Source organism: Tenacibaculum salmonis, from assembly GCF_041053065.1.
Classification (GTDB): domain Bacteria; phylum Bacteroidota; class Bacteroidia; order Flavobacteriales; family Flavobacteriaceae; genus Polaribacter; species Polaribacter pacificus_A.
Genome location: NZ_JBFCVV010000001.1, coordinates 346,028 through 457,500, shown reverse-complemented (window position 1 = coordinate 457,500; position 111,473 = coordinate 346,028). Strand labels below are relative to the sequence as shown.

85 protein-coding genes and 1 pseudogene (2 of these 86 running past the window's edge) are annotated in these 111,473 nt (G+C 29.1%); 41 read left to right on the top strand and 45 right to left on the bottom strand.

Going from position 1 to position 111,473, the window contains the following annotated elements; genetic code table 11:
• The 6 genes from AB0T67_RS01835 to AB0T67_RS01810 form a co-directional block, all read right to left on the bottom strand.
• Positions 1 to 1,992, bottom strand: the 5' portion of a protein-coding gene (locus AB0T67_RS01835) for a GTP-binding protein (protein ID WP_369218900.1). The gene continues 6 nt to the left of window position 1, outside the view; the window shows 1,992 of its 1,998 coding nt (coding positions 1-1,992); it begins with the start codon at positions 1,990 to 1,992; its stop codon lies beyond the left edge, outside the window.
• Between the two features lie 80 nt (positions 1,993 to 2,072).
• Positions 2,073 to 2,639, bottom strand: coding sequence for a tetratricopeptide repeat protein (locus tag AB0T67_RS01830; RefSeq protein ID WP_369218899.1), 567 nt, complete (start codon positions 2,637 to 2,639; stop codon positions 2,073 to 2,075).
• A 74-nt stretch (positions 2,640 to 2,713) separates the two neighbouring features.
• Entirely contained in the window at positions 2,714 to 3,406 is a 693-nt protein-coding gene (gene prfH / locus AB0T67_RS01825) for a peptide chain release factor H (protein ID WP_369218898.1), read from the bottom strand.
• A 1-nt stretch (position 3,407) separates the two neighbouring features.
• Positions 3,408 to 4,799, bottom strand: a complete 1,392-nt coding sequence (locus AB0T67_RS01820; RefSeq protein WP_369218897.1) for an RtcB family protein — start codon at positions 4,797 to 4,799, stop codon at positions 3,408 to 3,410.
• 747 nt (positions 4,800 to 5,546) lie between these two features.
• Positions 5,547 to 5,843, bottom strand: a complete 297-nt coding sequence (locus AB0T67_RS01815; RefSeq protein ID WP_271232059.1) for a hypothetical protein — start codon at positions 5,841 to 5,843, stop codon at positions 5,547 to 5,549.
• 180 nt (positions 5,844 to 6,023) lie between these two features.
• On the bottom strand, positions 6,024 to 7,430 hold the full coding sequence (locus AB0T67_RS01810; protein WP_369218896.1) for an RtcB family protein: 1,407 nt from the start codon (positions 7,428 to 7,430) through the stop codon (positions 6,024 to 6,026).
• A gap of 137 nt (positions 7,431 to 7,567) precedes the next feature.
• On the opposite strand from AB0T67_RS01810, the gene AB0T67_RS01805 reads away from it, so the two are divergent.
• Together AB0T67_RS01805 and AB0T67_RS01800 are read left to right on the top strand one after the other, a co-directional pair.
• The gene (locus tag AB0T67_RS01805; protein WP_369218895.1) at positions 7,568 to 8,575 is read left to right on the top strand and encodes a helix-turn-helix transcriptional regulator; all 1,008 of its coding nucleotides are present in this window, start codon (positions 7,568 to 7,570) and stop codon (positions 8,573 to 8,575) included.
• 114 nt (positions 8,576 to 8,689) lie between these two features.
• On the top strand, positions 8,690 to 11,671 hold the full coding sequence (locus AB0T67_RS01800) for a DEAD/DEAH box helicase (RefSeq protein ID WP_369218894.1): 2,982 nt from the start codon (positions 8,690 to 8,692) through the stop codon (positions 11,669 to 11,671).
• A gap of 448 nt (positions 11,672 to 12,119) precedes the next feature.
• Here AB0T67_RS01800 and rocD read toward each other — a convergent pair whose 3' ends face one another.
• A complete protein-coding gene (gene rocD, locus AB0T67_RS01795) occupies positions 12,120 to 13,397 on the bottom strand; it encodes an ornithine--oxo-acid transaminase (RefSeq protein ID WP_369218893.1) in 1,278 nt (425 codons plus the stop codon).
• 337 nt (positions 13,398 to 13,734) lie between these two features.
• Between rocD and AB0T67_RS01790 the strand changes: the two genes are divergently transcribed.
• The 10 genes from AB0T67_RS01790 to AB0T67_RS01745 all read left to right on the top strand — a co-directional run bounded on the left by AB0T67_RS01790 (position 13,735) and on the right by AB0T67_RS01745 (position 22,098).
• Positions 13,735 to 14,895: a mechanosensitive ion channel gene (locus tag AB0T67_RS01790; RefSeq protein WP_369218892.1), complete on the top strand. Its 1,161-nt coding sequence runs from the start codon at positions 13,735 to 13,737 to the stop codon at positions 14,893 to 14,895.
• A 231-nt stretch (positions 14,896 to 15,126) separates the two neighbouring features.
• Positions 15,127 to 16,578, top strand: a complete 1,452-nt coding sequence (gene rlmD, locus AB0T67_RS01785; protein ID WP_369218891.1) for a 23S rRNA (uracil(1939)-C(5))-methyltransferase RlmD — start codon at positions 15,127 to 15,129, stop codon at positions 16,576 to 16,578.
• 6 nt (positions 16,579 to 16,584) lie between these two features.
• Positions 16,585 to 17,061: a DUF6452 family protein gene (locus AB0T67_RS01780; RefSeq protein WP_369218890.1), complete on the top strand. Its 477-nt coding sequence runs from the start codon at positions 16,585 to 16,587 to the stop codon at positions 17,059 to 17,061.
• On the top strand, positions 17,042 to 17,761 hold the full coding sequence (locus AB0T67_RS01775; RefSeq protein ID WP_369218889.1) for a DUF6048 family protein: 720 nt from the start codon (positions 17,042 to 17,044) through the stop codon (positions 17,759 to 17,761). Before AB0T67_RS01780 ends, AB0T67_RS01775 begins: the two co-directional genes overlap by 20 nt.
• Before the next feature lie 60 nt (positions 17,762 to 17,821).
• A complete protein-coding gene (locus tag AB0T67_RS01770) occupies positions 17,822 to 18,769 on the top strand; it encodes an isopenicillin N synthase family dioxygenase (RefSeq protein WP_369218888.1) in 948 nt (315 codons plus the stop codon).
• Positions 18,770 to 18,773: 4 nt separating this feature from the next.
• On the top strand, positions 18,774 to 19,097 hold the full coding sequence (locus AB0T67_RS01765) for a translation initiation factor (RefSeq protein WP_369218887.1): 324 nt from the start codon (positions 18,774 to 18,776) through the stop codon (positions 19,095 to 19,097).
• Positions 19,098 to 19,243: 146 nt separating this feature from the next.
• On the top strand, positions 19,244 to 20,188 hold the full coding sequence (locus AB0T67_RS01760; RefSeq protein ID WP_369218886.1) for a DUF1835 domain-containing protein: 945 nt from the start codon (positions 19,244 to 19,246) through the stop codon (positions 20,186 to 20,188).
• Positions 20,189 to 21,058, top strand: coding sequence for a nucleoside phosphorylase (locus tag AB0T67_RS01755; protein ID WP_369218885.1), 870 nt, complete (start codon positions 20,189 to 20,191; stop codon positions 21,056 to 21,058). It abuts the gene before it with no gap.
• Positions 21,059 to 21,919 carry a substrate-binding domain-containing protein gene (locus tag AB0T67_RS01750; protein WP_369218884.1) on the top strand — a complete coding sequence of 287 codons (861 nt, stop codon included), beginning with the start codon at positions 21,059 to 21,061 and terminating at the stop codon, positions 21,917 to 21,919.
• Between the two features lie 17 nt (positions 21,920 to 21,936).
• Positions 21,937 to 22,098 (top strand): hypothetical protein, encoded by a 162-nt coding sequence (locus AB0T67_RS01745; protein ID WP_369218883.1) that lies wholly within the window; start codon positions 21,937 to 21,939, stop codon positions 22,096 to 22,098.
• Positions 22,099 to 22,155: 57 nt separating this feature from the next.
• Here the strand turns inward: AB0T67_RS01745 and AB0T67_RS01740 are convergent, their stop codons facing one another.
• Positions 22,156 to 22,797 carry a protein-L-isoaspartate(D-aspartate) O-methyltransferase gene (locus tag AB0T67_RS01740; RefSeq protein ID WP_369218882.1) on the bottom strand — a complete coding sequence of 214 codons (642 nt, stop codon included), beginning with the start codon at positions 22,795 to 22,797 and terminating at the stop codon, positions 22,156 to 22,158.
• A gap of 268 nt (positions 22,798 to 23,065) precedes the next feature.
• On the opposite strand from AB0T67_RS01740, the gene AB0T67_RS01735 reads away from it, so the two are divergent.
• Genes AB0T67_RS01735 through AB0T67_RS01725 form a run of 3 tightly spaced genes read left to right on the top strand, consistent with a single transcriptional unit; the run spans position 23,066 to position 26,785 of the window.
• On the top strand, positions 23,066 to 24,031 hold the full coding sequence (locus tag AB0T67_RS01735) for a Gfo/Idh/MocA family protein (RefSeq protein WP_369218881.1): 966 nt from the start codon (positions 23,066 to 23,068) through the stop codon (positions 24,029 to 24,031).
• Between the two features lie 18 nt (positions 24,032 to 24,049).
• Entirely contained in the window at positions 24,050 to 25,882 is a 1,833-nt protein-coding gene (locus AB0T67_RS01730) for a fibronectin type III domain-containing protein (RefSeq protein WP_369218880.1), read from the top strand.
• 15 nt (positions 25,883 to 25,897) lie between these two features.
• Positions 25,898 to 26,785 (top strand): 3-hydroxyacyl-CoA dehydrogenase family protein, encoded by an 888-nt coding sequence (locus AB0T67_RS01725; protein WP_369218879.1) that lies wholly within the window; start codon positions 25,898 to 25,900, stop codon positions 26,783 to 26,785.
• An 83-nt stretch (positions 26,786 to 26,868) separates the two neighbouring features.
• On the opposite strand, the gene AB0T67_RS01720 is transcribed toward AB0T67_RS01725, so the two are convergent.
• From AB0T67_RS01720 to AB0T67_RS01705, 4 genes are all read right to left on the bottom strand, one after another.
• Positions 26,869 to 27,345, bottom strand: coding sequence for a hypothetical protein (locus AB0T67_RS01720; RefSeq protein ID WP_369218878.1), 477 nt, complete (start codon positions 27,343 to 27,345; stop codon positions 26,869 to 26,871).
• A gap of 158 nt (positions 27,346 to 27,503) precedes the next feature.
• Complete coding sequence (locus tag AB0T67_RS01715) at positions 27,504 to 28,970, bottom strand: FAD-dependent oxidoreductase (protein ID WP_369218877.1); 1,467 nt, start codon at positions 28,968 to 28,970, stop codon at positions 27,504 to 27,506.
• Between the two features lie 124 nt (positions 28,971 to 29,094).
• Entirely contained in the window at positions 29,095 to 30,876 is a 1,782-nt protein-coding gene (locus AB0T67_RS01710; RefSeq protein ID WP_369218876.1) for a chondroitinase-B domain-containing protein, read from the bottom strand.
• 187 nt (positions 30,877 to 31,063) lie between these two features.
• Positions 31,064 to 36,553 carry an alpha-2-macroglobulin family protein gene (locus AB0T67_RS01705; RefSeq protein ID WP_369218875.1) on the bottom strand — a complete coding sequence of 1,830 codons (5,490 nt, stop codon included), beginning with the start codon at positions 36,551 to 36,553 and terminating at the stop codon, positions 31,064 to 31,066.
• A 190-nt stretch (positions 36,554 to 36,743) separates the two neighbouring features.
• Here AB0T67_RS01705 and miaE point away from each other — a divergent pair, with 190 nt between their 5' ends.
• From miaE to AB0T67_RS01690, 3 genes are all read left to right on the top strand, one after another.
• The gene (gene miaE, locus AB0T67_RS01700; protein WP_369218874.1) at positions 36,744 to 37,325 is read left to right on the top strand and encodes a tRNA-(ms[2]io[6]A)-hydroxylase; all 582 of its coding nucleotides are present in this window, start codon (positions 36,744 to 36,746) and stop codon (positions 37,323 to 37,325) included.
• Between the two features lie 2 nt (positions 37,326 to 37,327).
• Positions 37,328 to 37,765 carry a DUF4268 domain-containing protein gene (locus AB0T67_RS01695; RefSeq protein ID WP_271232082.1) on the top strand — a complete coding sequence of 146 codons (438 nt, stop codon included), beginning with the start codon at positions 37,328 to 37,330 and terminating at the stop codon, positions 37,763 to 37,765.
• Positions 37,766 to 37,857: 92 nt separating this feature from the next.
• Positions 37,858 to 38,346: a CAP domain-containing protein gene (locus AB0T67_RS01690; RefSeq protein ID WP_369218873.1), complete on the top strand. Its 489-nt coding sequence runs from the start codon at positions 37,858 to 37,860 to the stop codon at positions 38,344 to 38,346.
• Between the two features lie 33 nt (positions 38,347 to 38,379).
• On the opposite strand, the gene AB0T67_RS01685 is transcribed toward AB0T67_RS01690, so the two are convergent.
• The 3 genes from AB0T67_RS01685 to AB0T67_RS01675 are packed head-to-tail and all read right to left on the bottom strand — an operon-like array spanning position 38,380 to position 51,695.
• On the bottom strand, positions 38,380 to 40,263 hold the full coding sequence (locus AB0T67_RS01685) for an OmpA family protein (protein WP_369218872.1): 1,884 nt from the start codon (positions 40,261 to 40,263) through the stop codon (positions 38,380 to 38,382).
• A 10-nt stretch (positions 40,264 to 40,273) separates the two neighbouring features.
• The gene (locus tag AB0T67_RS01680) at positions 40,274 to 41,212 is read right to left on the bottom strand and encodes a PorP/SprF family type IX secretion system membrane protein (protein ID WP_271232085.1); all 939 of its coding nucleotides are present in this window, start codon (positions 41,210 to 41,212) and stop codon (positions 40,274 to 40,276) included.
• Between the two features lie 10 nt (positions 41,213 to 41,222).
• Positions 41,223 to 51,695, bottom strand: coding sequence for a T9SS type B sorting domain-containing protein (locus AB0T67_RS01675; RefSeq protein WP_369218871.1), 10,473 nt, complete (start codon positions 51,693 to 51,695; stop codon positions 41,223 to 41,225).
• Between the two features lie 618 nt (positions 51,696 to 52,313).
• Here AB0T67_RS01675 and mnmE point away from each other — a divergent pair.
• On the top strand, positions 52,314 to 53,708 hold the full coding sequence (gene mnmE / locus AB0T67_RS01670; RefSeq protein ID WP_369218870.1) for a tRNA uridine-5-carboxymethylaminomethyl(34) synthesis GTPase MnmE: 1,395 nt from the start codon (positions 52,314 to 52,316) through the stop codon (positions 53,706 to 53,708).
• Between the two features lie 479 nt (positions 53,709 to 54,187).
• Here the strand turns inward: mnmE and AB0T67_RS01665 are convergent, their stop codons facing one another.
• From AB0T67_RS01665 to AB0T67_RS01655, 3 genes are all read right to left on the bottom strand, one after another.
• Positions 54,188 to 54,391, bottom strand: coding sequence for a hypothetical protein (locus tag AB0T67_RS01665; protein ID WP_369218869.1), 204 nt, complete (start codon positions 54,389 to 54,391; stop codon positions 54,188 to 54,190).
• Positions 54,392 to 54,551: 160 nt separating this feature from the next.
• A complete protein-coding gene (locus AB0T67_RS01660; protein ID WP_369218868.1) occupies positions 54,552 to 54,974 on the bottom strand; it encodes a hypothetical protein in 423 nt (140 codons plus the stop codon).
• A gap of 5 nt (positions 54,975 to 54,979) precedes the next feature.
• Positions 54,980 to 55,645 (bottom strand): hypothetical protein, encoded by a 666-nt coding sequence (locus tag AB0T67_RS01655; protein WP_369218867.1) that lies wholly within the window; start codon positions 55,643 to 55,645, stop codon positions 54,980 to 54,982.
• A gap of 108 nt (positions 55,646 to 55,753) precedes the next feature.
• Between AB0T67_RS01655 and AB0T67_RS01650 the strand changes: the two genes are divergently transcribed.
• On the top strand, positions 55,754 to 56,134 hold the full coding sequence (locus AB0T67_RS01650) for a Fur family transcriptional regulator (protein ID WP_369218866.1): 381 nt from the start codon (positions 55,754 to 55,756) through the stop codon (positions 56,132 to 56,134).
• A 70-nt stretch (positions 56,135 to 56,204) separates the two neighbouring features.
• On the opposite strand, the gene AB0T67_RS01645 is transcribed toward AB0T67_RS01650, so the two are convergent.
• The 6 genes from AB0T67_RS01645 to guaB all read right to left on the bottom strand — a co-directional run bounded on the left by AB0T67_RS01645 (position 56,205) and on the right by guaB (position 66,452).
• On the bottom strand, positions 56,205 to 57,059 hold the full coding sequence (locus tag AB0T67_RS01645; RefSeq protein WP_369218865.1) for a mechanosensitive ion channel family protein: 855 nt from the start codon (positions 57,057 to 57,059) through the stop codon (positions 56,205 to 56,207).
• Positions 57,060 to 59,765 (bottom strand): DNA gyrase/topoisomerase IV subunit A, encoded by a 2,706-nt coding sequence (locus AB0T67_RS01640; protein WP_369218864.1) that lies wholly within the window; start codon positions 59,763 to 59,765, stop codon positions 57,060 to 57,062.
• Positions 59,766 to 59,856: 91 nt separating this feature from the next.
• The gene (locus AB0T67_RS01635; RefSeq protein WP_369218863.1) at positions 59,857 to 61,716 is read right to left on the bottom strand and encodes a DNA topoisomerase IV subunit B; all 1,860 of its coding nucleotides are present in this window, start codon (positions 61,714 to 61,716) and stop codon (positions 59,857 to 59,859) included.
• Between the two features lie 252 nt (positions 61,717 to 61,968).
• Entirely contained in the window at positions 61,969 to 63,897 is a 1,929-nt protein-coding gene (locus tag AB0T67_RS01630; RefSeq protein WP_369218862.1) for a pentapeptide repeat-containing protein, read from the bottom strand.
• Positions 63,898 to 64,055: 158 nt separating this feature from the next.
• Positions 64,056 to 64,721, bottom strand: a complete 666-nt coding sequence (locus AB0T67_RS01625) for a helix-turn-helix domain-containing protein (RefSeq protein ID WP_271229972.1) — start codon at positions 64,719 to 64,721, stop codon at positions 64,056 to 64,058.
• A 255-nt stretch (positions 64,722 to 64,976) separates the two neighbouring features.
• Positions 64,977 to 66,452: an IMP dehydrogenase gene (gene guaB, locus AB0T67_RS01620; RefSeq protein WP_369218861.1), complete on the bottom strand. Its 1,476-nt coding sequence runs from the start codon at positions 66,450 to 66,452 to the stop codon at positions 64,977 to 64,979.
• A 191-nt stretch (positions 66,453 to 66,643) separates the two neighbouring features.
• Between guaB and AB0T67_RS01615 the strand changes: the two genes are divergently transcribed.
• From AB0T67_RS01615 to AB0T67_RS01605, 3 genes are all read left to right on the top strand, one after another.
• Entirely contained in the window at positions 66,644 to 67,873 is a 1,230-nt protein-coding gene (locus AB0T67_RS01615; RefSeq protein ID WP_369218860.1) for an imelysin family protein, read from the top strand.
• Positions 67,874 to 67,956: 83 nt separating this feature from the next.
• Positions 67,957 to 69,354, top strand: coding sequence for a di-heme oxidoreductase family protein (locus tag AB0T67_RS01610; protein WP_369218859.1), 1,398 nt, complete (start codon positions 67,957 to 67,959; stop codon positions 69,352 to 69,354).
• 1 nt (position 69,355) lies between these two features.
• Positions 69,356 to 70,417 carry an imelysin family protein gene (locus tag AB0T67_RS01605; RefSeq protein WP_369218858.1) on the top strand — a complete coding sequence of 354 codons (1,062 nt, stop codon included), beginning with the start codon at positions 69,356 to 69,358 and terminating at the stop codon, positions 70,415 to 70,417.
• Positions 70,418 to 70,512: 95 nt separating this feature from the next.
• Here the strand turns inward: AB0T67_RS01605 and AB0T67_RS01600 are convergent, their stop codons facing one another.
• From AB0T67_RS01600 to AB0T67_RS01575, 6 genes are all read right to left on the bottom strand, one after another.
• Complete coding sequence (locus AB0T67_RS01600; RefSeq protein WP_369218857.1) at positions 70,513 to 71,232, bottom strand: hypothetical protein; 720 nt, start codon at positions 71,230 to 71,232, stop codon at positions 70,513 to 70,515.
• Position 71,233: 1 nt separating this feature from the next.
• Positions 71,234 to 71,725, bottom strand: coding sequence for a hypothetical protein (locus AB0T67_RS01595; RefSeq protein WP_369218856.1), 492 nt, complete (start codon positions 71,723 to 71,725; stop codon positions 71,234 to 71,236).
• Between the two features lie 23 nt (positions 71,726 to 71,748).
• A complete protein-coding gene (locus tag AB0T67_RS01590) occupies positions 71,749 to 73,131 on the bottom strand; it encodes a DUF3570 domain-containing protein (protein WP_369218855.1) in 1,383 nt (460 codons plus the stop codon).
• 44 nt (positions 73,132 to 73,175) lie between these two features.
• Complete coding sequence (locus AB0T67_RS01585; RefSeq protein WP_369218854.1) at positions 73,176 to 73,388, bottom strand: DUF4266 domain-containing protein; 213 nt, start codon at positions 73,386 to 73,388, stop codon at positions 73,176 to 73,178.
• Between the two features lie 3 nt (positions 73,389 to 73,391).
• Positions 73,392 to 74,282: an FAD:protein FMN transferase gene (locus tag AB0T67_RS01580; RefSeq protein WP_369218853.1), complete on the bottom strand. Its 891-nt coding sequence runs from the start codon at positions 74,280 to 74,282 to the stop codon at positions 73,392 to 73,394.
• An 86-nt stretch (positions 74,283 to 74,368) separates the two neighbouring features.
• The gene (locus tag AB0T67_RS01575; RefSeq protein WP_369218852.1) at positions 74,369 to 74,818 is read right to left on the bottom strand and encodes a thioredoxin family protein; all 450 of its coding nucleotides are present in this window, start codon (positions 74,816 to 74,818) and stop codon (positions 74,369 to 74,371) included.
• Positions 74,819 to 74,928: 110 nt separating this feature from the next.
• On the opposite strand from AB0T67_RS01575, the gene AB0T67_RS01570 reads away from it, so the two are divergent.
• Genes AB0T67_RS01570 through AB0T67_RS01545 form a run of 6 tightly spaced genes read left to right on the top strand, consistent with a single transcriptional unit; the run spans position 74,929 to position 80,730 of the window.
• Positions 74,929 to 75,864, top strand: a complete 936-nt coding sequence (locus AB0T67_RS01570; protein WP_369218851.1) for a hypothetical protein — start codon at positions 74,929 to 74,931, stop codon at positions 75,862 to 75,864.
• 18 nt (positions 75,865 to 75,882) lie between these two features.
• Complete coding sequence (locus tag AB0T67_RS01565) at positions 75,883 to 76,710, top strand: hypothetical protein (RefSeq protein ID WP_369218850.1); 828 nt, start codon at positions 75,883 to 75,885, stop codon at positions 76,708 to 76,710.
• A 57-nt stretch (positions 76,711 to 76,767) separates the two neighbouring features.
• Entirely contained in the window at positions 76,768 to 77,586 is an 819-nt protein-coding gene (locus tag AB0T67_RS01560) for a gliding motility-associated C-terminal domain-containing protein (protein WP_369218849.1), read from the top strand.
• Positions 77,587 to 77,588: 2 nt separating this feature from the next.
• Positions 77,589 to 78,521, top strand: a complete 933-nt coding sequence (locus AB0T67_RS01555; RefSeq protein WP_369218848.1) for a PorP/SprF family type IX secretion system membrane protein — start codon at positions 77,589 to 77,591, stop codon at positions 78,519 to 78,521.
• Positions 78,522 to 78,536: 15 nt separating this feature from the next.
• On the top strand, positions 78,537 to 79,835 hold the full coding sequence (locus AB0T67_RS01550) for a T9SS type B sorting domain-containing protein (protein WP_369218847.1): 1,299 nt from the start codon (positions 78,537 to 78,539) through the stop codon (positions 79,833 to 79,835).
• A 10-nt stretch (positions 79,836 to 79,845) separates the two neighbouring features.
• Positions 79,846 to 80,730 carry a PorP/SprF family type IX secretion system membrane protein gene (locus AB0T67_RS01545; protein ID WP_369218846.1) on the top strand — a complete coding sequence of 295 codons (885 nt, stop codon included), beginning with the start codon at positions 79,846 to 79,848 and terminating at the stop codon, positions 80,728 to 80,730.
• Between the two features lie 44 nt (positions 80,731 to 80,774).
• On the opposite strand, the pseudogene AB0T67_RS01540 reads toward AB0T67_RS01545, so the two are convergent.
• The 10 genes and pseudogenes from AB0T67_RS01540 to AB0T67_RS01495 all read right to left on the bottom strand — a co-directional run.
• A pseudogene (locus AB0T67_RS01540) lies at positions 80,775 to 81,434 on the bottom strand (ABC transporter ATP-binding protein); the annotation flags it as partial.
• 65 nt (positions 81,435 to 81,499) lie between these two features.
• Positions 81,500 to 83,041, bottom strand: a complete 1,542-nt coding sequence (locus tag AB0T67_RS01535; protein WP_369218844.1) for an ABC transporter permease — start codon at positions 83,039 to 83,041, stop codon at positions 81,500 to 81,502.
• Between the two features lie 107 nt (positions 83,042 to 83,148).
• The gene (locus AB0T67_RS01530; RefSeq protein WP_369218843.1) at positions 83,149 to 84,183 is read right to left on the bottom strand and encodes a Fe(3+) ABC transporter substrate-binding protein; all 1,035 of its coding nucleotides are present in this window, start codon (positions 84,181 to 84,183) and stop codon (positions 83,149 to 83,151) included.
• 59 nt (positions 84,184 to 84,242) lie between these two features.
• Complete coding sequence (locus AB0T67_RS01525; RefSeq protein WP_369218842.1) at positions 84,243 to 86,717, bottom strand: TonB-dependent receptor domain-containing protein; 2,475 nt, start codon at positions 86,715 to 86,717, stop codon at positions 84,243 to 84,245.
• On the bottom strand, positions 86,692 to 88,059 hold the full coding sequence (locus tag AB0T67_RS01520) for an HTTM domain-containing protein (RefSeq protein WP_369218841.1): 1,368 nt from the start codon (positions 88,057 to 88,059) through the stop codon (positions 86,692 to 86,694). The genes AB0T67_RS01525 and AB0T67_RS01520 overlap by 26 nt, the downstream gene beginning before the upstream one ends.
• Positions 88,052 to 89,149 carry an imelysin family protein gene (locus tag AB0T67_RS01515; protein ID WP_369218840.1) on the bottom strand — a complete coding sequence of 366 codons (1,098 nt, stop codon included), beginning with the start codon at positions 89,147 to 89,149 and terminating at the stop codon, positions 88,052 to 88,054. The genes AB0T67_RS01520 and AB0T67_RS01515 overlap by 8 nt, the downstream gene beginning before the upstream one ends.
• Before the next feature lie 98 nt (positions 89,150 to 89,247).
• A complete protein-coding gene (locus tag AB0T67_RS01510) occupies positions 89,248 to 90,417 on the bottom strand; it encodes a DUF4856 domain-containing protein (protein ID WP_369218839.1) in 1,170 nt (389 codons plus the stop codon).
• A gap of 128 nt (positions 90,418 to 90,545) precedes the next feature.
• Entirely contained in the window at positions 90,546 to 92,099 is a 1,554-nt protein-coding gene (locus tag AB0T67_RS01505; protein WP_271229996.1) for a bifunctional metallophosphatase/5'-nucleotidase, read from the bottom strand.
• A 33-nt stretch (positions 92,100 to 92,132) separates the two neighbouring features.
• Complete coding sequence (locus AB0T67_RS01500; protein WP_271229997.1) at positions 92,133 to 92,951, bottom strand: hypothetical protein; 819 nt, start codon at positions 92,949 to 92,951, stop codon at positions 92,133 to 92,135.
• Between the two features lies 1 nt (position 92,952).
• Complete coding sequence (locus tag AB0T67_RS01495) at positions 92,953 to 93,813, bottom strand: beta/alpha barrel domain-containing protein (protein ID WP_369220482.1); 861 nt, start codon at positions 93,811 to 93,813, stop codon at positions 92,953 to 92,955.
• 157 nt (positions 93,814 to 93,970) lie between these two features.
• Here AB0T67_RS01495 and AB0T67_RS01490 point away from each other — a divergent pair, with 157 nt between their 5' ends.
• The 4 genes from AB0T67_RS01490 to AB0T67_RS01475 are packed head-to-tail and all read left to right on the top strand — an operon-like array spanning position 93,971 to position 96,888.
• The gene (locus AB0T67_RS01490; RefSeq protein WP_369218838.1) at positions 93,971 to 94,546 is read left to right on the top strand and encodes an RNA polymerase sigma factor; all 576 of its coding nucleotides are present in this window, start codon (positions 93,971 to 93,973) and stop codon (positions 94,544 to 94,546) included.
• Positions 94,536 to 95,066 carry a hypothetical protein gene (locus AB0T67_RS01485; RefSeq protein WP_369218837.1) on the top strand — a complete coding sequence of 177 codons (531 nt, stop codon included), beginning with the start codon at positions 94,536 to 94,538 and terminating at the stop codon, positions 95,064 to 95,066. The genes AB0T67_RS01490 and AB0T67_RS01485 overlap by 11 nt, the downstream gene beginning before the upstream one ends.
• Positions 95,050 to 96,123, top strand: coding sequence for a hypothetical protein (locus AB0T67_RS01480; RefSeq protein ID WP_369218836.1), 1,074 nt, complete (start codon positions 95,050 to 95,052; stop codon positions 96,121 to 96,123). The genes AB0T67_RS01485 and AB0T67_RS01480 overlap by 17 nt, the downstream gene beginning before the upstream one ends.
• A gap of 42 nt (positions 96,124 to 96,165) precedes the next feature.
• Positions 96,166 to 96,888 carry a head GIN domain-containing protein gene (locus AB0T67_RS01475; protein WP_369218835.1) on the top strand — a complete coding sequence of 241 codons (723 nt, stop codon included), beginning with the start codon at positions 96,166 to 96,168 and terminating at the stop codon, positions 96,886 to 96,888.
• Positions 96,889 to 96,953: 65 nt separating this feature from the next.
• Here AB0T67_RS01475 and AB0T67_RS01470 read toward each other — a convergent pair whose 3' ends face one another.
• Positions 96,954 to 99,590 carry a valine--tRNA ligase gene (locus tag AB0T67_RS01470; protein ID WP_369218834.1) on the bottom strand — a complete coding sequence of 879 codons (2,637 nt, stop codon included), beginning with the start codon at positions 99,588 to 99,590 and terminating at the stop codon, positions 96,954 to 96,956.
• Positions 99,591 to 99,776: 186 nt separating this feature from the next.
• Here AB0T67_RS01470 and AB0T67_RS01465 point away from each other — a divergent pair, with 186 nt between their 5' ends.
• On the top strand, positions 99,777 to 100,178 hold the full coding sequence (locus tag AB0T67_RS01465; protein ID WP_369218833.1) for a DUF1573 domain-containing protein: 402 nt from the start codon (positions 99,777 to 99,779) through the stop codon (positions 100,176 to 100,178).
• A gap of 54 nt (positions 100,179 to 100,232) precedes the next feature.
• On the opposite strand, the gene AB0T67_RS01460 is transcribed toward AB0T67_RS01465, so the two are convergent.
• Positions 100,233 to 101,564, bottom strand: a complete 1,332-nt coding sequence (locus AB0T67_RS01460) for an aspartyl protease family protein (protein WP_369218832.1) — start codon at positions 101,562 to 101,564, stop codon at positions 100,233 to 100,235.
• Positions 101,565 to 101,677: 113 nt separating this feature from the next.
• Between AB0T67_RS01460 and AB0T67_RS01455 the strand changes: the two genes are divergently transcribed.
• Positions 101,678 to 102,868, top strand: coding sequence for a pyridoxal phosphate-dependent aminotransferase (locus tag AB0T67_RS01455; RefSeq protein WP_369218831.1), 1,191 nt, complete (start codon positions 101,678 to 101,680; stop codon positions 102,866 to 102,868).
• 6 nt (positions 102,869 to 102,874) lie between these two features.
• A complete protein-coding gene (murB, locus tag AB0T67_RS01450) occupies positions 102,875 to 103,882 on the top strand; it encodes a UDP-N-acetylmuramate dehydrogenase (protein WP_369218830.1) in 1,008 nt (335 codons plus the stop codon).
• A 328-nt stretch (positions 103,883 to 104,210) separates the two neighbouring features.
• On the opposite strand, the gene aqpZ is transcribed toward murB, so the two are convergent.
• Positions 104,211 to 104,897: an aquaporin Z gene (gene aqpZ / locus AB0T67_RS01445; RefSeq protein WP_369218829.1), complete on the bottom strand. Its 687-nt coding sequence runs from the start codon at positions 104,895 to 104,897 to the stop codon at positions 104,211 to 104,213.
• A gap of 131 nt (positions 104,898 to 105,028) precedes the next feature.
• On the opposite strand from aqpZ, the gene AB0T67_RS01440 reads away from it, so the two are divergent.
• The 4 genes from AB0T67_RS01440 to lipA all read left to right on the top strand — a co-directional run bounded on the left by AB0T67_RS01440 (position 105,029) and on the right by lipA (position 108,087).
• Positions 105,029 to 105,238: a membrane or secreted protein gene (locus AB0T67_RS01440; protein ID WP_271230012.1), complete on the top strand. Its 210-nt coding sequence runs from the start codon at positions 105,029 to 105,031 to the stop codon at positions 105,236 to 105,238.
• Positions 105,239 to 105,330: 92 nt separating this feature from the next.
• Positions 105,331 to 105,894: an RNA polymerase sigma factor gene (locus AB0T67_RS01435; protein WP_369218828.1), complete on the top strand. Its 564-nt coding sequence runs from the start codon at positions 105,331 to 105,333 to the stop codon at positions 105,892 to 105,894.
• Between the two features lie 62 nt (positions 105,895 to 105,956).
• Positions 105,957 to 107,177: an Nramp family divalent metal transporter gene (locus tag AB0T67_RS01430; RefSeq protein ID WP_369218827.1), complete on the top strand. Its 1,221-nt coding sequence runs from the start codon at positions 105,957 to 105,959 to the stop codon at positions 107,175 to 107,177.
• A 40-nt stretch (positions 107,178 to 107,217) separates the two neighbouring features.
• Positions 107,218 to 108,087, top strand: coding sequence for a lipoyl synthase (gene lipA, locus AB0T67_RS01425; protein WP_271230014.1), 870 nt, complete (start codon positions 107,218 to 107,220; stop codon positions 108,085 to 108,087).
• Between the two features lie 225 nt (positions 108,088 to 108,312).
• On the opposite strand, the gene AB0T67_RS01420 is transcribed toward lipA, so the two are convergent.
• Positions 108,313 to 109,548 carry an ABC transporter permease gene (locus AB0T67_RS01420; protein WP_369218826.1) on the bottom strand — a complete coding sequence of 412 codons (1,236 nt, stop codon included), beginning with the start codon at positions 109,546 to 109,548 and terminating at the stop codon, positions 108,313 to 108,315.
• Positions 109,549 to 109,690: 142 nt separating this feature from the next.
• Between AB0T67_RS01420 and AB0T67_RS01415 the strand changes: the two genes are divergently transcribed.
• The gene (locus AB0T67_RS01415; RefSeq protein WP_369218825.1) at positions 109,691 to 110,914 is read left to right on the top strand and encodes an exo-beta-N-acetylmuramidase NamZ family protein; all 1,224 of its coding nucleotides are present in this window, start codon (positions 109,691 to 109,693) and stop codon (positions 110,912 to 110,914) included.
• A gap of 1 nt (position 110,915) precedes the next feature.
• Here the strand turns inward: AB0T67_RS01415 and AB0T67_RS01410 are convergent, their stop codons facing one another.
• Positions 110,916 to 111,473, bottom strand: partial view of a class I SAM-dependent methyltransferase gene (locus AB0T67_RS01410; RefSeq protein ID WP_369218824.1) — the 3' portion only. 111 nt of this gene lie beyond the right edge of the window; 558 of the gene's 669 nt are visible here — the last part of the coding sequence; its start codon lies beyond the right edge, outside the window; its stop codon occupies positions 110,916 to 110,918.

The following is a 111,473-nucleotide window of genomic DNA, read 5'->3' as shown; positions in this document are numbered from 1 at the left end:
CACTCGTTCATCAGCTTTATAAGCACCACGCCTGTGTAAAATCCATTGTGCTTCATCCAATGGATTTACACCTTTGTAATCCCTAGATACACCTTCATTTTTTGGACAAACATCATAACCGTAAAACTGCAAACGCAAACGTAATTTCCCGCTAGATATCGTATTTAACTTGATACTAAAATCCAAGGAAGTAGCTACAGGAATTTTTCCTTTGAGACTAAAAACATCACCTGTAAATTTTGGCGTATCAAAAGTAGCTCTTCTAGTACTTAATTCAGATGCTACTTTTCCTAATAGCGGTTCATTCGCTTTTATTTCAAAACTTAAAATTGGCTCTAGTAAATGTGTACCTCCTTTTTTTAAACCTTGCATAATTCCCATAGGAGTTGCTAAATTAAAATCACCCGGGCGAGAATGGATATTATGATCCTCACCTTTTATTAAAGTTATTTTCACATCAGTAACCTCCCACCCTAAAATTCCTTGTGCCAATGCTTTTGGAATGGTACGTTCTATTTCATTTTGATACTTAATATGTACATCGTTTTGAGAAACTATAGAACTATAATTAATCCCCGAATTTAACGGAGCAGGTTCAATTAAAAAAGTCATAATTGCCCAACAAGGTTTTGGCATCCAATAACGAATATACCCTTCAGCCTTTTTACTAATCGTTTCTTTATAGACTACCTGTGGCTCGGTAAAAGTTGCAACAATATCAAAACGTTCTTTTAAAACATGAGATAATATTTCAATTTGCATTTGTCCCATTAATAATAACTGTAATTCTTTTTCAGCACGAAACCATTTAAAATTCAAAGAAGGGTCTTCTCTATCTAATTGTTCTAAGGCTTTTGCTAAGTCATTATAATCCGCATTATTTTCAGGGATAACCTCGACAGTAAGTACAGGAATATGTAATTGAGGAAGTATAGGAATTCCATCAGGACTTCCTAAAACATCGCCTGCTTTTGTTCCTAAAACACCTGTAATAACGCCAATATCACCAGCAGATAAGATAATATTATCAACATACTTTGTTTCTGATAATTGCTTAGTCTGATTTATTTTAGTTTCTAATTGCTGTGTATGATTATATACCGTAATTTTAGATGATAATTCTCCTGAAAACACTTTTACATGTGCCATCATACCAAAAACTTTATGATGTTCTAATTTAAAAACATATGCCGAAAGGTCTTTTGTTTTATTTATTTTAGAAGTAGGGCAAAAAGCAATAAGTCCATCTAATAATTCTGTAACACCAATATTATTTTTTGCAATTCCTGTATAAATAGGCGTAATTTTAGTATCAATAGTTAATTTGCGGATACTTTTCAAATACCTTTCATCAGTAATAACTTCTGAATTCAAAAAGGATTCTAACAACTCCTCTTCAAAATCTAATAAATGTTCTATTGTTTTCTCTCTAACCTCATCAATTTCAGAATCTGGTTCATTAATAGGATTAAAAACAGATACAATATTAGCATTCGGAAGACCATCATTTTCAGAAGCATATAAAACTACAGGTTTCGCTTTTAAATCGGTTTCCAACTGTTTGATTACCGATTCTGTATCAGCTCCTTGTCTATCTATTTTATTGATAAAAATAAAAGTTGGTATTTGTAGTTCTTTTAATGAATCCCAAATATTCAATGTATGAGCTTGCACACCTTCTACAGCTGAAACAACTAATATAACAGCATCAACCACACATAAAGCACGTTCTACTTCACTTGAAAAATCAACGTGCCCTGGTGTATCTATTAAATTTATTTTGGTGTTTTTCCAATCAAACGACGTTGCTGCTGCTTTTATAGAAATACCACGTTCTTTTTCAATATCTAAGCTATCAGTACTTGTTGAACCTTTATCTACACTTCCAAGAGTTCTAATTGCTCCTGAATTATATAAAAAATGTTCTGTTAAGGTTGTTTTACCTGCATCCACATGCGCCAAAACTCCAATATTTATAGTTGGTTTATTCATTAAATTTGATGTAATTTTTAAAACGCACTCAAAAAAGCACTTATTATTTTAGTTTCATAATACTTAAAACTATTTTTTAATTATTCCGATTGTGCTTCATTTTTATCTTCTATAATTTTCTCTGTTATTTTTGATGTTTCTTTTTTAACAGATTTTATTTTCTTTTTTTTAGGCATCTTATCTTTAATACGTTTTTTTTGTTCGGTAATTATTTCCATAAAAGCTGTATTAAAAGTATGCTCTTTAGCTTCTTTGATAAAGTACAATGCCTTTTTATACTTTTTTAATTTTTCATACAATACTGATTTTTTGCTATATAAAACCGCCTTATCAGCACCTTTTACAGTTAACGCAAAATCTATAAAATCTTCAGCTTCTTTCATATCTTCATTCCATAATAAAGCATTTATAAAATGCTCATAGACTTCAAAAGCATTTATTTTAATCGCTAATACTTGTTTAAAATATAAAATACCTTCTGTATAATCATATAATTTTTCACTATATACACGTCCCATTAACGTTAATGCCATTGTGTTTTCAGCATCATAAGACAAGGCATAATTTAAAGCCACTACGGTTTCTTCCGTATCGTAATGAAAAGAATCTAATGCTTTAAAAACGTAGTTATTTGGTACTGTTCCCATTTTATTTCTTATTTATGTTCATTCAAGTAAAAAATTCAATTGAAAAAATATCACTCAAACGAACACTTATTTAATTATTCTAATTGTTTTCGTAATTCAGTTTTTAATTGATTTCTTTTTGATTTAAAAGATGCTTCCTTTTTTTGATTTTTAAAATCAACGCCTGCAAAGATACGCACAGGATTCCCTCTTTCTAAATCTAAATGATTTTTCCATGCGATTTTTACAGCAGATTTTAATTCAATTGTGCTATGCTCTTTAATTTTCTCTTTTAATCGTTCAATTGCTATTTTTTTATTTTGATGTTGTGAACGACTATCCATCACCAAAACCTGAATACCACTTGGTATATGTTTTGCTCTTATAGCAGAACTTACTTTGTTTACGTGTTGTCCACCTGCACCTGAACTTCTAATTGCTTGAAATTTAATTTCAGTATCAATAATTTTTTTTTGCTGATACTTCTCTAATTCGTAACAACCAATAAACCAATTTTTACGTTTCTGAAATTTTCTAATTGTAGATGTTCCAACCCATTGAATAGTTCCTAACCAATCTTTTAAAAATACCGCAAGTTCTTTTCCTTTAATTTCGATACTTACTGATTGTACAGTACCATTTTCGATGCCATTTTCTTTATGAAGAATTTGATACGTACATTTAGTACGCATCAATTCTTTTAAAAACATTTTTAATACTTTTGCAACTACCCATGCACATTCAGCAGGACCTTTTGCAGCAGTAAATTGTATTATTTTTGTGTCCATATTATTTATCCATTCTTACAATTTTCGGTGTAAATGTTCCTAACACCTCAACTAATTCTTGTTGATTATTCATTACTTTTTCAATATTTTTGTACGCCATCGGTGCTTCATCAACTCCGCCACCAATAAGACTCACTCCATTATTTTTCAACTGTTGCTTCACCTCGCTTTTTGTAAATTTCTCTTTACACTTTCTACGAGAAAACAAACGCCCTGCACCATGAGAAGCAGAATTTAAACTTTCACTATTTCCTAAACCTCTAACGATATAACCTGGTGCAGTCATCGAACCAGGAATAATTCCTAATTGTCCTTTATTTGCAGGAGTAGCTCCTTTTCTATGCACAATTAATTCCTGTCCATTTATTTGTTCTTTCCATGCAAAATTATGATGATTTTCAATTGTAGCAATCGCCTTTACTCCTAACAACTTTGCGATACGTTTATGAATATTATCATGACACGCTTTCGCATAATCACCCGCTAAATTCATTGCCAACCAATACTCTTGCCCATCGTGTGTATTTAAATCTAACCAAGCTAAATGTTGCACATTTTTTGGTAATGGACATTGCTTTGTGGCTAAATATGTATAGTGTTTTGCGATATTTGCGCCTAAACCACGACTTCCACTATGCGTTAATAAACCAACATATTCGCCAAGCGGTAAACCGAACTCATTTTTTTCATCTGTAATTGTTACAATTCCAAATTCTACAAAATGATTTCCTCCTCCCGAAGTTCCTAATTGTTTGTATGCTTTATTTTTTAAGCGTTTTAAAAGCGGAATATCCTGAAATTCTGAACGTTCAAATATTTCGTGATCATGTTTTGTATTATGAGTTTCATACATTCCGAATTTTGTATGTTCAGATAATATATTTTCTAACTGATGTACTTTTCCTTTTAAGTACGAAGCCTTTACAGGATATACCGTTAAACACATTCTACAACCAATATCTACGCCAACGCCATACGGAATTACAGCATTTTCTGTAGCTAAAACTCCACCGATAGGCAAACCATAACCAGCATGTGCATCGGGCATTAAAGCACCTTGTACAGCTATTGGTAATTTTAAAGCATCATATAATTGATATTTTGCAAGCTCATCAATTTCATTTTCACCGTAAATAGAAAAAGGCGCTCGGGTATTTTTTAGTTGATGAAATTTTACATCAACAGGTTTTATTAATCCTTCTACCACTTTTCCCCAAATTGCATTTCCTTGAAATTTTTCAGGCGATAAAAGCACCTCCTTAGCTTCTTCTAAAATACGTTCTTTCTTTTCTTTTTTACGATATCTATTTATTTGACCTAATGCAATGTTGATACTATTATTCTTTGGAAAGCCTAATTTTATAAGGTCTTTTCCTTTTAACTTATTTCCCATTATTTAATTTTGAGATGTTTTTATTTAGAATTCAACTTTTGGTTGATTTCTTTAATAGTTTTCTATTTTTAATAGAAATATAAACTTCGAAAAATCTCTAGGAAATAAACTCCATAAAAAAAGTCCGAAATTTTTAAACTTCGGACTTTTCATATATATAATAGTATTTGCTATTTATAACAGTGAAGAAAGTCGCGAAGTAAACAAGAAAAAGAACCTAGTTCTCTTTGTATGTTTTTATTTTTTGAATATTTAAACATTGTACTTCGTTTTTTTAATATTGAAACCTCTCGTTGGTAAATCATTAGTTAACGACTCCTAAAAGTTTTATTTTCAATATTTATTTTGTTGCATAATTGCGGTGCAAACTTATAATGATTTTTTGAACCAAACAAACAAAATGTAAAATTAACCACTTAGTAATCAGGTGTTTAATTAAAAAATAAGCATTAATTTCCCTCTCCACTTTTTGCAGATTATTTAATAGACTGATACCTTGTTATCTATGTTTTTACTAGACTATTTTAAAAGAAGAAATTCAGGATAAAATTTTCCATAAAAAAAGCGTCCAAAAAATTAATTTTGGACGCTTTTACTATTATTTAAAAGTTTATATACCTAAAATCAACTTAAAAAGTCGCAGTTTAGCGCCCGATTTATGTGATTTGAATAAGTTCATAGGTTTAATTTTTATTTTTTATTTATAAAATATAAAAGAGCATTTTACTGCCCTGTTTTTTTAATGTTTTATGACATTGTTAGTATTGCTACTACTTTTCCATATACATTTTTAGTCCATCCATTTATTCCTCCACGATTATTCCCTATTTGTAAACCTCTTTTATCATTTTTACCTTTTACAAGATGTGTAAAGCAGTTTCCACGAACTTTACAATAAACAATATCTCCAACTTCGCAGGCTTCCCAATTGATGGGTTGCAATTTTACGGGTTGTTTCGATTTTAATAGCGGTAACATAGAATTACCAGGTTCTTTTGAAATAATGGTTTCACCAGCGTTTAATTTCTGAATTTTCCAATTCATATTTTTATATTTTATAAATTATGTAACTCAAAATTGAATTACATATCTCATAATATAAAAAGAACCTTTTTTTATAATGAACTACTGCAAAGATGCGATAATTAACCTATTACCTCCAAATTTAATTTTTAAGCGTTAAAAAAAATTTAATAAATTACCTGCCTCTGTACGGGATATGATTTAGCGTCTTCTTTTTTTCCAAGGTGCATTTTTTTGCCAATTTCCCGCCATAATACAACCATACGGCAATACCTCATCAATTATTTCACCTAAACCAAACTCTTTCATTTGCTTACGTAGTGTTGTAGCGTTTTTATATGCTGATGGCAATTCTGTAATATCAATTTCATCAGAAAAAAAACGAACATCTAAACCTTTTGTTTCTTCATCAAAAATTTCTTGAACTGTACCTATTTTGCTTTTTTTATGTTCGGTTCTACTTACATTTCTTCCTGCTCCGTGTGGTGCAAATCCTAAATTATTTTCAGTTGTATTTCCTGATACAATTAAAACTGGCTCACTCATATTTAACGGAATTAAACGTGGTCCTGTAATATCGGGCATAAAAGAAGCATCTAACGGAGTTGCGCCTTTTGCATGATAAAATAAATCACCCTTTTTAAAAACAAAATTATGTTCGTTCCAAAACCTGTTTTCTTTTTTAATATTTAATTTTTCTAAGGTTGCATCATGCAATACTTCATGATTTAACTTAGTCCATTTTCTGATGATTTGCAATGCCTCCCAATAATCTTTGCCTTCTTTGGTATCAAAAGGAATCCACGCATTTTGTTTTAAAGTTTTTGGTGATATTTTTTTTCTGAATTTTTCAGCAACATGCATTCCATTACGATATAAATTAGCTCCAAAACCTCTACTTCCGTGATGCGTAACTAACATTGTATTTCCTGTTTTTTTCGATTTCCCGACAAACAAAAAATGATTTCCATCTCCTTGCGTTCCTAAATGACTTCGAGCAACTGAAATAGCTTTTTGAGTATTTAAAAATGAATTACCTTCAATCTCGGCTAATAAATCCATCGGAAAACGAAATTGAGAATCTCTATCTCTTCCTCCTGCTCCAAAATGAGTAATTGAATGTGCTGCGTCTAAAACATCCTTCGGATCTACCTTTCCAAAATCTGTAAGCATTACCGAACAACAAACATCTGCACTATGCATTCCTGGGTGAATTGCATTTTTAGCCACCGCAACACCACCTACAGGAATTGTTCCTGGTCCGCCAGTAGGACAAGCATCTGGCATAATAACAGCATTTACAATAGTAGGCGTTTTTACTAAGGCTTCCATAGTGCTGACTACTTTTGCTACGTTAATTTCTTCCAATTCGTTTTCTGCTTTTATATTTATTTTAACAGCAACAGGATTTTCTAATAATGGAATTGTTGGAGGTGCTTTAAACTGTTCTAAATAAGCTACTACTTCTTCTTCTGATAAATTATTAATATTGATATATTCCATAGCTTCAGGAAACCATTTCCCTGAACTAAAGCCCATTTCAATCAATTTTTTTCCTGTAATTTTCTCACTTGTTTTTTCTAGGGTATTTTTTATATTTTTTTCCATCAGTTTTATTTTTAGTGTTTCTTTTTTCGTGTAATTTTTTATAAATTATTTAACAACACTGCAAATATTCTACACAGGTACGCGTTCTTTTTGCGCAGTAAATATTATTTACTATTTTTAATAAAAAAAATTAAAAAATGGCTGTTAATAAAAATGCACTTATTCGCTATAAAACAATTGACCAATGTTTGCGAAACAATATGAAACGCTGGACACTTATCGATTTAATTACCGCTTGTTCCGATGCCTTATACGAATATGAAGATAAAGATGTATACGTAAGTAAACGAACTATTCAAGCAGATATTCAATTAATGCGAAGCGATAAATTAGGATACAATGCCCCTATTGAAGTATATGAACGTAAATATTATAGGTATGCAACTACCGATTATAGTATTAAAAATATTCCGATTACGAATACCGATGTAAAAATCATGAATGAAGCAATTCAAGTATTACGTCAATTTAAAGATTTTTCATTGTTTAAAGAAATGGACGGTGTTTTACAACGTTTGGAAGACTCTGTGTATGCTTCTCAAAAAACAAATAAAGCTATTATTCATTTAGAAAAAAATGAAAAATTAAAAGGATTAGAATATATTGACCCTATTTATAATGCCATTCAAAATAAAAAAGTATTACACATTACGTATAAATCATTTAAAGCTTTAACAGAAAGCAAAATGACTTTACATCCACAATTATTAAAAGAATATAATAATCGTTGGTTTGTTTTATCGCTTTATAAAACAAAAAATATAACCTTAGCTCTCGATAGAATTTTAAATATTACCATTGCAGAAAATGACAGCTATAAAGATTTAAAAATTAATGGCGATACCTATTACAAAGATGTAATTGGTGTAACGGTTTCAAATACCCGTGCACAACGTATTCAATTTTGGGTTGATGCTATAAATGCTCCCTATGTTATTACCAAACCTTTTCATAACAGCCAACGAATAATTAAATATACAGAAGATGGAGGCGTTATATTTAATATTTTAGTTCAAATAAATTATGAATTAGAGCGCTTAATTTTAGGCTTTGGTGATGCTATTGAAATTCAAAAGCCTAATTTTTTACGTAAACGAATGATTCATAAATTAAATAAAGCTGTTAATAATTATATTGAAAAATAAATACCTTTTTAATAAAAACACACTGTACATTACATTTTTTGATGATAAAAAATTAATGTAATTTCGTTGGCTATTTTATTACAATTTTTATAAACTACGTACTTCTTCACAAGCATGAACAACGAACAAAATTGGTTACAATATTACAAAAACAGTTTATCTGATAGCGAAAACTTAGCAATTGATATTGATAAAATCAAAAACTTATTTCAACAAGAAACAACTGATTTAAGTAATGCTATTATCAATTCAAAACAAGCCAATGAATTGTTGGATATTGAAGAACGTCGAATTAATCGAATAAAAGGTGTAAGTAAAAAAGACGACCCAAAATGGTATAAAGTAGAAGAAACAAAAATAGTTTTATCTCCTTTTCATTTAACATATCAAACCAATGATGATTTAAAACACAAACCACGAGATATTTATCCATTTTGGATAATTGCAATGGTTAATCGTTCGGGAGAATTAAAAGCACCTAAAGAATTATTCCCTTTAATTGTACGTAATTATTTAACACCAATTGCTGACATTAAAAATGATTTTATTTTTTCTGAAATTGATATCGTTTTAGATGCTAAAGATATGGAAGCACCTCAAACTTATTATGAAGATGAAACAGTATCTTGGGCTGAATATTGGGCATATATAAATGATGTATTTTCACAAATTACCACAAATAGTTTACAAAACTATCAAGTTGAAAAATATACGACACAATATCAATTGACTTATTTTGCTCTTAGTTCAAAAATTTCTACGGCAAAAAGCATTCTTTTTTTATATGAAAATTTACTAAAAGATACAGAAGAACTTCCTATTTTATCAAAAATAATAAATCCATTTATCAAGGATAAAAAAACACCTGTAACAGATGCTGATTTTTTAAATTACAATCAATTGCATTTGGGGCAAATGTCTAATAAATTTCCGTTATCTATAAGTCAACGCAAAACATTATTATCCTATTTAACTTCCGAAGAAAATGCCATTACTGCCGTAAATGGTCCTCCTGGAACAGGTAAAACAACACTTTTACAAAGTTTGGTCGCTACTGAATTTGTAAAATCGGCAATTGAAGGAAAAGATGCGCCCGTAATTTTGGCATGTTCTAACAATAATCAAGCGGTTACTAATATTATTGATAGTTTTATCAACTCTAAAAGTTCGTTAGAAGAATTATCTGCTCGTTGGATTCCAAATTTTAACGGATACGCAACTTATTTACCTTCAAATTCTAAAAATGAAAAATCTTTAAAAGATATTAATTTTTTAAAGGGAAATATGTTTGGTAATGAGGGAACTTTATGTGATTTAGAAAATGAAAAATACTTAAATGAAGCTGAATATTATTTTTTAACTAATTATTGTCATTATTTTAATGCCGAAACAAATTCATTAGAAGATGTTTGCGATTATCTACAAGACGAAATAATTACCATTGAAAATACTTTAATTGAAGGCACCAATTTTTCAAGCGATTATATTAATAGCATCAATTATATTAATAATATTCTTTTAAATAAAAATGATTATATAAAAAAAGATATTTTTAAAATAGCAAAATTAAAAGAATGGCGTACTATAATAACTCTTTTAAAATCTACGATAAATCAAAATGATTTTCATCAAAAAATAACTCAATATTTTAAAATTGATACTAATATTTCTGAAAATAATTCAGAAGTTATTTTTAAAATATCAGAAAAAAATATTGAAAATTATGATAACGCTATTTCGTTTATAAAAGAATGTATTGCTAATTTAAACATGGCTTTACAATCAAATTTGCAGTTAAAAAACTGGAAAACAGAAAATAAAATTAAAGGATTTCCATATATATCAGAAGCTCAAATGTGGAAAAATGAATATGAGAAAATAAATTCAAATAATCATACTCCACGATTTTTTTATGATGAAATAGATATGGAACTACGTCATAAATCTTTTTTATTCGCTGTTCATTATTGGGAAGCTCGTTGGTTAATTGCTACAAAATATGCGCTGAATAATGACACCGAAAAAGGTACTGGCGAAAATTCGATTAAAAATAAATGGAAACGTAGAGCAATGCTAACACCTTGTTTTGTAGCTACTTTTTATATGGCTCCTAGTCATTTTTTATACAGTCAATTTTTGGGTGAAAATGAAAATGGAAAACCTGATTTCGACTATTTACCTTTATACAGTTTTTTAGACCTTTTAATTGTTGATGAAGCTGGACAAGTAACTCCAGAAGTCAGTATTCCAATGTTTTCTTTAGCTAAAAAAGCCTTTGTCATTGGCGATTTAAAACAGATTGAGCCTATTTGGTCTATTCCTAATAAAATTGATATCGGAAATTTAACTACCCTTAATATGCTTCAAAATGAAGAAGATGAAGCATATTTAAAAAACATCGGATTTTTAGCTTCTAACGGAAGTATTATGAAAATGGCACAAAATGCTTGTGAATTTGAAACTCCTTTATCCGAAGAAAAAGTACAAGGATTAGTTTTATTAGAACACCGAAGATGTAATGATGAAATTATTAATTTCTGTAATGAATTAGCCTACAACGGTATTTTAAAACCAATGAAAGGAAAAGCTAAAGAAAATCAAATTTTCCCGTCAATGATGGCGTATCACGTGGCAGGAGTTAGCGAACGTAAATTTAACAGTCGCTGTAACATTAGCGAGGTAAAAGCAATTATTACTTGGTTACAACAAAATAAAGAAAAAATTCAAGAAGCTTATAATGTTGAAAACATTGAAAGTATTTTAGGAATTATTACGCCTTTCGCAAGTCAAAAAGGAGAATTATCACAAGCTTTAACCGAGGCAGGTTTTAAAGTTAATAATATTAAATTAGGTACAGTTCACGCTTTACAAGGTGCTGAGCGTAATATTATTTTATTCAGTTCGGTGTATTCTAACGAAGATGAAGGAACTTTATTTTTTGAAAAAGATAACAAACCTAACATTTTAAATGTAGCGGTTTCCAGAGCAAAAGACAGTTTTATTTTATTTGGTGATACTCGAATTTTTGATGAAACAAAAAACACACCATCTGGAATTTTAAAAAAGCATTTAAATATTTATGAAATGGAAAAGTAATATTTAAGAACCTGTTTAAATTTCATTTAAAAACGTTTTATAGCTAAAAAACCGAATCCGTCAAACTGAATTTATTTCAGTTTCGCATCCTGATTTACCTTAGTTTATCTTAGTTTATCTTAGTTATTAACTTTATGCGATGCTGAAATAAATTCAGCATGACGTTTGAATATTAAAAAAACACACTTTAATTAAAGTTTAAACAGGCTATAAAGCTGTTATATTTTTTTTGAAGCAATTTCCCGCTTTCCGCACTCGCTTTTTTTTGAAGAAAAATCAAAAAAAGAGCTCAAACAGATGCTTCAATCGGGGCTAGGCATTTTTACATTATTTTTTATTATTTCAATATTGAATAATTATTTCATCCGAAGAAAAAAACAAAAAAATTACGCACAAAAAAAGGAACGATTAAAAACCGTTCCTTTTATATATTAAAAATTTCAGAAGCTTATTTTTTAAACTCAGAAATAGTTTTCTTAATAATAGCGATACAATCCATTAATTGCTCTTCAGTCATCACTAAAGGTGGTGCAAAACGGATAATATTTCCATGTGTTGGTTTAGCTAATAATCCGTTATCACGTAAGCTCATACAAATATCCCAAGCAGTAGAACTATCTTCAGTATCGTTAATTAAAACAGCATTTAATAAACCTTTACCTCTTACAGATAAAACTAAATCAGTAGTTTTAGCAAACTCAGCTAATTCAGCTCTAAATATTTTACCTAAACGTTCAGCATTTTCAGCTAATTTTTCATCTTGTACAACTTCTAAAGCAGCCATTGCTACAGCTGCAGCTACAGGATTACCACCAAAAGTAGAACCATGATTTCCAGGCTTAATAACATTCATAATACTGTTATTAGCTAATACAGCAGAAACAGGATATGCTCCACCAGAAATAGCCTTACCTAAAATTAAAATATCAGGTTTAGTTTCAGGAGAACCTGAACAATTTTTATCAGCACAAGAACAGTTACCACAAGTAGCTAATAAACGACCTGTACGAGCAATACCTGTTTGAACCTCATCAGCAATAAATAATACATTATGTTTAGCACATAATGCTTTTGCTGCTGCTAAATATCCTTCAGTTGGCACGTAAACACCTGCTTCACCTTGAATTGGCTCTACTAAGAAACCTGCAATATTACTATCACTTTCTAAAACTTCTTCTAAAGCTTTTAAGTTGTTGTATTCTATTTTAATAAATCCGTTTGTAAATGGACCAAAGTTATCACGAGCTACAGCATCATTAGAAAAAGAAATAATAGTTGTAGTACGTCCGTGGAAATTATTTTCACAAACAACAATTTTTGCTTGATTTTCACTAAGTCCTTTTACTTCGTATGCCCATTTTCTACATAATTTTAAAGCAGTTTCTACCGCTTCAGCACCTGTATTCATTGGTAATATTTTATCGAAACCAAAAAGTTCAGTAGCAAATTTCTCATATTTACCTAACATATCGTTATGAAAAGCACGAGAAGTTAAAGTTAATGTTTTTGCTTGGTTTACCATTGCATCAACAATTTTCGGATGACAATGTCCTTGGTTTACTGCCGAATAAGCAGATAAAAAGTCATAATACTTTTTTCCTTCAACATCCCATACATGTACACCTTCACCTTTACTTAATACCACTGGTAACGGGTGATAATTGTGTGCTCCGTGTTTGTCTTCTAATTCAATCGCTTGTTGCGAAGTTAATTGGTCTAAAGCCATTTCAAAATAATTTTTAATTAATAAAAAACTATTCCTGTTCACCTTTATCCTTTCGAAAAAAATCGAAAATTCAGCGTGGGAAAGAAATCATCCCTAAAAAGTGTTGCAATTTACTAAATATTAAGGTTCTTTTTAAAGCTGACTCTTAATTCTTATAAAGAATTAATAAACTTAACAAGTTTTAAATTGTTAAGTTTTTCATCAAGAATAATTAATTTAATTTTATTAATTACCTATATAAGAAACATATAAATATTATTATTTTTTTTATATAATTAATGAGTGACTAAACAATTAAATAAGTGTCTTAATTATATAACTAAAAAAACAAATAAACATGAATGAGATTTTAAATACATACAACCAACTTACTGGCAGCTTTGGCAAACCTATTAGTGCATTATTAATTATCATACTAGGATGGTTAGTTGCTAAATTAATCAGAACACTTATCAATAAAATAAGTGACAACAGTGGATTAAACAGTAAATTAAGTAATAGTAAAATTAGTTTTGGTGATTTAATATCAAAATTAGTTTATTATTTAATAATGATTTTTGTTTTTATGCTAGCACTAGATAAATTAGGAATGACAAGCGTTTTAGAGCCTATTAAAGGTTTATTAAATGGTTTTACTAAATTTATTCCAAATATTGTAGGTGCAGGTCTTGTTGCTTACATCGGTTATATGTTAGCGACTATCGTTTCAGAATTAATTGGTTTATCTGGAGGAACTATTCAAAAGTTTACACCAAAATTAAACCTTCCTGAAAACATTAATTTAGTTACTATTCTTAAAAAAGTAGTTTTTATCTTTATTTTTATCCCTCTTTTAATAGCTGCCCTAAACATCTTAAATATTAGTTCAATTTCTGAACCTGCAACTAGTATGTTAGAAAGTTTTTTCGCTGCTATTCCTAAAATATTAGTTGCTACTTTAATATTAATTATTTTTGTTGTTGGTGGTAGATTTTTAAGTAACTTAATAAACGATTTATTAGATAGTTTAAACCTTAACGAAATTTTAAAGAGTGCTAATTTAGATTCTTTTACAGGTAAAACAAATGTTGAAAAATTAATTGCAAATATTGTTTATGCTTTTATTGTATTATTCGGTTTAATGACTGCTATTGATAAATTAGAATTCACAAAACTTTCTGAAATAATGAATACAGTTGTTAACCTTGCTGGAAACATCTTATTCGGACTTGTTATTTTAGCTATTGGAAATTGGATTGCTTCTATTGCATCTAAAAACTTTATGAAAAGTGATGACAATAAATTTGTTGGAGGAATTATAAAAGTAGCTATATTAACTGTATTTTTAGCAATAGGTTTACGTAGAATGGGTATTGCTGATGATATTATCAACTTAGCTTTTGGTATCACTTTAGGTGCTGTTGCATTAACAGTTGTACTTTCGTTTGGTTTAGGTGGTCGTGAAGCGGCAGGTAAACAAATGGATAAAATATTAAACAAATTCAATAAAAAGGAATAATTTTTATAAAGAAAATATAAAAAACACCTCTTTTTAGGGGTGTTTTTTTATTTAAAAAACACCCCTAAAATATTTTTCATTTTTAGGTAGAACATAAAAGCATACAATGAAGAAATGATTCAAGAAGCTAATCAATAAACAAGATAATAAAGTTACTCCAAAATGAGTAGTCTTTTTTGTATTATCAAACCATAACTTTTCATAATTTTGCAAACCTATAAATAACAGAAAATGCCACGTAGAGAACGAAATAAATTTGTACACAAAAATCAAGTTTTAGAATTAAGAATTGAAGATTACGCTTTTGGAGGAAAAGGAATCGCTAGAATAAAATCCGAAGAAGGTAGTTTTGTAGTTTTTATTCCTAATACATTGCCTGGTCAGTTAGTAAAAGCTCAAATTAGTAAATCGAGTAAAAAATATGCCGAAGCAAAATTAATTGATGTTTTAGAACCTTCTGAAAATGAAGTTGAAGTTCCTTTTCAAGATATTCCTGGAGCTCCTTATATTCAATTACCTATTGAATTACAACATCAATATAAAAAAGAAAGTACCTTGTCTTTATTTCAAAGAATTGGGAAAGTAGAAAATATTGATGATTTATTTGATGAATTTATCACTTCTCCTAATGTATTTCATTACAGAAATAAAATGGAATATGGTTTTTCTGCTATTGGTTACGACAGAGTAAATAAAACAGATGCCGATTTTTTCACCTTAGGATTTAAACGCCGTGGAACTTGGTGGATGGGTGATAACCTAGATAAAGATTCTGGTTTATTTGATGCTCAAGTTGAAGATAATTTAAAAGTAATTCGTGAATATTGCGAAAAAACAGGATTAGCTCCTTGGCATGGACCTAGAAGAGAAGGTTTTTTCAGATATTTTGTTGTTCGTAAATCGTACAAAACAAATGAATTATTATTCAATTTAGTTACAACTTCACCTGATTTACCAAATTTTGATATGCAAGCTTTTGCTAGTTTATTAAAAGATATTTTTGGTGATCGTTTAGCTGGTTTATTACATACTATAAATGATGAAGTTGGTGATAGAACTATCGCTACATCTGGAAGTATAAAACTTGTTACAGGGAAAGATAAAATTGTAGAAGAGTTATTAGGTTTAAACTTTGAAATAAGTATGAAAAGCTTTTTTCAAACAAATCCTAAATCCGCAGAAAAATTATATACAAAAGTTGTTGATTACGCTTTAGAAAATAAAGAAGCTGTTGACAATACTGTGGTTATGGATTTATTCTGTGGAACAGGAACTATCGGACAAATTTTAGCTTCAAGAAGTGAAAATGCAAAAATAGTTGGTGTAGATATCGTAGCTTCTGCAATTGAAGATGCAAAAGAAAATGCAAAACGAAATAACATTGAAGGCTTACAATTTTATGCTGCTGATGTAGGTAAGTTCTTATTAGAGCATCCTCAATATCAAAATAAAATAAAAACAATTATTTTAGATCCTGCTCGTGCTGGAATTGCACCTAAAACATTACGTAAAATCATCAGATTAAACGCTGATAGAATGGTATATGTTTCATGTAATCCTGCTACTCAAGCTCGTGATACCGAAGAATTAATTAATGCTGGTTATAAACTAAAAAAGATTAGTTTAGTTGATCAATTTCCACATACAGCACATATCGAAACTGTTGTTTTATTCGAAAAATAAATTTTAATGAAAAAATATATCCTTCTTTTGTTTAGTTGTTTTATAGGATTTTCTTCTTGTGAAAAAGATGATTTCTGTGTTCAAAACCCTGTAACACCTAATTTAGTGTTGCGTTTTTATGATAAAGATGATACTTCTGAAAAAAAGAAGGTTAAACGTTTTTCAATTATAGCACAAGGAAAAGACAGTCTTTTTGTAGGTCAAGAAACTGATTCTATAAATATTCCTTTAAATACGTTAACTAAAGAAACTGTTTATACTTTAAAAATGAATGCTACAGATAATTTAATTATCAATAATCAAGTAGCTACATTAACGATAAAATACGATACAGAAGAAGCTTATGTTTCTCGTTCGTGTGGTTATAAAGTTATATTTAATGATGTAAACTTAGCACATACAGGTTGGATTAACAGCTTGTCAACTTCAGAAGTTAGTACTATTGACAATCAAACAAAAGCACATGTACAAGTATATTATTAGTATCTGTTTATTATTTGTGTACGCAAATGGTTTTTCTCAAGAAAATCATCAGAAAAAAACCGAACCCAAAACTGAAAAAATCAAGAAAGATTCCATAATCTACAAAACAGGTTATGGTTTACGATTAGGTTTAGACATCAGCAAACCAGCATTAGCTATCGTTGATAAAAGTTATGGCGGATTAGAACTAGTTGGTGATTATCGTATTTCTAAAAACTGGTATGTAGCTACCGAATTAGGTTATGAAGAAGAAATTACCTTTGAAGAATTTACAAAATCAACATCAAAAGGAAGTTTTATAAAACTTGGTGCAAACTACAATGCTTATAAAAATTGGCTAGACATGAATAACGAAATTTATGTTGGTTTCAGATATGGATTTGCACTTTTTGATCAAACTTTAAATAGCTATAAAACAAATGTTGGTACGCCTTACTTTCCCTCAAACACCATAAAAACACCTGTTACCGAAACTGGACTTACAGCTCATTGGACAGAAATTCAATTAGGTATTAAGGTCGAAACTTTTAAAAATCTATTTTTAAGCGCAGGATTTTCTTATAAAATAATGGTTAGTGTAGATGATCAAAAGAACTTTAAAACATTATATACTCCAGGTTTTAATCGCGTTTTTGAAAGCAATACTGGCTTTGGATTTAATTATACAATTTCATATTTAATACCTTTTATCAATAAGTAATTTTACTAATTAAGCTTGATTTCACTAACTTTACATAACTAATAACTAAACTTATTAACAATGGATAAGATTCCTAGCGTAAATTTAGCAGACTTTTTATCTGAGGATAAAAACAGAAAACAAAAATTCATCAATGAAATTGGTGACGCTTATGAAAACATCGGATTTGTAGCTTTAAAAGGTCATTTTTTAGATGATAAATTAGTTGAAAATTTATATACTGAAATCAAGAATTTTTTCGATTTACCAACTAACGTAAAAGAAAAATATGAAATTCCTGGTATTGGAGGTCAAAGAGGTTATGTTTCCTTCGGAAAAGAAAGCGCTAAAGGTAAAAAAGAAGGCGATTTAAAAGAATTTTGGCATTTTGGTCAATATGTTGATGATGCTTCTAAATACGCTAAAATGTATCCCGAAAATGTAACTGTTGAAGAACTTACTAAATTTAACGAAGTAGGTAAACAAACCTATCAAATGTTAGAGAAAACAGCAAAGTATGTTTTACGATCGTTAGCATTACACTTGAATTTAAAGGAAAATTACTTTGATAATTATATAAAAAACGGAAATAGTATTTTACGACCGATACACTACCCTCCTATTTTATCTGAACCTAAAGGAGCAGAAAGAGCCGCTGCACATGGAGATATCAACTTGATAACTTTGTTAATGGGAGCTCAAGGAAAAGGATTACAAGTACAAAATAATAAAGGAGATTGGATTGATGCTATAGCACAACCAGATGAATTAATGATTAATGTTGGAGACATGCTCTCTAGACACAGTAATAATAAATTAAAATCTACCATACACCGAGTTACAAATCCGCCAAAGGAATCTTGGGGAACATCTCGTTATTCTATTCCTTTTTTTATGCATCCTATTTCTGATATGAAATTAAATGTTTTAGAAAATTGTATTGATGACAAAAACCCAAAGTTATTTGAAGATATTACTGCAGGTGAATTTTTAGATGAGCGTTTACGCGAATTAGGATTAAAAAAATAATACCATGGATTTACAAGATCAATTAAAAAACTTATTTCCTGATCATAAAGAAACAGAAGTTGAACCAGAAAAAAAACAAGGTATTTGGCTACAAGACGATCCGATACTTTGTAAATACGAAAAACGAAAAGGAAAACCAACTACTATTTTAGACGGATATACAGGCGCTACTGAAGATTTTAAAAAATTAGCCAAAGAAATTAAAACAAAATTAAGTGTTGGCGGTAGTTTTAAAGATGATAAAATAATTATTCAAGGTGATTATCGTGATAAGATAATGCAAATTTTAAAAGACAAAGGCTTTAATGTAAAACGAGTTGGAGGTTAAAATATTAAAATGTCAAGAATTTAAATTCTTGGCATTTTTTATTCATAAGAAAACATAAAACATTGAATTAAAATTACTTAACAATAATAACAAAAATCAAACGTTTAGATTATAAGAATTAACCCCCCATTAATTCCATTTAAAATATGATTTCACTTAAACTGCATATTACAAACGGAGATAGCACAAGTAAAAAACTTGAAGAATTAAATTTTAACGGTAAAAAAATTACATGGCGAGAAATACTCTGTGAAGGAAAAACAACAACTGATGTTGGTAGTAAGAACTTTTGGAAAAATCGTTTTAATTTCTTCAAAAAATCTTATAAAACATCTAAACAAAACTTTATAAACTACACAGTAAAAGAATACCGTGCCCTTTGTAATCAAAAAAATCAAGATGAAATTGTTTTATGGTTTGATTATAATTTACTTTCTCAAATAAATATGATTGCCTTAATTAGTTGGTTAAAAAGCCATCGAAAAGGACGTCAAATATCATTGGTTTCTACTAAAAAAATCAATAATAATAAAAAATCAATAAAGTTAACCGAACTTTCTGACAATCAACTACGCCAACATTATATCAACAGATATATACTTTCTCAAAATGATATTGAATATGCAGATTATATTTGGCAATTATATTGTTCTGATAGTCCGTTGCAATTAGAAAATGCAGTTAAACTACAGACAAATACTACTTTTAATCACTTAAATAAAGCTTTAAAAAATCATTTACAACGTTTTCCTTCTCTAAAAAATGGGTTAAATCTTATTGAAAACAGTATTTTACAATCGATAAATAAAAATCAATTTAAAAATAAAAATCAACTTATTAATAATTTATCAATAAATCATAAAAACTATGGATTCCTTAATAATCAATACTTTAACAAGATGAAAATATTGCATAAATTATTTACATCTTTAAATCCTATAACATTAACAAAGGCAGGAAAAGGAGTCTTAGCACAACAAACCAATTATTATGGTAAAATACGTACTGATTTTTCGTATCTTGGAGGCGCTAAAAAATACAGCTATTTATATGTAAATTCAACTGATAAGCTGTTAAAAATCACATCATAAATGAATATTGAACATTCTGAACTTATCTTAAATACAGATGGAAGTATTTATCATTTAAATTTAAGCCCAGAAAATGTAGCTACTGATATTATATTTGTCGGTGACCAATATCGTGTAGATAAAGTAACTCAGCATTTTGATTCAATTGAATTTACAACACAAAAACGTGAATTTAAAACTACCACAGGTACTTATAAAGGAAAACGTTTAACAGTAATTTCTACTGGAATTGGTGCAGATAATATTGATATTGTTTTAAATGAATTAGATGCGTTATTTAATATCGATTTAAAAACACGAAAAATAAAAGAGATACATACCCAATTAAATATCATCCGTATAGGAACCTCAGGTTCTTTACAAACTGATATCCCTGTAAATAGTTTTTTACTTAGCACACATGCCTTAGATTTAAACGGAATGCTACATTCATATCAAATAACAGATATTTCACATCCCGTAATTGAAGAAGCTTTTATAAAACAGACCAATTGGAGTATTAAAAAACCAACACCATTAGTAATAACTAATAGTAAAATTTTAGAAAAAAAATTAACGTCGAATACTGTTTATAAAGGAATCACTGCTACGGCAGCTGGTTTTTATGGACCACAAGGACGTATACTTCGTTTAGCATTACAAGATGCTAAACTAAATAAAAAAATAGATAGTTTTAATTATAACGAAAACAGAATTACCAATTTAGAAATGGAAACTTCTGCTATTTATGGATTATCAAAATTATTAGGACATAATGCAATTTCAATGAATGCCATTATCGCTAACAGAGCAAATGGTACTTTTAGCGAAAACCCTAATAAAGTGATTTCCGATTTGATTATATATACATTAGATAAATTAGTTGAGTAAATGTTAGATTTAAAAGTAGGTGGTGTACCTGAACACTTTAATTACCCATGGTATATTACTTTAAAAAATAAAGAATTCACTAACCAAGGAATTAATTTGCGTTGGCAAGATTTCCCTGGTGGTACTGGTGAAATGTGTAAAGCCTTGCGTTCTGGTGATGTAGATATTGCTATCGTATTAACCGAAGGAATTATTAAAGACATTAATAATGGAAATCCTTCTAAAATTACACAGACTTTTGTTAAAAGTCCTTTAATTTGGGGAATTCATGTAGGTGATAAATCCGAATTCAAAAAAATAGAAGACCTAGAAAATGCAACTGTAGCTATTAGTCGTTTTGGCTCGGGGTCTCATTTAATGGCAATTGTAAATGCTCATAATAATGGCTGGAATATTGACAAATTAAAATTTAAAGTTGTTGGCGATTTACAAGGAGGTATCGATGCTTTAACAAACGGAGATGCTGATTATTTTATGTGGGAACATTTTACCACAAAACCGCTAGTTGATAATAATACTTTTAGACGTTTAGGTGATTGCCCTACTCCTTGGCCTTGTTTTGTTGTTGCTGTTAGAAATGAAGTCTTAGAAAACAATTTTAAAGAAGTAAAGAAAGTATTAGATATTATTAATGATTGTACTAATAACTTTAAAGATATTCCAAATATTGATAAAATATTAGCACATAGGTACGAGCAACAATTAGATGATATTCAAAAATGGTTATCAATAACCGAATGGAATGACGGCGAACCTGTAACCGAAAATTTAATTACCAACATACAAAATAAAATGATTGGTTTTAACGTTATCGATTATAAGGAAGATTCCGCTGAGTTAATCAGAAATATGTATATTTGATTTTTAAAACATAAAAAATGAAAAAAGTAATATTTATTGCAGTTTGTATTGTTAGTTTAATCGGTTTTTCTTCTTGTGGAAGTACAAGCCCTTGTGGTTTAGCTAAAACAGATCTAACAAAACAAAATCAACATCAATCAGAAATAATTGTTGCTGATGCAACTGATATTACTGAATAAATAATTTGATATTTTCTTATTCAAGTTAAAAAATCCGCTTATTAAAGCGGATTTTTTTTAATTCTTCTTTTCTAACATTGGTACAAACTTAAAATCTCCTAATTCATGTTTTTCAAATTCTTTTGGAGATTTTCGTATAAATAAAGTCATTACTTGGTTTGTATCTCCTATGGGAATCAATAACCTTCCCCCTACTTTTAACTGACTTAATAAAGGTTTTGGCACAAAAGGAGCTCCTGCCGTTACAATAATTTTATCAAAAGGTGCTTCTTCAGCTAAGCCTATATAACCATCACCAAAAATAAAACGTTTTGGTCTATAACCTATTTTAGGTAAAAATAACGAAGTCCTTTTAAATAATTCATGTTGACGCTCTATAGAATATACTTTTGCTTTTAATTCTAACAATACAGCCGTTTGATAACCTGATCCTGTACCTATCTCAAGTACTTTTTCTCCTTGTTTTATATCTAAAACTTGAGATTGAAACGCTACCGTATATGGGTGTGAAATTGTTTGTTCTGCAGCAATAGGAAATGCTTTATCTTGATATGCATGTGCCTCGAAACTACTATCAATAAATAAGTGCCTCGGAATTTTACGAACTGCATTTAATACATTTAAATCTACAATACCTTTGGCTTGTAAAACTACTGCTAACTTATTTCTTAATCCTTGATGCTTGGTGGTGTCTTTCATTAAATACTGCTATAAAAAATACTAAATTACACTCAAACATTAATTTATATTAGTACTATTTTTTAACAAGTAACTACTATATCATATCGAGTAATAGTAAAATTTCAACCTGCCAAAAGTACTCATAAATATGTATAAAAGTGTATCTTTGTTTACATTGCTTTTTTGGTTAAAAAAAAAGCATTAAATAAGTTAAAAATAATGTTATTTTAAAATGTAAATTTAAGTAATTTTATTATTAAAATAACCATACAAAATCAAAAGTACTATGTTAAAAGCTGGAGTTTTAGGTGCAGGTCATCTAGGAAAAATTCACTTACGTTTATTACAACAATCTGAAAAATATGAATTAGTAGGATTTTATGATCCTTTTACTGAAAACGCTAAAAAAGTAGCCAAAGAATTTGGTTATAAATTATTTAACTCTGTTGAAGAATTAATAAATGCAGTTGATGTTGTTGATATTGTAACACCTACATTATCTCATTTTGACTGTGCTAAAGAGGCTATTCAAAAAGGAAAACATATTTTTATTGAAAAACCAATAACAAATACTGTATTAGAAGCTGAAGCTATTAGAACTTTAGCAAGTCAATATCATATAAAAGGACAAGTTGGGCATGTTGAACGTTTTAACCCTGCATTTACAGCTGTAAAAGACCTGATAGATTCACCTATGTTTATCGAAACACACAGATTAGCTGAATTTAACCCAAGAGGAACAGATGTACCTGTTGTTTTAGATTTAATGATTCATGATATTGATATTATTTTATCTGTCGTAAACTCTAAAGTTAAAAGTGTACATGCAAGTGGTGTTTCAGTTATTTCTGATACTCCAGATATTGCAAATGCACGTATTGAGTTTGAAAATGGCTGTGTCGCAAACTTAACATCGAGCAGAATCTCTATGAAAAACATGCGTAAAACTAGGTTTTTTCAGAAGGATGCTTATATTTCTGTTGATTTTTTAGAGAAAAAATCTGAGGTTGTAAAAATGAAAGATGTTCCTGAAAACCCTGATGAATTTGCAATGATTCTTCAAAATGCCGAAGGTGTTAAAAAACAAATTTATTTTGATAATCCTAGTGTTATTGAAAACAATGCTATTTTAGACGAATTAGAATCGTTTGCCGATGCTATTATTAATAAAACAACGCCTATAGTATCTTTACGTCAAGGAACGGAAGCTTTACGTGTTGCTCATATGATTATTGATTGTTTTAATAAATAATTACCTTAATTATAAAAAATGAAAAAAAACTTAACATATAAATACACATCGCTTTTATCAATAGTATTTTTGATTTCTATTACTTTTTCATTATTAACTTCTTGTTCTGAAGATGATGAAGAGCCTGAAGATCGTTCTATATATATCAATAGTATTGATGCTGAAAACATTCAATTTAATAGTGCAACTCTTAAATGGTATCCAACTGTTTCTGGAGAAAAAACTACATCAACTTTTGATATTTATTTAAATGATAAATTAATCGAAAAAGAAACTGAAAAAATTAGTTTTGAACTTATTAATTTAACACCAAACACTGAATATTCAGTGAAAATTATCGGAAATACAAATTATGATACCAAAGTTGAAAAAACATTTAGTTTTACAACTGCTGATTATCCTGAACCTTTAAGTTTTGAAGTTTATTCAACTGAAATAACTTCTGAAAGTGCAGTTATAACTTGGGTTACTCCTAAAACTTTAGACGAAGAATCTCTAACTTATAGTGTCTCTGTTAATGGTGAAATTAAAAAAGAAAATATCGCTGAAAATGTAGCAGGAAACTCTTACAAACTTTCTGATTTAATTCCTTATAAAGAATATATTATTCGAGTTGTTGCTACAACAAGTAAAGATAAAAACACTTTTAAAGAAATTAGTTTTAATGCTTTATCAACTAGTTTTAATGAGCTTAATGTAACATCTAAAGAAATTACACAAAGTTCAGCAAGTATTGATTGGAATATTACTACGATAAATGATTATGTAGATCTTAATACAATTACTTATGATATCTATTTAGATGGAACTTTACTTATAGAAAACACAACCGAGACTTCGTATCTTTTACAAAATTTAGTAGCCTACAAAAATCACACTGCTAAATTAGTTGCTAAATTATCAAATGGTGATTCAAAAACTAAAGAAATTCAGTTTAAAACATTAGGAACACCTCCTTCTGATTTTACGGTATCATTAAAAAGTGAAGCTCAAGCAAATTGGACAGAAATTGAATGGACTATACCAACCGTTACGGATAACTCTTATGTTAAATATAATCTTTATTTAAATGATGAAATTATTGAAGAAGATATTTTATCATTCGTAAATAGTCGTACACTTTCTGAATTAGAAGAAGATACAAATTATAACGTTAAATTAGTAGCATTTTCAGATAATGGGACAGAAACTTTTTCAAATACTGTTAGTTTTAAAACGATAACCTATCCTAAAATAGATGGTGATTTTACGCTTGATTTTAGTAATGTTTTAGGAACTTCTGCTATTACTTATTGGACACCAGTTAGCTATACTCATAATAATGAGAATAAAACAGTTAATTATATCGTATCAATAAAAGAATTAGATACTTATAGTAATTCTACTATTGGATTAAGTACTAAAATTGCTAATTTAGAGCCAAAAACAACGTATACCGTTATTATAAATGCTTATGTTTATAATTCTGGTTTTAATAATTATACTCCTTCAAAAACCATCGAAAAAACCTTTACAACAGCTGATAATTACCCATTACATCCAACAATAGAAGTTACGGAAGCTATTTTATATAATAAAAACAGCACATATTTTCCAGGTCAAATTGTAGTTAAATTTTCAGAAAACATAACCAATGTTGATATAGAAACTTTTTTTGCATCAACTATGTTTATCAATAATTTTCAAACCTACTCTTCTTCTATTTTAAGCAACAAATTATCTGACACTAACTATGATTATATCGTAAATAATTTTGGTGGCGATGTTATTGTAAATGAAGGATATGTTATATTTAATGAAAATGGAGAAACTTATAGAATTCCATTCACTTTTCATATTCAAAGTAATTAAATTTAAAATAACAATATGAAAAACATAGCTATAATAGGAGCTGGTACTATGGGAAATGGTATTGCACACACCTTTTCACAATTCGGTTATACGGTACATTTAATTGATATTTCTCAAAATGCACTTGACAAAGGAATGGCAACTATTGCCAAGAATTTAGATCGAATGGTGTTAAAAGAAAAGATATCCGAAGAAGATAAAAAAAATACCTTAGATAATATTTCAACTTATACTTCTATTGAAAAAGGTGTTAAAAATGCTGATTTAGTTGTAGAAGCTGCAACCGAAAATGTAGCTTTGAAATTAAAGATATTTAAAAATTTAGATGAAATCTGCCATAAAGATACCATTTTAGCAACTAATACTTCTTCTATTTCGATAACACAAATTGCGGCAGTTACTAACAGATCTGAAAAAGTAATTGGAATGCATTTTATGAATCCTGTGCCGATTATGAACTTGGTTGAAATTATTAGAGGTTATAATACCTCTGATGAAGTCATGAATTTCACGGTTGATTTAGCAAAAAAAATAGCTAAAACTCCTGTTGAAGTAAATGATTATCCTGGTTTTGTCGCAAACCGTATTTTAATGCCAATGATTAACGAATCTATTGAAACTTTATATAATGGTGTTGCTGGTGTTACTGAAATTGATACTGTAATGAAATTAGGAATGGCACATCCAATGGGTCCATTACAATTAGCTGATTTTATTGGTTTAGATGTATGTTTATCAATATTAAATGTATTGTATGATGGTTTTAAAAACCCTAAATATGCGCCATGTCCATTGTTAGTAAATATGGTAAATGCAGGTAAATTAGGTATTAAATCGGGTGAAGGTTTTTACGATTATAGCGAAAATAGAAAAGCTGAAAAGGTAGCCAAAATGTTTTCTTAATTTTTTATTTTTTACTGATAAAAACATCGAGCCTTTCAATTTTGAAAAGGCTCGATGTTTTTTATGATAACCCTCTATTACTATTAATTTAATTTTTTGTAGACTTCAATATTCTGATAAACAGTATCTTTATTTTTAAAAGTATTTATCTGTTTGTATATTTTGTAACCATGTTTTACAGGGATAATATATTTATTAACATCACTTTTCATAGATTTAGACATTGATATTAATGTTTCAATAACAGTATCTTTTTTATAAGTATACGTACCATACCCATGCCATTCAGAAGAATCTGATGCTGGATTTGTATTCCACATAACATAACCATCTAAGTAAATTTTATGTTGCACTTTATTTTTATCAGTAATAAGTGTATCACCATTTTTAAGGTGATGAAATTCTGTTAATTCCCAAACCCCTTCCATTGGATCTAATTTTTTATTTTTTTTATCATTTAATTTAGATTCACAAGAGAAATAAAACACTAAAATTAGTGTTATAAACACTAATTTTATAATAGAAAATTTCTGTTTTTTAAAAGTGATTTTTTTTTTCATATTTTTTTGGTTTATTTTAAAAAAATGAAGTGCTTCACTCTTTTACTTTTAAGTATAAATCAATAAATTAGTTATTAAGATAACTATAATTATTCAACTATCACCCTAAAAAACAATCATATATAGTTATTAGTTTAAAACCTCATCAATAAAAACATTTATAACATCTTTTTTTTATTCAAATCACGTCCTCTAGGTTCATTTCCTTCTTGAAGCACAACATCAGAATGTAAAAATTTTACTGCATCAGCAGAGCCTTTTACCTTAGAAGCACTTCGAGCTAACATTTCCGTTTCAAACTCAGTTAATACATGTTTTCTAATTCCGACTTTTCTCCATTCTGATAAAGTTCCACATTTTTTTGATATTGTTCTAGCCAATGACAATGCATCTAATAACGCTTGATTTGCTCCCTGTCCTTTAAACGGACTCATCGGATGTGCTGCATCTCCAATAAGCGTTATTTTATTTCCTTTTTCTAATAATTCTGAACTTAGTAATTCTCTATCATACACAGGATATCCAGAAACTTGAGTATCCAGCGTAGCTGATAAAATCTGAGGAATAGGAGTATGCCAAGAAGCTCTTCGGATAGCTTCTTCTTTGAGAGCTTTAGCTCCTTTTTCGCTCAGTTTTTTAGCCGCTGTTTCTGACATTGGAAAGCTTAATTGCCACATTACAGAATCGGATGTATAAGGCATCATATAAATTCGCTCATTTCCATTAGCTGTTTGAAACACTGTTGCCGAATCTAGCAATAAACTATCAATATTATCAAGAGCATCTAAAGGACAAATACCTAATATTACGATACAACCTAAATATCGCAAAGGAGTATTTTCGTCACCAAATAATAAGTTACGCACCGAACTACGAATACCATCTGCACCTACAATAATATCTGCCTTAGCATTTTTAATTTCTCCATTTACTTGAAAATCTAATGTAATAGCTTCGTTTTCATCTTCCTTAAAATCAACTAATTGATGTCCCCATTTTACAAGATCATTACTCCCTAACTGCTCAAGTAAAGCAAATCGTAAAGATTGCCTTGCAATATGAATATTAGTACGTTTTCCTATTTTTTTTGCTTCGGACTTAAATCCTGATTCTAGCCATTTTCTCATTCCCCACTCCCCGATTATTTTTCCATCAGTAGTGTGAATAATATGTTTTGTAGAAACAACCCCTTCTTTTAACTTAAAAATGCCCAATCCTTGAATAGCTTTACTAGCTTGTTGTAAAGTCAATCCGTAACCTTGAGAACGGGCATCGAAACTGTTATCTCTCTCATATAATGTAAATGGAATTCCTCGATGTAAACAAGCCACCGCAAGTGCTACACCACCAATACCTCCGCCAACAATAGCAATATGTGGATATTTATCTTTATCTACTAAAGGTGAGCTATCTGCCTGTAATAAACCTGAACCACTACAATTTAAGCAAGTATATAATTCTCCTTTAGGTTTAATTGGAACTCTACCTTCTGATTCTATTTTTTCAAATTGAACTAATTCATTTTGATAACGAATACGTACTTTTTTACTAATTTTTCTACTTTTTTTTCCTCTCCCTTTACATTCCTTACAAATAGTCCAATTAGTTCCTAAATTATTCTTCATATTTTTAATTACGACTTTATTTTTATCAATAATAATTTACAAATAAAAAACTACTTTACAATATAGTAAAGTAGTTTTTGGTATATAAAATTCAACTATTTTGATTATTTATTAAAAAATAAAATTAGCGTACTATCAAATTTTTTGTTATCGTTTTATTAGGAAATTGAATTTCTAAAATATAAGTTCCTATAGTAAGTGAAGAAATATCCAATTCATATGCCGAATTTTGATAACTAAAAGAGACAGGTGTTCCCTGGTTTTGCATCTTATATGCCGTTATAGCTTGTACTAAATTAGGTTTCGCTCTAAAATAGACAGAACCCGATGCTGGATTAGGATATAAAGCATGCTTTACTTTATTTGCTTGTATTGGATTAGTAGGGAAAACTGCCGTATTACTTCTCGGTCCTGTAGTTAATAACGTCATTTCTGGAATTTTTCTACTAGATTGAGGGTTGAAAGCTACTGCTCCTACATGATCTGTATCTTTTAATTTTCCTAATACATCTCTTCTTACTGTTGTAGCTTGCTTAGCAAAAGTGTGTATCTGAGGTAAATTAACAGGTTGATTAACATTGTTTTCTAATAAAGGATTTGCTATTGGGGTATAAATTCCTAAAGTAGCATCTAATTGCATTGCTACTGATGTTGTTGTATCTAAACCTGTTGCAGGCGTATTAATCCCCAAATTTTTATTTCCAAAAGAAAAATTATCTTTAAAAACTAGCCCCGTAACATCTGGTACATTTGAAGCTTCTGATAAATTACGAAATGGTATTTGTTTTTTATCAGAACGTTCAAAAAAGATATTATTTCTAATAGATAAATTATAAGGCGTATATTGTTTTTGTGTAGACCCGCCTAAATAATCTTCTGTAAAATCTAAAATCATTTCACTATTAGTAATAATAGTATTGTAGGCAAAAGTTACATCATGAGCTACAGGAAAAAAAGGAACTGTTGGTCTAATTGCATTTGGACCACTTCCACAATTAAAAGAAACTGCTGCACCTTCTAGTTTACCTCCAGTGTATTTATTAGTTGTTTTTACAGGTTTTAAATCTTCAAAATAATTATTTACGATAAAATGATGTTCACCCCAAATAGAAATCCCTTTGGTTTTTGGTACTGATTCACCAAAAAAGTAATTTCCATATACCACACAATGATCTCCATGTCGTAAAGATAACCCACCTTTAGAACGTCTAAAAGTGTTATATCTCAATAAATTATAATCATCTTTTACAGTAATAATTTCTCCCTCACCATCACTTTCAAAAAAGTAATTATATTCTACTAAATTATAAGTAGCGCTCAAACGTATTGCTGAACCTGAATTAGCTCCTAAAATAGGTCGTGAAAACCTATTTCTACTAATTTCATTATACGAACCAGGGTTTATAGTTATATTATTACCCACACTTTGCTTCCCTATAAATTCATTATAATAAATTTTATTATAATTTGCATGATATATATAAATATCAAAACTCGTTTTTGTTCTTGAAGGATCTCCTAAATTTAAAAAACTACAATCACTAACGGTATTATAATCTCCTGTTATTTTTATTGTATGATCTCCTTCTTTAGCTGTTTTTCCATTCTGAAAAACAAAACCTTTGAAAACAATATGATTACCATTTAATTCTACCTTAATATTTCCTTCTATAAATACTTGTCCTGTATTTTCTGCACGAATAATTATAGGATTTGTTGCTGTACCTGAAGTGGATAAAATTAAATTAATATTTTGATAAGTACCATCTGTTAAAACAAGTTCATCTCCTGCTCTTAAAGTTGAAGCTCTATTTTCTAAATCTCTTATCGATGTTACACTTTGTTGTGCATACCCTACTAAAGCAGTAGTAGAAAGTAATGCTGTAGCTATAATATTACAATTCATTTTATTTATTTTTTGATTATTATTCCACCTTTAGTAGCTTTTTAAATAAAAACTTACTAATAATAATAAATAAACTCACAAAAAAACAATAAAGAATTAAAAAACAGATAGTTAAAATTAAAACAAAAAATCACTATAAATATTAAAAATATTTATAGTGATTTTTTCATTAAAAAACTCAATTATTTTACTTGATAACTTTAATCCAGTTTCCTTTTGTTCTGGCTATATAATCATTATCATACATTGCTTCTACTTGCACACCTGGTAAATAATAAGTTCCTAAATACGATGCGTTTAATAACACTGTAAATGTTTTTTTCTGATGCTCTTTTAACGTAAAATAATTACTAATACTAGCATCACGAATATCTGTAAAATCTACTTCTGAAGATGTTGTATTATTTCCAAATTCAGTAAAACGGGTATTTACAATTTCCCATCCTGACGGAATATATTGTGTTAAAGCTATATTTTCTACCTTATCATTTGTCATATTTTTTACAGTAACCTCAGCTACAAAATTTGTTCCTTGTGATAAATTATCTATAGATATCGTAGTACCTTCTTTCGTTTTATAAGAAACAGTTGTTTCTATATTTTTCTGAATCACTTTTTCTTTACCTACAGGTAAAATTCCTTTATTAAATACTCTAACATATAAAACACCTTTACTATTATTATAAACAGTAATTGTATTTTCTTTGTTAACATCATTTAAATCATCAGTAAATAAAGCTTTAGAAGTATTAACATTTTCTGATTTTTTATTTAAAATATAAGTTGCATTAATACCTGAATTTTCGCCATTCTGTAAAGCATATTTACTCATTGACAATAAACTATATGATGTTGTTTGTGTACTCATCCATTTATCTCCAGATAAAATTTCAGAAATTTGTTTAGCTAATTTTATTCCTTTTATTTCATCATTTAATAAAATATAAGTTTCTAATGCCATGGCTTTATTGCGGGTTTCAGAACCATAATTTGAATAACGTTTTTTACTATAATCATTTACTCTTAACTTACTTAAAATACCTTTTGCAATTGATTTTTTACCAATTAATGCATATGCACTTGCTAATCTCATTTTTGCTTCATTAGAAGTACCACTTGTTTCACGCAAACGATTCATCGAGGCAATATCAGCACTATTTGCCAAACTCAATGTGTATAATCGGTACGCCTGAGATAAAGAATTATTTCCATAATAAGAAGTATTTCGCCAATTACGTGCTTGTTGTTTTTGATAACTAATCCATTTAGATTTAAAACCGATAGGTAACGCATATCCTTTTTTAGATGCTTCTATCATAAAATGACCTGCATAAGATGTTCCCCAACTATTTGCCGTGCTATTTCCTTGCCAATAAGACAAACCTCCATTTGATAATTGAAAATCTGATAATCGTTGAATAGTAGCTTTTATATTTCTCTCAATATCTTGTTGTTTTTCTTCGGATAATTCAAATATTTCAGCCAAAAATAACTGAGGAAAAGCACTTGAAGTAGTTTGTTCTACACAACCATGCGGATATTGAATTAAATATTCCATACGTTTAGTAAAATTCATTGGAGGTAATGTAGATAATTCTACACTTGCAGTATTAGTGCCAGCACTACCAAATGTGGTAAAATTAAGCGCACTTTTTTCATTTGATTTTAATACTAAATCTTTTACTTCTGTACTTATAGGATTCGGATTTAAAACATCTATTTCTACTTCGTAGGATGCTTTTTCACTTCCTGAAACTGCGTCTATTTGTACTTTTCCAATTCCTTTAAAATCATTTACTTTCAAGGTAAAATAAACCATTTTTTCATCAGGTTGATTAAAAGATAACACTTGTGTTTTATCACCTAAAATAGTAAATGATTCATTTGGCTGTACTGTAACCTTAACCTTTTTTATAGAAGGTAACATTGCAAATACGTTAACAGGTAATGTTACAGTTTCTTGAGGAGTTATTTTACGAGGCAGTGATGCTAAAATCATTACAGGTTTACGTACTAAAGCTGTTTTTTCAGCACTTCCGTAAGCGTTATTTTCAACATCGGCAGCAACTACCATAGCACGTACCGAACCTATATATTTAGGTATTTTTATTGTATGTGTTTTACTAGCTCCTTTTTCTAAATTAAAAGGACCTAAATAAGTAACCATTGGTTTAAATCTATTAGCTTTTTTATTTTTACTTCCCGCTTCTGATTCATCTCCTCCAATACTTAAAATCTGATTTACTTTTCCTCCGTAAGCACCTACTACATCATCAAAAACATCCCAAGTTTTTACTCCTAATGATTGGCGTGCATAAAATGTATTCCACGGATTTGGTGTTTTAAATCGAGTTAAATCTAATAATCCATCATCAACTAAAGCAATTGTATAAGTCATTGCTTTTCCTTTTTCTTCTTTAACCTTTATTTTAGTTATTGATTCAGGTCTTATTTCATCTGCTAATTCAATTACTGGAGCTAATTTAGTTTCAGGATTATTTACTAACATAGGAATTGAACCATACATACGAATTGGTAAATCGTTAACCGTTTGACTATGTTTTTGTAATAACGAAATATTTACAAATACATTAGGTGTATAATTTGCTAATACAGGAAATTTAAATGCTGTTTGCTTAGCTGTTGTTTCTACCCAAAAATGGTCTAAAACTTCTGTTCCATTTTCAATAGTAATTAAAGCTCTTCCTCCTTCTGATGATGGAAATTTTACTGTAGCAGTTTCATTTACTTCATAAGATTCTTTATCTGTAGTAAAAACTAGCATCGTTGCATTTGTTTTATCTTGATTTCCTCTTTTCTTTCCATACCAAGAAGGCCAATCAAAATAAACAACATTTGAAGTAACATGTTTACTTCTCTTATCTGTTACTTTAATAAGATAACGTCCCCAATCATTTTCACTTATATTTAAATCAAAATAACCTTTTCCGTTAGCATTTGTTTTTACTTGTAATGTTTTATATGCTTGATGATGACGTGTTCCATCATAATTAGAAAGCCCATTATCAGAAGTACTCCACCACCAACGCCAAGAAATTTTATATACTTTTACTTCTAAATTATTAGCAACTCCTACGCCATTTTCATTTACTGATGCTACATTAAATGTATATTTTTCATCTGTAAATAAATAATTTTTAGATTGTTGTTCTGATGCGTTTAATAAACCAGCATAAGTTTTATAAGGTGATACTTTTTTCGAAAACACATCTGTACTAAAATCTCCACCATTTTCATAAACTTTTGTTATAAAACTAGCCTTTAACATTCCTGGAGCTTTACTTTCCAAACTTGGAGATACTGAAAAACTTGTTTCACCATCGTTATTTAATGTTCCGTCTAATACCTTAAATTCTTCTGTTCTAAAATTTCGAGTAATATCATCAAAATTATAATTTTTAAATTTCGGAAACTCCGTTTTTATCTGTCTAAATTTACCGTTAATATCTAACTTTAAATTTCTTGCAATTGCACCATGTAACCATTTTACTTCAACATCTCCGTCAATATCTGTATCAGCTTTAATAAAATCGGCTGTAGTTTTTAACTTAATTTTTAAACGGTTTGGTTTTATAGTTTCAATTTTAAGTGTTTTATTAAAAACTGCACCTCCAACGCTTACTCTTAATTTCCAATTTCCTGTAATTGCATCTTGACTAGTTTTCGGAGTATATCTATATACATTTATATTATTTTTAGAAAGTACTTTTCTTTCTGTAATTTTCCCTTGTGGATTAATCAATTCAAATTTAATAGGATGATTTTCTGGTATTGGATTTGCATTATCATTTAAAACAAAAGTCAAAAATAATTGATCACCAGGTCGCCAAACACCACGTTCACCATAAATATATCCTTTAATTCCTTTTTGAAGTTTTGTTCCTGAAACATCAAACTTACTCATTGACAAAGCATTTCCGTCATTTAACTTAATGTAAGTTGTATTTTCATCTTTAGTTACTTTTGCAAAAAAAGCATTACTAATTCCGTTAAAATTAGCAACACCATCGGTATTTGTTGTTGCCGTTATAACAGCTTGTTGTTGCAAATTATATAAGGTTACAGAAGCATTAGCAACAGGTTTTGTTGTTAATAAATTAGTAACTGCAATAAAAGTAGTTTTGTTATTTCCTTTTTTAACAATAACTCCTAAGTTAGTCGCTAAAACATTGGTACTAATATTTTTATTATAAAAATACGAATCTGTACACGGATTTTCTCTATCACTCCATCTATAACGGTCATAATTATAATAATTAGGATTATCATATTCTCTTGTATCTACTTCTTTTTTACCATAAACAATAGTATTTGTATTAGTAGTTTCATCACAAGTGTAATTAGAGTATTTTTTATTGAATGAAAATTCAACTCTATACATTGCGCCATTTTCTATAGATAAAATTTCAGATAAATCTATAGCAAAAGCATTTTCTTTTGTTAAGTCAACACCTTTATCCGTAAGATTTACTGTATATTTAGCTTCAGGACGACCTACATAACGTAAATTACCTTGATTACTTAAATTATTATTTTGTAAAAACTGTAAAACATTATTTTTATATATTTTATATACCGAAACATCAACAGCTTTTAAATTAACAGCTTTAAAATTAATTTTTAAATTAGTTGAACTCGGAATTATAGTTCCGCTTTTTATAAAACTTACTAAAGGCTTTAATTGTTTAAAATGTAACGTTTGACTGTAACCATGTTTTAAAGAAAATCCTTCTGTATTTTTAATTCCTTTAAAAACTTGTAATTCTACTTTATTTTTAAACGAACTCTTCGGATAAATAGTTACAATATTATTTGTTACTTTATATGTAAATCTTCTTTTTTGAGCATTTTTAAAAGCTATTAACCCCTGTAAATCTTGTGATTTTTTAATAGGGTCAGAAAAACTAACTTCAATATGTTGTTTATCTGTATCAATAACTTCAATACTTAATACTTTAAAATTATTTTTACCTGTTATTGTTAAAACACGTTCTCCTTTTGAACTAGAATTAATACTACTTCCATCCCAAATAACTTTTATATCTCTATCTTCTTCTAATCTTTTTAAATTTTTAATTTTAAAAAAAGCTTGAGAAACAAGTGTTTCTGATGTTTCAAAATTCATCGAAATATCAGAATTATTATACGTTGCTTTAACTAATTCTGATAATTTATCCGAAGAAATTACATCGCTAATATTTACCACACCTTCTACAGCATATATATTTTTACTAGAAACAATAGGTGCTGATAAGGTTACATTAAAAAGTAGTTCTTTAGTTTTTACTTTTGTCGTAAATTTCTGTAAATCATCAGAAATATCATCATATAATTTTGATAAATGAAGCGTTACCGTATATTCTGTGTTACTTTTTAATTTTTCTGAAGGAATAAAAGAAATTTTATTTCCATCTAAAAAAACCTCACCTTTCACCTGTGGATTTACCGTAATAACATCATTACTAACTGTAGTTACTTTAGGTGTTTTTTTTAATATAAATCTAAAATCAGCAACAGATGAAATTATTTCCTCAGGAAATACTGAAACATATTCCGTATAATTATCAACAGTACTTTTCTCTTCTACAGATTTTTCACAGGAATTAAACATCAATAGCAATAATGTTACTGCTATTATTTTCATAAAATTATTCATAATTAAGCATTTTTTTTGAAGTAGACCAAAGTTAATTGTTTCATCAATAAAATCGAACCTCTTTCTACTTTTTATCTATAAAGATTTAAAATGATAAAAAATTAAATAATTTGTAATAAATAAACACTACATATAATTATCTCTTACATGTAATAATCCTTAATTTTGCAATCTATATTCAATTTACAATATGTTAGGATTACAATTTGAAACCGAAACCTCTTGGGCAGACATTGCCAAAGACAACTTACAGCAAATATTAACAGACCACGCTTTTTTAGAACAAAAAGCAGCTTCTAATGCTGTTTCTTTAATTATTAATTATTCTGAAGAAACCGAACTCGTGCAAAGTATGAGTGAAATTGCTATTGAAGAAATGCAACATTTTAAAATGGTTCATGATTTTATGGTAAAAAGAGGAATGGTTTTAGGAAGAGAACAAAAAAACGATTATGCTATTCGTTTACAAAAATTCTTTACAAAAACAAAAGACCGTACAAACGCATTAGTACAACGTTTATTAATTGCTGCGTTAATTGAAGCTAGAAGTTGTGAGCGTTTTAAAGTGTTTTCTGAAAATATGGAAGATGAAGAATTATCTAAATTTTATAAAGATTTAATGATTTCTGAAGCAAACCATTATACTATCTTTTTAGGTTTTGCTCGTAAATATCAAGACAAAGAAATTGTAGATAAAAAATGGAATGATTTAGTTGCTTTTGAAGCCGAAATGATGAAAAATAGAGGTTCTGAAGCTAAAATACACGGATAAAAATGTTTAGTAAAGAAGAGTCAGCACAAATACGTCAAGAATTTTGGACAAGTTTTGGAAAATCTTTTCCAAGAAAATGGTTATTATATAATACAAAAATAAAAGGATTCGCTTTTAAATTTCAAGGAGATCGTAAAACAGCTTCGGTTTGTTTAGATTTTGAACATCTTGATGAAATTGCCAATGAATTATTATATGATAAATTATTATCGTTAAAAAATATTTTAGAAACAGAATATTTACCAGAAGTTATTTATCACGAAAACTTTGAATTAGATAACAGAAAAATTATTCGTCGTATTTATGTTCCTTATGATAAAAAATTTAGCATCCATAATAAAAATACTTGGAGAGACTGCTATGAGTTTTATGTAGCTACGATGGAACAGTTTGAAATGTTTTTCTACGAATATGAAGACATTATTAGAGACGCTATTTAGTTTATCTTTTCATTAACAATTCTTACTTATTTTTTTAAACGATTTTTTTAACGTATATTAAGGTGTTATTAACCCCCTAATACAACCCCCAAATGAATAACCATCCCCTAAGGTTATTAGTAGTGCTGTGCGCACTAATTTTAACATCTTGCTCATCAAATAATGATATTGAATTAATAGAATTAGAAAGTTATAGTAAACTTAATGTAAAGACTATTGAAACAGAAATTCTAAGTCAAATTAATGACTATAGAATTAATAATGGATTCTCTCCTTTAGAAAAATCAGATACTATTAAATTACAATCAAAAAAACACACTGATTATATGATTGAAAAAGATATAGTTTCTCATGATTTTTTTAACACACGTAAAGAATACTTAAATAAAAATATAAATGCAATAAGTGTTGCTGAAAATGTTGCTTATGGGTATTCTTCAGCTAAATCTGTAGTAAATGCATGGATTAGAAGTAATGGTCACCGAAATAATATTGAAGGAGATTTTACTCATTTTGATATTAATGCCGAAAAAAACTTAAAAGGTAAATGGTATTTTACTAATATTTTTGTGAAAAAATAATTAAGATAGCACTTATAAGTGCTATCTTAAATTTTAGTTATAATCATTTATAATAATAAATTTTGAACGTCTATTTTTTTGATGCTCTTCTTCTGTACAGATTGCATTATTAATACACTTATTTACTAATTGTTTTTCTCCAAAACCAATAGCGCTTTCTATTCTTGAAAATTCTATACCTCTTGATAAAATATAATCTCTTGTTGATTTGGCTCTTTTATCTGATAAAGTTTCATTATAATTATCATCACCTCTACTATCTGTATGAGATTCAATTTTAATTATCATTTTAGGATGATTTTTTAAAACTTTAACAACATACTCTAACTCAAATGCGGCATCAGATCTTATACTTGATTTATCAAAATCAAAAAATATTGGGCTTATCACTATTTCTTTATCTATAATTAAAGGAGTTAAATATAAGTTTTTAACTATTTCTTTATTTCTAATACTTGTAGTAATTACACTTTTAAAATCCTCTTTATAATCTTTCTTAGAACCTCTTAATTTATATTTACTATTACAATCTACCTCAAATGAATAAGATGCATCTAAACCTGTTGTAAAATTATTAATTACTTTTCCTTTATTATTTATTAACTCGACTAATGTATTTGTTAAAATTTCATCTGTTTTAATATCAAAAGTCTTACCCTTTAGAAGCTGTTTACATTTATAAGATTCAAAACCATAAATATCATCATGTCCTTTTCCTTTAGGTCTATTAGAAGAAAAATAACCTGTTTGATTATCTTTATTTATAAAAAAAGAAAAATCATCGTATCTACTATTAAATGGCGCTCCCATATTAATAACCTCTGATGAATTATTTTTTAATAAATTAGATTTAAATATATCTAAAAAACCTAGATTTTGATAACCATCAGATGAAAAGTAAAACACGTACTGTTTTGATACAAATGGGAACATTTCTCTACCACTTGTATTAATACTTTCCCCCATATTTATTGGCTCACCATAAGAACCATTAGGTAAAATAGCTGTTTTATAAATATCAGTTAAACCATAACCTCCAGGCCTATCTGAAGTAAAATATAACGTTTTATCATCTGGACTTAAAGCTGGATGACCATTTGAGTGTATATCATCATTTATAGGAAGTTCTTTTATATTAGTCCAATTACCATTAATTAAAGTTGCTTTAAGTATTTTTAAATGTGATGTTCCTTTTTTATCGTAATCTAATCTCTTTCTTTTTGTTAAGTTATTTCTTGTGAAATACATTGTTTTACCATCACTTGTAATAGCTATATTTGATTCATGAAAACTTGTATTTATTTCTGATGATTTTATAGGTGTAACATTTTTTATGTTTTTAACATCCTTAATGTCATCTATTAAAGCTTCATATAAATCTAGATAAGGCTCATTATTCCACTTATAGATTCTTCCTTTTTTATTTTTAGTTGAAGCAAATACAAATTTGTTATTATGTACGTACGCTCCAAAATCAGAATTTTTAGTATTTATAGCTAAATTACTAACTTTTACAGAATCTTTATTTAGTGTTTTTAGTTTTTCATAATCTATTTTGGTTGATGATTTTTTATTATTTGGTAACTTTTTTAACCACTCTTCAGCTTTATTATACTGTCCTGCACTTCTTAAAGATTGTGCGTATTTATAAATAGTTTCACTACTTAAGCCTTTATCAGTTTTAGCAGCTAATCGATACCACTTTGTGGCTTTTTCAGAATTCGAATTATTATAATAACAATCACCTAAACGAGTTAATACATACGTACTACTATCTCCTTTTTCAACTGCTTTTTCATAAAATTCAGCAGCTTTAATATAAGAGTAGTTTTTAAAAAATTTATCTGCAACTCTTTTTTGAGAAAAAGAACAAAGAACTAAAAAAAATAATATTAAGAATGTGATTTTTGTTTTCATATATATACGCTTAAAAATATCTTGGTGACCTTACTCTGTTAGAGCTATTTAACTCATACATTAATAATGCTTCATGAGTACCATTTGAAAATTGATTTATATCAGATAAAGGATACTCATAAGCGTAACCTATTCGAAAATCATCTGATATTTGAAAATCAATCAACGCGCCCAAGGCACCTGTATACTCATTAAATCTATACGAACCTCCTAACCAAAATTTATCATTAAAAAGAAAATTTGCTGTTACATCATATGATAAAGGAGCTCCATTGGTTGCTTTAATTAAAGTTGCAGGTTTAAATTTTACGTTATTATTTAATTCAAAAACATATCCTCCGGTCAGGTAATAACTTCTTTTATCAAGAACACCATAATTAACTCCATCAACTGTTAAATCATTATGATTTACATTTATTAATCTTGGAGTAGATAAACCTACATACCATTTTTCTGTATGTAGAAATAAACCACTACCAATATTAGGTTCCCATCTATTACCTACTCCACTAACTGCAGGATCTAATCCTTCTGCAATTAATAACTCATCATCTAAACTATATTGAGTAAAACCTGCTTTTAAACCAAAAGCTAATTTCAAACCATAACTTAATTGAATAGTATATGAAAAATCTCCATATAAATAAGTGAATTTTTCATAGCCTAATTTATCATTTATAAATGATAACCCTACTCCTATTTTTTCATTTCGTAATGGTGCATTAATTGATAATGTTTGGGTTTCTGCTCCTTTTCCAAAACCCGCCCATTGACTTCTATGTAACCCCACAATACTTAATACTTCTCTACTACCTGCATATGCCGGATTTACAGAAATTGTATTATACATATATTGAGTAAATTGAGGTAATTGTTGTCCTTGTATATTAAAAATTGATAAAATAAATAATACAAGAATTGTATATAATAATTTGTTGTTATAATTCATAGCTTATATATTACTTGGTTGCTAAATAAATTGCTCCTGTAAATGGTTTTAACCCACTATTCTCTAATATGACAATGTAATAATATGTTCCCGCAGGCAACTTCTCACCACTTCCAAAAGTTAGTCCTTCTGAGACTCCATTCCAATTATTAGTATAATTACTCGACTTGTAAACTCTTCCTCCCCAACGATTAAAAATCTTTACACTTACTCTAAACCCACATGATTCAGCTCCTGCTACTTTAAAATATTCATTCAATGAGTCACCATTTGGTGTTACTGCTTTTGATATCTTAATATCATCTTTACCACATGGTAAAACAATACATTCATCATTTATATTTATAATAACCTGTGTAACGAGTATACAAAAATCATTAGAAACTGTGTAGTTAAAAATATAATCACCTAAAGAAAGATTTAAAGGATCAAAAACCCCATTTGAAAGCGATAAATTATCTCCTTTCACAAGAGTCCATTTACCTTTATATGATGAAATATTACTATCTACTAAGTAATTATTTAAATCAATTTCACCATCATCAATACATCTCGAATCTTCTATTACACTTGTATTTTTATTAACCGTAACATTTATATTTTGTGTAAAACTAGTAGTATTACCACAAGAATCAGTCGCTATCCAATTTCTTTTAATTAAATAATCGTTACCTGTTCCATTAAATGTATTATCCTCTTCAAATTCAACCTTAATATTATTACTTGAACAATTATCTGTAAATTCTAAAGTAGGAACTTCTGGTATATTATCACACGCTACATTAATATCATTAATATCTGTTACTAATTCTGGTGCATTATTATCTATAACCATAATTTTTTGAGTATGACTAGAAGTATTACCTGCACAATCTTTAAGATTCCACGTTCTTATTATTCTATATTCGGAATCACATTGGTTAGGTATTCTTGTTATATTTTCTGTATACACTAACTCTAAATCAGAAGAAAGACTACAATTATCTGATACTAATAAAACACCAGCTTCTGGTACCTCATCACAACTCACACTTATATCCTGTGGTAATTCACCCATAAAACTTGGCTTGATTGTATCTTCAATTGTAATAACTTGGTCTTCCGTGGTGGTGTTTCCACAAGCATCGCTTAAACTCCATGTACGCGTGATTACTTTTGATCCCTCACAAGTTCCTGCTGTTTCAACATCGGTAAAGGTTGCGTCTAATGTGGTATCACAGTTATCTGACTCATCAGTTACATCTCCTGTTGCTATTACCGATACATCAAAAGTACAGTTCGTATCTGTTGAAATTGTGATATCCGAAGGAACTGTAAATGTTGGCTTGATTGTATCTTCAATCGTAATAACTTGGTCTTTTGTTGTGGTGTTTCCACAAACATCGCTTAAACTCCATGTACGCGTGATTACTTTTGAGCCATCACAACTTCCTGCTGTTTCAATATCGGTAAAGGTTGCGTCTAATGTGGTATCACAGTTATCTGACTCGTCAGTTACATCTCCTGTTGCTATTACCGATACATCAAAAGTACAGTTCGTATCTGTTGATATTGTGATATCCGAAGGAACTGTAAATGTTGGCTTGATTGTATCTTCAATTGTAATTGTTTGATCTTTCGTGGTGGTGTTTCCACAAGCATCGCTTAAACTCCATGTACGCGTGATTACTTTTGAGCCATCACAACTTCCTGCTGTTTCAACATCGGTAAAGGTTGCGTCTAATGTGGTATCACAGTTATCTGACTCATCAGTTACATCTCCTGTTTTGATTACCGATACATCAAAAGTACAGTTCGTATCTGTTGAAATTGTGATATCCGAAGGAACTGTAAAACTTGGTTTGATAGTATCTTCAATCGTAATAACTTGGTCTTTTGTTGTGGTGTTTCCACAAGCATCGCTTAAACTCCATGTACGCGTGATTACTTTTGAGCCATCACAACTTCCTGCTGTTTCAATATCGGTAAAGGTTGCGTCTAATGTGGTATCACAGTTATCTGACTCGTCAGTTACATCTCCTGTTTTGATTACCGATACATCAAAAGTACAGTTCGTATCTGTTGATATTGTGATACCCGAAGGAACTGTAAAACTTGGTTTGATAGTATCTTCAATCGTAATAACTTGGTCTTTTGTTGTGGTGTTTCCACAAACATCGCTTAAACTCCATGTACGCGTGATTACTTTTGAGCCATCACAACTTCCTGCTGTTTCAACATCGGTAAAGGTTGCGTCTAATGTGGTATCACAGTTATCTGACTCGTCAGTTACATCTCCTGTTGCTATTACCGATACATCAAAAGTACAGTTCGTATCTGTTGAAATTGTGATATCCGAAGGAACTGTAAAACTTGGTTTGATAGTATCTTCAATCGTAATAACTTGGTCTTTTGTTGTGGTGTTTCCACAAGCATCGCTTAAACTCCATGTACGCGTGATTACTTTTGAGCCATCACAACTTCCTGCTGTTTCAATATCGGTAAAGGTTGCGTCTAATGTGGTATCACAGTTATCTGACTCGTCAGTTACATCTCCTGTTTTGATTACCGATACATCAAAAGTACAGTTCGTATCTGTTGATATTGTGATACCCGAAGGAACTGTAAAACTTGGTTTGATAGTATCTTCAATCGTAATAACTTGGTCTTTTGTTGTGGTGTTTCCACAAACATCGCTTAAACTCCATGTACGCGTGATTACTTTTGAGCCATCACAACTTCCTGCTGTTTCAACATCTGTAAAGGTTGCGTCTAATGTGGTATCACAGTTATCTGACTCATCAGTTACATCTCCTGTTGCTATTACCGATACATCAAAAGTACAGTTCGTATCTGTTGATATTGTGATATCCGAAGGAACTGTAAATGTTGGCTTGATTGTATCTTCAATTGTAATTGTTTGGTCTTTCGTGGTGGTGTTTCCACAAGCATCGCTTAAACTCCATGTACGCGTGATTACTTTTGAGCCATCACAACTTCCTGCTGTTTCAACATCGGTAAAGGTTGCGTCTAATGTGGTATCACAGTTATCTGACTCATCAGTTACATCTCCTGTTTTGATTACCGATACATCAAAAGTACAGTTCGTATCTGTTGAAATTGTGATATCCGAAGGAACTGTAAAACTTGGTTTGATAGTATCTTCTATAGTAATAACTTGGTCTTTTGTTGTGGTGTTTCCACAAGCATCGCTTAAACTCCATGTTCTCGTGATTACTTTTGAGCCATCACAACTTCCTGCTGTTTCAACATCTGTAAAGGTTGCGTCTAATGTGGTATCACAGTTATCTGACTCGTCAGTTACATCTCCTGTTGCTATTACCGATACATCAAAAGTACAGTTCGTATCTGTTGATATTGTGATATCCGAAGGAACTGTAAATGTTGGCTTGATTGTATCTTCAATTGTAATTGTTTGATCTTTCGTGGTGGTGTTTCCACAAGCATCGCTTAAACTCCATGTACGCGTGATTACTTTTGAGCCATCACAACTTCCTGCTGTTTCAACATCGGTAAAGGTTGCATCTAATGTGGTATCACAGTTATCTGACTCATCAGTTACATCTCCTGTTGCTATTACCGATACATCAAAAGTACAGTTCGTATCTGTTGATATTGTGATATCCGAAGGAACTGTAAATGTTGGCTTGATTGTATCTTCAATTGTAATTGTTTGGTCTTTCGTGGTGGTGTTTCCACAAGCATCGCTTAAACTCCATGTTCTCTTGATTACTTTTGAGCCATCACAACTTCCTGCTGTTTCAATATCGGTAAAGGTTGCGTCTAATGTGGTATCACAGTTATCTGACTCATCAGTTACATCTCCTGTTGCTATTACCGATACATCAAAAGTACAGTTCGTATCTGTTGATATTGTGATATCCGAAGGAACTGTAAATGTTGGCTTGATTGTATCTTCAATTGTAATTGTTTGATCTTTCGTGGTGGTGTTTCCACAAGCATCGCTTAAACTCCATGTACGCGTGATTACTTTTGAGCCATCACAACTTCCTGCTGTTTCAACATCGGTAAAGGTTGCATCTAATGTGGTATCACAGTTATCTGACTCATCAGTTACATCTCCTGTTGCTATTACCGATACATCAAAAGTACAGTTCGTATCTGTTGATATTGTGATATCCGAAGGAACTGTAAATGTTGGCTTGATTGTATCTTCAATTGTAATTGTTTGGTCTTTCGTGGTGGTGTTTCCACAAGCATCGCTTAAACTCCATGTTCTCTTGATTACTTTTGAGCCATCACAACTTCCTGCTGTTTCAATATCGGTAAAGGTTGCGTCTAATGTGGTATCACAGTTATCTGACTCATCAGTTACATCTCCTGTTGCTATTACCGATACATCAAATGTACAGTTCGTATCTGTTGATATTGTGATATCCGAAGGAACTGTAAATGTTGGCTTGATTGTATCTTCAATTGTAATTGTTTGATCTTTGGTTGTGGTGTTTCCACAAGCATCGCTTAAACTCCATGTACGCGTGATTACTTTTGAGCCATCACAAGTTCCTGCTGTTTCAACATCGGTAAAGGTTGCGTCTAATGTGGTATCACAGTTATCTGACTCGTCAGTTACATCTCCTGTTTTGATTACCGATACATCAAAAGTACAGTTCGTATCTGTTGATATTGTGATATCCGAAGGAACTGTAAATGTTGGCTTGATTGTATCTTCAATTGTAATTGTTTGGTCTTTCGTGGTGGTGTTTCCACAAGCATCGCTTAAACTCCATGTTCTCTTGATTACTTTTGAGCCATCACAACTTCCTGCTGTTTCAATATCGGTAAAGGTTGCGTCTAATGTGGTATCACAGTTATCTGACTCGTCAGTTACATCTCCTGTTTTGATTACCGATACATCAAAAGTACAGTTCGTATCTGTTGATATTGTGATATCCGAAGGAACTGTAAATGTTGGCTTGATTGTATCTTCAATTGTAATTGTTTGGTCTTTCGTGGTGGTGTTTCCACAAGCATCGCTTAAACTCCATGTTCTCTTGATTACTTTTGAGCCATCACAACTTCCTGCTGTTTCAATATCGGTAAAGGTTGCGTCTAATGTGGTATCACAGTTATCTGACTCATCAGTTACATCTCCTGTTGCTATTACCGATACATCAAATGTACAGTTCGTATCTGTTGATATTGTGATATCCGAAGGAACTGTAAATGTTGGCTTGATTGTATCTTCAATTGTAATTGTTTGATCTTTCGTGGTGGTGTTTCCACAAGCATCGCTTAAACTCCATGTACGCGTGATTACTTTTGAGCCATCACAAGTTCCTGCTGTTTCAACATCGGTAAAGGTTGCGTCTAATGTGGTATCACAGTTATCTGACTCGTCAGTTACATCTCCTGTTTTGATTACCGATACATCAAAAGTACAGTTCGTATCTGTTGATATTGTGATATCCGAAGGAACTGTAAATGTTGGCTTGATAGTATCTTCAATTGTAATTGTTTGGTCTTTCGTGGTGGTGTTTCCACAAGCATCGCTTAAACTCCATGTTCTCGTGATTACTTTTGAGCCATCACAAGTTCCTGCTGTTTCAACATCGGTAAAGGTTGCATCTAATGTGGTATCACAGTTATCTGACTCATCAGTTACATCTCCTGTTGCTATTACCGATACATCAAAAGTACAGTTCGTATCTGTTGATATTGTGATATCCGAAGGAACTGTAAATGTTGGCTTGATTGTATCTTCAATTGTAATTGTTTGGTCTTTCGTGGTGGTGTTTCCACAAGCATCGCTTAAACTCCATGTTCTCTTGATTACTTTTGAGCCATCACAACTTCCTGCTGTTTCAACATCTGTAAAGGTTGCGTCTAATGTGGTATCACAGTTATCTGACTCATCAGTTACATCTCCTGTTGCTATTACCGATACATCAAAAGTACAGTTCGTATCTGTTGATATTGTGATATCCGAAGGAACTGTAAATGTTGGCTTGATTGTATCTTCAATTGTAATTGTTTGGTCTTTCGTGGTGGTGTTTCCACAAGCATCGCTTAAACTCCATGTACGCGTGATTACTTTTGAGCCATCACAAGTTCCTGCTGTTTCAACATCGGTAAAGGTTGCGTCTAATGTGGTATCACAGTTATCTGACTCGTCAGTTACATCTCCTGTTGCTATTACCGATACATCAAAAGTACAGTTCGTATCTGTTGATATTGTGATATCCGAAGGAACTGTAAAACTTGGTTTGATAGTATCTTCAATCGTAATAACTTGGTCTTTTGTTGTGGTGTTTCCACAAACATCGCTTAAACTCCATGTACGCGTGATTACTTTTGAGCCATCACAACTTCCTGCTGTTTCAACATCGGTAAAGGTTGCATCTAATGTGGTATCACAGTTATCTGACTCATCAGTTACATCTCCTGTTGCTATTACCGATACATCAAAAGTACAGTTCGTATCTGTTGATATTGTGATATCCGAAGGAACTGTAAATGTTGGCTTGATTGTATCTTCAATTGTAATTGTTTGGTCTTTCGTGGTGGTGTTTCCACAAGCATCGCTTAAACTCCATGTTCTCTTGATTACTTTTGAGCCATCACAACTTCCTGCTGTTTCAACATCGGTAAAGGTTGCGTCTAATGTGGTATCACAGTTATCTGACTCATCAGTTACATCTCCTGTTGCTATTACCGATACATCAAAAGTACAGTTCGTATCTGTTGATATTGTGATATCCGAAGGAACTGTAAATGTTGGCTTGATTGTATCTTCAATTGTAATTGTTTGGTCTTTCGTGGTGGTGTTTCCACAAGCATCGCTTAAACTCCATGTACGCGTGATTACTTTTGAGCCATCACAAGTTCCTGCTGTTTCAACATCGGTAAAGGTTGCGTCTAATGTGGTATCACAGTTATCTGACTCGTCAGTTACATCTCCTGTTTTGATTACCGATACATCAAAAGTACAGTTCGTATCTGTTGATATTGTGATATCCGAAGGAACTGTAAAACTTGGTTTGATAGTATCTTCAATCGTAATAACTTGGTCTTTTGTTGTGGTGTTTCCACAAACATCGCTTAAACTCCATGTACGCGTGATTACTTTTGAGCCATCACAACTTCCTGCTGTTTCAACATCGGTAAAGGTTGCATCTAATGTGGTATCGCAATTATCTGACTCGTCAGTTACATCTCCTGTTGCTATTACCGATACATCAAAAGTACAGTTCGTATCTGTTGATATTGTGATATCCGAAGGAACTGTAAATGTTGGCTTGATTGTATCTTCAATTGTAATTGTTTGATCTTTCGTGGTGGTGTTTCCACAAGCATCGCTTAAACTCCATGTACGCGTGATTACTTTTGAGCCATCACAACTTCCTGCTGTTTCAACATCGGTAAAGGTTGCGTCTAATGTGGTATCACAGTTATCTGACTCATCAGTTACATCTCCTGTTTTGATTACCGATACATCAAAAGTACAGTTCGTATCTGTTGAAATTGTGATATCCGAAGGAACTGTAAAACTTGGTTTGATAGTATCTTCTATAGTAATAACTTGGTCTTTTGTTGTGGTGTTTCCACAAGCATCGCTTAAACTCCATGTTCTCGTGATTACTTTTGAGCCATCACAACTTCCTGCTGTTTCAATATCGGTAAAGGTTGCGTCTAATGTGGTATCACAGTTATCTGACTCGTCAGTTACATCTCCTGTTTTGATTACCGATACATCAAAAGTACAGTTCGTATCTGTTGATATTGTGATATCCGAAGGAACTGTAAATGTTGGCTTGATTGTATCTTCAATTGTAATTGTTTGATCTTTCGTGGTGGTGTTTCCACAAGCATCGCTTAAACTCCATGTTCTCGTGATTACTTTTGAGCCATCACAACTTCCTGCTGTTTCAACATCTGTAAAGGTTGCGTCTAATGTGGTATCGCAATTATCTGACTCATCAGTTACATCTCCTGTTGCTATTACCGATACATCAAAAGTACAGTTCGTATCTGTTGATATTGTGATATCCGAAGGAACTGTAAATGTTGGCTTGATTGTATCTTCAATTGTAATAACTTGGTCTTTTGTTGTGGTGTTTCCACAAGCATCGCTTAAACTCCATGTTCTCGTGATTACTTTTGAGCCATCACAACTTCCTGCTGTTTCAACATCTGTAAAGGTTGCGTCTAATGTGGTATCGCAATTATCTGACTCATCAGTTACATCTCCTGTTGCTATTACCGATACATCAAAAGTACAGTTCGTATCTGTTGATATTGTGATATCCGAAGGAACTGTAAATGTTGGCTTGATTGTATCTTCAATCGTAATAATTAATGTATCTATTCCTATTTTACCGCAAGCATCAGTAACCTTAAAAGTTCTTAAAACTTTAGTTATACAACCATTATAAGAAATAATTTCATCTTTATATGTAATCGCAACAATATTTGTATCATCACTTACAGAATATCCTATAGTATTAAAATCAATAATATTAACAAGAACTTCTGTTAAACTAAATTTATACCTAGCATTTACTGAAGTTATATTATTTTGATTACATGTTTCAATAAGTAATGCATCTGGAACAATAATTACTGGTACTTCATTATCTAAAGAAATAAGTGTTGTTGAAATTGATTTTTCACAATCATTAGCATCAGTAACTGTAACTGTATATAAACCTGTGCTAAGATTATTAATATCTTGAGTTATTGCACCATTACTCCACAAATAACTATAATTACCTGTTCCTCCTGTCACAGACAAATCAATACCTCCATCGATTCCGCCACAACTTAAATCACTCCCTAACAAAGATAAAGATAACTCATCAGGTGAATTAATTGTATACTTTTCATTAAAAGAACATCCTTGCTTATCGGTAATAACAACCGTATAATCTCCTGCTCCTAAATTTGATATATCTTTAGTTCTAGATCCATTACTCCAATTATATAAATAATCACCATAGCCTCCTGAAACCGTTAATTCAATACTTCCATCATTACCATTATAACATTTAGTATTATTTATTAACTCTACAACTTTTATTGGATCTGCTAAAGCAATCGATTTTTCTTCTTTTCCTGATGACAAAGTACAACCTATGGCTGGATAAACCGAGCCATATTCTAATTCAGCTCTAAAATCACCTGTAAAATCATCACTTCCTGTATAATTAAACACTCCATTTCCAGTAGATGATGTACCTACTAAAACATTATTTAAAAAAAAATTCCATAAATAAGTTCCTGTAACACCTCCACAGGAATCTCCACTTAAGCTAAAAGAATAATTAATTGAATTTAAACATTTTTCTCTATTAATTTCAATATTCTTTACTGGACAAGGTATACATATGTCTGGATTATCAAAAACTTTAGTAGTTTCAATACAATCTGAATTTATATATTTTAGAGTAGATACACTTTGAGTAACATTACCACAGTAATTAGGATCTGTTGCTAGTATCGAATATTTTAAAGTAAGTGTTTCGTTTAATACTTTATCTATTTCCCAATTGATAGTATTATTTACAAATGAACCTGTGCCTTTATCTATATCTAAAGTACTACTTGATGTTAGACTTCCATGTATTATTTCATATGCATCAGCTACTATATCTTTAACTAAAGGTTCACCAGGTAAAGATACAGCTGCAGGTATTAATTGCCCTAAAATTGTACTATAAATACTAGTTAAATCTGCTGCATTATCTGTGTAAAAGGCACCACTATTCTGTATATTATCTAAAGTATACTTTGAACTATTTTTTTCATCAGGATTTAACGTACCTCTAAATCCTACTGTAAATATAGATTGATTATAAGTAACTCCTTTAACAGTAGTTGTTTCAACTTCTTTTGCTGCTGAAATAGCTTGTCTCTGACAATCAGTATCAATAGCCACAGAAGGACAATATACTGAAGAAGGAGGGTTATTATAAGAATTAGGAACACCATCTGTTAACAACACAATACTTCTTGTTGTTTTACACTTAAAAGTATTATTTCCTTTAGAATTAGAAAACACCTCGCCAGCTTTCAGCAAAGCATCCTGCATATTAGTACCTGTCGTTGGTAATAGATTATTAATAGTAGCTTCTAATACAGCTTGGTTTGAAGTCAATGTAGTTAAAATAGTTGCATCATAATTATAACTAACTATAGATATTTTATTCTTTCCTGTTGGATTATTTATAGGAGAAAGTAATTTCGCAACAAAATCTCTTGCGGCATCCTTTGCGAAGTCCATAATAGGCTTCGTATTTCCCGTACCATCATCTACCGGATGTTGCATACTCCCTGAAACATCAATAAGTAAAACTACTTCTTGAGGTGCTTCAGGTGGAGTTCCTTTTATAGTAAGTGTAACGTCAAATTGCTTACAGTTTGCTGGATTATTTGCTATTTCTTTAGATATAAAAACATCTTCTTGAGCACTTAATATCTGTAATGAGAATAGTGCTAAAATGTACAGTAAATTAAATTTCATAATAAGGTGCATTACAATGTTAAATTAAAGTTAAATATTAATGAACACATAAATAAAACAAACTTATTCACTTTTACCCTACTTAAATTTAAATCTACAATAACATAATTCAAATTAACTATAATACTATCTACCAATAAATTACAATAAAAAATATTATTTTTTAAAAGTGTTACAATAGTTTTTATCTTTCTTTTTTTTTCAACAATTAACCCAGTTACACATTTCTTAAACTTAATAAAATATAAGTTTTGTGTATTAGTAAATGATGCTGTATTAATACACAAACATAAAAAAGTACTCATTTTTTCCATAGTTTTTATTTATCAAAATTCTAAACCCTTATAATAAAATTACAGAGTTTATAGGGGACATATAAAAGGGTGGGGGAAATTTATTTTATAACACTTTTTTAAGGGGAGGGGTGTTTTTTAAATACAAAACATAAAGCTATCAGCAAAAAAGCTCAAAGTCAATGAGTTACATATAAAGGACAAATATAAACTTTTTTTTTTAAAAAAAAATTTTTCACTAAAAAAAACATATTCACTTTTTTTTGTAAAAAAATTACTATAAATAATTTATGTTTTTTTAATAGCTTATAGCTAATTTTGTAACATGATACAAAATGATACTATTATTGCTATGGCAACTCCATCAGGTATTGGAGCTATTGCTGTAATTAGACTTTCTGGTGAAAAAGCTATTGAAATAGTGAATACTTTTTTCAAATCGATAAAATCAAAAAAATCTTTACTTACTCAAAAAACACATACCTTACACTTAGGACACCTTATAGATAATGGAATTATTTTAGATGAAGTATTGATTTCTATCTTTAAAAATCCAACATCATATACTGGCGAAAATGTCGTAGAAATTTCGTGTCATGGTTCGGTATTTATTCAGCAAGAAATTATTCAATTATTTTTGAAAAATGGTTGTAGAATGGCTGATAATGGTGAATTTACCATGCGTGCTTTTTTAAACGGAAAAATGGATTTAAGCCAAGCCGAAGCCGTTGCCGATGTTATTGCTTCTAATTCTGCTGCAAGTCATCAAATGGCTATTCAGCAAATGCGTGGCGGAATTACAAACGAATTAAAAGATCTTCGCATACAATTATTAGATTTTGCAGCATTAATTGAACTTGAATTAGATTTTTCTGGCGAAGATGTAGAATTTGCAGACAGAACTAAATTTAAAGAATTAGTCGCTAAAATTACGTTTGTTTTAAAACGATTAATAGATTCTTTTGCCTTTGGAAATGCCATGAAAAATGGAATTCCTGTAGCAATTATTGGAGAACCAAACGTTGGAAAATCAACTTTATTAAACACACTTTTAAACGAAGAAAAAGCCATCGTTTCAGACATTGCAGGAACTACTCGTGATGCCATTGAAGATGATTTAATTATTGAAGGTGTTGCCTTTCGTTTTATTGATACTGCTGGTATTAGAGAAACTGAAGACATTGTTGAAAACATCGGAATTAAAAAAACCTACGAAAAAGCAGAAAATGCACAATTAATTATATTTTTGATTGATGCAAATAAATTCTCATATGCAAGTGAAGAATTTTTACAAGAAATCGAAACTATAAAAGAACGTTTTCCTAACAAACGTCTGTTAGTTATCGCTAATAAAATTGATACTTTATCCTGTCATGACACAGCTATTTTAAAATCAGCTATTGATCCTTTAATTTTATTATCAGCAAAACAAAAAACAGGAATCATAGAATTAAAAGTAGAATTAACATCTTTAGTCAATACAGGTGCTTTAAGTAATAACGAAACAATTGTTACTAATTCACGTCATTTTGAAGCATTAAACAATGCTTTAACTGCCATTACTTCTGTACAACAAGGAATTGATTTAGAAATTTCTACGGATTTATTCTCGATTGATATTCGCGAGTGTTTACGTCATCTTGGAAATATAACTGGTGAATATGATGTTGACAAAGATATTTTAGGACATATTTTTGGTAATTTCTGTATCGGAAAGTAAGTACATAATTAAATAACAACCCCATCTATTAAAGAGGGGATTGTTATTTAATAAAATATCAAGTAAAATACTTTATATTTTTAAAAATCCCAAAACCAATTAAAATTGAAGTTATTAAAATCATAAAAAATATATTTCTGATTAAGTTCAATTCAGTTTCAGCTTTAAAAAATTCAAGTTTACAGTACCTGTATCTCGATTCTCAAAAATTTTAGGATAAAATTATAAACGCATATTTTTATGAAACTCTGTAGTTGTATTTAAAAACTTTACTTGATGAGTTAAACTAGTATTTGCAATCGTATTCATAGTCAATTATAATCGAGGAAAAAAGTAATTTTTTTACTTAATAATTCTCTTTTTTCTATTTTTTGAGACACCTCATCTAGTTACTTTATCATAAATTAACACATTTAACACATATTACTTATTCATTATCGGCAGGGATTGCAAATCCGCGCTAGCGGGATAACATTTTTTTAACTATTTTTCATTTGCTCATATTCAAATGATCGTATCATATTTTCTTTTAAAGGAAAAAAATATCCATTAGTAATACCAACAGTTTCTAATTCATTTTTTATTTCTTCACTTAAATACAATATCCCTGATAACCCCCACAATACATCATAATCGTATTTATATACTTTATTTTTAAATTCTAATTTATTCCTACTTATCATATCCTTACCTCCATAACTCCACTTATATGAACCTAAAATTTTAATTTTCCCAGTTATTATAGCTATTCTTTCACTTGATGATAATATAGAACTCTCAGGGTGAATCTTTATAGGTATATTTTTTCCTTCTGAATTTTGAGTTATTTCTACAAAAGTACATTTAGAATAATCTATAATCTCCTACAGTTGGATGTTTAACTAAAACATGAAATAAAAAATAATCACTATTGCTTTGTTTTAACTCTTTACAATGCAATGATATCGGATAAAAACGATGCTCTGGCAAGCGATATTTTTCTAAAACTTCTTTTATCTTTTTACTAATTACTATATACGTACCTTTTTTGGGTTTAATATCTCCTGTTGTAATATCAGTGTACCAACCTAATACATCTACAAAAGGGGTTTCCCCTTCCCATAAATCAATGTCTTCATAAGCATCTATCATTCTCATTTTTATTGGTAAACTTTCTTTCGCTAACCAAATATTATCATTCATAGGAGCTATTACCTTTCCATAATCCTCTTGATTAATATTAATTGTCCATTGAAAAACTTTATTCTTAAATTCAAAAAATTTCATCTTACTTATTTTATCATTTGTAATAATACATCTTCATTTATTAAATCATCTACTTTTGTGCGTATCCATTTTCCTGATACATCTTTATAACCGATAACAGATTTTTCTAGTAATAATTTTTGTATCCCTTCTTGAACTTTTAAAATTTCATCGTCAAATAAATCAATAGCTCCAGCTTCATTGCCATTTTTAGTTATCAAATGCTTTTTCCATCTTTCATCAAAAAAATCAATTAAAGCTTTATTATATTTTTTATGGTTTGCGTGTACCCCTCTTGCAGCTATAATTCCTTTAGGTTTGGTATAGCCCTCTAACATTATAAGATTTAATAAACCATCGTGATGTTTTCCATTTATATCCATAACAGTATGCCCAATTTTATCATACCATTTTCTATAACCTTCTGACTTCTTTAATGCATCCACTACAAATACGTGATGAGATTGAAAACCATTAAAATGACCAGAATCTTCTAACTTTTTAAAGAAAGCTTTCCAATCGTTTCCTTTAACGGAATAAATAACTTTCTCACCATCTACTACAACTTCAAAAATATATGATTTTTTCATCAATTCATATTGAGCTATTACTATATTTTCAACCGAAATCTCTTTTCTAGATAATGAAGCTATATCACTAAATTTATATTGTGCATTTACTTCAGTAAACAAAAATTTTCTCTAGAAGCAACAGAAAGCATAATAGAACTTAGGTTAAAATATATACAAAACATTAATTAACGCAACTTTATTGCAATAGATTTGTATTATATTTGTGGTATGGGCATTATCAGAAAAACAAAATCAGTAAATGTATTACTTGATGAATTTAGTAAAAACTCAAGTGCAATATCAGTTATCATTCTAATTGAACGTCTTAGTTTAAAAATGAATAAAACTACTATATATCGAATTTTAGACAAATTAGAAGACGATGGTGTTTTACATTCTTTTCTTGGGAAAAATGGAAATAAATGGTATGCAAAATGTAATGATTGTACTAGTACTAAACATCATGATACTCATGCTCATTTTGAATGTCTAGATTGTGGAAAAGTAGATTGTTTATCAACAAATGTTCTTATACCTAATATTCCTAATCGTAAAGTTGATACATCTCAAATATTAATTCAAGGAAAATGTGAAGAATGTTTTAGTTAAATATGTTTTGCAAATATAGAATGAAAAGTTTCACTCAAAAACAAAATTTATATGAGGATAACGGTAAATATTAAACCTTCAAAATTTTATAAATAGGAATTGGTAAAGCCACTCCTTCTGCTAAAAAACGTTTATGTACCGCTTCTTTTAAAGAACATTTTGTTTTAAATTCTTGAAATGGTTCGTTTAACCAAACATAGGCACGCATATGTATATGATCTGTATGTACATCAATTACACGAACATCTACTTGTTTAACATCTGCTATTACCTGTTCAGGAGTTCTAAAATCAATAACAGTCGGTAATTTAATAGCTTCTTCTTGTATAATTTTCCTTGCTAAATCAATATCTGCTTTTATCCCTAGTTTAAAGTTATTAAAACTAAGAACATGAGAATCTTCAATCGTATGATTTAATACTGAATCGGTACTTATTACCGAGTTTGGTATAATTAATCGTTTATTTTCAAAATTGTTAATAACTGTATGTCGTAAGGTTATATCTTCAACAATACCAACTCTAGTATCATCAAGTTTTATATAATCACCCACTCTAAACGGACGAAAAAGAACAATAAAAGCTCCTGCGATTAAATTAGACAATGCTGCTTGTGCCGCAAAACCAATAATAGCGGCTAAAATACCTGCTCCAGAAAAAATTAACGAAGCTTTACTACTAAAAGCAGGTACTGTTGTAATAATATAAGTAATTCCAAAAAAACCTATAAAAAATTTTACAGAATTTCTGAAAAACAAAATACTGGTTCCTCCATAAGGAGCTGTTTTTCTACGCTTTATAATTTGAACAATAATATAACGTATCACTCTAGATAACAACCATGAAATAAATACGACTACTAATATATATCCCAAAATCCCTAAAAAAGAATCTAAATTAAAACGATATGTTAATAATTCATTCATTTAAAATAATGCTGTTTGACTATCATCTTCTTCTGTGTTCTTTTTCTTTTTTTGAAGTGCACGCTCTAATGCTTTCTTAGCTTTATCTTCTTTTGTTTGTTCAAACTCCTTAGGCGCTACAACCTCAACTTCTAGAGGTAGAATATCATCTATAACTTCTTCATCTTTAACCTCTTCTTCTGTTAAAAGTATTGGCTCCTCGTAAGGCAAAGATTCTAATAAATTAACAATACGTATTTTATCGGTTGTTAATTGATTCCCTTGTGCTTTAATACCTTTTATAGCTATAAACTCTTCAAAATTAACTTTAAGGTTTTCTAAACTACGCTTTGAAAATATAACCTCAGCTACAGGACGATAATCTGTAGATAAAATTTCTAATTTTGATTTTTCAGTATCAGCAATAAAGGTTTCTTCTTTATCTACTGTTTCAATTAAAAAACGTTTTACATAATAACGTTCCTTTTCTGCATCAAAATAAATTGCCGAAATAGGTTTATTAGGCTTCCATTTTTCTAAAACAATCATATCACTTTCAAAATGCATTGATAAACTTGGTGATACTGCTTTTATTTTACCTGATTGTGTAGCAATTAAAATTTTATCTTCAGCTCTAAACTCTCCTAATAAATCACCTCTTCCATCAACATTTAAACGTTGAACAGTATCATCAAACCAAATTTTACGAGGTTTTAAAGTAGAAACACCTGCTGTTTTAAATTCTACTTTTCTAATACTATATTTTGTAATTTGATTTCCTCGAATAGCACGTCCTTTAACTGCTAATTCTGCAAAATCAACATCCCATTTTAATTTTGTTACTCCTGCAACAGGACGTAAATTAACCGTAACAACCTCAGCTTCTCCATTAGGATTTACACTAAAATATAATAATTTTGAACCTTTAGCTCCTGTAGTTAAATCATATTCTTTATCACGAGTTACACTTATTACATTAAAACGTTTCATATAATTTGCACCTCTCGAACCATCTCGATACATCATATTATACACCGTACGCTTATCTCTCTTCTTAAAAATTGCAACATGGATAATTCCTTTACCAACAAAAGTTTTAGAGGCTACTTTTGTAACCATCATTGTACCATTATCTTTAAAGATAATTATATCATCTATATCAGCACAATCATCAACATATTTATCTTTTTTTAATGAAGTTCCTACAAAGCCCTCTTCTATATTTACATATAGTTTTGTATTTCTCATTACTACTTTTGTAGCTACAATATCATCAAAAATTTTAATTTCGGTTTTACGCTCATGCCCTTTACCATACTTAGTTTTCAAACCTTTAAAATAGTCTATAGCAAATGTAATTAAGTTATCTAAATGATGTTTAACTTCTGCTATTTTATCCTCTAAGCCTTCAATATATTGTTTTGCTTTATCGATATCGAATTTTGATATTTTTTTAATTCGAATTTCTGTTAAGCGAGTAATATCTTCTACGGTTATTTCTCTTTTTAGATGCTCAATATGACCTAATAATCCTTTATCAATAGATTTAATTACACCTTGCCAAGTTTCTTGCTCTTCAATATCGCGATAAATTCTATTTTCAATAAAAATCCTTTCTAAAGATGCAAAATGCCATTGTTCTTCTAGTTCATTTAATTGAATTTCTAATTCGCTTTTTAATAACTTTACTGTTAAATCAGTAGAGTGTTTTAACATTTCAGAAACACCTATAAATACAGGTTTATTATCTTCAATTGTACATGAAAGCGGAGAAATTGAATTTTCACAATTTGTAAAAGCATATAAAGCGTCAATTGTTTTATCTGGAGATATTCCGATAGGCAAATGCACTAATATCTCTACAGCTGCGGCAGTATTATCTTCAATTTTTCTGATTTTTATTTTACCTTTTTCATTGGCTTTTAAAATACTATCAATTAAAGATGTTGTAGTTGTACCGAAAGGAATTTCAGTAATAACTAATGTTTTTTTATCTAATTGAGAAATATTTGCACGTACACGGACTTTTCCACCACGTTTACCATCATTATAATTAGTAAAATCAGCTACTCCTCCTGTTAAAAAATCTGGATAAATAGTAAAACTTCTTCCTCTTAAATATTTAATAGATGCCGCAATCAATTCATTAAAATTATGTGGCAATATTTTAGTTGATAAACCTACGGCAATCCCCTCTGCTCCTTGCGCTAATAATAAAGGGAATTTTACAGGTAAATCTATTGGTTCATTTCTTCTACCATCGTATGATTTTTTCCACTCGGTAGTTTTAGGATTAAAAACTACATCTAAAGCAAATTTTGATAAACGAGCTTCAATATAACGAGAAGCTGCTGCACGGTCTCCTGTTAAAATATTACCCCAGTTACCTTGCATATCAATCAGCAATTCTTTCTGACCAATTTGCACCATAGCATCTGCAATTGAAGCATCACCATGCGGGTGATACTGCATCGTATGTCCAACAATGTTTGCTACTTTATTGTAACGTCCATCATCTAAATCTTTCATAGAATGCATTATTCTACGTTGTACGGGTTTTAACCCATCCTCTAATGATGGAACTGCTCTTTCTAAAATTACATACGAAGCGTAATCTAAAAACCATTCTTTATACATTCCTGTTACCTTAGTAATAGTTTCTGTATTTTCAATTGGTTCGTTAGTATTATTTAATTCTTCTTCGTGTTCGTTTATTTCTTCACTCATCTAAAAAACGTTTATTCGTTTAAGAGTTTAATTTTTATATTGATTATAGACTTTTTTTTTAAAAGAGTCTATATTGTTATTGATAAGCTATTTAAACCTCATCATCAATTGGATCTAATTCTACTTTTAAGTTTTCAATGATAAATTTTTGTCTATTTGGTGTATTTTTCCCCATATAAAATTCTAACATACTTTCTATAGACATTTCTTTATCTAACATAATAGGATCTAAACGAATATCATCACCAATAAAATGGACAAATTCATCTGGAGAAATCTCCCCCAATCCTTTAAATCGAGTAATTTCTGGCTTACCTCTTAATTTCTTAATAGCCGCTCTTTTTTCTTCTTCGGAATAACAATAATGTGTATCTTTTTTATTTCGAACTCTAAATAATGGCGTTTCTAAAATATATAAATGTCCTTCTTTGATAACTTCTGGAAAAAATTGCAAGAAAAATGTTATCAATAATAAACGAATATGCATTCCATCAACATCGGCATCCGTAGCAATTACAATATTATTATAACGCAAATCTTCTAAGCCGTCTTCTATATTTAAAGCTGCTTGCAATAAATTAAACTCCTCGTTTTCGTATACAATTTTCTTACTTAATCCGTAAGAATTTAAAGGTTTCCCTTTCAAACTAAAAACGGCTTGAGTATTTACGTTTCTAGATTTTGTAATAGAACCCGATGCAGAATCTCCCTCTGTAATAAATAAAGTAGACTCTAAATAAGCTTCCTTTTGAGTATCACCTAAATGAACTCTACAATCTCGTAATTTCTTATTGTGTAAGTTAGATTTTTTAGCTCTATCTTTTGCTAACTTTCTAATTCCAGAAAGTTCTTTACGTTCTTTTTCTGCTTGTATAATTTTACGTTGTAACTTATCAGCGATTTCTACATTTTTATGTAAAAAATTATCAAGTTTTGTTTTGATAAAATCATTAATATAGGTTCTAACCGTTGGCAAATCATCACCCATTTCAGTTGAACCTAACTTTGTTTTGGTTTGACTTTCAAAAACAGGTTCCATTACTTTAATGGCAATTGCTGATATTATCGATTTTCGAATATCTGAAGCTTCAAAAGATTTTCCATAAAAATCTCGAATAGTTTTTACAATTGCTTCTCTGAATGCAGCCTGATGCGTACCACCTTGTGTAGTATGTTGCCCATTTACAAATGAATGATATTCTTCGGAATATTGTGTTTTACTATGTGTAATTGCTACTTCAATATCATCACCTTTTAAATGAATTATAGGATACAACATATCTTCTTGATTGTTGTTTTCTTCTAATAAATCTTTTAATCCATTTTTTGATAAAAATTTTTCTCCATTAAAAACAATTGTTAATCCAACATTTAGATAAACGTAGTTTTTAAGCATTTTAGAAACATATTCGTTTCTATACTTATATTTTTTGAAGATTATTTCATCGGGAATAAAAGATACTTTTGTTCCTTTTCTTCGTGATGTTTGCTCTAAAAACTCTTGATTGATTAAATTACCTTGTTCAAACTCAGCAGCGGCAGATTTTCCATCTCTTGATGATTCTACTCTAAAAAAAGAAGAAAGTGCATTTACGGCTTTTGTACCTACTCCGTTTAAACCTACTGATTTTTTAAACGCCTTAGAATCGTACTTTCCACCTGTATTCATTTTAGAAACAACATCGACAACTTTTCCTAAAGGAATACCACGACCGTAATCTCTAACAATCACTTTATTACCCTGAATAGAAATTTCGATAGTTCTACCAGCACCCATTACATATTCATCAATAGAGTTATCTAAAACCTCTTTAACCAAAATATAAATTCCATCATCAGCCGATGAACCATCACCTAGTTTACCGATATACATTCCTGGACGCATACGGATATGTTCTTTCCAATCTAGCGAGCGGATATTATCTTCGGTATATTTTGTTTCTTGAGTCATAAAAATTAGGAAATTGAAGTCTTTGCGAAATTACTACTTCTTAGCTAAAAATAAAACACTCTACGCAATTTAATTATAATATTCTGTTATTTATTTATTAACGTGTTTCCCTTGTTATTACGGTGTATTTACATTAACTTAATCGATTTCAACAACGTTTTTTTTATCAAAAAAAAAAATTAAAGTACAGTTATATAAGTTGATTAATTGTCAATTATTTAACTCAAAATTCTCTGTTAATTTTATTTTAAATTATTGTTTAAATCTTTTTCTGAATGAGAGAATAATAAATGTCAATAAAATTGTACTTACTATTTTTTGAATTAAAGTTAAAAACCAATAAGAAGTTATTTTTGTTTTTATAAACAAGAATGTATTAGAACTACTCAATTCGTAAATATTTGAAAAACTCAAACAATACGGTAAATTAGAATTATCATAATATATAATTCTAGAATAAGAAAAAATAGTAATATAATTCTCTTGGTAAGAATAACATCCAATAACACCAAATAATAAAGGAAAAACAAATAACCAACAGCACAGTAATATGAACATTGGTTTTACATAATTTTGTGTATAATTACACGAATGTTTATATATACTAAATATTATATAGTTGAAAAAGTTGACAAGCCCACTTCCTGTTAATTTACGCTCAAGGAAATATCGATTTCTTCTCATTTCCATTTCACTAAAAAATGCCTTTCCAGATAATTCCCAGTTTTTCACATTATCATAGTTTCTTTTTATCTGTCGATATAAAACCTCCAAACTTTGTATTGATTTTGCATCTAACTTATTTTCATTGTTTTCTTTCTGAAGTATTATTCTAGAACTATTACCCCAGTCACATTCTTTCAATTGAAGATTTGTAACATTTGACTCTTCAAAATCTGTTTTCGTTAAATCTAAACGATTAAAAGTTGTATTAATAAATAAAACATCTAAAAACTGAAATTGCACTTTTTTACTAAAAAATGTACCGTCTTTAATATTCGGAATAATTACGTCAAAATCAGAATCCTTTATTATTTTTAATGCTTTTTTAATTTCTTTAGAGAACAAAATACTATGGTTATAAAGTTTTAATTGTTCTTTTTCTTTATTTGAAATTACTTTATAAAAATCAAAAATATTAGAGTTTGTTTTTTGACGATAAAAATTTGAAATATAAAACCTAATAAAATTTAAAATACTGATTAGCTTTTCATGTGAAATAATATTTTTATCAAAACAATAACAATCTTGAAATACCAACTCCTTACATTCAATTAATTCTAAACGATAAAAAAGGGCTATATCTAGAAAAAAGGTTTTTTGAAAAAAAACAGCTATAAACTTCGTACTATAAAACTGAACTTTATCAGCAAAAATTGTATAACCGAAACCTGTATTACTTTCAAATGAAGTATAATCAAATGAAGTCATTTCTTTAAAAATTGTAAAATGAAAATGTGCTTCTCCTATAAATGTAGCTTTTCCAAAAAAACATTGTTTATGAACAATTGAATTTCTAAAGTTAAAACTTTTTTTAAAAGTACAATTTGAAAAACGTAGTTCTCTTTCGAATAGTGTATAATTAAAAAAGGCATCATTATGAAATATTGCATCACTAAAATCAACACCGATATAATCTTCTAATTTATTTTTATTCTGAAATACTGAGCTATCAAAAAGAACCTTCTTATGAAATACTGAATACCTAAATGTTGTTTCACTTAAAAATATTGAATTAGAAAAATTGACTTCATCTAAAAACTCAACATTATTAAAATTAACTTTACCTAAAAATGTACAATTATAAAACGACACTTTTTGTTCAAAAATAAACCCCTTATCTTCTCCCCAAAAAAGATAGTCTTTTTTAGATAAAACACTTGTTTTATTATTTTCAAACTCAGGAAAAACAAAACCATTAAAATTTAATGATGCTTTAGTCTCATTAAATGGCTTAACAATAAACTTTCGTAATAATATCCAAAAATCAGTTATCAAATCATAATCAATAATACCATTTTTATCATACCAAAAACCTTTAGGATGAATAAAATATTTCGTTTTTAAATTCTCTATCTCAATGTAAGAAATTTTTTCAAAATCAGTTTCTAAATAATATTTAATAAACCTGTTTTGTTCATTTCTATTTCTAAATATTTCAAACCCTTTTTCTTTATTCATTTTTGATAAACCTTTATATAACAGAATTTTTTACCTCACCTACTTCATCTCACTAAAATATAAATAAAAAAGGAATGTTTTTGATTTTAAAAAATTACACAAAAAAAAACCGCGATTATTAAATAACCACGGTTTTTTTTAAAAAAAATTTTATTTAATTAAATCAATCCAAAATCTTTAGTAACTGCAACTAATTGTGTTGGATTATTTGCGTTAAATTTTTCTTTAAGTTGTTTTAATCTCTTTTCAACAGAACTAATACTGTTAGGTTTTACTTTATTAGTTCTTAAAGTTCCACATATTTCTTTCTGATCTAATCCATCTGCTAAATATTTTAAAATAGTTAAATCATAAGCTGTTACTTTAAATATATCTTTTTCTATTAAAACATTTCCTAATTTAGGTGAAATAAAGAAAGATTCGTCAAATACTAATTGTACTGCTTTTTTTAATTCTGCTTCTCCATTTACAGATTTACAAACAAAGGCATCAACTCTTAACACATTACACAACTGCTGAATTCGATAAGGCTTCTCTTCTACAGAAAAAACAATAGTTTTTAATGATTTTTGTAATTTTTTAGCTTTAGCGATTAAATCTTCTCCTGAATGTAACTTTTCAATATTTGGGTTTTCTATAAAAGATAAATCACTTACTAATAAATCAAATGGTTCTCCTTTAGAGCAAGCACTTTCTAATTTTAAAAAAGCATCATCACAAGACCTTGCATATTCTATTATCGGGATTTTTAAACTCTGTAAAGCTGATTTTATACCGCTTAATATAAAGTCAGTATCTTCTGCTATTAATACTTTTTGAAACATAGTTATTTTTAATTTTAACCAATACTAAAACTCTTCTTTTTTTTCGGGTCAAAAATAATACTTCCATTAATAGATTCTATACGGTTTTCCGTATTTAACATCTTTTTTTTCTATATTTTACAAGGGATACAAGGATATTGTAAATAAATTATATTTTTAACATTAAAGTTGTTTTTATAATAAATTAAACATCTAAAAATAAAAAAATGCTGTTAATTTCTTAACAGCATTTTTTATAAAATTTTAGCGTAAAAATTACCTTCTACTATAATTTGGTGATTCTTTAGTAATAGCAACATCATGTGGATGACTTTCGTTAATTCCACTTGCTGTAATACGTACAAATTTACCAGTTTCTTTTAATGTTTCGATATCTTTAGAACCACAGTATCCCATACCAGCACGTAATCCCCCTACAAATTGGTGAATACTCTCTTCTAAATCACCTTTATAAGGTACACGACCTACAATACCTTCTGGAACTAATTTTTTAATATCATCTTCAACATCTTGAAAATAACGGTCTTTAGAACCTTGCTTCATTGCTTCAACAGATCCCATTCCACGATACGATTTAAACTTACGTCCTTCGTAAATAATAGTTTCTCCTGGTGATTCTTTAGTCCCTGCTAATAACGATCCTAACATAACACAATCTGCACCTGCGGCAATAGCCTTAGGAATATCACCTGTATAACGAATACCACCATCAGCAATTACTGGAACTCCAGATCCTTTAATAGCTGCAGCAACTTCTAAAACTGCTGAAAACTGAGGAGAACCTACACCTGCAACAACACGAGTTGTACATATAGAACCTGGTCCTATACCTACTTTTACTGCATCTGCACCTGCTTCAACTAAATATTTAGCTGCTTCTGGAGTAGCGATGTTACCTACAATAACATCTAATTCAGGAAATTTAGCTTTTACTTGTTTTAACACTGTTACCACACCTTTAGTATGTCCGTGTGCTGTATCAATAATAACGGCATCAACTCCTGCTTTTACTAAAGCTTCTGCTCTATCAACAGCATCTGCAGTAACACCTAATGCAGCTGCAACACGTAAACGTCCGTAAGTATCTTTATTTGCAATTGGCTTTTGAGTAACCTTAGTTATATCTCTGAAAGTAATTAATCCTGAAAGCTTATAAGCATCATCAACAATTAATAATTTTTCAATTTTCTTTTCTTGTAAAATACTTTCTGCCGATTTTAATGAAGTTCCTACTGCTGCAGTTACTAAATTATCTTTAGTCATTACCTCAACAATCGGACGATCATTTTTATGTTCGAAACGTAAATCTCTATTAGTTACAATTCCTTTTAAAACACCAAGAGCATCAACAATAGGAATTCCGCCAATACCATTTTCTTTCATTAACATTTTAGCATCTAAAACTGTTGCTGTTAATGGTAAAGTTAATGGGTCAATAATCATTCCTGATTCTGCACGTTTTACTTTACGAACCTCTTGAGCCTGTTGCTCAATCGTCATATTTTTATGTAATACACCAATACCACCTTCTCTTGCCATAGCTATTGCCATTGCAGATTCGGTAACTGTATCCATAGCAGCAGAAACTATTGGTACATTTATAGTTATATTTTTAGTAAATTTTGTTTTAATAGAAACTTCTCTTGGAAGTACTTCAGAGTAAGCTGGTACTAGTAAAACATCATCATATGTTAAACCTTCGCCTATAAATTTTGATTGGTGAGCTTGCATGTGCAATTAATTTAGTGTGTTGTTAATTAATTGCGTACAAATATACTATATATAATACAAATTCAATATTATTTTTATGTTAACATAAAAAATATTTTGCATCAACTTATTTAAAGTTAATCTAAATAAATTTTGCACAATTCAAAAACTCTATTACATTTGCAAAACTATTTTTAATAAATCTAAATAAAATGAAAAAAGTACTAGGATTATCATTATTACTAACATCAGCATTTTTTATGAGTTGTTCTGATGACGACCCAATTGTTATTAGCCCAGAAACAGTAATTGAAAACGCTAAAACTACATTTGTATCAAATTATGTAAATATCGTAGAGGCTAACTACAATGATGCCTTAGCTAAAACAAAAGATTTACAAAAAGCTATTGATGCTTTTGTAGCAGCACCTGATGCAGCTAAATTAGCAACCGCTAAACAATCTTGGTTAGATGCTCGTGAGCCTTACGGACAAACAGAAGCATACCGTTTTTATGATGGTCCTATTGATGGAGCTGACTTTGGAGAAATAGAAGGTAATATTAATGCATGGCCTTTAGATGAAGCCTTAATTGATTATGTTGCTGATGGTACAGGAGGACAAGAAGCTTCTGATAATAGACAAAATATAGTTAATAACATTACTGAATACCCTAATTTTACCAAAGAAATATTAAGAAATCTTTCTGGATATAGTGAAAATGAATCAAATGTAACTATGGGATATCATGCTATTGAGTTTTTATTATGGGGACAAGATGCTACTGCTCCTTCAGCTAAATTAGCTGGACAAAGACCATTTACTGATTTTACAACGAAAGAAAATTCAGAGAGAAGAAAACAATATTTAAAATTAGCTACAGAAATTTTAGTTGAAGACTTAGAAACTGTAACTAAACAATGGAAATCAGGAGCTCAATATAGAACTGAATTTTTAGCATTATCTAAAAATAATGCTATTGATAAAATTTTAACAGGTGCTGCTAAATTAAGTAACGGAGAATTATCAGGTGAAAGAATGGTTACTGCTGTTGTTAATCAAAATCAAGAAGATGAACATTCTTGTTTTTCTGATAATACACACAGAGATATTTATTTAAATGCAAAATCTATTAATAACATTATTAACGGTAGCTATACTAAAGTCGATGGAACTAAAATTTCAGGAACTTCTTTATTAGAGGTATTAACTTTAGTAAATGCAGCTGAAGCGGTAACTTTAACAACTACAGCAACTACTGTTATGGCTAAAGTAAAAGTTATTTCTGATGCTAAATTCTTTGATTATCAAATTATAGGAGAAACTAAAGATAATAACAACAAACCTGTAATGAGTGCTGTTACTTCTTTAGAAAAACAAGGAATAGAATTAGCACAAGCTGGTAAAACTATTACTGGAAACAACATCGATTCAGAAGTATAATATACTTTTTACTTTAAAAAAAATTAAACCAAACTATCTATAAATATAGATAGTTTGGTTTTTACGTAAAAAAACATAACAGAATGAATAAGGTATTTTTTTATGCTATAGTAACACTTCTTTTATTTTCTTGTAATAAAAAAGAAGAATACACTTCTCTATATAATTACGAAAATGGGGAAGAACTATCCGCAGGGAAATTAACAACAACAATACTAGGTGTCAATGCTTTTGATCAAAAAGTACCTGGATTATTACAACTAGATGGGCGTTCTTTTTTTGTAGGAAATTCTTTATTTCGTCAAAATTGGGTAAGCTCACCAGCCTCTACTACTGCAAGAGATGGTTTAGGACCTACATTTAACGCAAGAGCATGTAGTTCTTGTCACAACAAAGATGGTAGAGGGAAGCCTTTGGAAACAGGTCAAAAATTTTCTACTGGTTTTTTAATGAGAATAAGCACTTCAGGAATAGGCGCTCATGGAGGTCCTAAAACACTAACTAATTATGGAGGGCAAATACAAGAACACGCTAATTTAGGAGTATCATATGAAGCTAAAGTTTCTGTTACTTTTAAAACAATTAAAGGCACTTTTACTGATGGAGAATCATACGAATTAAAAGAACCAATTTACACTATTTCTGATGAACAATTTGGCTCTTTACAAAACGCTTTAACTTCACCAAGAGTAGGACAACAAGTTATCGGTTTAGGGCTTGTAGATGCTATTTCAAACAATGACATTTTAGTGAATGCTGATGAGTTTGATGCCGATAATGATGGGATTTCAGGAAAACCAAATTACGTTTGGGATGTTGTTAAAAATCAAACTGTTTTAGGTCGTTTTGGTTGGAAAGCTAATCAACCTAATTTAAAACAACAAGTGGCAGGTGCTTTTAGTGGAGACATGGGGTTAACAACTTCTTTATTTCCTGATGAAAATTGCCCATCACCTCAACAAGATTGCCAAAAATTCCCTAATGGTGGTTTACCTGAAGTTACTGATGAAGCTTTAACTGATATAATGATTTATTCCTCTTCTTTATCAGTACCTATTAGACGAAACTTTAAAGATGAAAATGTTTTGAAAGGAAAGCAAATTTTTAAAGATATGAAATGTAACAGCTGTCATACAGAAGTATTTACAACTTCGAATAATTATCCTGCAAACAAAACATTAGAAAACGTTACAATTAGACCTTATTCCGATTTTTTATTACACGACATGGGTGATGCCTTAGCTGATAACAGACCCGATTTTAAAGCCACAGGTAAAGAGTGGAGAACACAACCATTATGGGGTATCGGTTTAATTGATGAAGTAAATAATCATACTTTTTTATTGCATGATGGTAGAGCTCGTAATATTGAAGAAGCTATTTTATGGCATGGCGGAGAAAGTGAAGCATCAAAAGAAGCATATAAAAATTTAATAAAAGAAGATAGAACAGCCGTTTTAGCCTTTATAAACTCATTATAAAATGATTAAAAAAACAATAATTATAACAATAACATCCCTCCTATTTTTATCTTGTAATAGTGATTCGGAGACTGTTTCCTCTTTTGATATTCAAAAACTTCGTACTGATATTATAACGAATATTGAAACACCTATTACCACTAGTTTTATTGAAAGTATTGATGATTTAAATAATTCGATACAAATATTTACTACGAATCCAAATGAAAACAATCTTCTAGTCGCTAAAAACACTTGGAAAACAGCGGCTAAAAACTATTCTTTAATTCAAGTTTTAAATATTGGAGAAATTAAAACTTCTTACATACAAACTTCTTTTTTTAGCTGGGTAGCTAACGCAAAAGGAATTGAAGAGTATCTTTTATCAAACAAAGAAATATCTGAAATAGCTATAAACTCTATTTCAACAAATTTAAGAGGTTTAGCTAGTATCGAACATTTACTTTTTGATAAAAATACTACTGAAACTATTGAAGGTTTTACAGATATCAGACGAAAAGAATACTTAAATATTCTTGGATTAAACCTTGTATCTAAAGCTACTATTTATAATTCTAAATGGAATACATTTCGCACCAAATTTATTGAAAATAATTCAACAGGTATTAATGGTAGCATCAATCAAGTTATCAATCAAATGTATGCTTTATTAGAAGATGTTAAAAGTTATAAAATAGGGCAACCTGCAGGAATTGAAAAAACAAGCGTTCCTGACATAACTCTTTTACAAGCTCAAAAAAGTGACTATTCATTAGTACTTATTCAGAATAATATCGAAAGTATAAAAAACATCTATTTTGGTAACGAAAATGGTATCGATGATTTTGTTAGTTCAATTACTAAAAATGAAACACTAAACAACAAAATTAAAATACAATTTGAAACTATTGAGAATACCATATCAGCATTTGGAAATAATTCTTTAAAAGAAGCTATTATTAATGATAAAGCGAATGTTAAAAAACTATATAACGAAGTAAAACAATTATTAGTTTTAATCAAAACAGACGTAGCAAGTGTTTTATCTGTAACCATTACCTTTACAGATAATGACGGAGACTAAACCTTTTATTTAAAGATTTCAACAATTACTAAATCAAAAAATCCCGATAAATTATTTATCGGGATTTTTTTATAAATAAATCAAATTTAATAAATTTAGAAGATATTTTTTAGGTTAAAACCATAACTGATATATACCGCTATTTGATCGTTTTGAGTAGAAAAATTCACTTGATTTGTTTTTACTGAATTTTTAATATTCTGAACACTTCCTTCTAAAAAATAATCATTGCCCGACAAATAATACTTTGCACCTAAGGTTATCATATTCTTGTTTTTAAAATACTTTGTAAATGATAACTCAGGTATTATATACACATTCCCTGGGTTGATAGAATTATTAGTTGCTATAATTTTATCATCGGCTTCTCCTTTTTCTTCTTCAAAATTAGTATCAGTAACAAAAGAAATAGAAGAACCTAAACCTATCGTTATATCTAAATCTTTTTTTAAAGAAATATTATACCCAGCTCCTAATGAAACGGTGTGCATAAAATAATTATTATCTACAGTAAATTCCTTTCCTTCATTAAGCCCATTTATAGTCAGCATTGCATACGAAGCCATATATCCTAATTTAACTTGTGCTTTAAACGCTGTTTTATAAATTGCTGTTAACGAAAGTGAATTATTAAAATTATTAGATATAGTACTTTCTGTAAACGGCATTGCTGTTTTATGAATCACAGCATCGGTTAAACCAAATTCATAACCTATTGTTGTATATAAACCTTTGTGCGTATTATTTTCCTGAGCGTTTATTGTTGATATACAAACAAGAAACAAATTTATTATTACAATTATTTTTAATTTCATTTTACTGTTTTTCAAGGTTAATTGAGGTTGATGTAGCTGACACAGTACATTCATTTGATTTTAACCAAACCCCATCAAGTTTCTTTTTATCGGCTGATAAATTAAGTTCATACGTATTTTCAGTACAGTAATTTCCACAACCAGGATCAGAACCTATTTCTTGCTTATCATTCGTATTAATAGTTAATTTATTACCATCAAGATTCATTTCTAAATTAAAAATGGCAAAATATTGTTGATTTGGTATAGAGGCTATCTTTAGTTTCCCCTCAATTAATTCCTTTTCATGTTTGGTTATTGTTAATGTATAGCGGTATTTTTTCGAACAACAATTTGAACAATTCATTGCTCCATCCCAAATACCTACTAAACTATTTGTTTCTTCAACTTCGCTATCATTATTATTAATAATAGCTTCGTTGTACGTTATATCTATTGATTTAGTACAAGCGGCTAATAATAGACATAAAACGATATATATTATTTTTTTCATTTGGTTTTTAACGATTTAAATTATTAAAAAGTAAACGTATTACTTAGTGTTACAGAAGTTGATTTTAAACCTGTAGATCTTTCAAAGCTAGAAAGTCGGAATTCTAACGATTTAAACTGAAATTCTCTTTTCTTATTGATTTTAAAGTTCAGTACACCGTTTACTGGTGAAAATTTCATTCCTATTCCTACTTTATTTGTCGTAAACTTCGCTAAATCATAATCTGAGGTATAATACTTAGCATCTAAATCATGTTCTCCCCAAGCTTGAAAATATTTTGATTGTGTTTGTGTATGAAAACGATAAAAAGGATATAATGTTAATCCACTTCCTATTTTTATAGGTGTTTCAATTTCAAAGGTATTACCTGTTACTCCAAAATCATCACTATAGAACCTGTAAAACAAACGTGTAATTAAGAAATCACTAATAAAATAATTAGCTCTAAAACCAAGTGCTTTTTTTATTCTTGATCTTGGTAGATTTTCACTTTCTACTTTTTTATTTTTTTCATTTTCAATAGTAACGCCATCATTAAAATAAACTCTATGAAAAGGTGTATTTAAAATTCCCTTCTGAATAATTACCTCAGCTGTTACAGACGCATTTAATCTGCTATTTACATTCCCTCCATAAGTAGCTGCGATATTATAAGTAAATCGAGTATCCGTATCATATCCTTTAAAAGCATTCGTTGTTGGAACCACATATTCATCGTCGTCATCCCTAGCACTATAGTTCAAGTTAGCCGCACGATTATCATCATCATCGTCATCATCATCATCATCATCATCATCATCATCGTCGTCATCATCGTCGTCGTAATCATCGTCGTCGTAATCATAATCAGTACCTCCTGTTGCTGCTCCTGCTTTTCTATCTCTAATTTCTCCAGGATAAATTAAAAGCCATTTATCGATAAAAATTCCTGCATTAATACTTAAAAACTTATTTCCGTCTTTAGAATCTTTCTGCCAAGTAATTTTACCATAATTTGAAGTAACATCAAACTCTTTAGAGTAACCATATAAAACAGAAACAGCTGTATTGTTTTCAGGTATTAATCGACTAAAATTTAATGACATATATTTTCGAGTATCTTCACTCGCTAAATTATTATCTGAATTTACTGTTTCGGCTGAACTTGTACTTGCCGAAGTTGTTGCACCATATTTATCAATATTTGCTGTACTTGCTGATGTATAATGATCTAAACCAAAAGTTGCTCCAAAAGTAGCGGTTTTATTTACAGGTATTGAAACTGTTATTTGTGGGGCATTATTATCTAACTTTTCGGTACCCAAACCTCCAGTTACTGCCGCATTATTTCCATCTTGTTCATAATAGTTATAAAGAATATCTACTTGAACTTTATCTAATTGTTTTATTTTTTTTTGCGAAAACATATTCACACTTAACATAAAACATAAAACAATGATTAATTTAGTATTTAATTGCATCCACATCCTCCACCTGATTTTCCTCCGTTAGCACCTGCAGCTCCTTCTCTATAATTCTGAGAGCTTGTTTCGTATTGTTCAATTTTTCTTGATGATAAAGCCATATCTTCATCATTTAAATACATTTTTTGATATGGCTTTACGCTTACACAATTTGAAAAAATTGTAATAATAAGTAAAAGCATAACTGTTTTTTTAATCATATTTTAGTTTAATTTTAAATTAGTAGATGTATATATATTATTCTTGTTAGTAACTAAAAGACATTCAACACCTTTTAGTTGATTTATTAATGCTAATCCTTTTTCTTTTCCCATTACGTAAACCGATGTTGCTAAAGCGTCTCCTAACTCTGTATTTTCACAAAAAACAGTAACGCTTTTTAAGCCTTTAACTGGCCAACCCGTTTTAGGATGAATTATATGCGAATACTTAATTCCATTAAATTCGATATATTTTGCATAATTACCTGAAGTTACCACCCCGTTATTGTACAAATTAAACGAAGCAATACTTTTTAATACTTTGTTCGGATCTGCAATTTTTATAGCCCATTTTTCGGTTATCGGATGGTTTCCCCAAGTTGTCAAATCACCTCCTGCATTTACCAAACCAGCTTTTACGCCTAGTTTTTTTAATTTTTCTTTTACTTTTTCTGCCGCATAGCCTTTTCCAATAGATCCGAAACCAATCTTCATTCCTTTTTTTGCTAAAAACACCGTATTATTTTCTTTATCAATACGAATATCTTTGTAATTAATATTTTTTATTGATTTTAAAACAAGCGTGCTATCAGGTAATTTTTTCATCGGTTTATTGAAATACCACAATTTATCTAACGAGGCAAAACTGATATCAAAACATCCATTTGTTAATTCCGATATTCTTTTGCTTCTTGCGATTAAATCAACCAATTCACGACTCACTTTTACAGGCTTTACTCCCGCATTTCTTGTAATTTTTGAAGTTTGAGAAGTTGCTTTCCAAGATGATATTAAGTTTTCAATTCGCACAGTTTCCTTGATAGCTTCTTGAATAAAGAAAGTAGCTTTTTCTTTTGTTTCAGTAACAACGGTAAATTCAAAATCAACGCCCATCAAAAGCCTTTTTTCTTTATAAACCTGCTGCCCTTTTACTGAAAATGAAGCTATTATTAAACAAAACAAAAAATATATCCGCATCATTATTTTAAATAATTTTCGATATAATATGCTGCTGTTTCACTTTTATAACCATCAATAGCTTTTATCATTTCTGCTTTATTATTTAAAACTGCCACAAAAGGAAAAGCACCTGAATTATTATATTTTTCTGCTATTTTTTCTATATAATTAATGCGTTCTTTTGTTAATTTTCTTCTACTACGAGGAAAATCAATATTTACTAAAACATAGTCTAAAAGAGCTTTATTTTTAAATATTTCAGAAGATAAAACTTCATTTTTCAATTCTTGACAAGGCATACACCAATCAGATCCTGAGAAATAAACAAGTATTTTTTTATGCTGATTACTTGCAATTTTTTGAGCTTCTTCAATATTTGTTAACCATCTCAGTTTTTTTTTGTTTTGTCCGTTTACGGTTACAGTTATTGCTCCTACTAAAACCAGTGTTAATATTATATTTTTATACATTTTTTTAAAATTTTCGACAAAACTAATCTTTATTTAGAATAAATAAACATAGATTTGCCAAAAAATTTAAATTATTTATTTTTAATTAATCTAAATTAAGAGATATTAACATGAAGAAATTATTAATTTTATACATAATCGCATTAGTTACTATTTCTGTAAATGCACAAGAAGTGACCGTTGGGGCAGGAACCTGTGGTGGATCTATTACCTCAAATCTTCCTGTTAAATATGATGATGGTTCTTGGACTAGCGGAAAAAGTAACAGTTGGTCTTTGATGCTTTATAAAAAAAGTGAATTAAACAATATCAATGGAAACTTAACCCAATTAGGGTTTTATACAGATTGTGGAAGTACAAATTATTCAACAGTCAATAACCAAAGAATTTATATAAAAGAAACAAATATCTCTCAAATAACAAATGGAAATATCCCCGATCTTTCAACTTATACAAAAGTTTTTGATGGTGCTATTACTTGGCAAAAAAAATCAAGTTTTACCCCTAATATAATAACACTTACGAATCCTTTTACTTATTCAGGTACTAAAAATTTATTGATTTATTTTGAAAATGAATCAGGAAAAGGTGTTTCTATGTGGGGGAGTATCCCTTTTATATGGAATAATCAGGGTGCAAAAAGAACAGCAAGTACACTTTATAAATTGAGTAATAAAAACAGTTCTATAGGAGCTATTGATAAAGTATTGCCTGTTACGTATTTTAAATTTTCAACACCAAGCGCTCCTCCTGTAATTACAATGGAATTGGATCAAAATATCTGTAGTGGAAGTTCTTTTAGTTTTACAACTGTTGATATTACACCAATAAACCCGACACTTACATTAAAATGGATAACATCAGGTACTGGAACATTTAATAATAACGCTATAAAAAACCCTAGTTACACGCCTAGTAATACAGATATAACAAATGGAGATGTAATACTAACATTAACCGCTACAAACCCTGATGGATCTAGTGATGCCAGTTTTACGCTTTCTATTTCTCCGCTTCCGAGCGCATCTATAAAAAAAATTAATTAACTATAAATAACTATTAAAATGATAAAAAAATTATTATCAACTACCGTATTATTATTCTGTTGCCTTACTATCTTAGGAAACAATATAGCTACATCTAAAACGACTGTAACCCCTCCTTCTTTACCCGAGATTACACTATGTGAAAATGAAAACTTAGAATTAACAGCAGAAGATGCTGGAACTGGAGCAACTTATGAATGGACTAAAGGAGTTGATGTAAAATCAAATATTAAAGATTTAATTATAAATAATGTTACTTTAGTTGATGCAGGAATATACACCTTAACTGTAACAAAAAATGGTTGTTCAAATACAGTTGATATTCTTGTAAAAATCAACGAAAACCCTGACACACCTATATTAGCCAATACAGCTGCTTCTTGTGCTGCTAACGGAACTAGTGAAATAACAAATTATGACGCTACTGTAACTTACCTTTTTACTCCTGTAGGACCTACCGTTAACGCTACTGGTGAAATTCAAAATATGACTTTTGGAACTTCATATACTGTAATAGCTGAAAAATTAACATGCCAATCTGATAACTCGGTCTCTTTTCAAAATGACGCAATGTTACCAACTCCTAACGTACCAACATTAAACGATACAGCTGCTTCTTGTGCTGCTGATGGTACTAATCAAATTGATAATTATGACGCTACCGTAACTTATGTTTTCACTCCTGTAGGACCTACTGTTAATACTAGTGGTGAAATTCAAAACATGGTTATTGGTACTTCATATACTGTAATAGCTCAAAAAGGTACTTGTGATTCTGGAAGTTCTATTACTTTTCAAAATGATGTAATGTTACCGACTCCTAAAGCAATTATTAAACTAAAATAATTTTAAAAACCCACGAGGCGATTTTCACCTCGTGGGTTTTTATTAAAATTGATTCTAATGGTTAAAAAAGTATTCTTTATTCTTTTAGTAATGTTACATTTTAGTACATCATATGCCGCAAATAAAATTTATACGATAAATGATTTAGATAAACATCAAAATAGTTTAACAGAAGTCACCATTTGTGAAGGAGAAAATTTAGCGCTTACTGCTCAGTTTTTTGAAGAAGCAACCTATAAATGGTTTACTTCTGATGAAAAAACAATCAATAATATTGATTTATTTCGTTCGAATATTTCCGTAGAAATGGCAGGAACGTATCTTTTGACAATCTATAATAATGGATGTAATGATACTGCTCAAATTAATGTTATTGTTATTCCTAAACCAAACGCAGGAATAAATGGTTCTTTAGATATCATAAAAGGTTTTACCCCTACCCAAGAAGAATTATTTGACGCTTTAGGCGGTAATCCTGAAGAAAATGGTGTTTGGACAAAGATAAAAAACACCTATACTTATACTGTAAATTCAAAAAACAAGTGTAGTAATATCGCTAAATCAACTGTAAATATTACTGAGAATATTCAACTAACAAATGGTTTCTCTCCTAATAATGATTCTGTTAACGATACTTGGGTTATTCTTTCTGAAATTTCAATTAAATACCCAAACAACAAACTTTTGGTATTTAATCGACATGGAAATAAGGTGTACCAAGCCACTCCATACAAAAATAATTGGGATGGTATTGCAAATTCTAACTTGATTATTAACAAAACCACCAAACTACCTATAGGCCCTTATTATTATGTATTAGAATTAAATAATACTAGCAATACTATGCTTAAAGGTTGGGTTTATATTAATTATTAAGCATGAAAAGAATCACTATTATTCAAAGTTTTTTATTTTTATTGCTAACAACACTAGGTGTTATTAATAATTTGAGTAGTCAAAATACAGCTGATTTTTCCGTTTTCAACCATAGTTTAAACCTTATAAATCCTGCTTTTACAGGAAAAAACAATCAAACTCAAATAGCTTCTAATTATAAAAAAGTATGGGCTGGTATTGAAAACTCAATACATTCTAATATTATTTCATTTAGTATGCCTACTCAAAAAGGCATTGGTATTGGTGCAGCTGTAATTACAGATAATTTTTATTTATTTAAAGAAACAACGATCTCTGGAGATATATCATATAAAGTTAAATTAAATGTAGCTCATGAGCTATTGTTTGGTTTAAAAGCTTCTGCAAAATTTTTTGGTGCTAATTTTAATAATGTTAAAACTTTTGAAAATAACGACCCCTTATTTACTAAAAATGAACAGGTAGTTTTACCTAATTTTTCTCTTGGTTTTGCAATTAGAAATGAACGTTATTTCGTTCATTTTTCAATGTTAGATATTTTAAAAGAACGAAAAAATAATACAGAAAAAGTAGGCGTATCAAATGTAATGCGTACAAATTTTGGTGCGGGAATATATCATAAACTTACTGATTATTTAGGTGTAACGACCACTTCTTTATTTAGGGTAATACAAGGAGTACCGCTTTCTTTTGATATTAGTTCAATGCTTTCAATCAATAATAAATATGATTTTGGGCTTACCTATAGATATAATGCTGCTTTAATGGGTAATTTTCTTATCAAAACAACTGATTGGCTACAATTGGGTTACAGTTATGGAGCCCCTTTAAATGAAATAGCAAAATACAACAACGGTACACACGAATTTTTTATACGCATATACTTTAACAAGAAAACAAAGAACCCTTTTAAATGGAGGTTAGGCTGTTTTTAACAAAAAAAATAAATAATGAAAAAAATAATTTTACTGATTTTACCTTTCTTATCAATAACAATCTATTCACAAGGTAGTGAAGTTACTATCGGTATACCAATGTGTGGTAGTTCTATCACTAAAAGTGCTCCTGCTCGTTATGATTATGTTCTCGAAAAAGAAAATAGTTGGGCTAGCATGTTATACAAAGCATCACAAATAAGTGCTGCTGGTAAAATAAAAGGGCTTGCTTTTTTTGCTGATTGTAATTTATACGAGGATTGTAATTTTGATACGGCTAAAAATCAAAAAATATATTTAAAAGAAGTTGATTTTTCTCAAATTGAAGATACATCAGCACCTGATTTATCAACTTTCACAAAAGTATATGATAGTGAAATAACTTGGAGAAGAGGAAGTACAATCGAAAATTCTAAAACACAAATTGTTTTTGCAAGTGAATTCAACTATACAGGTTCTAAAAATTTATTAGTTTATTTTAGTAATGAAAACGATAAACCTTTAGGAGGTTTTGGAGGTTGTGGAAGTTCTCCTTCTTTTTTATGGGATAACGCTGGAGAAAAAACTGTTCTTTCTGAAGTTTTTAAAAAAGGCGAAAAAACAGGAAATGGAAATTATAGCAAAGAACTACCTATTGTCCGATTCTATTTTGACGAAATAAATACTGAAGATTTTTCCGCTTCAGCACAAAAAACATTAATTACTGCTTCTCCTAAAAAAATTACAGCCAACGGTGTTTCTTCTAGTATTATAACCGTTCAATTATATAATAAAAATGGTGCTATTTTAAATTATGCAAATCAAAAAGTCGTATTAAATACTACTGCCGGTATTTTAGGAAGTGTTATCGATAAAAATAATGGCTCTTATACTGCTTTTTTAACGAGTAGTGAATATGAAGAAACAGCTGTTATTTCTGGCATATTAAATGAAGTCAATATTATTGATACCGAAGAGGTTCAATTCATAAAAAAAGATAGTTCTGAATCAGAAACTGGAGGAAACCCTACTAACAATTCAAACCCAACCAACCTAGTACAAGGATTTTCACCGAATAATGATGGTATAAATGATACTTGGAAAATTTTGCCAAATGTGCAAGCAACATATCCTAATAATAGCTTATTTGTTTTTAACAGATTTGGCTATAAAGTATATGATGCGGCTCCTTATCAAAATAATTGGAATGGAGAATCTAACGGAAAAGCAACCATTTCTAAAGATTCAAAACTTCCTGTAGGTTCGTATTATTTCATTTTTAACACTGGTAAAAACGAGCAAATTTTTAAAGGTTGGCTACAAATAAATTATTAAAAAATAAAAAATGTTACTACGAAAAATATTATTTATAAGCGCATTAATACTTACTCTTTGTGTTTATTCTCAAAACAACGTAAATTATTCCTTATATAATTACAACTTAAACTTAATAAACCCTGCCTTTGCGGGGCAGGAAAATAAAACTTCTATTCTTATAAATTCTAAAACACAGTGGGCTGGAATACCTGATGCACCTAAAACAAGTACCATTTCTTTAAATATTCCGCTAAAAGAAAACATCGGAATTGCTTTAAATATTATTAATGATAAAATATTTATTTTTAATCAAACACAAATTTCTTTAGATGCTTCTTATAAATTAAAAGTTAGCGAAAATCATCAGGTATTATTTGGTATTAAAGCACAGGCAAATTTATATAGTGGTGAATTTAACACCATTAAGACAGAGGTAGAAAATGATGCTTTTTTTGCTGAATCTATTAATAATTTTAGCCCTAATTTTGCATTCGGTACTGCATTGATACATGAAAAATATTATATACACGCAACAATAAACACCGTATTATTTGATGATCGATACAAAGAAGTTAATAGTCCTGAAAATAAAAATAGGTTAAATATGAGTATTGGTAGTGGTTATACTATCCAATTAAACAATTATTTAAATTTAAAGCCTTCTACATTAATTACGATTGTGCAAGGAACTCCGTTAGTTTTTGATTTGAATACCACTTTAGAAATCAAAGAAAAATACAATGTAGGACTTTCTTATTCTTTAAATAATTCTGTTCAAATAAACGGAAAATTAAGTGCTACAAAATGGTTCGATTTAGGCTATGGATATAGTATATACACGAACAAAATAAGCCCTTATCAAAACGGAACTCATGAGTTTTTTGCCCTATTTAATTTAGATGATATTTTTTAATTTTTCAATTATAGATATATAAAACCTAAAGTGAATTTTAGGTTTTATATATTTTCAAACAATAATTTTACGTAACCATCTTCAGGGTTTTCATATACTTCTTTTGTTATTCCTTGTTGTAAAATAACGCCATTTTTTAACACAATTATTTCATCAGAAACTTCAAGTGCATCTTTAATATCATGCGTTACAAAAATTGCAGTTGTATTTGTTTTTTTTAAAATAGCTAAAATATCTTTACGTAATTGACTTCTTAAAATAACATCTAAATTACTAAAAGGTTCATCTAAAATTAACAACTCTGGTTTTGGAGCTAATGCTCTTGCCAAAGCAACACGTTGTTGTTGTCCTCCTGAAAGTTCATGCGGATAACTATTTTCTTTATCTGATAAACCTACTAAAGTTAAAACTTCTTTAATTCTATCTTTTTTATCTGATAAATTAGATATTCCGTAACCAATATTATCAGCAACAGAAAAATGAGGAAACAAAGCATAATCCTGAAAAACCATTCCTATATTTCTAAGTTGTGGTTTTACAAAAATTGCTGATGATGAAACTGTTTTTTCTTTGATTAAAATAGTACCAAAATCTAAAGTTTCTAAACCTGTTATTAAGCGAATTAAAGTTGTTTTTCCGCTTCCACTTTCTCCTACGATAGCTATTATTTTTCCTTTTGATAAAGAAAAAGAAACGTTATTTAACGCCACTACTTTTCCTTTATTAAATGTTTTTTTAACATCTTTTACTTCTAATAATGTAGTCTTCATTAATTTTCTTTCGCTATTAATCTATTTAAAAATAATATTGGTATTATTCCTGTTAAAATAATAAATAATGATGGCAATGATGCTTCTGCAATTAATTCATCGCCTGCATATTCGTAAGCTTTAACCGCCAAAGTATTTATATGATATGGTTTTAAAATTAAAGTAAGTGGTAATTCCTTCATTACATCGACAAAAACTAAGATAAATGCACTTAAAATAGCTGGTTTTAATAATGGAAATTCAATTTTAATAAATGTTTTAAGCGTACTCGCACCTAAAATTTTTGATGCTTCGGATAATGATTTTCCAAACTTTAAACTATTTGATTCAATAGGATTATACGCCACCGCCAAAAAACGAACAAGATAAGCGTATACCAATGCCATAATAGTTCCATTGATAATAAATCCGATTTTTATATCAAATATATTTTTCATAAAAGTAAATAACCATTTATCTATTGATAACGTTGGGATTAAAACTCCTACAGCAATTACTGCTCCTGGAATTGCGTATCCTAAAACGCCTATTTTTGCGATGGATTTCATCCAAGATAATCGATTCCATTTTGAAAAAAATATTAAAAACAATGCAAAAAGTACCGTAGAAATTGCCGACAACATTGCAATACCAAAACTTTGAAGAGAAATCACTAAAAATTCAGAAGTAAAAACTTCTTTATAAGTTAAGGATGCCCAATATAATAACTGAAATAAAGGCACTAAAAACCCAAATAAAACAGGTATAAAAGCAATTATAAAAAATATTATTTTTAATCTAGTTGATATAAATTCTCTTTTTACTTTCTGATGATTTTTTGTCGCATTAAAATAGCCTATTTTTCTTCGTTGCCATTTTTCAATAGTGATTAACAAAAATATTATAATTACTAAAATTGCTGATAAATAAATAGCTGTTTCTGGTTCTTCCAAAGAAAACCACGCTCTAAAAATACCCGTTGTAAAAGTACTTATTCCGTAATATTTAGCTGCTCCATAATCATTTAAAACTTCCATTAATACTAAAATTAATCCGCCAATAAACGCAGGACGTGCTAAAGGAAGAATCAATTTAAAAAATGTTTTTCGTTCTCCTGCACCTAATATTTTTGATGCTTCAATTATATTATTTGATTGATTCAAAAAGAAAGACCTTGAAGCAACATATACATAAGGATACAATGAAATACTTAGGACAAAAATTAATCCTACGTGATTCATTACATCAATTTTAACATGAAATATATTTTCTATAATACCGCCATAATCAAAAAAACCTGCATAAGCATATGCTGTAATATAAGACGGAATTGCTAAAGGAAGAATTAATAACCATTCCAATTGCTTTCTAAACGGAATATGATATCGAGAAACAATCCAAGCCGATGAAACACCAAAAATCAATGTTAAAATACCTGTACCGATTATCAGTAAAACAGAATTCTGAACATAATTTGGTAACAAATGAACAACTAAATGATTCCAAGTTTCACCAGGACCATAAAACAAATTAATAAAAACAGTCAGTATAGGTATTGCCACAAACAAAACAATGATCAATAAAAATATTGACCATTTGTTTGTATCTCTTCGTATGGTTTGAAAAGTATTTTTCACAAAAATTAATTGATTTTTAAATTAAAAACAAACTATTTCCATTGAGCTTTATCAAAAACTAAAACAGCTTTTTTATTATTCTCACCTAATTTAGTTAATGATAAAGTATCTTCTTTAAAAGTTCCCCATGATTTTAATAAATCCGAAGCAACTACCTCTTTATTCACAGGATATTCATAATTAGCTTTAGCAAATACTTCTTGCGATTTTTTACTTACTAAAAATTCAATAAACTTAATAGCATTTGCTTTGTTAGGTGCATATTTTGCGACTCCTGCTCCACTTACATTAATATGTGTTCCGTTAGTATTTTGATTTGGAAAAAACATTTTAACTCCGTTAGCAACTTTTACTTCTTCAGGGTTTTTAGAATTTAATAATTTACCAATATAATAGGTATTTACGATAGCAATATCTCCTTCACCAGCAACGACTGCCTTTACTTGGTCGCGGTCATTTCCTTTTGGTGAACGTGCCATATTAGCAACTATTCCATTTGCCCATTCAGTAGCTTTTTCTTCTCCGTTATTCGCTATTATTGAAGCTAATAATGATTGATTATAAATATTAGCTGATGAACGAATTAATATTCTATTTTTCCATTTTTCATCAGTTAAAGCTTCGTAAGTAGATAATTCTTCTTCTTTTACTTTTTCAGGATTATAAACAATTACACGAGCTCTTTTTGTTAACGAAAACCAATTATTATCGGCATCTTTTAAATGAGCAGGAATTGTTTTATTTAAAATATCTGAAGTAGCAGACTGTAACAAACCTTTCTTTTTGGCTCTAACTAAACGACCTGCATCTACAGTAATTAATACATCTGCAGGAGATTGCGCTCCTTCAATAGTCATTTTTTGCATTAACTCATCAGCTTTTGCATTTACTACGTTTACTTTTACACCTGTTTCTTTTTCAAATTGAGCAAATAATCCTTGATCTGCTTTATAATGACGATGTGTATAAACGTTTACCTCTTGTTGTTTTACTGCTTCTTTTTTCTGTTCTTTTTTACATGAAGCAAAAATTACAGTTATTATTAAAGTTATTATTATATTTTTCATATTGAATATTAATTAAAAGTAAACAAATGTAGTTATTTAGATTGATTCAACATAAAATACTATAATTTAAATTCTAAAGTTAAATAATAACTTCTTGGAGAAGCTGGTAAAATACCTGGTCCTGGATATCCTGTTGCTCTACGAGTAAAATAATTTTGATTTAACAAATTATTTACTCCTGTTTCTATTTTCCATTTTTTATATGAATATGAAAAAGATGCATCTACAATTGAATAAGCAGGTATTGGACCAACAGTTCCTTCTCTATTACTACCTTCTTCATCAATTCCACTATTTGTTGCATCTGTAAATTGTTCCGATAAATGAGTAAATTGTAAACTTCCTAAGAAATTTTTATATCCAAATTTAGTACCTGCTTTTAGGTTTATAAAAGGAATAAATTCTACTTCTTTTCCTTTTACATTTTTATAAACAGATTCGGTATATTCTGATTTAGTTAAGGCTAAATTATTAAAAACACTTAATGAATAATTAGTATCTAAATTAAGAGCATTTGCTAAATTCACATCAATTAAACTTTCAAATCCATAGATAAAAGCATTACCAATATTAGTACGTAATCTATCTCCTTTATGCTCTCCTTCATCTTCAATAACTAAACCTATTCTATTATTATAATAAAGTCCGTATCCGCTAATATCATAAGATATTATATTATTCCAACGCCCTCTAAAACCAACATCACCTGTAGCACCTTTTTCATCTTCAATAAATTCATCAACAACAAAACTAGGGCTAACTGTACGAATATCATTAAATGTTACCGATCTGTAATTTTGAGATACATTACCATACATTTCAAAAGAATTAGATGGTTTATAACTTGCTCCAATACCTAATAACGCAAAATTTCTTTCTTTTACTCGATTATCAGTAGCATCTTCAAAAGCTACAGCATCTCCTGCTCCATCTCTAATAATAGCTCTATATGTTCCATCACTTTCTGTTTTTATATACTCAAAACGAAAACCTGGCGTAATTGATATTTTATCGGTAACATTAAAAATATGTTCACCAAATACTGCTAAATTCTTATTAGGAAAAACAAAATCAGAATTATGATAACTTTCAGATGGAACAAGTGTAAAATCAGCATCTACACCTCTAGTACCTTCTCCTTGTACTTCTGAATTTCTTGCTTGATAATATTTAACTCCTAATAAATAAATATTTTTTTGATTTCCGAGATTATATTCTGATAAAAAACGTGTTTCAACTCCCCAATTTTTAAAAGTACCTGATACTAAATCTCTAACATCATATTGATTGTCAAATAATAATTCATCTTCTGCTGATATAGGATTTAAAGTAGGAAATTTATATTGACCTCTATAACCTACCGCTTTTCTTGATGCATCTAAACCGAAAAAATTAACACTTAATCTGCTTTTTTCATTAAAATCATGATCAAATTTTACAGCCCATAAATTCCAATTTACACGAAACCAATTTCTTGAACGATTACTTTGTGTAGGATCTTCATTAAACATTGTATCGGTTAATCCTCCTGCTTGTTTTGCTAAATAATTTAAATAAGTAGCTTCAACAGTTAAGGTTGTTTTTTCTGATAATTTATGATTTACATGCCCATAAATATTGATAGAAGTAAATTCTGAATTAGGTCTAAATCCATCACCTTGTTTGTAATTAGCATATCCATAATATCCTGTTTTACCGATAGTACCACCTACGCTATTAAATGAATTTATCAATCCAAAAGATCCTGTAGATTGTCTTGTTACAAGTTCAAATTCTTTATTTTTATTTGGTTCATTTAATTTAAAATTAAGTAAACCACCAAATTGAGTTCCATATTGTAATGAAGCTGCACCACGTACAACTTGTATTTCTTTTAAAGCTTCAGCAGGAGGCGTATAATAACTTTCAGGATATCCTAAAACATCGGCACTAATATCGTATCCGTTTTGACGCGTATTAAAGTTTGATGTTCTATTAGGATCTAAACCTCTACCACCAATATTTAATTGTAAACCAGCATCATCATTTTCATAAATATTCAATCCAACTACTTGACTATAAATTTGACGTGCATTATTTGCTGCTTTATTACTAATTGTTTCACCTAATAAAACTACTTCTGATTTTTTACCTGCATAAATAGCAGTTCCTTCTACTTTTTTTAATCTTTTTAAGGCAAAAACTTTACGTTGTCTTTGATTAATTACAACTTCAGATAACTCTTCACCAATATAATCAAGCGTAATATTTAACTTTGAATCTGCCGTTAAATTAATCTCTTTTTCTACAATATTATAATTATAAGAAAAGAAAACAAGTTTTATGTTTCCTTTTGGCAAATCAGTTATTTCGTAATTACCAGTAGCATTTGTTTTTATTAACACACCGCTATTAGCACTATATACTTCTACACTATTAATACCTTTTCCTTTTGAATTTAATACTTTTCCTGATACGGTATATTGTGCAAAAGTTGCAGAAAAAGTAAGTATTGCTATTATAAGAATACTATAATCCTTTAATTTTAATTTCATGATTAAATGGTATAATCCAGTTTTTGTGCTTAAAACTTTCTTTTTGTTGATATAAATCTATTTTAGAATCTATAAATTTTGTACTTAATCTGCCATTTAATGTAACATAACTATCTACAAAAACTTGTGGATTCTTCATTCCTTTTTGTTTATAAGTATCACCTAAAAAGTGTGCAAATTGCAGTATAAAATCTGACTGAAAACTCATTTGCTTTTCTTGAATAGCAGATAAATATTCTCTATTATTGATATAAAATTGCTGTTTGGTTTCTTTATCGACTATTTTAAACTCTGCAAATCCTGCTTTTTCTATTAGCATAACTCTCCAAGAAAAACGATATCCTTCTTCATTCCAAAATAATTCTCCAGGATATAATAAATATCTGAAAGGAAATAAGATTTGAAAAACAAAGAAAACAGCTAATACATTAAGTATTACTTGTTGTTTTTTCGCTTTAAAAAGAACTTTATTTTGATCAAAATAAGTTTTAGATATTTTAAAAAAAGATGCAAATATAGCTAATATTTTATGATGCACCTTTGCATCGAAAAATATAATTGTAGAAACAATCATTATATAAGGAAACATACCTATTGAAAATAATATCCTTGTAAAAACATGAAATATTACAACCATTATAAAGGCATATAAACGAGTTCTTTTATAAAGTAATAGAAAAGGAATTGTTAAATCGTAAATAGCACCTGACCAACTCATGGCAAAATGAAACCATGTTTTTGGCATAAAAACACCGACTAAAGGTAAATTATTCTGTATAGGAAGCCAAATATTTAATGGAGATGCTCTAAATAACCAATCTGAATTTAATTTTGCTAAACCTGCATAAAAATAGACAATCGCTAACATTAATTTTAAACAATCAATTGTCCAATTTGGTATTTTTTGATAACTTATTTTTTCATTCAATTTTGCATCTAAAGAAAAATAAGCATTTGCTGGTAAAAAAAATAAGATAAAAGCGATTAAGCTAACAAAGTAATAATGATTTAAATAATATGTTTTATCCATTAATTCTATATAAGAAAAACTTAGAAAAAACACTAAAACTGCGGTTTTATATTTATAACCAATAGTTATTAATATTGTTGAAATTGCACAAATTAAAAATATTATATAAGTGTAATTTCCTAGAGGTTTTATCCATTCAAAACCATAAAAAGAAAAGGCAAATTTAGGTTGAATATATAATTGATCAATCCAACCTTTATAAGTGAAACGCAGTAAACTTAAAAGCATCATAAAACCAAAAAAAATACGGAAAACAGCTAATGGAGCGGCTTCCGTATTTTTTTTCAAGTATTGTTGAATACCTTTAATCATTATCTGCATCCGTAGAATTATTTTTAATACTCAAAGCACTCATCATATCAGGTTTAAAACTTTTTAATAATGATTGTAAAGAATCATATGTATTTAAAAAAACTGTTTTATCTGACTCAATTTGACTTGCAAAATCATCATTTAACAATGTAGCTTTATTATCTATATCATCAAATTTGGCATTAATTATATCAACTAAATCTTTACGTTTTAAAAACTCTAAATATTGTTGTAAACTTTTACCTTCAACACCATTGTTTCCTATTCCTTTGAAAAAGTTTTTAGTAGCTAATAATGCTGTTGTAAAAAGCTCTTTAGAAATATTTCTATTATAATATCCTTCTACTTTTTCTGATTCAGTTTCACCTGTTCTAGCTCCTGAAGGTGTTGCTATTTTATTATCTCTTAACTCTTTTTCGAAAAAAGGAATAATGTAAAAATTCACTAATTTATCAACACTACTTACATCTGTATATCCGTCATTATCAATAAAAGTTTGTTTGTAACTTCCAGTCCAATCATCAGAAACCATTTTAGTTAAATCGGCAACTCTTTTAGTTATATCATTTAAATATGTTTTATATTCAATAGCATTAGTTGCTGATGTATAAAAAATAACTGTTTCATTATCTGTACCTAAACCATTTAATAAATAATCTAAAGCAGGAAAACCTTGAACAGCATATAAGTTTGGTGATTCTAAATTATATGTACCAGATATAGCGTATGATGTTATTTTTTCAGTACTCGCTGGTATTGTATTCATACAATTTACCATATTTAAATCTTGTGCCTTTCCTACTTGAAACATAGACACTTTTTGCCAAGCGATGTATGCTTTTTTCCATGCATCTCTGGCTAAATTTAAATTTTCTACTGTAGGTGTAGTTGTAAATGTTTGCACAGTTGTATTTAACTCATTTGTTTTTGTATTGAAGTCAGTGTAACCAGGGATAATAATTTGTTCTGCCCAAAAAGTTAGCATTTCTTTTCTTTTAAAGCTATCAGGGTTTGAAGGTGTGTTTCCACTGCCATCAGAACCACAACCAACCAAGATAAAAACAAAAGCGATATATATTAAATTTTTCATTATAAATTGTTTATTTCTTATTAATCTAAATAAGAACAAAAATAAAAAAAATAGCTATATAAAACAGCTATTTTTTTCAATATTTTCCTTAATAACTACTATAAAGCTTCATCTACTGTAAAACCATAATAACTAGCTAACTTAACAGCTAAAGATTGTAAATCTTCATCAGATACTGACCAAAGACCAAATTCACCTTCTTCTAGAGTAGTAATAGTACTATCCATCATTGCACCTATTTGTTTTCCATTAGCATGTGCAAATTTCATTGCATGTGCAAAACCATAAGCTTCAGATAAGGCATGTAATGTACTAGCATCTTTTGTACCTTTTCCTTTTAGTAAATAATATACAGTTTTCACTGCTATAACTTTAGATAATTCAGCTCTTAAAACAACTGCTTGCTCTTGCATTACCTCATAATTTTTAACAACTATTGCTTGTCTTCCTTTTTTAAATGCATTATTTATTTTATCAAAAATACCTTTAAAATCTTCATCAGACTCAACAGTTTTTAAATACGAATTTAAAAAACCTTTTCTAGCATCAGTACTATTTACTGGATTCTTAGTATTATCTTCTAAACCAAAAACATAACCATAAGCTTCATCCCAAGCATGTTGTAACTTAGTATATTTAACACCTTCTTTATATGGTTTATTTGCATCATTATCTGCAGTTGCACCTGCTAAATAATCTTTCGATACATATTTATTTACAATTTGATCTAACATAATAGCACCAATCATAGTTTTAGCAACTGCCTGATTAGCTTCTAAACCATTTGCATTAACATATCTTTTTCCATCTAAGTTACCAGCAACCCCTTGTGAAGCATCTACTGCTTTTGCAGGAACAACTACCTCTGCAAACTCTTTAATCCAACCATCCATTTTAACACGTAACTCATCACTTTGTGGTGATGTTAATATTGAATTAGTACCTGAAGCAACAGTTACTCGCAATTTTTTACCTACTAATTCTTTATCAGAAAAACCAGTTCCATCAGCAAACATATTGTTTAATTTTGTCAATGCATCTGAAGCAGAAACATCTCCTGTAATAGCAAAACTACTTTTACCTAAGGCTGTTTTTAATTCATCTGCCATTTTTAAACGTGTTACTTGACCTGAAAAACTAACATTTTCAAAATCATAAGCAACAGGTGTTTCCACTGAATTTAAAACTTCAGGAGTATTTTTTTCATTTGAACAAGATGTGAATACTAAGGTTGATAAAACCAATGCTGAAAGAATAATTTTTCTCATTTTTATTAAGATTTATTTTAAATAACTATTTATTTTACGGTTGCAAATGTAAAATAGTTAATCAATTAAACAAAGTTTATTAAGACTTATTTTAAATAAAAGTAATAATTAATGAAAAAACACAAGAATTACTGCTTTTTAAGATAGCTAATTACTGCCTTTCTTATATCAAAAGTTAATTCGGAATTTTTGGGTTTGTAAACAGATAATACATTATTGTTTTTCTCATTCAACATAGGAATATCTAAACCTTTTAATAAATAATCAGAAAATGCTACTTTATAAATTTTATTTTCATCTATAACATTAGTACCAATAATCCATTTATCTTGTTTTTTACTAGCATTATAACGTTGTAAATAAGCTCCAGTACCTATTGCATTTTGCCCATATTCTAGAACTTCTTTCAATAAACCTCCCTTTATATCAACTTTTAAAACAGCACCTCCATAAGGTAAAACTCTAAAAATATCAATCACACTTATTTTTCCGAATAATCTATCATCAATACGAATAGACCCTCCATTTACTAGTGCACAATCAACAGTATCATCATAAGAAAAACTCATTGCTTTTGCTATAATTTCACCCATACTTGTTTGCTCACTTCTAATAGGTGTTTCTCTTGCTTCTAAAGGGATTTTAGTTTTATAGATAATTTCATATGGATTCGATACAATATCTTGAATTTTATTTTTTAAAATATTTTGCCATTTATCAACAATAACACCTACTTTTTTATCTTTAGGAATTTTATTATTAATTTCTTTTAACTCTGATTTTAATTGAATTTTTTTAGTTGCTGAATCATATTCAAATCGATGTATGTATACTGTTTTAGCATTCGCATCTGCTTTTGTAATAACTACATTACCTACTTTATCGTAACTATTAGTATGTTCATGCCCTCCCATTATTAAGTGAACATTTGGCAATAATTCTGCTACTTTTTTATCTTGTTCAATTGTTAAATGTGTTAAACCAATAACAACATCTACTTTATCTTTAATTTCTCTATATGCTCTTTTTATTTCTTCATAAACATCACCATAATAAACATAGCTTTTAGGATTTGAAGGAATACAAGCACTTATAAAACCTACTTTTAATATAGATCCATCAGGATTTAAGTATTCTTTAATATAAGAATCTTCTAAGTTTTCTTTTTTACCGTTAATTATCTTTTGGAAATAATAATGTTTACCTTCTTTATTATGTAATACATTTGATGAAATCCAGTCAAAATTACTTTCATTTAATCTTTCTTGTAAACTATTATAACTTAAATCTAATTCATGATTACCAAATGCAACAAAATCAAAGTTCATTGCATTCATTACCTCAACCATTTGCTTACCTTTAACACGAGATCCGTCAACTTTCATGGTCCCAATTAAAGATGGGTTTAAAAAATCACCTGCCAAAACAAGCATTGTATTTTTATTTTCTTTTAATAAGTTTTGATGTACAGTTTCGACTCTCGCCATACCACCAAATTTACCTCCTTGAATAGGAGCTATTTCGTAAACATCATTTAGTTGAAGTATATTAAAATATGTTTTTTCTGCTTGTTTATTAAATTGATAAACAGCTTTTGATGAACTCTGTGTGTGTTTTTGTGAACTACAACCAATAATAAAAAAAATTATTATAGTTGCTAATAAAAATTTAACTTGTTTCATTGATTCTTTTTTTATAAATCAAATTTACAAATTCTAATGAAGATATTTACGTGTATTTTGTCTGATTGTTTTTCTATAAGCAACTAACTCAGGAAACTGGTAAAAAAAGTTCCTTTTTTTATGAGCAATAGTCTTTGGTTTTCTTATTCGTGGTCTTAAAACAAAGGCTGTCCAACTTTCAACAATATCTTCTTCAGGGCTTTCGGCGGCATAATCTGTTAAAAATTCAGAAGAATTATTTTCGTATAAATCAAATAACTTATCTACACAATTATCTTCTGTATAACAATAATCTCGCTGAATTACATCCCATCTACTTAATAATTTGCCTTTCCAAAATAAATTTACAAACCTATTGATGTAACTTTTTCTATAAGCTTCACCTTCATTAGTTAAATATAAGTCACCTTCGCCTTGTTCTCTTTTAGTCGTTGGTCTAATTTGAGTTTTATTTAAAGTTAATAAATGACCAAATTCATGTACCATCGTATAAATAGACTCATACAACCTTTTTTTATCCCTAGTTTTAAGGTTTACATCTCTAACATCTATTTCTAACTGCCATTTATCATTTCTAGAATTTAAAGATACTAAAGCACCAACTTTCTCATCTACTCCATCGGTCATTAAAACAATACGTTTAATATATTTTCTAGTCAATTCTTTAGGGAAAATCCTATAAAATTCTTTCCAATAATCATTTGCCAAATCATTTTTATTTGACTGATTTACAACTAAAACACCATCGGATATTTGCCAAACACCAATACGCTCATCAATTGACTCTTGACTAAAAATAATTTGACTAAGGGATACTAAAAATAATAAAAAAATACTGTTTTTAAACTTCATATTATATTTTAAAGAGCTCAAGAGCCTTATTATAAGCACTTTCAAAACTCATTGGTTTTAAATTTGTTTCAGCTTTTTGGACATTAAAATAGGATAATAATTTTTCCGTAGGCATATTACCTATTAACTCGTCTTTTGCCATTGGACAACCTCCATAACCTTTTATTGCTCCATCAAAACGTTTACATCCTGCTTTAAAAGCACTATCTACTTTTTCATGCCATTTTTCAGGCGTAGTATGTAAATGAGCACCAAACTCTATTTCAGGGTAACTAGGTATTAAATTTGAAAATAAATAATTTATATCTTCAGGAGTTGAACTACCAACGGTATCGGATAAAGATAAAATTTTAACACCTAAATTAGATAATTTTTCTGTCCATTCTCCTACAATTTCTATATTCCACGGATCTCCATAAGGGTTTCCAAAACCCATTGACATATATGCCACAACTTCTTTATTACTTCTATTAGCAATAGATAATACTTCTTTTAAAGTATCTACCGATTGTTCAATTGTTTTATGTGTGTTACGCATTTGAAAATTCTCAGATATAGAAAAAGGATATCCTAAATAATCAATCTCTTCAAATTGAGCTGCATCATTTGCACCTCTAACATTCGCTACAATTGCTAATAATTTACTTCTTGTTTTTGATAAATCTAACTTTGATAAAACCTCAGCAGTATCCCTCATTTGAGGAATTGCTTTAGGTGATACAAAACTTCCAAAATCAATGGTATCAAAACCTACTTTTAATAAGGAATTGATATATTTTGCCTTTGCCTCGGTAGAAATAAAATGACTTTTTATTCCTTGCATCGCATCACGAGGACATTCTATAATTTTTATACTGTCAATCATTATGCCAAATATACATATTTTGATTCAGTTTATACGTATTGTTATCTTCTGATACTGTTAATTTAACATTCCTTTTTTTATCATTTAAAATAAAAAATTACTTTTATCTAAATAAACTGTCACATTAAAAAAACGGTATTGTCTTTAATATAGAATGATAGCTTTAAATACTAAAAAAAAACATATCGATCAATTAATAGCACACTGTAAAAAAGGCAATCGCTCTGCACAAATACAAGTGTATAATAGTTACTATAAAGCTATGTATAACACAGCTTTTCGTATTTTAAAAAATAGTCTTGAAGCTGAAGATATAATTCAAGAAGCTTTTTTAACTGCTTTCACTAAATTGAATACATTTAAAGGTGAAGTTACTTTTGGTGCTTGGCTAAAAAGGATCGTAATTAATAAAAGTCTTACACAGCTAAAGAAAAACAATCGTTATGAAACAGTAAAAATGGAAGTTATTCCTAATTCTGAAATAGAAGAACCAGAAATAGATTATACATCTTTAGATGTAAAACAGGTTATGAATTGTTTACTTAAGTTAAAAGAAAATTACCGAATAATACTTACTTTAAATTTAATTGAAGGCTATGATTATGAAGAAATATCTCAAATATTAAATTATACAAACGAAAATGTACGTACAACAATATCAAGAGCTAAAAAAAAATTAAAGCAAGAAATACTTACTAAAATAACAAAAAATCAAATATATGGAAGATAAATTACATCAATTTTTCGATGAAAATGATTTCGATATATTGGAACCTCACATTGGGCATTCAAATCGTTTTTCAAAAAAATTAAAAGAAGCTAAAAAAAAGAAAAAAACCAATATACTGTGGATGAATATTGCAGCATCCATAACCTTAATTTTAGGCTTTTACTTATTTAGTTATCAACAAAATAAAAGGTATAACTTAGCTAATGTATCACCAAAAATGGCAGAAACACAACACTTTTTTGTTTCAACAATAAATCAAGAATTAAAAGAAATTGAACAATATAGAAACATTGATACTGAAACTTTGATAGAAGATTCCTTTGAAAAAATTGAAGATTTAGAAAATCGCTACAATGGGCTAATAAATGATCTTTCTAAAAACGAAAATAAAAAACAAATAATTAGACAAATGATTCTAAATTACCAACAGCGTTTAAAGGTTTTAGAAACACTTTTTACACAATTAGAAGTACATAATAATTCTAAAAAATTAAAAATAAAAGATGATGAAATTATATAAATTAATCGTGTTGTTATTTTTTATACCCAACATTTTAGTAGCAAATAATGATAAAAAGTATGAAGAAACTAAAACAATTCATAAAAATTTTTCTGTAAATAAAAACGCTACGCTATATGTTAGTAATAAATACGGAAATATACAAGTTAGCAGTTGGGATAAGAATCATATAGTAATTGAAGTTAAAATAATCGTAAAAGGAGATAATATAAATAATATTAAAAACAAATTAAATGCGATTAATGTCCTATTTGAATCTTCAAATAACTTAGTAAAAGCAAGTACTAAAATTGAAAATTCAAAATTTAATTGGTCGTCATGGGGAAATAATAATATAAATTATAAAATAAATTATCACATAAAAATTCCTCTAACAAATAATGCCGATTTAAACAATAAATATGGTAATATCGAACTTGATCGTATAAAAGGGAAAGTAAATATTAATTGTGATTATGGTAATGTAGAAATTGATGAATTATTAAATGAGTCTAATAATATTAACCTAGATTATTGTGAAAACTCTGAAATTAATTTCATTAAATCGGGTAATGTAAATATCGATTATTCTAAATTAACGATTAATAATTCTAAATCATTAATTGTTAACAATGATTACTCCACTATAAAAATAGGAAAAATAGAAAACCTTAAATTTAATAGTGATTACGGAAGTTTATCCGCTAATAATATAACTCAATTTACAAGTAATTCTGATTACACTAATATTAAAATTAAAACTTTAAAAAAGAACCTAACACTTAAATCAAATTATGGTACAATTAAAATTGAAAATCTAAAAAAAGATTTCGATAAAATTATAATTGATGGTAATTATACAAGTATAAAACTAGGTGCAAATATCGAAAATAATTTCAATTTTAAAATAAATTTAACATATGCTAACCTCAGATATCCTAAAGAAAAAACAACAATTTTTAAAAGTATTGAAAAAAACTCCACAAAATATTACGAAGGTATTTTTGGTAATGAGACAAATTCAAACGTAAATATAAAGTCGAATTATGGAGGCATTTCAATTAAGTTAAATGAATAACTACATTTATCTCTAAAAAAATAATCTTATCAAATTTTAATCATGAAAAAACATTTAATTACATTTATTATCGTTTTAGTATCAATTTCTAGTAATGCACAAAACTGGTGGGGTTCTAACAAAATTAAAGGAAATACCATTACTAAAACTCGTACTATATCTTCTTTTGATAAAGTATATGTTAATGGTTCTTTTAACGTTAATTTAATTGATGGTAACAAAGGAACAATAACTCTAAAAGGAGAAGAGGATATACTTCCTTTTATAGAAACTTATGTAAAAAAAGGACTTTTAATTATTAAATTTAAAGAAAATACCAATATTAACACAATGAATAACTTAATTATTACAGTTCCTTTTCAATCAATTAAAAAAGCTTCTTTAAACGGTTCAGGTAATCTTAATATTAAAAAAATAATTAAATCAGATATTATCTCTTTTGATTTAAACGGTTCAGGTAATATTACTGCTGATGTAAATACAAATACTGTAAAAACTTCAATTAGTGGATCTGGAAACATTAATTTAACAGGTCATACAACTGCTTTTGAAAACTATTTGGTTGGCTCAGGAAGCTTAAAAGCATATAATTTAAACACCCAATATTTAAAAGCAAATATTACAGGATCTGGAAATATGAAAACTACAGTTAATAAAGAAATTAAAGGAGATATTACAGGGTCAGGAAGCATTTGCTATAAAGGTTATCCTAAAAACATAAAAGTAAAGTCAATTGGTTCTGGAGATATTGTTGATAAAAACTAATCAAAATAAACATAAAAAAAGCTCTGATAATTGTAAAAATTATCAGAGCTTTTTCTTTAAAAAAATTATTTTAAAGAAGCTAAACTACTTTTAATAGTTTCAATCTTCGCTAAAGTATCTGACTCTTTTTTACGCTCTATAACAATAACCTGATCTGGTGCATTGCTTACAAAACGCTCATTTGATAATTTCTTTTGAATTCCGAATAAGAAACCTTCTGCTCTTTTTAACTCTCCATTTAATTTGATAGTTTCTGCCGCTACATCGATTTCTTCTTCAGCTACAGGAATAAAATATTCGTTTGATTTTACTCTAAACGAAGCTCCATCAACCTTATCAGAAACATAATTAATTACTGATGCATTAGTTAATTTCTGAATTAAAATATCAAATTTATTTGTAAAATCTTCATTATTTACAACTGATAATTCTATAGCATCTTTAAATGAAATATTTTTATTTTTTCTGATATTTCTAATTCCTGATACTACTTCTGTAGCAAACTCAAATTCACTAATTATAGCTGTATCCACTTCTTTAAGCTCAGGATATTTAGCTATTATTAAAGCTTCTTCTGGAGTTCTATCTGCAATATGTTGCCAAATTTCTTCTGATAAGAAAGGCATAAACGGATGTAATACTTTTAAGTTCTCTTCAAAAACAGCAATTACGGCGTCGAATGTTTTCTTGTCAATTGGTTGTTGATAAGCTGGTTTTACAGCCTCTAATAACCATGAAGAAAAATCATCCATAATTAGTTTATAAATAGCCATTAAAGCATCTGATAAACGATATTTAGAAAAATGATCTTCAATTTCAGCTAACACAGTTTGAAATTTAACAGCATACCATTCTAAACCAATTTTTGCTGATTCAGGCTGTTCGATAGTTGCATCAATTTCCCAACCTGTAACTAAACGGAATGCATTCCAAATTTTATTTGAAAATCCTTTTCCTTGTTTACATAAATCTTCATCGAACATTAAATCGTTACCCGCAGCAGCACTTAATAATAAACCTACACGAACACCATCGGCACTATAATCTTCAATTAATTTTAAAGCATCAGGTGAATTACCTAACGATTTAGACATTTTTCTACGTTGTTTATCACGTACTAAACCTGTTAAATAAACGTTTTCAAACGGACGTTCATCTTTATATTCGTATCCTGCAACAATCATACGAGCTACCCAGAAAAATAAAATATCTGGACCAGTAACTAAATCGTTTGTTGGATAATAGTATTTAATTTCTTCGTTTTCAGGATTATTAATTCCATCAAAAACAGACATTGGCCATAACCAAGAAGAAAACCAAGTATCTAAAGCATCTTCATCTTGTCTTAAATCAGTTGCTACTAAATCGGCTTTTCCAGTTCTTTCTTTTGCTAAAACTACAGCTTCGTCAATACTTTCAGCAACTACAAAATCTTCTTTTCCATCTCCGTAGAAATAAGCAGGAATTTGTTGTCCCCACCATAATTGACGAGAAATATTCCAATCACGTACATTTTCCATCCAGTGACGGTACGTGTTTTCGAATTTCTTTGGATATAATTTAACTTCGCTATCTTCACCTAAAACAGCATCAATAGCAGGTTTTGCTAAATCTTCCATCTTTAAAAACCATTGATCTGATAATCTTGGTTCTATAACAGCTTTTGTTCTTTCTGATGTTCCTACTTTATTAATATGAACTTCAGTTTTCACTAAAATTCCTTTTTCTTCTAATTCTTTGGCTACTAATTTACGAGCTACAAAACGGTCTTTTCCTTGATAATGTAATCCGAAAGAGTTTAAAGAAGCATCATCATTAAAAATATCAATTACTTCTAATTTGTGCTTATCTCCTAAAACTTTATCATTTTCATCGTGTGCTGGAGTAACTTTTAAACATCCAGTACCAAATTCAATATCTACATATTCATCTTCAATAATAGGAATTACTCTATTAGATAAAGGAACAATTGCTTTCTTTCCTTTTAAATGAGTAAAACGCTCATCATTTGGATTGATACAAATTGCAGAATCTCCAAAAATAGTTTCAGGACGTGTAGTTGCAATTGTTAATTTTTCATCAGAACCTTCAATTTTATATTCTAAATAATAAAGATTTCCTTGTTTTTCAACATGAATAACTTCTTCATCAGATAAAGTAGTTTTTGCTTCAGGATCCCAATTTACCATTCTATAACCACGGTAAATTAAGCCTTTATTATATAAATCAACAAAAACTTTAATTACAGATTCCGACAATGCAGGATCCATAGTAAAAGCTGTACGTTCCCAATCACAAGAAGCACCTAATTTTTTTAATTGATCTAAAATAATTCCACCGTACTCATTTTTCCATTCCCAAGCATGTGCCAAGAATTCTTCACGAGTTAAATCATTTTTATCAATTCCTTGTTCTTTTAACTTTGCAACAACCTTTGCTTCAGTAGCAATTGATGCATGATCAGTTCCAGGAACCCAACAAGCATTTTTACCTTGTAAACGTGCACGACGTATTAAAACATCTTGAATTGTATTGTTTAACATATGTCCCATATGTAATACTCCTGTTACGTTAGGTGGTGGTATTACAATGGTATAAGGTTCTCGCTCATCTACTTCTGAATGAAAATAATTATGTTTCATCCAGTAATCGTACCACTTTCCTTCTACCTCTTTAGAATCGTATTTTGATGGAATATTCATATGTTTTATGTATATTTATGCCTTAAGTATTAAGCTTACTTAAGTTTGGCATTATTTTTGAAATTAAAAAAACAAAAATACAATTATCTATAGAAGTACAAAAAATTAGATGTTGGTTTTTTTAACTAAAAAAAAAAATATTAAATTTGTAACGGACTAACCCCCTTAAAATAAACTTTACCAATTATGAAAACAATTTTATCATTTGTAGCTATATGTTTTATTACATTAACAGTAAGCGCTCAAGAATTTAAATTTGAAACAGAAACTATCGACTACGGAAAGGTAGCTATTGCATCAGAAGGAAAACGTACTTTTGAATTTACAAACGTAGGTGATGAACCTCTTATTATTAAAGATGTAGTTTCTTCTTGCGGATGTACAGTTCCTAAAAAACCTGAAGCTCCTATTATGCCAGGACAAAAAGGTCAAATTGAAGTTTCTTATGATACTAAAAGACCAGGAGGTTTTTCTAAATCATTAACGGTTATTTCTAATGCTAAAATTAAAAGAAAAAGAATTAAAATTAAAGGATTTATCGCTAAAGACGTTGCTCCTGTTAAAGAAAAAAGTATTGTAAATCAATAATATTTTTTATTCTTATAAAACAAAAAAGTGTCAATAATATTATTGGCACTTTTTTTATATTCTATTTTTTAACCTAAATTCAAATTTCAGACTCTTTACTCCTCTTTTTACAGTCATTTTTATTTTTTTGGAAGGTTCACTTTGGAACATTGCTGTAATTTCATTTAATTCAAATTCATAAGCAGGTTTATTATTTATTTTTTTTATAATATCTCCTTCTTGTAAACCAGCTTTATCAGCAGGCGACCCTTCTAAAACCTTATCTATTTTAAAAGAAGGTTTAAATTTATAATGATATCTTGTTATTAAAGAAATTGTATTTCTATCACTTTGTGAATTATAAAAATTTACAGATTTATCACTTGTTTCTTCTTTTACTAATTCCTGTCCATCATTAACTAAATGTAAACCACTCATATTATAATAAAAACCATTTTTCAAAGAACCATTTTTCTTTAAAATCATTTTTTTATTAGGATAATCTATCCAAACTTTAAAACGGTTTAAAATATTTCCGCCAATACTTCCGTTTCTCTCTTTAAAACGTCTTGCATTAAGAGTAGATTTCTTATCTAAAAAAGAAACAGTAGGTTCTTTTATCAAAAAATCACCTAATGAAATATGTGGTATTTTACTTCTATTTCCATAAATAGTACCACTTAATCCTTCGCCTAAAATATCTTTAAAATGCTTTATAGGTGTTTTAATTTCGGCTTTTGTATTTTCAAACAACCACATTGCATCAGTACCTCCTGTATCTATTAACATTTTAACAGGAGTTATTAAATCACCAACTGTATCAATTTTAACGGCAACATTTACGTAGGGTTTTTTACGATAAAACTCTAGCGGAAACTCTTGACATTTTCTACATTTTTTTTGTTGATATGTTTTAGGATTATAAAAGACAATTTTTTTTGTTTTATAATTAATTTTAATGATAACATCTTTTAATAAATCATAACCTATAATTCCGTGAATAGTTGTTCCCATTTTAGCCGATAAATTAAAATCTTCGGTTAAAGCAACAAATAAATCTTGATTTGAACTTACAATATTATTTATTTTAAGTTCATTTTTTCTCGAAGTTAATGCAGCTATAGGTTCGCCACCTCCCAAACCACGAAGCATTATTTTTTTCACATTCTTTAATCCTATACTATCTTTTTTTGTCAGATTAAACAATAATGTATTACCAACACCTGTATCTAGAATAAAGGATAATTCATTTCCATTAACCTCCAAAGGAATGACAATTAAGTTATTAACTAATTTAAAATACACTTCTTGTTTTTCTGTTTGATTTCCAAAAAACTGAAAATTCTTTTGAGAAAATAAAGAAACACTAATAATAAAAGTAAAAAATAATAGTAGTTTTTTTATCAAAGTAATTAATTTTAAGTTCCATATGAAGATACAAATTTATATTACTGTAATTTTATTATTTTTTAAAAATAAATTTTGCAAATTTGCATCAAACAATATATAAATTATATCATATGCCTGTTATTTCTATAAAAGGGAATTCTATGCCTCAATCACCAATTCGTAAATTGGTTCCTTTTGCAGAGGCTGCTAAAAAAAATGGAACTAAAGTTTTTCATTTAAATATTGGTCAACCAGATATTAAAACTCCACAAGTAGCTTTAGATGCTGTTAAAAATAATACTATTGAAGTATTATCATACGCACGTTCTGAAGGTTCTGAACAATACCGTACAAAGTTAGCTGCATATTATGCTAAAAACGATATTCATGTAAACGCAAATAATATTATTGCTACTACAGGTGGTTCTGAAGCGTTATTATTTACTATTGGTAGTATTACTGATCCAGGTGATGAAATTATCATTCCTGAGCCTTTTTATGCTAACTACAACGGTTTTTCAACTGCTTCGGGTGTAAAAGTTGTTCCTGTAATTTCTAAAATAGAAGATAATTTTGCGTTACCTGCTATTGAAGATTTTGAAAAATTAATTACATCAAAAACAAAAGCTATTTTAATTTGTAACCCTGGTAATCCTACTGGTTATTTATATAGCGAAGCTGAAATTGAAAAATTAAAGCAAATCGTTTTAAAACACGATTTATTTTTAATTGCTGATGAAGTTTATCGTGAGTTTACTTATGATGGTGAAAAGCACAATTCAGTAATGACTTTAGATGGTTTAGAACAAAACGCTATTGTTATTGATTCTGTTTCTAAGCGTTACAGTATGTGTGGAGCAAGAATTGGATGTATCGTTTCTAAAAATGAAGAGTTCATCAATACTGCTATTAAATTTGCTCAAGCTCGTTTAAGCCCTCCTACTTATGCTTTATTAGCTAGTGAAGCAGCTTTAGACACGCCTCAAAGTTATTTTGATGAAGTTATTGAAGAGTATCAAGAACGTAGAAATACTTTAATTTCTGAGTTACAAAAAATTGATGGTATAAAAGTAGCTAATCCTAAAGGAGCTTTTTATTGTGTAGCTGAATTACCTATTGCTGATGCTGATGATTTTGCACAATGGATTTTAGAGGATTTTAACGATAACAACGAAACTATTATGGTTGCACCTGCTAGTGGATTTTACTCTACTGCTGGAGAAGGTAAAAACCAAATACGTATGGCATATGTATTAAATAAAGTTGATTTAATTCGTTCTGTAGAGATTTTAAAAATAGCTTTACAACAATACAAAAAATAGGTTTCATTGAATATTCAAGAAAACATATCATTAAAAAACTATAATACGTTTGGCATTCATGTTAATGCCAAACGTTTTATTTCTATTGATTCACTTTATAGTTTACAACAACTTTTAAAATCGGAAAAAGATGTTTTTTTAATTTCTGGAGGTAGCAATATGCTATTAACCAAAGACATTGAAAAACTTGTTGTTCATTTAAATTTAAAAGGAATTTCTATTGATAGAGAAAATGAAAACGATATTTACATAACTGTAAATGCTGGTGAAAATTGGCACGAATTTGTACTTTGGTGTGTTTCTCAGGATTATGGAGGAATTGAAAATTTATCTTTAATCCCAGGAAATGTAGGTACTTGTCCTATTCAAAATATTGGTGCGTACGGTGTAGAAGTAAAAGATACTATAAACCGTGTAGAAGCTATTGATATTGAAACAGGAAAATTAGTAACGTTTTCTAATGATGATTGTAAATTTGGATATCGAAATTCTATTTTTAAAAATATAGCTAAAGATAAATATATTATTACTTCAGTTTGTTTTCAACTTACAAAAAAAGACCATAAACTTACTACTTCTTACGGTGCTATTGAAGCTGAATTTTTATCAAAAAACATTAAAAACCCAACTATAAAAAATGTTTCTGATGCTGTTATAGCAATAAGAAATTCTAAATTACCAGATCCTAAAAAAATTGGTAACAGTGGTAGCTTTTTTAAAAATCCTGTAATTTCTAAATTACAGTTTGAAAAAATCAAAAAAGATTTCCCTAATATTCCAAGTTATAAAGTATCAGACACAGAAATAAAAGTACCTGCTGGATGGTTAATTGAAAAATGTGGGTTTAAAGGTAAAAAATTTGGTAATTATGGTGTGCATGAAAAACAAGCTTTAGTACTTGTTAATTATGGAAATGCAACAGGTATCGAAATTTATAAATTAGCACAAAACATTCAAAAAACTATTAAAGATACCTTTTCTATTGATTTAGAAATTGAAGTAAATATTATTTAAAATATTTTTATTTTAAGATATAAACGTCATTCTGAATTTATTTCAGAATCACATAAAATGAAGAGCTACGGCAAATCAGGATGCGAAACTTAAATAAATTCAGTTTGACAGATTCGATTTTTTAGCTATAAAACTCTTTTTGGATAAAATTTAAGTTTTTAGTACAATTTTATAAGTAAGGAAAAATTTCTAGCCCCGATTGAAGCAATTGTTTGAGCTCTTTTTTGTTTTTTTCAAACAAAAAAAGCGAGTGCGGAAAGCGGGAAATTGCTTCAAAAAAATATAAAAACACCTAAAAAAAGATGTTTTTATATCATTTTAATACTATTTATTCTTTATCAAATAATGCTTTATGAATAAACCCTGCTACAATTGCTCCTGCTATAGGTGCAACCCAAAATAACCAAGATTGTGCTAAATAACCTCCACCAGCAAATAAAGCCTGACTCATAGAACGTGCAGGATTTACCGAAGTATTAGTAATTGGAATACTGATTAAATGTATTAATGTTAATCCTAATCCGATAGCTATTGGAGCAAAACCTTTTGGAGCTCTTTCATTAGTGCTTCCTAAAATTATCAATAAGAAAAACATTGTTAATAAAAATTCAGCAGCAAAAGCTGATGTCATATTATAACCTCCTGGTGATAATTCCCCGTATCCGTTAGCAGCAAAACCACCAATAGATTCAAAATCTGATTTACCTGAAACGATTAAATATAAAGCTCCTCCAGCTAAAATTGCACCAATTAATTGAGAGATAATATACGGTACTAATTCTTTAGCCGAAAACTTACCTCCTGCCCATAAACCTAAGGATACCGCAGGATTAAAATGTCCTCCTGAAATATGCCCAACAGCATATGCCATTGTTAAAACAGTTAAACCAAAGGCTAAGGCTACGCCCATAAAACCGATACCTAATTCAGGGAAACCAGCAGCAAAAATGGCGCTACCACAACCTCCAAATACTAACCAAAATGTTCCGAATGATTCTGCTAAATACTTTTTCATATGTTATAGTTTAAAATTATTAACTCTTATTTATGACCCTAAATAACTCAAAAGTCACACTTATAAATCTACAATAAAATAATCCTCTAAAAAAGGAAGTTTGTATATTTGCAGTATAAAATTTAATAATTATGAAATTAATTTTTCTTACTATCGGTTTATTAGCATTAGCTTTTGCAGGAATCGCTATAAAAATTTGGGCTAAAAAAGATGGCGAATTTGCAGGTACTTGTGCTAGTCAAAATCCTGTTTTAAATGAAACTGGAGAATCTTGTGGTTTTTGTGGAAAAACTCCCGATCAATTTGACTCTTGTAACGATACTGCACACAACAAAGAATAAGTTTATATAAATATTAATAAAAACCTATATTTTAGCCACGCTATTAAGTATAGGTTTTTTTATTTTACCTATTTTAAATACAATTTATAAACTTGGAAATACCTAAAGAAAAAGTACTTCAACATATTCAGCAAGCAAAAAAAGGAAATCAAATTTCTTTTAATTTTTTGTTAGATAATTTTTGGGGAAACGTATATAACTACCAATTATCTATTACAAGAAATGATAATGAAGCAGAAGACATTACAATTAGAACTTTTTCAAAAGCTTTTGATAAAATTGATACTTTTAATGAAGCATATCAATTTAAAACTTGGTTAATTGCAATTTCTAAAAATGTATATATTGATTCTCTAAGAAAAAAAAATACTTCAATTATTTTAAATACTTCTAAAGAACAAGAAGAAGCCGCTTTTAGAATTATTGATAATGCTCCTTCTCCTGAAGATAACCTTATAACAGAGCAAAACTTAGCGAAGCTATTAAGAGATATTAAAAAGTTAAAACCTAAATATCAAGAAATTATCAATCTACGATTTTTTCAAGAATTAAGTTATAAAGAAATATCTGATAAAATAGGAGAACCAATGAATAATGTTAAAATAAAATTATTAAGAGCTAAAAAATTATTAGCAGAGATAATAAATAAATCTTAACTTACTATCATTTAGTTTTTTAATTAAAAAAAGCTAGTCATCTCTTTTCTCAACCTTTATTTATGAAAAAATCGCTATCAAAAATACTTGGTCCTGGGTTGTTATTTGCTGGTGCTGCAATAGGTGTATCTCATTTAGTACAATCAACAAGAGCTGGTGCCGATTTTGGCTTCGGATTACTTTGGGCATTATTAATTGTAACACTATTTAAATATCCTTTCTTTCAATTTGGTCCTCGTTATGCTGCTGCTACAGGAGAAACACTACTTGATGGCTACAAAAAATTAGGAAAAGGAGTATTAATATGTTATTCTATTTTAAACTTTGCTACAATGTTTACCATTCAAGCAGCCGTTACAATAGTAACTGCTAGCTTAGCGTCTAATATTTTTGGATTTACAGATAATCTAGTTATTTGGTCTGTCATTATATTAAGTATCAGTATTCTTCTTCTTCTTATTGGAAAATATAAACTGCTAGATAATTTAATGAAATATATCATACTGATATTAACTATCAGTACTATTATAGCCGTAATAGTTGCAATATTTAGTACAGAAAAAGGCTTCAATGTTCAACAGATACTACCTAGTGGAACTGCTCAAATTACTTTTTTAATTGCTTTTTTAGGTTGGATGCCTGCTCCTTTAGATGTTTCTATTTGGCATTCATTATGGTCTGTTGAAAAAAGTAAAACCACTTTTGAACAAATAAAACCAAAATATGCTGTTTTTGATTTTAATGTTGGATACATAGCAACCTTCTTTTTAGGAGTTTGTTTTGTCGTTCTTGGAGCCTTAGTTATGTATCAATCTGGAGAATCATTTTCTAATAAAGGAAGTGTTTTTGCTTCACAATTAATCAATTTATATACCGAAAATTTAGGTGATTTTTCTTATTTATTTATAGGAATCGCAGCATTTACAACGATGTTTAGTACTACGCTGACTACTTTAGATGCATCACCAAGAGCAATGACTAAAGCATCAAACTTATTATTTCCTAAAAAAAATAAACTAAATTATTCTTTCTGGATCTTTTTTTTAGTCATTGGTACTTTTGTTATTTTAAACTATTTTTTAACTGATATGGGATTTTTAGTTAAAGTAGCAACTATTTTATCTTTTTTAACAGCGCCATTTTATGCTATTTTTAATTATCTACTGATAACAGGAAAACATACACCTAAAAAAAATCAACCAAAATTACCTTTACGTATTTTAAGTATTACGGGAATTATTTTTTTAATCGGATTTAGTCTTTGGTTTTTAATCAATTTATAACAGTTTTCTTTGTAAATTTGCTGTTCAATTTTTTATCGAAATGGCAAACGAATCAGTATTATTACCAGAAAGAGTAAAAAAACCAAAATGGTTACGTGTAAAATTACCCGTTGGAAAAAAATATACAGACTTAAGAGGTTTAGTAGACAAATATAAATTAAATACCATTTGTACAAGTGGAAGTTGCCCAAACATGGGAGAATGTTGGGGAGAAGGAACTGCTACTTTTATGATTTTAGGAAATATATGTACCCGTTCATGCGGATTTTGTGGTGTAAAAACAGGAAGACCTGAAACGGTTGAATGGGATGAACCAGAAAAAGTTGCACGTTCTATTAAATTAATGGAAATTAAACATGCTGTTTTAACATCGGTAGATAGAGATGATTTAAAAGACGGTGGTTCTATTATTTGGGCAGAAACAGTAAATGCTGTTCGTAGAGCTAATCCAAAAACGACATTAGAAACCTTAATTCCTGATTTTCAAGGAAACGAAAAGTTAATTGATAGAATTATAGAAGTTGCTCCTGAAGTAGTTTCTCATAATATGGAAACCGTTCGTAGATTAACTCGTGAAGTTCGTATTCAAGCTAAATATGACAGAAGTTTAGGTGTTTTAAAATATTTAAAAGATAAAGGAATGCGTACTAAATCAGGTATAATGCTAGGTTTAGGTGAAAAAGAAGAAGAAGTTATTCAAACCATGAAAGACTTACGTGCTGTTGGTTTAGATATTATTACTATTGGACAATATTTACAACCTAGTAAAAAACACTTACCTCTTAAAGAATTTATTACTCCTGAACAATTTAAAAAATACGAAACATTAGGCTTAGAAATGGGCTTTATGTATGTTGAAAGTGGTCCTTTAGTACGTTCTTCGTACAAAGCACATAAACATGCACAGTAATTAGCTTTATCTTAACATTTAAGCTGTTAGTCGTTAAATAAATGTCAAACAACTAAATTTTAAAGAATATTTAGAATATTATTTTAATTTTACACCATACCTAGGTATGATTGAAAACAACTTTGTAAACTGGTTTTAATGTGTAGATTATTTGAATTATTTGATAAAAAAACCCACTCATAACGAGTGGGTTTTTATTTATCTAAAAAACACTTTTAATTTACTTTATGCAAATTTAATTGATTTTGAAGGCTCTATTTTTGTAATAATATACGATGGAATTATCAACATTAAAAAACATAATAGCAATGTTCCTAAACTTAATATTGTAATTGCAAAGATATTAATATCAACAGGTACTGTTGCTATTGCGTATGTTGCAGGATCTAAACTAATCACCTTAAAATACTTTTGAATTAATAATAATGTGATTCCGATTAAATTTCCCCAGAACAATCCTTTTAAGATTAAGTAAGAAGCATTGTATAAAAATATTTTCTGAATACTCCAATTACTACTTCCTAAGGCTTTTAAAATCCCGACCATTTGTACTCTTTCTAAAATTAAGACTAACAAAGCAGTTATCATATTAATTCCTGCTATTAGAATCATAATTCCAATAATAAACCATACATTATTGTCAAAAATTTTAATCCATTCAAAAATTAATGGGTAATTTTCAACAATAGTCATGCTATTTAAAGTAGCTCCTATATTACTATAAATTTCGTTTCCTTTTTGAGTTAACTCATCAAAATCATCAATTAACACTTCAAATCCTCCAATTTGATCAGCAGTCCATCTATTAATTTTACGTATTTCTCTAATGTCACCAATCAACATTGTTTTGTCAAACTCTGCAAAACCTGTGTTATAAATACCTACAATAATAGGTTTTCTCATTTTATATTTTAGCTTACTTTTTGTTGCACTAAATAAAGTTTGAATAGTATCATTTAATTTAAAATTTAACCTATCTGCAATAGCTTCAGAAATTAATATTTCTTTATTTCTATCTAATTTAAAATTAGGCAATCGTCCTTTGACTAGATATTCTTTAAAAAATGAAAAATCATAATCCGAAGAAACTCCTTTAAAAACAATGGCTTCAAAATCGGTAGGTGTTCTTATTATTCCTCCGATATTAGCAAAAACCTGTACATTTTTAATTCCATCAATTGTTTTAAACTTCGGATAAAAATCTTGTGTTTTACTTATTGGTACTGTAGAAATATCTGAATTATTGGTATCATAATTTACAATTTGTATATGACCTTTAAAACCTGTCATTTTATCGCTAATTTTCTTTTGAAAACCAGAAGCGATAGCAACTGCAATTAACATAATAGCGATACCTAAAGCAATCGCAATAGTTGCAATTTTAATAATAGGTGATGAAATACTGCTTTTATGCTCTTTACTAGCAATAATTCGTTTAGCGATAAATAATTCGAAATTCAAAAGTTATATTTTTTTATAGAATCAAAAGTAATTAATTATTGCTTAATTTATAGAAATGATTAACATCAATTAAATTATTCATTCTTTTTCTTACTAAAAGATTTTTAAGTAGTAATTTTATCTTTTTTTAAGATACTATTATATGAAAATCTATTTTAATTACTTTATATTATTTTTAGCTTGTATTAGCTTTCAATTTTCTTCTTGCGCTCAGCAACAGAAATCAACAACTGAAAAAGTTACAACTACTATACCTCTTCTTTTAAAAACAGGTGCTGATAGAACCAATTTATACTTATCTAAATTAAAAGGTAAAAATATAGCTATTGTAGCAAATCAAACATCAATAGTAAATATTCCACAACAAAATAAAGTAGAATCACATCATTTAGTCGATTATTTACACAATAATAAAGGAATTAACGTACAAAAAGTATTTGCTCCAGAACATGGTTTTCGAGGGAAAGCTGATGCTGGTGAAACTGTAATTGATGGAATTGATACTAAAACACAATTACCAATTATTTCGTTATATGGAAAAAACAAAAAACCATCGCAAGCACAATTAAAAAACATCGATGTAGTTATTTTTGATATTCAAGATGTTGGCGCACGTTTTTACACTTATATTTCATCGTTACATTATGTTATGGAAGCTTGTGCAGAAGCAAATATTCCTGTAATTGTTTTAGATAGACCAAATCCTAATGCACATTATATTGATGGTCCTGTGTTAGAAATGACACATAAAAGTTTTGTAGGGATGCATCCTGTACCCGTAGTTTACGGAATGACAATTGGCGAATATGGAAAAATGATAAACGGTGAAAACTGGTTAAAAAATAACCTAAAATGTGATTTAACTGTAATTTCTTTAGAAAATTATACACATAATACAGCATATAATTTACCTATAAAACCATCTCCGAACTTACCGAATGCTATTTCTATAAACCTATACCCTAGCCTTTGTTTTTTTGAAGGAACAACGGTTTCAGTAGGTAGAGGAACAAATAAACAATTTCAAATTTATGGAGCTCCTTATTTGAATAAAACAAGTTTTAGCTTTACACCTCAACCTAATGAAGGAGCAAAATATCCGAAGCATAAAGCTCAGTTATGTTATGGTGAAAACTTACAGAAAAACGGTAAACTTTCAACTTTAAATTTATCTTGGTTGATAAAATCATATCAAGAATCATCTAAAAAAACATTTTTCAATACATTTTTCACTAAACTAGCAGGAACGAAAAAATTACAAGTTCAAATTCAACAAGGGTTATCTGAAAAAGAAATTAAAAAATCTTGGGAAAAAGATTTATCAGTATTTAAAAAAGTAAGAGCAAACTATTTACTTTACAAATAATTTAAAAAACAGTATAAAGTGTTGTTACAATAACACCTTTACCATCTTTTAAAATAACCGATAGTAGCTCTTTTTCTTCTTTCACTTTAAAGTTAAAAGGAGCTACTGTTAGTTTTAATCCGCTTTTCTTTTTTATCCTAATTCCTTGTCCTGAAATAATATCTTTATTCGGAATAAACTCTCCGTTTGGTAAATGTTCTGTTAAAATAACATATTTAAAATCAGACAATTTAGCAACCACATTTTTAACCTCATCATTTGATAAATGTTGTAAAACTTGTCTTATTATAACACAATCAGCAATTGGCAAAATATCTTCTGAAATATCTAAAGTATGAAACTCTAAATTTGATGCTTTAAATTTTGTAGCATTATAAGTTATCAACTTAGAAACAATATCAACAGCTATATATTTCTTAGCATAAGGAACTAAATTTTCACCAATATTAAAATCGCCACAACCTAAATCGCAAATTGTAAGCGGTTTTTTAAACGAGGCTAAAAAAGAAACTACAGCTTTAATATATGGTTTTACAATTTCAGATTGATGTGAACCTAA

Coding starts and splice junctions, on each gene's coding strand:
- AB0T67_RS01625 (WP_271229972.1), bottom strand. CDS start 64,721: ATGTTTCAAAAAGTATTAATAGCAGAAGATACTGACTTTATATTAAGC.
- AB0T67_RS01490 (WP_369218838.1), top strand. CDS start 93,971: ATGATAGCTTTAAATACTAAAAAAAAACATATCGATCAATTAATAGCA.
- rlmD (WP_369218891.1), top strand. CDS start 15,127: ATGCCACGTAGAGAACGAAATAAATTTGTACACAAAAATCAAGTTTTA.
- aqpZ (WP_369218829.1), bottom strand. CDS start 104,897: ATGAAAAAGTATTTAGCAGAATCATTCGGAACATTTTGGTTAGTATTT.
- AB0T67_RS01775 (WP_369218889.1), top strand. CDS start 17,042: ATGTACAAGTATATTATTAGTATCTGTTTATTATTTGTGTACGCAAAT.
- AB0T67_RS01730 (WP_369218880.1), top strand. CDS start 24,050: ATGAAAAAAAACTTAACATATAAATACACATCGCTTTTATCAATAGTA.
- AB0T67_RS01590 (WP_369218855.1), bottom strand. CDS start 73,131: ATGTTTTCGCAAAAAAAAATAAAACAATTAGATAAAGTTCAAGTAGAT.
- AB0T67_RS01830 (WP_369218899.1), bottom strand. CDS start 2,639: ATGGGAACAGTACCAAATAACTACGTTTTTAAAGCATTAGATTCTTTT.
- AB0T67_RS01705 (WP_369218875.1), bottom strand. CDS start 36,553: ATGAATAATTTTATGAAAATAATAGCAGTAACATTATTGCTATTGATG.
- AB0T67_RS01750 (WP_369218884.1), top strand. CDS start 21,059: ATGTTAGATTTAAAAGTAGGTGGTGTACCTGAACACTTTAATTACCCA.
- AB0T67_RS01640 (WP_369218864.1), bottom strand. CDS start 59,765: ATGAGTGAAGAAATAAACGAACACGAAGAAGAATTAAATAATACTAAC.
- AB0T67_RS01560 (WP_369218849.1), top strand. CDS start 76,768: ATGGTTAAAAAAGTATTCTTTATTCTTTTAGTAATGTTACATTTTAGT.
- AB0T67_RS01520 (WP_369218841.1), bottom strand. CDS start 88,059: ATGATTAAAGGTATTCAACAATACTTGAAAAAAAATACGGAAGCCGCT.
- AB0T67_RS01470 (WP_369218834.1), bottom strand. CDS start 99,590: ATGAATATTCCATCAAAATACGATTCTAAAGAGGTAGAAGGAAAGTGG.
- AB0T67_RS01675 (WP_369218871.1), bottom strand. CDS start 51,695: ATGAAATTTAATTTACTGTACATTTTAGCACTATTCTCATTACAGATA.
- AB0T67_RS01615 (WP_369218860.1), top strand. CDS start 66,644: ATGAAAAAAGTACTAGGATTATCATTATTACTAACATCAGCATTTTTT.
- AB0T67_RS01475 (WP_369218835.1), top strand. CDS start 96,166: ATGAAAAAACATTTAATTACATTTATTATCGTTTTAGTATCAATTTCT.
- AB0T67_RS01630 (WP_369218862.1), bottom strand. CDS start 63,897: ATGAATAAAGAAAAAGGGTTTGAAATATTTAGAAATAGAAATGAACAA.
- AB0T67_RS01665 (WP_369218869.1), bottom strand. CDS start 54,391: ATGATAAGTAGGAATAAATTAGAATTTAAAAATAAAGTATATAAATAC.
- prfH (WP_369218898.1), bottom strand. CDS start 3,406: ATGGACACAAAAATAATACAATTTACTGCTGCAAAAGGTCCTGCTGAA.
- AB0T67_RS01745 (WP_369218883.1), top strand. CDS start 21,937: ATGAAAAAAGTAATATTTATTGCAGTTTGTATTGTTAGTTTAATCGGT.
- AB0T67_RS01645 (WP_369218865.1), bottom strand. CDS start 57,059: ATGAATGAATTATTAACATATCGTTTTAATTTAGATTCTTTTTTAGGG.
- AB0T67_RS01680 (WP_271232085.1), bottom strand. CDS start 41,212: ATGAATTATAACAACAAATTATTATATACAATTCTTGTATTATTTATT.
- AB0T67_RS01820 (WP_369218897.1), bottom strand. CDS start 4,799: ATGGGAAATAAGTTAAAAGGAAAAGACCTTATAAAATTAGGCTTTCCA.
- AB0T67_RS01740 (WP_369218882.1), bottom strand. CDS start 22,797: ATGAAAGACACCACCAAGCATCAAGGATTAAGAAATAAGTTAGCAGTA.
- AB0T67_RS01580 (WP_369218853.1), bottom strand. CDS start 74,282: ATGGGCGTTGATTTTGAATTTACCGTTGTTACTGAAACAAAAGAAAAA.
- AB0T67_RS01570 (WP_369218851.1), top strand. CDS start 74,929: ATGAAGAAATTATTAATTTTATACATAATCGCATTAGTTACTATTTCT.
- AB0T67_RS01660 (WP_369218868.1), bottom strand. CDS start 54,974: ATGAAATTTTTTGAATTTAAGAATAAAGTTTTTCAATGGACAATTAAT.
- AB0T67_RS01545 (WP_369218846.1), top strand. CDS start 79,846: ATGTTACTACGAAAAATATTATTTATAAGCGCATTAATACTTACTCTT.
- AB0T67_RS01595 (WP_369218856.1), bottom strand. CDS start 71,725: ATGAAAAAAATAATATATATCGTTTTATGTCTATTATTAGCCGCTTGT.
- AB0T67_RS01455 (WP_369218831.1), top strand. CDS start 101,678: ATGCCTGTTATTTCTATAAAAGGGAATTCTATGCCTCAATCACCAATT.
- AB0T67_RS01510 (WP_369218839.1), bottom strand. CDS start 90,417: ATGAGAAAAATTATTCTTTCAGCATTGGTTTTATCAACCTTAGTATTC.
- AB0T67_RS01440 (WP_271230012.1), top strand. CDS start 105,029: ATGAAATTAATTTTTCTTACTATCGGTTTATTAGCATTAGCTTTTGCA.
- AB0T67_RS01465 (WP_369218833.1), top strand. CDS start 99,777: ATGAAAACAATTTTATCATTTGTAGCTATATGTTTTATTACATTAACA.
- AB0T67_RS01805 (WP_369218895.1), top strand. CDS start 7,568: ATGGCTGTTAATAAAAATGCACTTATTCGCTATAAAACAATTGACCAA.
- AB0T67_RS01415 (WP_369218825.1), top strand. CDS start 109,691: ATGAAAATCTATTTTAATTACTTTATATTATTTTTAGCTTGTATTAGC.
- AB0T67_RS01815 (WP_271232059.1), bottom strand. CDS start 5,843: ATGAATTGGAAAATTCAGAAATTAAACGCTGGTGAAACCATTATTTCA.
- AB0T67_RS01765 (WP_369218887.1), top strand. CDS start 18,774: ATGGATTTACAAGATCAATTAAAAAACTTATTTCCTGATCATAAAGAA.
- AB0T67_RS01695 (WP_271232082.1), top strand. CDS start 37,328: ATGTTTAGTAAAGAAGAGTCAGCACAAATACGTCAAGAATTTTGGACA.
- AB0T67_RS01635 (WP_369218863.1), bottom strand. CDS start 61,716: ATGACTCAAGAAACAAAATATACCGAAGATAATATCCGCTCGCTAGAT.
- AB0T67_RS01585 (WP_369218854.1), bottom strand. CDS start 73,388: ATGATTAAAAAAACAGTTATGCTTTTACTTATTATTACAATTTTTTCA.
- AB0T67_RS01480 (WP_369218836.1), top strand. CDS start 95,050: ATGATGAAATTATATAAATTAATCGTGTTGTTATTTTTTATACCCAAC.
- AB0T67_RS01575 (WP_369218852.1), bottom strand. CDS start 74,818: ATGTATAAAAATATAATATTAACACTGGTTTTAGTAGGAGCAATAACT.
- AB0T67_RS01525 (WP_369218842.1), bottom strand. CDS start 86,717: ATGAAATTAAAATTAAAGGATTATAGTATTCTTATAATAGCAATACTT.
- AB0T67_RS01725 (WP_369218879.1), top strand. CDS start 25,898: ATGAAAAACATAGCTATAATAGGAGCTGGTACTATGGGAAATGGTATT.
- guaB (WP_369218861.1), bottom strand. CDS start 66,452: ATGCAAGCTCACCAATCAAAATTTATAGGCGAAGGTTTAACATATGAT.
- AB0T67_RS01530 (WP_369218843.1), bottom strand. CDS start 84,183: ATGAAAAATATAATAATAACTTTAATAATAACTGTAATTTTTGCTTCA.
- AB0T67_RS01810 (WP_369218896.1), bottom strand. CDS start 7,430: ATGGAAAAAAATATAAAAAATACCCTAGAAAAAACAAGTGAGAAAATT.
- AB0T67_RS01430 (WP_369218827.1), top strand. CDS start 105,957: ATGAAAAAATCGCTATCAAAAATACTTGGTCCTGGGTTGTTATTTGCT.
- AB0T67_RS01690 (WP_369218873.1), top strand. CDS start 37,858: ATGAATAACCATCCCCTAAGGTTATTAGTAGTGCTGTGCGCACTAATT.
- AB0T67_RS01685 (WP_369218872.1), bottom strand. CDS start 40,263: ATGAAAACAAAAATCACATTCTTAATATTATTTTTTTTAGTTCTTTGT.
- AB0T67_RS01555 (WP_369218848.1), top strand. CDS start 77,589: ATGAAAAGAATCACTATTATTCAAAGTTTTTTATTTTTATTGCTAACA.
- AB0T67_RS01755 (WP_369218885.1), top strand. CDS start 20,189: ATGAATATTGAACATTCTGAACTTATCTTAAATACAGATGGAAGTATT.
- AB0T67_RS01650 (WP_369218866.1), top strand. CDS start 55,754: ATGGGCATTATCAGAAAAACAAAATCAGTAAATGTATTACTTGATGAA.
- AB0T67_RS01610 (WP_369218859.1), top strand. CDS start 67,957: ATGAATAAGGTATTTTTTTATGCTATAGTAACACTTCTTTTATTTTCT.
- AB0T67_RS01600 (WP_369218857.1), bottom strand. CDS start 71,232: ATGAAATTAAAAATAATTGTAATAATAAATTTGTTTCTTGTTTGTATA.
- AB0T67_RS01550 (WP_369218847.1), top strand. CDS start 78,537: ATGAAAAAAATAATTTTACTGATTTTACCTTTCTTATCAATAACAATC.
- AB0T67_RS01800 (WP_369218894.1), top strand. CDS start 8,690: ATGAACAACGAACAAAATTGGTTACAATATTACAAAAACAGTTTATCT.
- miaE (WP_369218874.1), top strand. CDS start 36,744: ATGTTAGGATTACAATTTGAAACCGAAACCTCTTGGGCAGACATTGCC.
- AB0T67_RS01605 (WP_369218858.1), top strand. CDS start 69,356: ATGATTAAAAAAACAATAATTATAACAATAACATCCCTCCTATTTTTA.
- AB0T67_RS01715 (WP_369218877.1), bottom strand. CDS start 28,970: ATGAAGAATAATTTAGGAACTAATTGGACTATTTGTAAGGAATGTAAA.
- AB0T67_RS01710 (WP_369218876.1), bottom strand. CDS start 30,876: ATGAATTGTAATATTATAGCTACAGCATTACTTTCTACTACTGCTTTA.
- AB0T67_RS01515 (WP_369218840.1), bottom strand. CDS start 89,149: ATGAAAAATTTAATATATATCGCTTTTGTTTTTATCTTGGTTGGTTGT.
- lipA (WP_271230014.1), top strand. CDS start 107,218: ATGGCAAACGAATCAGTATTATTACCAGAAAGAGTAAAAAAACCAAAA.
- AB0T67_RS01720 (WP_369218878.1), bottom strand. CDS start 27,345: ATGAAAAAAAAAATCACTTTTAAAAAACAGAAATTTTCTATTATAAAA.
- AB0T67_RS01760 (WP_369218886.1), top strand. CDS start 19,244: ATGATTTCACTTAAACTGCATATTACAAACGGAGATAGCACAAGTAAA.
- AB0T67_RS01780 (WP_369218890.1), top strand. CDS start 16,585: ATGAAAAAATATATCCTTCTTTTGTTTAGTTGTTTTATAGGATTTTCT.
- AB0T67_RS01735 (WP_369218881.1), top strand. CDS start 23,066: ATGTTAAAAGCTGGAGTTTTAGGTGCAGGTCATCTAGGAAAAATTCAC.
- AB0T67_RS01485 (WP_369218837.1), top strand. CDS start 94,536: ATGGAAGATAAATTACATCAATTTTTCGATGAAAATGATTTCGATATA.
- AB0T67_RS01500 (WP_271229997.1), bottom strand. CDS start 92,951: ATGAAGTTTAAAAACAGTATTTTTTTATTATTTTTAGTATCCCTTAGT.
- AB0T67_RS01565 (WP_369218850.1), top strand. CDS start 75,883: ATGATAAAAAAATTATTATCAACTACCGTATTATTATTCTGTTGCCTT.
- AB0T67_RS01770 (WP_369218888.1), top strand. CDS start 17,822: ATGGATAAGATTCCTAGCGTAAATTTAGCAGACTTTTTATCTGAGGAT.
- rocD (WP_369218893.1), bottom strand. CDS start 13,397: ATGGCTTTAGACCAATTAACTTCGCAACAAGCGATTGAATTAGAAGAC.
- AB0T67_RS01505 (WP_271229996.1), bottom strand. CDS start 92,099: ATGAAACAAGTTAAATTTTTATTAGCAACTATAATAATTTTTTTTATT.
- AB0T67_RS01790 (WP_369218892.1), top strand. CDS start 13,735: ATGAATGAGATTTTAAATACATACAACCAACTTACTGGCAGCTTTGGC.
- mnmE (WP_369218870.1), top strand. CDS start 52,314: ATGATACAAAATGATACTATTATTGCTATGGCAACTCCATCAGGTATT.